The organism is Reyranella sp., from assembly GCF_036558665.1.
In the GTDB taxonomy this organism is placed as follows: Bacteria; Pseudomonadota; Alphaproteobacteria; order Reyranellales; family Reyranellaceae; genus Reyranella.
In genome coordinates, this window is the sequence record NZ_DATBFE010000046.1 from 1 (window position 1) to 84,151 (window position 84,151).

The 84,151-nt window shown below is 64.9% G+C and carries 82 protein-coding genes, 1 tRNA gene and 1 pseudogene; 55 read left to right on the plus strand and 29 right to left on the minus strand.

The features are described from left to right. Positions 1–3: 3 nt before the first annotated feature. From VH499_RS06660 to VH499_RS06670, 4 genes are all read left to right on the plus strand, one after another. Complete coding sequence (locus VH499_RS06660) at positions 4–147, plus strand: aminomethyltransferase beta-barrel domain-containing protein (protein ID WP_414709756.1); 144 nt, start codon at positions 4–6, stop codon at positions 145–147. After that, on the plus strand, positions 141–395 hold the full coding sequence (locus VH499_RS26140; RefSeq protein WP_414709754.1) for a VOC family protein: 255 nt from the start codon (positions 141–143) through the stop codon (positions 393–395). Before VH499_RS06660 ends, VH499_RS26140 begins: the two co-directional genes overlap by 7 nt. Positions 396–474: 79 nt before the next feature. Further along, positions 475–551: transfer RNA gene (locus VH499_RS06665), tRNA-Met, on the plus strand. Between the two features lie 67 nt (positions 552–618). Continuing rightward, positions 619–1,641, plus strand: coding sequence for an NAD(P)/FAD-dependent oxidoreductase (locus VH499_RS06670; protein ID WP_332051919.1), 1,023 nt, complete (start codon positions 619–621; stop codon positions 1,639–1,641). A gap of 136 nt (positions 1,642–1,777) precedes the next feature. On the opposite strand, the gene VH499_RS06675 is transcribed toward VH499_RS06670, so the two are convergent. Further along, complete coding sequence (locus VH499_RS06675) at positions 1,778–2,710, minus strand: IclR family transcriptional regulator (protein WP_332051920.1); 933 nt, start codon at positions 2,708–2,710, stop codon at positions 1,778–1,780. Between the two features lie 266 nt (positions 2,711–2,976). Between VH499_RS06675 and VH499_RS06680 the strand changes: the two genes are divergently transcribed. The 3 genes from VH499_RS06680 to dxs are packed head-to-tail and all read left to right on the plus strand — an operon-like array spanning position 2,977 to position 6,110. Next, on the plus strand, positions 2,977–3,231 hold the full coding sequence (locus VH499_RS06680; RefSeq protein WP_332051921.1) for an exodeoxyribonuclease VII small subunit: 255 nt from the start codon (positions 2,977–2,979) through the stop codon (positions 3,229–3,231). A gap of 16 nt (positions 3,232–3,247) precedes the next feature. After that, entirely contained in the window at positions 3,248–4,156 is a 909-nt protein-coding gene (locus VH499_RS06685) for a farnesyl diphosphate synthase (protein ID WP_332051922.1), read from the plus strand. A gap of 40 nt (positions 4,157–4,196) precedes the next feature. Continuing rightward, positions 4,197–6,110 carry a 1-deoxy-D-xylulose-5-phosphate synthase gene (gene dxs / locus VH499_RS06690; RefSeq protein ID WP_332051923.1) on the plus strand — a complete coding sequence of 638 codons (1,914 nt, stop codon included), beginning with the start codon at positions 4,197–4,199 and terminating at the stop codon, positions 6,108–6,110. 15 nt (positions 6,111–6,125) lie between these two features. Here dxs and VH499_RS06695 read toward each other — a convergent pair whose 3' ends face one another. Both VH499_RS06695 and VH499_RS06700 read right to left on the minus strand, forming a co-directional pair. Continuing rightward, a complete protein-coding gene (locus VH499_RS06695; RefSeq protein ID WP_332051924.1) occupies positions 6,126–6,785 on the minus strand; it encodes a peroxiredoxin in 660 nt (219 codons plus the stop codon). Positions 6,786–6,835: 50 nt separating this feature from the next. Continuing rightward, complete coding sequence (locus tag VH499_RS06700; RefSeq protein ID WP_332051925.1) at positions 6,836–7,579, minus strand: SDR family NAD(P)-dependent oxidoreductase; 744 nt, start codon at positions 7,577–7,579, stop codon at positions 6,836–6,838. A gap of 44 nt (positions 7,580–7,623) precedes the next feature. Between VH499_RS06700 and VH499_RS06705 the strand changes: the two genes are divergently transcribed. Next, positions 7,624–8,082 carry a VOC family protein gene (locus tag VH499_RS06705; RefSeq protein WP_332051926.1) on the plus strand — a complete coding sequence of 153 codons (459 nt, stop codon included), beginning with the start codon at positions 7,624–7,626 and terminating at the stop codon, positions 8,080–8,082. Between the two features lie 15 nt (positions 8,083–8,097). Beyond that, a complete protein-coding gene (locus tag VH499_RS06710; RefSeq protein WP_332051998.1) occupies positions 8,098–8,844 on the plus strand; it encodes a TlyA family RNA methyltransferase in 747 nt (248 codons plus the stop codon). On the opposite strand, the gene VH499_RS06715 is transcribed toward VH499_RS06710, so the two are convergent. Further along, positions 8,819–9,778: a class I SAM-dependent methyltransferase gene (locus VH499_RS06715; RefSeq protein ID WP_332051927.1), complete on the minus strand. Its 960-nt coding sequence runs from the start codon at positions 9,776–9,778 to the stop codon at positions 8,819–8,821. The two genes, VH499_RS06710 and VH499_RS06715, sit on opposite strands and share 26 nt — an antisense overlap. After that, the gene (locus VH499_RS06720) at positions 9,775–10,827 is read right to left on the minus strand and encodes an alcohol dehydrogenase (RefSeq protein ID WP_332051928.1); all 1,053 of its coding nucleotides are present in this window, start codon (positions 10,825–10,827) and stop codon (positions 9,775–9,777) included. The genes VH499_RS06715 and VH499_RS06720 overlap by 4 nt, the downstream gene beginning before the upstream one ends. A gap of 94 nt (positions 10,828–10,921) precedes the next feature. Between VH499_RS06720 and VH499_RS06725 the strand changes: the two genes are divergently transcribed. The 5 genes from VH499_RS06725 to VH499_RS06745 all read left to right on the plus strand — a co-directional run bounded on the left by VH499_RS06725 (position 10,922) and on the right by VH499_RS06745 (position 15,515). Continuing rightward, positions 10,922–12,094 carry an ABC transporter substrate-binding protein gene (locus VH499_RS06725; RefSeq protein WP_332051929.1) on the plus strand — a complete coding sequence of 391 codons (1,173 nt, stop codon included), beginning with the start codon at positions 10,922–10,924 and terminating at the stop codon, positions 12,092–12,094. 155 nt (positions 12,095–12,249) lie between these two features. Beyond that, positions 12,250–13,104: a branched-chain amino acid ABC transporter permease gene (locus tag VH499_RS06730; RefSeq protein ID WP_332051930.1), complete on the plus strand. Its 855-nt coding sequence runs from the start codon at positions 12,250–12,252 to the stop codon at positions 13,102–13,104. Then, on the plus strand, positions 13,104–14,069 hold the full coding sequence (locus tag VH499_RS06735; protein ID WP_332051931.1) for a branched-chain amino acid ABC transporter permease: 966 nt from the start codon (positions 13,104–13,106) through the stop codon (positions 14,067–14,069). The genes VH499_RS06730 and VH499_RS06735 overlap by 1 nt, the downstream gene beginning before the upstream one ends. Further along, positions 14,066–14,815, plus strand: coding sequence for an ABC transporter ATP-binding protein (locus VH499_RS06740; protein ID WP_332051932.1), 750 nt, complete (start codon positions 14,066–14,068; stop codon positions 14,813–14,815). The genes VH499_RS06735 and VH499_RS06740 overlap by 4 nt, the downstream gene beginning before the upstream one ends. Beyond that, positions 14,808–15,515, plus strand: a complete 708-nt coding sequence (locus VH499_RS06745) for an ABC transporter ATP-binding protein (RefSeq protein ID WP_332051933.1) — start codon at positions 14,808–14,810, stop codon at positions 15,513–15,515. The genes VH499_RS06740 and VH499_RS06745 overlap by 8 nt, the downstream gene beginning before the upstream one ends. Before the next feature lie 17 nt (positions 15,516–15,532). Here VH499_RS06745 and VH499_RS06750 read toward each other — a convergent pair whose 3' ends face one another. Further along, entirely contained in the window at positions 15,533–15,718 is a 186-nt protein-coding gene (locus VH499_RS06750; protein ID WP_332051934.1) for a hypothetical protein, read from the minus strand. On the opposite strand from VH499_RS06750, the gene VH499_RS06755 reads away from it, so the two are divergent. From VH499_RS06755 to VH499_RS06795, 9 genes are read left to right on the plus strand one after another with little or no spacing between them, the layout of a single operon-like run. Beyond that, complete coding sequence (locus tag VH499_RS06755; RefSeq protein WP_332051935.1) at positions 15,717–16,865, plus strand: amino acid ABC transporter substrate-binding protein; 1,149 nt, start codon at positions 15,717–15,719, stop codon at positions 16,863–16,865. The genes VH499_RS06750 and VH499_RS06755 overlap by 2 nt on opposite strands. A 6-nt stretch (positions 16,866–16,871) precedes the next feature. Next, on the plus strand, positions 16,872–17,723 hold the full coding sequence (locus tag VH499_RS06760) for a branched-chain amino acid ABC transporter permease (RefSeq protein WP_332051936.1): 852 nt from the start codon (positions 16,872–16,874) through the stop codon (positions 17,721–17,723). Continuing rightward, a complete protein-coding gene (locus VH499_RS06765) occupies positions 17,720–19,465 on the plus strand; it encodes a branched-chain amino acid ABC transporter ATP-binding protein/permease (RefSeq protein WP_332051937.1) in 1,746 nt (581 codons plus the stop codon). The genes VH499_RS06760 and VH499_RS06765 overlap by 4 nt, the downstream gene beginning before the upstream one ends. Then, positions 19,455–20,162 carry an ABC transporter ATP-binding protein gene (locus VH499_RS06770; protein ID WP_332051938.1) on the plus strand — a complete coding sequence of 236 codons (708 nt, stop codon included), beginning with the start codon at positions 19,455–19,457 and terminating at the stop codon, positions 20,160–20,162. Before VH499_RS06765 ends, VH499_RS06770 begins: the two co-directional genes overlap by 11 nt. A 7-nt stretch (positions 20,163–20,169) precedes the next feature. Then, positions 20,170–20,949 carry an FCD domain-containing protein gene (locus VH499_RS06775; protein WP_332051939.1) on the plus strand — a complete coding sequence of 260 codons (780 nt, stop codon included), beginning with the start codon at positions 20,170–20,172 and terminating at the stop codon, positions 20,947–20,949. A 9-nt stretch (positions 20,950–20,958) separates the two neighbouring features. After that, entirely contained in the window at positions 20,959–22,188 is a 1,230-nt protein-coding gene (locus VH499_RS06780) for a VOC family protein (RefSeq protein ID WP_332051940.1), read from the plus strand. Positions 22,189–22,198: 10 nt separating this feature from the next. Beyond that, positions 22,199–24,562 (plus strand): xanthine dehydrogenase family protein molybdopterin-binding subunit, encoded by a 2,364-nt coding sequence (locus tag VH499_RS06785; protein WP_332051941.1) that lies wholly within the window; start codon positions 22,199–22,201, stop codon positions 24,560–24,562. A gap of 10 nt (positions 24,563–24,572) precedes the next feature. After that, positions 24,573–25,430 (plus strand): hypothetical protein, encoded by an 858-nt coding sequence (locus tag VH499_RS06790; protein WP_332051942.1) that lies wholly within the window; start codon positions 24,573–24,575, stop codon positions 25,428–25,430. Between the two features lie 13 nt (positions 25,431–25,443). After that, positions 25,444–26,313: a fumarylacetoacetate hydrolase family protein gene (locus VH499_RS06795; RefSeq protein WP_332051943.1), complete on the plus strand. Its 870-nt coding sequence runs from the start codon at positions 25,444–25,446 to the stop codon at positions 26,311–26,313. 120 nt (positions 26,314–26,433) lie between these two features. Here VH499_RS06795 and VH499_RS06800 read toward each other — a convergent pair whose 3' ends face one another. Beyond that, positions 26,434–27,381 (minus strand): glyoxalase, encoded by a 948-nt coding sequence (locus VH499_RS06800; protein ID WP_332051944.1) that lies wholly within the window; start codon positions 27,379–27,381, stop codon positions 26,434–26,436. Positions 27,382–27,445: 64 nt separating this feature from the next. Between VH499_RS06800 and VH499_RS06805 the strand changes: the two genes are divergently transcribed. Further along, complete coding sequence (locus VH499_RS06805) at positions 27,446–27,778, plus strand: carboxymuconolactone decarboxylase family protein (protein WP_332051945.1); 333 nt, start codon at positions 27,446–27,448, stop codon at positions 27,776–27,778. After that, on the plus strand, positions 27,775–28,707 hold the full coding sequence (locus VH499_RS06810) for a fumarylacetoacetate hydrolase family protein (protein WP_332051946.1): 933 nt from the start codon (positions 27,775–27,777) through the stop codon (positions 28,705–28,707). The genes VH499_RS06805 and VH499_RS06810 overlap by 4 nt, the downstream gene beginning before the upstream one ends. Before the next feature lie 78 nt (positions 28,708–28,785). Here VH499_RS06810 and VH499_RS06815 read toward each other — a convergent pair whose 3' ends face one another. Beyond that, on the minus strand, positions 28,786–29,235 hold the full coding sequence (locus VH499_RS06815; RefSeq protein WP_332051947.1) for an Hsp20 family protein: 450 nt from the start codon (positions 29,233–29,235) through the stop codon (positions 28,786–28,788). A gap of 248 nt (positions 29,236–29,483) precedes the next feature. On the opposite strand from VH499_RS06815, the gene VH499_RS06820 reads away from it, so the two are divergent. The 5 genes from VH499_RS06820 to VH499_RS06840 are packed head-to-tail and all read left to right on the plus strand — an operon-like array spanning position 29,484 to position 33,395. After that, entirely contained in the window at positions 29,484–29,627 is a 144-nt protein-coding gene (locus VH499_RS06820; RefSeq protein ID WP_332051948.1) for a hypothetical protein, read from the plus strand. Next, positions 29,624–30,964: a siroheme synthase CysG gene (gene cysG, locus VH499_RS06825; protein WP_332051949.1), complete on the plus strand. Its 1,341-nt coding sequence runs from the start codon at positions 29,624–29,626 to the stop codon at positions 30,962–30,964. Before VH499_RS06820 ends, cysG begins: the two co-directional genes overlap by 4 nt. Further along, on the plus strand, positions 30,964–31,278 hold the full coding sequence (locus tag VH499_RS06830) for a DUF2849 domain-containing protein (RefSeq protein WP_332051950.1): 315 nt from the start codon (positions 30,964–30,966) through the stop codon (positions 31,276–31,278). Before cysG ends, VH499_RS06830 begins: the two co-directional genes overlap by 1 nt. Beyond that, entirely contained in the window at positions 31,271–32,944 is a 1,674-nt protein-coding gene (locus VH499_RS06835; RefSeq protein WP_332051951.1) for a nitrite/sulfite reductase, read from the plus strand. The genes VH499_RS06830 and VH499_RS06835 overlap by 8 nt, the downstream gene beginning before the upstream one ends. Continuing rightward, on the plus strand, positions 32,931–33,395 hold the full coding sequence (locus VH499_RS06840; protein ID WP_332051952.1) for a DUF934 domain-containing protein: 465 nt from the start codon (positions 32,931–32,933) through the stop codon (positions 33,393–33,395). Before VH499_RS06835 ends, VH499_RS06840 begins: the two co-directional genes overlap by 14 nt. Here VH499_RS06840 and VH499_RS06845 read toward each other — a convergent pair. From VH499_RS06845 to VH499_RS06860, 4 genes are read right to left on the minus strand one after another with little or no spacing between them, the layout of a single operon-like run. Then, complete coding sequence (locus VH499_RS06845; protein WP_332051953.1) at positions 33,373–33,765, minus strand: hypothetical protein; 393 nt, start codon at positions 33,763–33,765, stop codon at positions 33,373–33,375. The two genes, VH499_RS06840 and VH499_RS06845, sit on opposite strands and share 23 nt — an antisense overlap. Positions 33,766–33,819: 54 nt before the next feature. Beyond that, positions 33,820–34,173, minus strand: coding sequence for a nuclear transport factor 2 family protein (locus tag VH499_RS06850; protein ID WP_332051954.1), 354 nt, complete (start codon positions 34,171–34,173; stop codon positions 33,820–33,822). Further along, on the minus strand, positions 34,170–34,691 hold the full coding sequence (gene ogt / locus VH499_RS06855) for a methylated-DNA--[protein]-cysteine S-methyltransferase (RefSeq protein ID WP_332051955.1): 522 nt from the start codon (positions 34,689–34,691) through the stop codon (positions 34,170–34,172). Before ogt ends, VH499_RS06850 begins: the two co-directional genes overlap by 4 nt. Then, positions 34,684–35,763 carry a bifunctional transcriptional activator/DNA repair enzyme AdaA gene (locus tag VH499_RS06860; RefSeq protein ID WP_332051956.1) on the minus strand — a complete coding sequence of 360 codons (1,080 nt, stop codon included), beginning with the start codon at positions 35,761–35,763 and terminating at the stop codon, positions 34,684–34,686. The genes ogt and VH499_RS06860 overlap by 8 nt, the downstream gene beginning before the upstream one ends. Positions 35,764–35,900: 137 nt before the next feature. On the opposite strand from VH499_RS06860, the gene VH499_RS06865 reads away from it, so the two are divergent. Next, positions 35,901–36,212, plus strand: coding sequence for a putative quinol monooxygenase (locus VH499_RS06865; protein WP_332051957.1), 312 nt, complete (start codon positions 35,901–35,903; stop codon positions 36,210–36,212). A gap of 153 nt (positions 36,213–36,365) precedes the next feature. Here VH499_RS06865 and VH499_RS06870 read toward each other — a convergent pair whose 3' ends face one another. Continuing rightward, complete coding sequence (locus tag VH499_RS06870; protein ID WP_332051958.1) at positions 36,366–36,647, minus strand: hypothetical protein; 282 nt, start codon at positions 36,645–36,647, stop codon at positions 36,366–36,368. Here VH499_RS06870 and VH499_RS06875 point away from each other — a divergent pair. Together VH499_RS06875 and VH499_RS06880 are read left to right on the plus strand one after the other, a co-directional pair. Then, positions 36,646–37,569, plus strand: a complete 924-nt coding sequence (locus VH499_RS06875) for a hypothetical protein (RefSeq protein ID WP_332051959.1) — start codon at positions 36,646–36,648, stop codon at positions 37,567–37,569. The two genes, VH499_RS06870 and VH499_RS06875, sit on opposite strands and share 2 nt — an antisense overlap. A 68-nt stretch (positions 37,570–37,637) precedes the next feature. Continuing rightward, positions 37,638–38,042: a nuclear transport factor 2 family protein gene (locus VH499_RS06880; RefSeq protein WP_332051960.1), complete on the plus strand. Its 405-nt coding sequence runs from the start codon at positions 37,638–37,640 to the stop codon at positions 38,040–38,042. Here VH499_RS06880 and VH499_RS06885 read toward each other — a convergent pair. Then, positions 38,029–38,694 (minus strand): metalloregulator ArsR/SmtB family transcription factor, encoded by a 666-nt coding sequence (locus VH499_RS06885; protein WP_332051961.1) that lies wholly within the window; start codon positions 38,692–38,694, stop codon positions 38,029–38,031. The two genes, VH499_RS06880 and VH499_RS06885, sit on opposite strands and share 14 nt — an antisense overlap. 90 nt (positions 38,695–38,784) lie before the next feature. Here VH499_RS06885 and VH499_RS06890 point away from each other — a divergent pair, with 90 nt between their 5' ends. After that, positions 38,785–40,170: an MFS transporter gene (locus VH499_RS06890; RefSeq protein ID WP_332051962.1), complete on the plus strand. Its 1,386-nt coding sequence runs from the start codon at positions 38,785–38,787 to the stop codon at positions 40,168–40,170. A gap of 6 nt (positions 40,171–40,176) precedes the next feature. On the opposite strand, the gene VH499_RS06895 is transcribed toward VH499_RS06890, so the two are convergent. Next, positions 40,177–42,222, minus strand: a complete 2,046-nt coding sequence (locus VH499_RS06895; protein ID WP_332051963.1) for a molybdopterin-dependent oxidoreductase — start codon at positions 42,220–42,222, stop codon at positions 40,177–40,179. A 150-nt stretch (positions 42,223–42,372) separates the two neighbouring features. Further along, positions 42,373–42,585 (minus strand): annotated as a pseudogene (gene rpmE / locus VH499_RS06900) (50S ribosomal protein L31); the annotation flags it as partial. 126 nt (positions 42,586–42,711) lie between these two features. On the opposite strand from rpmE, the gene cyaY reads away from it, so the two are divergent. Both cyaY and VH499_RS06910 read left to right on the plus strand, forming a co-directional pair. Beyond that, positions 42,712–43,017, plus strand: coding sequence for an iron donor protein CyaY (cyaY, locus tag VH499_RS06905; protein WP_332051964.1), 306 nt, complete (start codon positions 42,712–42,714; stop codon positions 43,015–43,017). After that, positions 43,014–44,768 carry an ABC transporter transmembrane domain-containing protein gene (locus VH499_RS06910; protein WP_332051965.1) on the plus strand — a complete coding sequence of 585 codons (1,755 nt, stop codon included), beginning with the start codon at positions 43,014–43,016 and terminating at the stop codon, positions 44,766–44,768. Before cyaY ends, VH499_RS06910 begins: the two co-directional genes overlap by 4 nt. A gap of 260 nt (positions 44,769–45,028) precedes the next feature. Here VH499_RS06910 and VH499_RS06915 read toward each other — a convergent pair whose 3' ends face one another. After that, a complete protein-coding gene (locus tag VH499_RS06915; protein ID WP_332051999.1) occupies positions 45,029–46,669 on the minus strand; it encodes an AMP-binding protein in 1,641 nt (546 codons plus the stop codon). Positions 46,670–46,729: 60 nt separating this feature from the next. Between VH499_RS06915 and VH499_RS06920 the strand changes: the two genes are divergently transcribed. Together VH499_RS06920 and VH499_RS06925 are read left to right on the plus strand one after the other, a co-directional pair. Then, positions 46,730–48,841, plus strand: a complete 2,112-nt coding sequence (locus VH499_RS06920; RefSeq protein WP_332051966.1) for a molybdopterin oxidoreductase family protein — start codon at positions 46,730–46,732, stop codon at positions 48,839–48,841. Beyond that, on the plus strand, positions 48,838–49,770 hold the full coding sequence (locus VH499_RS06925) for a division plane positioning ATPase MipZ (RefSeq protein ID WP_332051967.1): 933 nt from the start codon (positions 48,838–48,840) through the stop codon (positions 49,768–49,770). The genes VH499_RS06920 and VH499_RS06925 overlap by 4 nt, the downstream gene beginning before the upstream one ends. Here VH499_RS06925 and VH499_RS06930 read toward each other — a convergent pair. Then, positions 49,685–50,941 (minus strand): MFS transporter, encoded by a 1,257-nt coding sequence (locus VH499_RS06930; protein ID WP_332051968.1) that lies wholly within the window; start codon positions 50,939–50,941, stop codon positions 49,685–49,687. The genes VH499_RS06925 and VH499_RS06930 overlap by 86 nt on opposite strands. A 1-nt stretch (position 50,942) precedes the next feature. Then, positions 50,943–52,472, minus strand: coding sequence for a hypothetical protein (locus VH499_RS06935; RefSeq protein WP_332051969.1), 1,530 nt, complete (start codon positions 52,470–52,472; stop codon positions 50,943–50,945). Positions 52,473–52,531: 59 nt separating this feature from the next. Here VH499_RS06935 and VH499_RS06940 point away from each other — a divergent pair, with 59 nt between their 5' ends. Together VH499_RS06940 and VH499_RS06945 are read left to right on the plus strand one after the other, a co-directional pair. Continuing rightward, positions 52,532–53,239, plus strand: a complete 708-nt coding sequence (locus tag VH499_RS06940; RefSeq protein ID WP_332051970.1) for a VWA domain-containing protein — start codon at positions 52,532–52,534, stop codon at positions 53,237–53,239. A 67-nt stretch (positions 53,240–53,306) separates the two neighbouring features. After that, a complete protein-coding gene (locus VH499_RS06945) occupies positions 53,307–54,560 on the plus strand; it encodes a hypothetical protein (RefSeq protein WP_332051971.1) in 1,254 nt (417 codons plus the stop codon). Between the two features lie 11 nt (positions 54,561–54,571). Here VH499_RS06945 and VH499_RS06950 read toward each other — a convergent pair whose 3' ends face one another. Further along, positions 54,572–55,321, minus strand: a complete 750-nt coding sequence (locus VH499_RS06950; protein WP_332051972.1) for an SDR family NAD(P)-dependent oxidoreductase — start codon at positions 55,319–55,321, stop codon at positions 54,572–54,574. A gap of 110 nt (positions 55,322–55,431) precedes the next feature. Here VH499_RS06950 and VH499_RS06955 point away from each other — a divergent pair, with 110 nt between their 5' ends. Continuing rightward, complete coding sequence (locus VH499_RS06955) at positions 55,432–56,313, plus strand: YicC/YloC family endoribonuclease (protein ID WP_332051973.1); 882 nt, start codon at positions 55,432–55,434, stop codon at positions 56,311–56,313. Then, on the plus strand, positions 56,303–56,959 hold the full coding sequence (gmk, locus tag VH499_RS06960) for a guanylate kinase (RefSeq protein WP_332051974.1): 657 nt from the start codon (positions 56,303–56,305) through the stop codon (positions 56,957–56,959). The genes VH499_RS06955 and gmk overlap by 11 nt, the downstream gene beginning before the upstream one ends. A gap of 1 nt (position 56,960) precedes the next feature. Here gmk and rsmA read toward each other — a convergent pair whose 3' ends face one another. From rsmA to VH499_RS06975, 3 genes are read right to left on the minus strand one after another with little or no spacing between them, the layout of a single operon-like run. Next, positions 56,961–57,809: a 16S rRNA (adenine(1518)-N(6)/adenine(1519)-N(6))-dimethyltransferase RsmA gene (gene rsmA, locus VH499_RS06965; RefSeq protein WP_332051975.1), complete on the minus strand. Its 849-nt coding sequence runs from the start codon at positions 57,807–57,809 to the stop codon at positions 56,961–56,963. A 1-nt stretch (position 57,810) separates the two neighbouring features. Continuing rightward, entirely contained in the window at positions 57,811–58,824 is a 1,014-nt protein-coding gene (gene pdxA / locus VH499_RS06970; protein WP_332051976.1) for a 4-hydroxythreonine-4-phosphate dehydrogenase PdxA, read from the minus strand. Next, positions 58,821–60,089: a peptidylprolyl isomerase gene (locus VH499_RS06975; RefSeq protein WP_332051977.1), complete on the minus strand. Its 1,269-nt coding sequence runs from the start codon at positions 60,087–60,089 to the stop codon at positions 58,821–58,823. Before VH499_RS06975 ends, pdxA begins: the two co-directional genes overlap by 4 nt. A 180-nt stretch (positions 60,090–60,269) precedes the next feature. Here VH499_RS06975 and VH499_RS06980 point away from each other — a divergent pair, with 180 nt between their 5' ends. After that, entirely contained in the window at positions 60,270–62,282 is a 2,013-nt protein-coding gene (locus VH499_RS06980) for an FkbM family methyltransferase (RefSeq protein WP_332051978.1), read from the plus strand. Here VH499_RS06980 and VH499_RS06985 read toward each other — a convergent pair. Continuing rightward, positions 62,272–63,210: a class I SAM-dependent methyltransferase gene (locus VH499_RS06985; protein ID WP_332051979.1), complete on the minus strand. Its 939-nt coding sequence runs from the start codon at positions 63,208–63,210 to the stop codon at positions 62,272–62,274. The genes VH499_RS06980 and VH499_RS06985 overlap by 11 nt on opposite strands. 6 nt (positions 63,211–63,216) lie before the next feature. Then, positions 63,217–63,918 carry a hypothetical protein gene (locus VH499_RS06990; RefSeq protein ID WP_332051980.1) on the minus strand — a complete coding sequence of 234 codons (702 nt, stop codon included), beginning with the start codon at positions 63,916–63,918 and terminating at the stop codon, positions 63,217–63,219. Positions 63,919–64,565: 647 nt separating this feature from the next. On the opposite strand from VH499_RS06990, the gene VH499_RS06995 reads away from it, so the two are divergent. The 7 genes from VH499_RS06995 (at position 64,566) to VH499_RS07025 (ending at position 73,531) form a co-directional block, all read left to right on the plus strand. Next, positions 64,566–65,633 carry a radical SAM protein gene (locus VH499_RS06995; RefSeq protein WP_332051981.1) on the plus strand — a complete coding sequence of 356 codons (1,068 nt, stop codon included), beginning with the start codon at positions 64,566–64,568 and terminating at the stop codon, positions 65,631–65,633. A gap of 20 nt (positions 65,634–65,653) precedes the next feature. Continuing rightward, a complete protein-coding gene (locus VH499_RS07000) occupies positions 65,654–66,430 on the plus strand; it encodes an FkbM family methyltransferase (RefSeq protein WP_332051982.1) in 777 nt (258 codons plus the stop codon). Between the two features lie 540 nt (positions 66,431–66,970). Further along, positions 66,971–68,011: a glycosyltransferase family 2 protein gene (locus tag VH499_RS07005; RefSeq protein WP_332051983.1), complete on the plus strand. Its 1,041-nt coding sequence runs from the start codon at positions 66,971–66,973 to the stop codon at positions 68,009–68,011. A gap of 1 nt (position 68,012) precedes the next feature. After that, the gene (locus tag VH499_RS07010; protein WP_332051984.1) at positions 68,013–69,167 is read left to right on the plus strand and encodes an AGE family epimerase/isomerase; all 1,155 of its coding nucleotides are present in this window, start codon (positions 68,013–68,015) and stop codon (positions 69,165–69,167) included. 21 nt (positions 69,168–69,188) lie between these two features. After that, complete coding sequence (locus VH499_RS07015) at positions 69,189–70,610, plus strand: mannose-1-phosphate guanylyltransferase/mannose-6-phosphate isomerase (RefSeq protein ID WP_332051985.1); 1,422 nt, start codon at positions 69,189–69,191, stop codon at positions 70,608–70,610. Between the two features lie 186 nt (positions 70,611–70,796). Continuing rightward, positions 70,797–71,933, plus strand: coding sequence for a tetratricopeptide repeat protein (locus VH499_RS07020; protein WP_332051986.1), 1,137 nt, complete (start codon positions 70,797–70,799; stop codon positions 71,931–71,933). A gap of 20 nt (positions 71,934–71,953) precedes the next feature. Next, complete coding sequence (locus VH499_RS07025) at positions 71,954–73,531, plus strand: hypothetical protein (protein ID WP_332051987.1); 1,578 nt, start codon at positions 71,954–71,956, stop codon at positions 73,529–73,531. Positions 73,532–73,558: 27 nt separating this feature from the next. Here VH499_RS07025 and VH499_RS07030 read toward each other — a convergent pair whose 3' ends face one another. Next, positions 73,559–74,704, minus strand: a complete 1,146-nt coding sequence (locus tag VH499_RS07030; RefSeq protein WP_332051988.1) for an FkbM family methyltransferase — start codon at positions 74,702–74,704, stop codon at positions 73,559–73,561. A 55-nt stretch (positions 74,705–74,759) separates the two neighbouring features. Further along, positions 74,760–75,791, minus strand: a complete 1,032-nt coding sequence (locus VH499_RS07035; RefSeq protein ID WP_332051989.1) for an NAD-dependent epimerase/dehydratase family protein — start codon at positions 75,789–75,791, stop codon at positions 74,760–74,762. Between the two features lie 261 nt (positions 75,792–76,052). Between VH499_RS07035 and VH499_RS07040 the strand changes: the two genes are divergently transcribed. From VH499_RS07040 to VH499_RS07060, 5 genes are read left to right on the plus strand one after another with little or no spacing between them, the layout of a single operon-like run. Continuing rightward, positions 76,053–76,439: a hypothetical protein gene (locus tag VH499_RS07040; RefSeq protein ID WP_332051990.1), complete on the plus strand. Its 387-nt coding sequence runs from the start codon at positions 76,053–76,055 to the stop codon at positions 76,437–76,439. A 17-nt stretch (positions 76,440–76,456) separates the two neighbouring features. After that, positions 76,457–77,467 (plus strand): glycosyltransferase family 2 protein, encoded by a 1,011-nt coding sequence (locus tag VH499_RS07045; protein WP_332051991.1) that lies wholly within the window; start codon positions 76,457–76,459, stop codon positions 77,465–77,467. A 5-nt stretch (positions 77,468–77,472) separates the two neighbouring features. Beyond that, positions 77,473–79,347 carry an asparagine synthase (glutamine-hydrolyzing) gene (gene asnB, locus VH499_RS07050; protein ID WP_414709755.1) on the plus strand — a complete coding sequence of 625 codons (1,875 nt, stop codon included), beginning with the start codon at positions 77,473–77,475 and terminating at the stop codon, positions 79,345–79,347. A gap of 9 nt (positions 79,348–79,356) precedes the next feature. Next, positions 79,357–80,091 carry a class I SAM-dependent methyltransferase gene (locus VH499_RS07055; RefSeq protein WP_332051993.1) on the plus strand — a complete coding sequence of 245 codons (735 nt, stop codon included), beginning with the start codon at positions 79,357–79,359 and terminating at the stop codon, positions 80,089–80,091. A 22-nt stretch (positions 80,092–80,113) separates the two neighbouring features. Continuing rightward, positions 80,114–80,926 carry a class I SAM-dependent methyltransferase gene (locus tag VH499_RS07060; protein WP_332051994.1) on the plus strand — a complete coding sequence of 271 codons (813 nt, stop codon included), beginning with the start codon at positions 80,114–80,116 and terminating at the stop codon, positions 80,924–80,926. 1,908 nt (positions 80,927–82,834) lie between these two features. Here the strand turns inward: VH499_RS07060 and VH499_RS07065 are convergent. Both VH499_RS07065 and VH499_RS07070 read right to left on the minus strand, forming a co-directional pair. Next, positions 82,835–83,779, minus strand: a complete 945-nt coding sequence (locus VH499_RS07065; protein ID WP_332051995.1) for a class I SAM-dependent methyltransferase — start codon at positions 83,777–83,779, stop codon at positions 82,835–82,837. A gap of 86 nt (positions 83,780–83,865) precedes the next feature. Beyond that, the coding region (locus VH499_RS07070; protein WP_332051996.1) for a UDP binding domain-containing protein at positions 83,866–84,151 on the minus strand (286 nt) is incomplete at its 5' end.

An 84,151-nucleotide genomic window follows, 5' to 3' on the forward strand; every position in this document is an offset into this window, starting at 1 on the left:
GAGGTGTCCCGCGAACGAGAGACGCTCGCCGTCCGCTTTGCCGAACCCGAGATCGGCGTGTCGCCTGGCCAGGCCTGCGTGATCTACGACGGTGCTTCCGGCAGCCGTGTTCTCGGCGGCGGCTTCATCCAGCGCTTCGCATGCTGAAGTTCGACCACCTCAACCGGCCCGTGAGCGACCTCGACCGCTCGCGATCCTGGTACGTGGCTACGCTGGGCCTCAAGGTCGAGTTCGCCGCAGGCATCATCCAACGGCATCGCGCTGTGGTTCCAGGTCGACGATGTCGATGCGACGTTCGCTCAATGGACGAAACAGGGCGTCGCTTTTTCTCACGCGCCGCAAAAGAACGCGGAGCTCGCCGATCCCGACGGCTATCTGGCGCGTCTTTGGGGTGAGCGTACGATGCGCGAGAAATTGGCTTCGGAGCCTTTCTTGACAGCCCGCCGCCGCAGCCCTTAATAGCCCGCACCCTGTGGCTGGGTAGCTCAGCTGGTTAGAGCACGGCACTCATAATGCCGGGGTCGGCGGTTCAAGTCCGCCCCCAGCTACCAGGCCCCGGTCGACTTCACGGCCGGGGCCTTTCCTTTGCGCAGCGACCCAGCCGGTCTATTTAGGACCATGGCCAACCGGCATACGCATCAGACCGACGTCGTCATCGTGGGCGCAGGGCCGGTCGGCCTGTTCGCGGTGTTCGAGTGCGGCATGGTCCGGCTCAAGTGCCATGTCGTCGACGTGCTCGACGATGTCGGCGGACAGTGCACGGCGCTCTATCCCGAGAAGCCGATCTACGATATCCCCGCCTTTCCCCGCGTCGAGGCCGCCGAGTTGATCGTGCGGTTGCGGGCCCAGGCCGCGCAGTTCCACCCGGTCTATCATCTGGGCCAGCAGGTCCAGGCCTTGGAGGCGGCGACCGGCGGCTTCTGGCGGCTCACGACCTCCAAGGGCACGGTATTGCAGGCCAAGGCGGTGATCGTGGCAGCCGGCGTGGGTGCTTTCGGCCCCAACCGGCCGCCGCTCGATGGCATCAAGGCCTTCGAAGGCAAGAGCGTCTTCTACTATGTGACACAGCGCGAGACCTTTCGCGGCAAGCGCGTCGTCATCGCGGGCGGAGGCGACACCGCCGTCGATTGGGCGCTGTCGCTCGCCGAGATCGCGGGTCGGGTGTCGGTGATCCATCGCCGCGACAAGTTCCGTGCCGCGCCGGAAAGTGCAGCCAAGCTCAAGGCGCTCGGCAAGGCGGGCAAGATCGACCTCGTCGTTCCTTATCAGCTTCACAGCCTCGACGGTGCCGACGGCCGGCTTACGGCAGTCACCGTGGCCACGCTCGATGGCATCGAGAAAAAGATTCCGGCGGACGTGTTGCTGCCGTTCTTCGGATTGTCGATGTCGCTCGGGCCGATCGCCGACTGGGGGGTGGCTCTGGAGCGCAACCAGATCGCGGTCGATCCGGCCACGGCGGCCACAAGCAAGTCCGGCATCTTCGCCATCGGCGACGTCGTCACCTATCCGGGAAAACTGAAGCTCATTCTGACCGGCTTCGCCGAATCGGCCATTGCGGCGCGCTCGGCCTATGCACTGATCCATCCCGAGCAGCCGTTACACTTCGAGTACTCGACGACATCGGGCGTGCCGACGGTTTAGCGGCGACTGTCACTCTCCGGCCGGCGCACACTCCGAGCTGGCGGCCGACCAATCCTTGAAGCTGCGGAAGCTGCAAAGCGCGACCGGCCATGCATCGGCCGGCCGCTGGATTGTCATGTCCGGCGACTGATCGATATCAGCGCCGTGCCATCGCGGCCATCGGCGGACGCTGACCGCCGATCACCGGCCGCACCGGCGTAGCGGACATCGGCTGCGTTCCGGCGGGCTGCGCGGCCATGGCCGTGCGAATGTCGCGGGCGACCTTCACGAGACGCGGACCCCAATCGGCTTCGAGCCGATCCCGGCTGATCTGGTAGATCGGCGCCGACGCATTGATGGCATAGGCGGCAGTGCCGTCGGTATTGCGCAATGGCGCACCGACGCCGCACAGCTCCGGCAGCCATTCGCCCCAGGTGACGCAGAAGCCGCGCTCGGCAAGCTCCTTGAACGAGCGCTCCATGCCGGTCTTTACCTTGGTCCAGTCGTCACGCCAGCGGCGCCGAATGGCATCGATGTGCTTGTTGCGGTCGATATCGGGAAGCGAGAAGAGGTAGGCGCGACCCATGGCCGTGGAGGCCATCGGAACGCGCGTGCCGACGTCGTGGGTGATGGCGACCACCGAGGGTCCACGGCAGGCTTCGAGATAGATCATCGAATGACGGTCGCGGCCGCCGAGCGCGGTCGAGGCGTTGAGCGAGTGCGCAAGCTGCTCCAGTGGGCCGCGCGAGGCGCGGCGCACATCCATGCTCGAGATCGCGGCATAACCCAAGGCCAGGACCGAGGCGCCGAGTTCGTACTTGCGGAAGCGACGAATGTAGTTGAGGTAGCCAAGCTCGGTCAGCGTATGGGTGAGGCGCGCCACGGTCGGTTTCGGCAGACCCGTGCGATGGGCGATCTCCTGGTTTCCCAGCATGCCTTCGCCGGCATGGAAGGCGCGCAGGATGTCTAGGCCACGTGCCAGCGCGGTGACGAACTGGCGGTCCTTCGACGGAAGGCCTTCGCCGAGTCCGTTCTCGAGCGAGCTCTGGAGGGCCGCGGTTCGCGTGACGAGGTGGCTGACATTGCCCATGTGCGTTCTTCTCCTGTGGTGAATGGCCGTTTATTTTCTGCCGTGCAAGCTGCCACCCGCTCATGCTTGCTGCAACGCCGCTGGCGGCATTTTGACATGCGAACATGCAAAGCCGCCATGCTGCAAATGCGGGTTTCAGCCGCAGAGGTTGTCGAACCTCCCGCAGGTACTCTTTTCCCGCTTATTCGGGCACATTCTGCGCCGTTCGGCTGGCCCGGACCGCTCCCGGCGGCTAGCATGCGTCTCCCCACTCTGAGAGAACGGAATTGGCCAAGGAATCGACCCTGCCCAAGGATATCGCCGCGCTGTCCTTCGAGGATGCGCTCAAGGAGCTGGAAGGCATCGTCCAGCAGCTCGAGCGCGGGCAGGTGAAGCTGGACGAGGCTATTTCGGCCTATGAGCGTGGTGCGCTGCTGAAGCGCCACTGCGAGCAGAAGCTGGCCGAGGCGAAGATGAAGGTGGAGAGGATCGTCTTTGCCGCCGACGGATCGGTCAGCAGCCAGCCTGCCGAGCTGGGCTGATACGACCGCGCCTGCCATGCCGCTGTCGTCGTACCGCGACTTTGACGCCGCCCTGATGTTTGCCGCCGAGTCAGTCGAGCGCACCATGGGGCGCCTGCTTCCCAAGGGGGAAACCGGCGAGGCGCGCGTCTTCGAGGCGATGCGCTATTCAAGTCTGGGCGGCGGCAAGCGCCTGCGGGCGTTCTTCGTGCTGGCCAGCGCCACCCTGTTCAAGGTCGGCGCGCTGGCCGCCATGCGGACCGCGAGCGCGATCGAGTTCGTGCACGCCTATTCGCTGATCCATGACGACCTTCCGGCCATGGATGACGACGATTTGCGGCGCGGCAAGCCTTCCTGTCACAAGCAATTCGACGAGGCGACGGCCATCCTGGCGGGCGATGCCTTGCAGGCGCTCGCCTTCGAAGTGCTCGCCCACGAAGATACGCATGGCGACCCCGCTGTGCGCACCGCGCTGGTGGCGGAACTTGCGAAGGCTGCCGGCGCCCACGGCATGGTTGGCGGGCAGATGCTCGATCTCCTGGCCGAGACGCAGGGACGGGATACGTCCATCGGCGCCATCACACGCCTGCAACGGCTCAAGACGGGTGCGCTGATTTCGTTCTCCTGCACGGCCGGCGCGATCCTCGGCAAGGCAGCGGAGCCGTTGCGGCTTGCGTTGTCTGCCTATGCGCATGATCTCGGCCTCGCCTTCCAGATCGTCGACGACCTGCTTGATGTCGAGGGAAGCGCAGAGGAGCTTGGCAAGACTCCGGGCAAGGATCAGGCTGCCGGCAAGGCCACGTTCGTCTCGATCCTGGGCCTGGAACGGGCTCGCGCCCAGGCGTCGTTGCTCGCAAACCAGGCCGCGGCGCATCTTGAACCCTTCGGCCCCGCCGCTCATTTGTTGAAGCAGGCGGCGAATTTCGTCGTTTCGCGGCGCACCTGAACCAGGGCACAGCTATAGTGAGTAAGGGCACCCAAGTTTCATGACCCAAAGCACCACGCCGCTTCTCGATACCGTCGACATTCCGGCCGACATCCGCCGGTTGCGGCCGGACCAGCTGCGCCAGTTCGCCGACGAACTGCGTCAGGAGACGATCTCCGCCGTGTCGGTCACGGGCGGTCATCTCGGCGCAGGGCTGGGCGTCGTCGAGCTGACCGTGGCGCTGCACTACATCTTCGACACGCCGCGCGACCGGCTGATCTGGGACGTCGGCCACCAGGCCTATCCGCACAAAATCGTCACCGGCAGACGTCATCGCATTCGCACGCTGCGCCAGGAGGGCGGCCTGTCGGGCTTCACACGCCGCAGCGAGAGCGAATACGACCCGTTCGGCGCAGCGCACTCGTCGACCTCGATCTCGGCCGGCCTCGGCATGGCGGTCGGCCGCGACCTTGCCGGCCGCGACAATCGCGTCGTTGCCGTGATCGGCGACGGCGCCATGAGCGCGGGCATGGCGTACGAGGCCATGAACAATGCCGGCGCTCTGCGCAGCCGGCTGATCGTGGTTCTGAACGACAATGACATGTCGATCGCCCCGCCGGTGGGCGCGATGTCCGGCCATCTGTCGCGACTCCTGTCGGGCCGACCCTATGTCACGCTGCGCAATATCGGCCGCTCCTTCGCGGGCACGCTGCCACGGCCGCTCGAGAAGGCGGCAAAGCGCGCCGAGGAGTTCGCGCGCGGCTTCGTCGCCGGGGGCACGCTGTTCGATGAGCTTGGCTTCTACTATGTCGGCCCGGTCGACGGGCACAATCTCGACCATCTCCTGCCGATCCTGAAGAACGCCCGCGACAGCGATCTCGACAAACCCATCCTCGTCCACGTCGTGACGCAGAAGGGCAAGGGCTATCCGCCGGCCGAGAACAGCGCCGACAAGTACCATGGCGTGGTGAAGTTCGATGTCATCACCGGCAAGCAAGCCAAGCCGGTGGCCAATGCGCCGGCCTATCAGGCCGTTTTCGCAAAGGCGCTGATCGCCGAAGCCGAGGCAGATGACAAGATCGTTGCCGTCACCGCCGCCATGCCCTCGGGCACCAGCCTCGACAAGTTCGCCGAACGCTTCCCCGATCGGTGCTTCGACGTGGGCATCGCCGAGCAGCATGGCGTGACATTCTCGGCCGGGCTCGCGTGCGAAGGCTTCAGGCCGTTTGCGGCGATCTACTCGACCTTCCTGCAACGCGCCTACGATCAGGTGGTGCACGATGTGGCGATCCAGAAGTTGCCCGTGCGCTTCGCCATCGACCGCGCCGGCCTCGTCGGTGCCGACGGCGCGACACACGCCGGCAGTTTCGATATCGCCTACCTTGCCTGCCTGCCGGGTTTCGTCGTCATGGCGGCGGCCGACGAGCTCGAGCTCATGCACATGGTGGCGACGGCGGCGAAGATCGACGACCGTCCGTCGGCGTTCCGCTATCCACGTGGCGAGGGCGTGGGGATCGAGCTTCCCACCAGGGGCACACCGCTCGAGATCGGCAAGGGCCGCGTGTTGCGTGAAGGCAGCAAGATCGCGATTCTGAGTCTCGGCACGCGGCTGGCCGAATGCCTGACGGCGGCGGAGGACCTTGCCGCCAAGGGTCTCAGCACGACGGTGGCCGATGCACGCTTCGCCAAGCCGCTCGACACCGAGCTGATAGCCCGCCTGGCGCGCGAGCACGAAGTCCTGATAACGGTGGAAGAGGGTTCCGTCGGCGGCTTTGCCAGCCACGTCCTGCAATATCTGGCCACCACGGGCCTGCTCGATCATGGCCTCAGGATCCGGCCGATGATCCTGCCTGACCGCTTCATTGATCACGCAGCGCCCAAGCGCCAGTATGAGTGGGCCGGTCTCGACGCACCGCACATCGTGGCGACGGCCCTCGCCGCGCTCGGCCGGCAGGCCGAGCGCGCACGCGGCTGAATTCCGGACGCAGCGCTACTTGGGCTGCGGCACGATCCGCAGGTAAGGCTTCAGTGTCTTCCAGCCGTTGGGATACTTGGTCTTGGCCTCGGCATCCGACACGGCCGGCGGGATGATCACGTCGCCCCCGTTCTTCCAGTTCACCGGCGTCGCGACCATGTGCTTGGCGGTGAGCTGCACCGAATCGAGGACGCGCAGCACCTCGTCGAAGTTGCGGCCCGTATTCATCGGATAGGTGAGCATCGCCTTGATCTTCTTGTCCGGCCCGATGACGAATACCGAGCGAACCGTCGCATTGTCGGCGGCCGTGCGGCCTTCGGAAGTGGTACCGGCGCCTTCCGGGAGCATGTCATAGGCCGTGGCGACCTTGAGTTCGGGATCGCCGATCATCGGGTAGGTGACGGCGTGGCCTTGCGTCTCCTCGATGTCCTTCGCCCACTTCGAATGGTTGGCGACCGGATCGACCGACAGGCCGAGGATCTTGGTGTTGCGTTTGTCGAACTCGGGCTTGAGACCTGCCATGTAGCCGAGTTCGGTCGTGCAGACGGGCGTGAAGTCCTTCGGATGGGAGAACAGGATCGCCCAGCCGTCGCCGATCCATTTGTGGAACTCGATCGGACCTTGGGTCGTCTCGGCCTTGAAATCGGGCGCGGTGGAATTGATGCGCAACGTCATGTGAACCCCCTGTGGTGGATAGACTAACTCAACGCGTTAGCGTTCCGCGGTCAAGCCCGGGCAGGAATCCAGCTTGCGAGGCCCAATCCGCCATCGACTTCTACCGTCGTGCCCACGACATAACGACCAAATCTTTCTGACAAGATCGCGACCGCGACTTGCGCGATGTCATCGGGAGTCCCCGCTCGACCGAGGGGGATTTGCGCGACCAGCTCGTTGAGGTCGTCGGCGACAAAACCGCCGCCGGGAACCGCACCCGGCGCGATGGCATTCACGCGGATGCCGTCCGGAGCCAGTACGCGCGCCAGTTCCTTCATCGCCATGGTCATTCCAGCCTTCGAGGCGCTGTAATGGGGCAGGTTGCGCGGCACGCCGCTGTGCAGGGAGGTCACCAGCAGGATGCGTCCCTTGATCGCGCGTTCGCGCATGTGCCTGCCGATCTCGCGTGCAAGGAAGAAACCCGAGCGCAAGTTGATCGCGGTCATGGCGTCCCACGTTTCCTCGCTCACCGTCAGAGGGGTGTCGATCTCCTGGCGCCGCGGACTGGCGGCATGGACGAACAGCGAAATCGAGCCCAGCCGCCGCAGGGCGCCGTCGAGCAGCCCGCGCCAACCGTCAGCCTTGGCAAGGTCGGCGGCGAGAAAGTCGATGCCGTCCTGCGCCGGCGACGCGACGATATCGCTGCCCACGACAGTGGCGCCTTCGGCCTTCAGTGCTCTTGCGACGCCACGGCCGATGCCGCCGGCGCAACCGGTGACCAGCGCGCGCTCGCCGTCGAGGAGTTTGGTGTTCATGGCGGAAGGCTCTCTTCTGTTAGATTGCGATCGAGGAGGCGGACATGCCCGACATACGGCCTGTGTTCAATCAGGTGAACATCGTCAGCTCTGACCCGGAGGCGTCGCTCGCATTCTATCGTCGGCTTGGCGTGTCGATCCCCGATGACCAGGTATGGCGTACCGGATCGGGCATCCATCACGTCAATGCAAAGGTGCCGAAGACTTCAGAGGCGTCCCGCTTCGAGATCGACAGCGCGGCCCTGGCTCGCATCTGGAACACGGGCTGGCGGGACCATGCCCATCTCAAGGGCAGAGTCGTGGTCGGCTTCGCCGTTCAGACGCGGAGGGAGGTCGATCGCCTCCATGCCGAGATGACGGCCGCGGGATATCTTAGCCTGATGGCGCCTTACGATGCCTTCTGGGGTGCACGATATGCCGTCATCGAGGATCCCGACGGCCTTGCCGTCGGCCTCATGAGCGAAATGTCGGACGAATATCGTGCGCCGCCGCCCGAGGTGTAGCCCGTGGTGGCGAAGATGCGACTCGACGTGGCGCTGGTCGAGCGCGGCCTCGCCGAGACGCGGGCGGCGGCGCAACGCCTCGTGCTGGCGGGTCTGGTCTTCTCCAACGACAGGCGGCTCGACAAGGCGGGCCATGGCATCGACAGCGACGCGCCGCTGGAGGTACGCGGCCAACCGCATCCCTATGTCTCGCGCGGTGGGCTGAAGCTCGAGAAGGCGCTGGATCACTTTGCCATCCCGGTCGCCGGCCGTGTCGCGCTCGATGTCGGTGCCTCGACCGGCGGTTTCACCGATTGCCTGCTGCAGCGCGGGGCTGCCAAGGTCTTTGCCGTCGATGTCGGCACCAACCAGCTCGCCTGGAAGCTGCGCCGTGATCCGCGCGTGGTGTCGATGGAAAGAACGAACATCCGTGATGTAACGGCAGCGCGGGTTTCGCAACCGGTCGATCTGATCGTATGCGACGCCTCCTTCATCGGGCTTCGCACCGCTTTGCCGGCGGCGCTCGCACTGGCCGCTCGAGGAGCGCATCTCGTCGCGCTGATCAAGCCACAGTTCGAGGTCGGCAAGGGCCGCGTCGGCAAGGGAGGCATCGTGCGTGAACCTGAGCTGCATCGCGAAGTGTGCGATACGATCGGCCGCTGGTTAGGCGTGCAGCCCGGCTGGCGCGTGCTCGGATTGACCGAGAGTCCCATCACCGGCGCGGAAGGCAACAGGGAGTTCCTCATCGCCGGTCATTTCAGCGGATCGCACACGTCACCCTGAACTTGTTGTTGTCGGCCAGCGTCTCGAACGAAGTGAAGTGCGCCTTGAGTACGGGTTCATAGGGTAGGCCACGGTTGGCGACCATATAGAAGCGGCCATCGGGCCTGAGGGCGCGCGACGCGGCCTCGATCACCTTCTGGCCGATCGCCGGCGTCGAAGCATGGCCGGTGTGGAAGGGCGGATTGCAGAGGATGGCATCGTAGACGGCGGGCGTCTTCTCGCTCGTGAGATCGAGCCAATGGAAGAAGGCTCGCGAGTCGTTGACATTGGCGCGCGCGGCTTCCAGCGCGCGATGTTCGGCGTCGATCAGATCGATGTGTCGCAAGCCGGGCGAGCAATCGAGGACGCACCGTGCCAGATAGCCCCAACCGCAGCCGAAATCGGCGATCCGGCCCGACACCTCCGGCACGCACCGGGCCAGCAACGCCGAGCCATCGTCGATGTGGTCCCAGCTGAAGATTCCGGGTTGGCTGAGCCAGCTCCCGTCCCCCACCGGCTGCAGGCTCGTGAGACCGCGCCAGTAGGCCGGCGGCGCTCGCTCCGTCTTCACGAGCCAGAACACGCGGCTGTGGAATTTCGACAGCGTTCCGGCGAGACCGAACAGCTTGCCAGCCTGCTTTTCGACGCTCGCCGCGCCATCCTCGTTGGCGCCGGCCAGGATCAGTGTGCCGCCTTCAGCGAGCAGCGCCCAACCCCGCGCGATGTTGGCGAAGTTCTCTTCCTTGTGCTTGGTCAGGAGCACGAGGCCTTGTTCGTAAGATCCTTGCTCGATGCGTGGCGCCGCCCGCTCCAGCCGCAAATAGTCGGGCCGGAACGACTGCTCGGCGTCGATCTCGCCCAGGGACAAGGGTTCGGCGCGCAAGAAGAACGCGCGCTTGCGGACGAGCGTTCCTGACTGGAAAGTGTGGGCGAGGGCGCGACCGGCCTGGCTCACGGCACCAGGACTGCGCGCCCCATGATCAGGCCCTTGCGCAGTTCCTGAAGCGTGGCGTCCGCCTCGTCGAGCTTGCGCCTGATGATCGGTACCGGCTCGGCCCTGCCCGCGGTGACGAGGTCCATCATCTCCTTCATCTCCGCCGGCGTGCCGGTGACCGATCCCATGATCTGATTGCCGGTGAAGGCAAACATCGGCATCGGCATGCTGAACGTGCCGCCGAACAGGCCGACGACGATCAGCCTCCCGCCGCGGCCCAGCGCGCGCCAGCCGAACTGCGCGCTCGACTCGGCGCCCACGAAGTCGATGGCTGCACCCACGCCAGTGCCGCCAGTGAGCTCCATGACCTGCTTGCGCGCCTCCTTGTCGCGCGGATCGATCGCCGCGCAGGCGCCGTTGTTCAGCGCAAGCTTGCGCTTCTTCTCATCGATGTCGGCAACGATTGGTTCGCGACCCAGCACCGCCTTGGCGAATCGCACACCCATCAGTCCAACGCCGCCCGCGCCGATCACCAGAACCGGTCGACCAGCGTCATGGCCCGCCGCTTTCTTTACGGCGCCGAAGGCAGTGATGCCAGAGCAGGCATAGAGGCAGGCAAGTTCCTCCGGCAGCTTGCCGTAGGGATAGAGATACTTGGCATGCGGCACGAGCACATGATCGGCATAACCACCGTCATCGTTGACGCCGAGGGCGCGCGGGGTGGGGCAGAGATTCTCGGTGCCGTTCTGGCAGTACCAGCACTTGCCGCAGCCGATCCAGGGATAGACCACGGCCTTGTCGCCGACTTTCGCGCCTTTCGCGTCGGGTCCCACCGCCTCGACGACGCCCACGATCTCGTGTCCCATGATGCGCGGCGGATTCATCGTCTTGGCGGTCGAGTACTTGTTTCCGCCGCCCATGTCGAAGAAGCCTTCCCAGAGATGGACATCGCTGTGGCAGACGCCGGCAGCGGTAATGCGCACCAGGACTTCCGTCCCCTTGGGCACGGGAGTCGGCTCTTCGACGCGTTGCAGCGGCTTGCCGAACTCGACGACCTTGTAGCTCTTCATGCGGCAGCTCCCTTACTCTGGCAGGTGGAGCATAGAGCATCCGGAGGTCATTTGTGCTAGTAGTTCGCCAACAGATTGTTGGGAGGGAAAACAAATGGTGAGACGTGACGTCATTGCGGCTTTTGCCGCACTGGCTCTGGTCCCCTGCGCCGCGGTCGCTCAGGACACGGCGAAGATCGGCCTGATCCTTCCGATGACCGGTCAGCAGGCCTCGACCGGCAAGCAGATCGATGCCGCCGTGAAGCTCTACCAGGCGCAGCACGGCACGACAGTTGCCGGCAAGAAGGTCGAAGTGATTCTCAAGGATGATACCAGCGTGCCTGATGTCACCAAGCGGCTCGCGCAGGAACTGGTCGTCAACGACAAGGTCGCCTTCCTGGCCGGCTTCGGCATTACGCCGTCGGCGCTGGCAACCGCACCGATAGCCACTCAGGCGAAAGTGCCGGAGATCGTGATGGCGGCCGGCACGTCCTCCATCACCGAGGCGTCGCCGTATGTGGCGCGCACCAGCTTCACGTTGGCTCAATCCTCGGTACCGATGGCGCAGTGGGCGTTCAAGAACGGCATCAAGAAGGTCGTGACGCTGGTCAGCGACTACGGCCCCGGCATCGACGCCGAGAAGTCGTTCAGCGAGACGTTCAAGGCCGACGGCGGCACGATCGTCGAAAACCTGCGCGTGCCCATGCGCAGCCCCGACTTCTCGCCGGTGCTGCAGAAAGTCGCGGACGCCAAACCCGACGCCCTGTTCGTGTTCGTGCCCTCGGGTACCGGCGCGCAGTTCGTGAAGCAGTTCGTCGAGCGCGGCCTCGACAAGTCCGGCATCAAGCTGATCGCGACCGGCGATGTCACCGACGACGACCAATTGAACGGCATGGGCGACGTGATGGTCGGCGTCATCAATGCGCACAACTACTCCGCCAACCACGACAGTGCCGTCAACAAGGCCTTCGTCGCCGCCTTCAGGAAGGCGAACAATGGCCTGCGGCCAAACTTCATGGCGGTCGGCGGCTATGACGGCATGCATCTGATCTACGAAGCGCTGAAGAAGACTGACGGCGCCACCGACGGCGACAAGCTGATGGCGGCGATCAAGGGCATGGCCTGGGAAAGCCCGCGCGGCCCGATCTCGATCGACCCCGAGACGCGAGACATCGTGCAGAACATCTACATCCGCAAGGTCGCGAAGGTCGACGGCGAACTCTACAACGTCGAGTTCGAGACCATCCCCAACGTGAAGGACCCGGTGAAGGCCGCGAAAAAGAAGTAGCAGGAAAGGCGTCGGCGCACGAAGGGCGTCGTGTCATCCCGGGCGCGGTGCGGATCTGTCCTGGTGCCGGAAGAATCCGTCGGCCTTGGCGATGACAGGCATTCTGTCGCGACGACTTGCGAGTTCGGCCTCGTGAAGTCAGGTTCGTACCAGCCATGACCACGATCCTGTTCGATGGCGTCGCCTACGGCATGCTGCTGTTTGTGCTGGCCTGCGGGCTCGCGGTGACGTTGGGCCTGATGAACTTTGTCAATCTTGCCCACGGCGCCTTCGCGATGGCCGGCGGTTATACCACCGTCCTCTTGATGGATCGTGCCGGTGTGCCGTTCCTCGCCTGTCTGCCGGCGGCATTCGTCGTCGCGGCGATACTGGGCGTCGTCCTGGAGCGCGCGCTCTATCGGCACATGTACGACCGCAGCCATCTCGACCAGGTGCTGTTCTCGATCGGCCTGGTCTTCATGGCTGTATCCGGGACGACCTGGGCCCTGGGATCGAGCCAGCAGAACATCAGGCTGCCCGCCTGGCTGCTGGGCCGGGTCGAGCTGCTGGGCGTCAATGTCGGAATCTATCGCGCCTTCATCATCGTGCTGTGCGGCGCGCTGGCGATCGGCCTGCAGCTCGCGCTCACGCATACACGCTTCGGCAGCCGGCTGAGGGCGGCCGTCGACGACGCTCGTGTGGCGCGTGGCCTCGGCATTCCAGTCGGTACCGTCTTTGCCGTCACCTTCGCGGCCGGGTCAGGCCTTGCCGGCCTGGGTGGAGCGCTGGGTACGGAGATACTGGGGCTCGATCCCAATTTCCCGCTGCGTTTCATGATCTACTTTCTGATTGTTGTCGCCGTGGGCGGTACGTCAGGAGTCGCGGGGCCGTTCGTCGCCTCGCTGCTGCTGGGCATCGCCGACGTGGCCGGCAAGTATTACGTGCCGGCGATCGGTGCTTTCATCATCTACCTGGTGATGATCGCCGTGCTGGTCCTGCGTCCACATGGCCTGTTCGGCCGGCCGCGTTGATGGCCGCGGCGGCAAGCCTTGCACGGCGGGCGCGCTGGCGGGGGTTGGAGGTCGCATTCTGGCTGCTCGCCTTCGCTGCGGTGTTCGTGCCGGCGGGCCAGCACCTGATCCTGAACCAGATCGCCATCCTCTCGCTGTTCGCGCTCTCTCTTGACCTGATCCTGGGCTATGCGGGCATCGTGTCGCTCGGGCACGCCGCCTTCTTCGGGCTCGGTGCCTATGTCGCCGGCCTGTTCGCCAAGACCGTGACCGGCGAGCCGCTGGCGGGCCTGGCGCTCGCCATGCTCGCCGCGGCGGCGCTGGGATTTGCTACCAGCTTCCTGGTGCTGCGGGGCAGCGACCTCACGCGTCTCATGGTGACTCTCGGTGTTGCTTCCGTTCTCCACGAACTTGCCAATTCACTGCGCGATCTGACCGGTGGCGCGGACGGCCTGCAGGGCGTCGTGATAGGGCCGTTGCTCGGGCTTTTTCCGTTCGATCTCTACGGCCGTACCGCCTATGCGTACAGCCTGACCGTTTTATTCGCGCTGACGCTGGTCTCGCGCGCCGCCGTCCATTCGCCATTTGGCCTCTCGCTGATGGCAATCCGCCGCAATCGCCTGCGCGCGGCCGCGCTCGGCGTTCCCGTCCACCGTCGGCTCATCGCGGCATATACGCTGGCGTCGGCACTCGCCGGGGCGGCGGGTGCGCTGCTTGCTCAGACGACCGCCTTCGTCTCGCTGGAATTCTTCGACTTCGGGCGATCGGCCGATGTGCTGCTGGTCCTGATCATCGGCGGCGCAGGATGGCTCTACGGCGGCATCGTCGGCGCCATCCTTTTTCAGGCTCTGCAGGATGGCCTCTCGGCGCTGACGCCGGAATACTGGCAGTTCTGGATCGGATTGTTCCTGGTGGCGTTCGTGATGTTCGGGCGCGAGCGCATGCTGGGCGGGCTTCGCGGCTTGTGGGCGCGAGCAATGCGATGACGCCGGCGCTGGAAACGCGCGGCCTTGCCAGGCGCTTCGGTGGTCTGATCGCCACGCGCGACGTCTCCTTTGTCCTCGAGCGTGGCGCGCGCCATGCGCTCATCGGGCCGAACGGCGCGGGCAAGACGACCTTCGTCAATCTGCTGACCGGCGTGCTGGCGCCGACCGCAGGTCAGGTGCTGCTGGCCGGCTGTGACGTCACTAGACTCGCGCCCGAAGAGCGCGTTCGGCGCGGCCTGGTGCGCACGTTCCAGATCAATCAACTGTTCGGCGATCTGACGCCGCTCGAGACACTGGCGCTGGCCGCCGGGGAGCGGCTGGGGCAGGGGAGCGTCTGGGCACGTGCCGTCGGCGGCCGTTCAGTCGTCGGGGAAATCGAGGCCGTCGCCCAGCGGTTCGGGCTGGCCGACGTGCTCGATCACCGGACCGACACCTTGCCGTATGGCAGGCAGCGTCTGCTCGAGATCGCCGTCGCCTTTGCCTGCAACCCACAAGTGCTGTTGCTCGACGAGCCCGCGGCCGGCGTACCGGAAGCGGAGCGGCGTGACATCCTCCAAGCCATCGCCGCTCTGCCGGCCGACGTGTCGGTACTGCTGATCGAGCACGATATGGATCTGGTTTTCAGCTTCGCCAGGCGCATCTCGGTGTTGGTTGATGGCGGCCTTCTGGTCGAAGGCGAGCCGGCCGCGATCGCCGCCGATCCACGCGTCCGCGCGGTCTATCTCGGCGAGAGCCACCATGAGTGACTTGCTCGCGGTCGCCGGGCTTTGCGCAGGCTATGGCCGGGCCGTCGTGCTCTCCGATGTCGCCTTTCGACTCGGCGAAGGCGAGGCAGTCGCCGTGCTCGGACGCAACGGTGTCGGCAAGACGACGCTGATCGACAGCATCGTCGGTGTAACGAAGCGCTTTGCCGGTTCGCTCGCCTTCGCCGGCAAGGAGATGGCAGGCTTGGCCCCCGAGCAACGGGCCGCGCTCGGTGTCGGCTGGGTGCCGCAGGAGCGCAATATCTTTCGCTCACTCACCGTCGAGGAAAATCTGACGGCTGTCGCGCGGCCCGGTCCCTGGCCGTTGGATCGCATCTTCGATCTCTTTCCGCGCCTCCAGGAGCGCCGCGCCGTTTCCGGCGGTGCGCTGTCGGGGGGCGAGCAGCAGATGCTCGCCATCGGCCGGGCGCTCGCCACCAATCCCAAGCTGTTGTTGCTCGACGAGCCGACGGAAGGACTGGCTCCCATCATCGTGGAGGAATTGCTGGCGGCGCTCGCCCGGCTTTTCCATGATCAGGGGCTCGCGGCCATCATCGTCGAACAGCATGCGCGCAAGGTCCTGCCGATCACCCAGCGGGCGCTGATCCTCGAGCGCGGCCGCATCGTGCATCAGGACAGGAGCGAGTCCTTGCTGACCGATAGTGCACCGCTCGAGCGCTTTCTCGGTGTAACCGGGCGGTAACCACTCTTTCGAAAGTTTCAAAACTTCCGAAAGAAAGGGTCAAAAACGTTTACAGCCTGCTGCCATTGTCCCAACATTCCGGCAATGGCGCCGACGACAACAGCAGATGCGCCGCCGGAGGAATCGATGATCGAGCGGGTGGGACGTTGGCGTCGTCGTCGTGTATTGGCGGGAATGGCAGCGGGAGCCGTATCGCTCGCCATGCCGTCGCTTTTGCGCGCGGCACCGACCGGCAAGCCCGTGCGGGTGGGCGGCACACTGTCGCTCACCGGCTTCCTCGCCCAGACGGCCGCAATCCACAAGATTGCGGCGGAGATGATGGTCGAAGAGATCAATGGCCGGAACGGCCTGCTGGGCCGTCCCGTCGAGTACGTGCTGCTCGACGATCAGTCCAAGCCGGAGATGGCGCGCAGTCTCTACGAGAAGCTCATCACCGTCGACAAGGTCGACCTAATCCAGGGGCCCTACGCGACGGCGCCGATCCTCGCGGCGATGGGCGTGGCACAGCGCTACGGCAAGGTCATGATCCAGAGCAGTATGGGTATTCCCAAGCTGCAGACCTACGATCGCGCCTTTCCCGCGACGCCGTTCGGCTCGGAGCCGGACAAGACCTATCCCAACGTCATTCTCGACGCGATGGCGAGCATTCCGACGCCGCCCAGGACGATGGTGGTGCTGACCAGCAAGTTTCCATCGGCCCAGTTCATGGCCAAGGGCATGCAGAAGGAAGCCGAGGGCCGCGGCGTCAAGGTACTGCTCTATCTCGAATACGAGTCCGGCAATCACGACTTTGGCGCCATCGCCGCGCGCTTGAAGGAAGCCAACCCGGACTTCCTCTGGGTCGGATCGCTCGGCCTCGAGAGCAATCTCCTGCTCGAGGCCCTGCGCAAGCTCGACTATGCGCCCAAGAACCACTTCCATCTCTATCCGGCACCCGGCCCGCTGGCGTTGTCGCCCGATGGCGACCGCGCACTCTGCTCGACTTTCCTCGAGCCCGATGAGCCGTTCATGTCGAGGCCGGGCATGAAGCGCTTCGCGGCCGAGTTCAAGGAAAGGGCGGCCAAGATCAACCTGCCCTATACGACGATCGACGCGCAGGCCTGCGGCATGATCTCGGAATGGCAGATGCTGGAGACGGCGGTCAACGCTGCGGGCAGCCTCGAGGACGCGAAGATCGCGGCATGGCTCAAGGCGCACAAGGTCGACACGGTGTTCGGCCGGCTGCGCTTCGACGGCCCCTACAACCACGGTGACGCTGCCCAGCTCATCAAGCAGGTACAGAACAAGGAATGGAAGGTCGTCTGGCCGAAGGAATTCGCGGCGCCCGGCATCAAGTTGATCGCTTCGTAAGCTTCGATGCCGAGCGTCACGCTTCTCGGCCAAGCGTTGATATCGGGCGTCCTGGCGGGCGGCATGTACGGCCTGCTGGCCATGGGCCTCAGCCTGAGCTGGGGGTTGCTCAGGCTGGTCAATCTCAGCCACTTCGCACTGGCGTTCCTTTCGGCCTACGCGGTTTACGAACTGGGCACCACATGGCACGTGGCGCCGTGGTGGTCGGCGGCTCTGGTAGTGCCCGCGATGTTCTGCATCGGCGCGGCGCAGCACTGGCTGTTCGACAAGTTCAGGGTGAACGAACTCGCGTCGCTGCTGGTCACCTTCAGCTTCGCCGTCATCCTGGAAGCCGGCATCCAGCTCTACTGGACGGCCGACTTCCGCCGCTACGAAACGGCCTACGCCACGCGCTCGATCAAGGCCGGCCCGTTCTTTATTCCGGTGCTCGAGCTGATGCTCTGCCTCGTGGCCGGCGCGCTGGCCTGGGGAACATGGGTGTGGTTGACGAAGACGTATGTCGGCAAGGCGCTTCGGGCCAGCGCCGAGGACGCCGAAATCGCCGCGGCCTACGGCGTCAATCACAGGAAGCTCGCCTATCTCCTGTCGGGCATCGGCGCAGGCTATGCGGGCATTGCAGGTACCTTCATCGCCCTGATCGCGACCCTCGCACCGTCCGAGATCTGGACCTGGCTTGGCGTGGTGTTCGCGGTGGTGATCATCGGCCGGCTCGGCAATCCCCTGGGGGCACTGCTGGCGGGACTGCTGATCGGTGCAAGCCAGTCGGTGGCGATGGCGATCTTCAGTCCGGCGTGGGCGCCGGTGGTCTCGTTCTCGATGCTGATCGTGGTCCTGCTCTGGGATCCGGAGTGGATATGAACGTCGGCCGTGATCTGCCGAAGCTGGTCGCGCCCCTCGCCATCGGGGCTTTCGCGCTTCTGCCCGGCGCCGGCCTGCCCGCCTTCTACGATTCCTTCCTCTATCTCGTGTTCTTCTGGGTATCCCTTGCCACGAGCTGGGCGCTGCTCAGCGGATTCGCCGGATATTTCAGCCTCGGCCATGCCGCGTTCTTCGGGGTCGGACTCTACACCACCGCGGTGATGGCGGCGAAGTTCGACGTCCCGTTTCTGCTGACACTCCCCGCCGCGATGATCATTCCGGCACTGCTGGCGATCGGCATCGGTGCCATCGTCTTTCGGCTGCGGCGCCTGCGCGGCGAGCTGTTCGCGCTGCTGACGCTGGCGGTCACCTTCGTCATTGCCACGATCATCCTGAACACGCCCATCGATGGCGGCGGGGGCATCTTCATGAGCGCTGTACCGCTGCCGTCCTTGATGCCGACGCCGACCGGCACGCTCTACGTGCTCGGCCTGGCGATCTGCGTGGCGACACTCGCCACCGCCTGGAAGGTCGGCCACTCGCGGCTCGGCATGGGCTTGTTCGCCATCCATGACGACGAGGACGTGGCCGAGGCGAAGGGAGTTCCGACCTTTCGCTTCAAACTTGCCGCCTTCGCGCTATCGGCCGCCATCGCCGGCATTGTCGGCGGGGTTCATGCGATGTTCGTCGGATTCATCACCGTGAGCGGCACCTTCGACCTTACCGTTCCGCTCTATGTCGTCCTGATGAGCGTGCTTGGCGGCTCGCGCAGCTGGTTCGGTCCGGCGATCGGTGCCGTCGTCATAACGAGCCTTCTCTACTCTTTCAGCGGCGGTAGCGAGGCGATCATGGGCCGCGCCATCGTGGGCGTCGTTCTGATCATCGCCATTCTGTGGCTTCCCGATGGCGTCGTTCCTGAACTTCGGAAGCGGCTGAAGCGGTGGTCGAGCACGACGGCGCCGGCAAGTGTGGAAGTGGCGCCTGTGGTTGTTCCGGCGCGACCGATCGGCGACCGGCATGTCCTCGAGGCACGGGGGGTGACCAAGCGCTTCGGCGGTTTGCTGGCGCTTGCCGGCGTCGACCTCGACGTGAAGGAGGGTGAGATCGTGGGGCTCGTCGGGCCCAATGGATCGGGCAAGACGACGCTGATCAACGTCATTTCCGGCCACTATCCGCTCAGCAGCGGCACCATCGCGGTCGACGGTCTTCAGCTTGGCACGTTGCCGGCGTACCAGATCGCACGCCGCGGCGTGGCGCGGACCTATCAGATCCCGCGGCCGTTCACGAACATGTCCGCGCTCGAGAACGTGGTGGCTGCCGCAAGCTTCGGCGGCCCGCCCCGCGGGTCGAGGGAAATCCATGACGAGGCGCTGCACTGGCTGGCCTTTACCGGACTGGCCGGCAAGGAGGATGTGCTGCCGGCCGGACTCAACCTCCACGAACGCAAGTTCCTCGAGCTGGCGCGTGCACTCGCGGCCAAGCCGAAACTGCTGCTGCTCGACGAGGTCCTGTCGGGGCTCAATCCGGCAGAGGTCGCGAACGCCATCCGCCTAGTGCGCGCCATCCGCGCGCAGGGCGCTACCATCGTTTTCGTCGAGCATCTGATGCGCGCCGTGGTCGAGTTGTCGGATCGGGTCGCCGTGCTGAACGAGGGCAGGCTGTTTGCGCTGGGAGCACCGCGCGAGGTGATGCGTGATCCGCGCGTCGTCAGCATCTATCTGGGTAAGGCCTATGCTGCTTGAGGCCCGCAACCTCCATGTCGACTATGGCGACGCTTCGGCCGTATGGGATGTTTCGCTCGACGTCGGCGCGGGCGAGATCGTTTCCGTGATCGGCCCCAACGGCGCCGGCAAGACCACCCTGGTCAATGCCATCGCCGGACTGCTGCGATGCCGCCGCGGCAGGTTACGCCTCGACGGATGTGACATGATCGGGATTCGGGCGCACGAATACTGCAGCCATGGCATTGCCCTTGTGCCGGAGGGCCGCCGACTGTTCGCGAAGATGTCGGTCGAGGAGAATCTCGAACTCGGGTGCTATTTGGCCGCCGCGCGAGCGGTGCGCGCGCAATCGCTGGAGCGGGTCTACGAGCTCTTTCCCGTCCTGCGTGAGAAGCGCCGCCAGCCGGCGGCTGAGCTGTCCGGCGGCCAGCAGCAAATGGTCGCGATCGGCCGCGCCCTCATGGCCCGGCCGCGGATCGTCCTGTTCGACGAGCCGTCGCTGGGGCTGGCTCCCGCTATTGTCGATGCCATGTTCGACATCATCGGCCGGATTCGCAGCGAGGGAGCGGCGGTGCTGCTGGTGGAGCAGAATGTTCCGAAGGCGCTTGGCATCGCCGACCGCGCCTACGTTCTCGAACAGGGGCGGGTCGTGACGCAGGGGCTGCCTGCGGAGCTTCTGCGGCAACCCCACATTCGCGAAGCCTATCTGGGAGTCTGACGCACCAATGGCGAAGATCCTGAAGATGCCTCTCGGCCCCGCTGCGCGCATGGCGACGACGGCGCCGCAGGACGTGCTGCGTGAGGACGCCGCCACCTTCGACGTGTTGCGGCAGATGCGGGAAGACATCCTGTGTTGTTCGCTGAAGCCGGACCAACGCCTGCGCTTCGGCGAGCTGAGGCAGCGCTACCAGACGTCGGTTGGAACGCTTCGGGAGGCGCTTTCCCATCTGGTCTCCGAAGGGCTGGCGCGTACCGAGGCCGGCCGAGGGTTCTCGGTGGCGCCGGTCTCGCTGGGCGATTTCCTCGATCTGTCGGAGCTACGGGTCCACCTTGAGACCCGGACGCTGGCCGATGCGATCCATCATGGCACGGACGCCTGGGAGGCCGAGATCGTGAGCTCGTACTTCCTGCTGTCGAAGCTCGGGAAGCCGACCCCCGACGATCCGGTCAACCTCAAGCGCGAGTGGGGCAGGCGGCACAAGCGGTTCCATGATGCGCTGGTGGCGACATGCACGTCTCCATGGTCGCTGCACTTCCGCAGCGAGCTGTTCGACCAGGCGCGGCGCTACCACTGGCTGACGATGATCCATGCGCGGTCGCGGCGAACGAACGAGCATCTTGAGCTGCGCGATGCGGTCCTCGCACGAGACGCCGATCTTGCCTGCCGGCTGATCGAGAAGCACATCCGTACGACCGTTGAGCAGGCAGTTTCCGAGGTGCCCGGCCTGACGATGGGCGGACCGAGCGGCCAGGTGGTGCGGTCCTCGCGCCGAAACAAGGGATAGGAGGCGATCATGGACACGCTGCAGAAGGCGGCAAGCTACGACGTGGGCGGCGTGCGGTATCCGCAGCCCTTCAAGATCAGACGGCTTGGCCATTTCGGTTTCAACATTCCCGATCTGCAGAGCGGCATCGATTTCTATTCCAGGCTGCTGGGCTTTCGCATCACCGACACGCGCGACCTCTCGAAGGTGCCAGGGAGAGAGGAGTTGGCCCGGCGCCTGGAGGATCCGCGGATCGTTTTCATGAGCCACAATTCCGACCACCACGCTTTTCTTCTGGCGCACAAGTCGCTGGGCGCCATCTTCGGCGACGATGCGGTATCGAAGGACATCACGGTGAACCAGATCACCTGGCAGGTCGGCTCGATGGAAGAGGTATTCGCCGCCGCCGACTACTTTCGCGACAGACAGATCGAGATCCGGCGCGTCGGCCGCGACATGCCGGGCAGCAACTGGCACACCTACATCCGAGATCCTGACGGGCATACGGTCGAGCTCTACTATGGCATGGAGCAGATCGGCTGGGATGGGCGCAGCAAACCGCAGACGATGTACTATCGCGCTTTTCGGGAGCGACCGGAGCTGCCGCAGATGTCCGAGGCGCAGGAGGTGCGGCAGGCCGTGGCCAAGGGCATCGACATCAATGCCGGGAACACCATCGACGACCAGTCGGGCGAAGAGTACGCGGTTGCTGGCGTGCGTCTGCCGCGGCCGTTCAAGATCGTCAATATCGGCCCGATGAGTCTGTTCGTCACCGATGTCGAGGTTTCGCAGGCTTTCTATACGCGGACGATGGGCTTCGTGCGGACCGAGGTGGTCATGTACAAGGGTCATCGCTGCGTCTACCTGCGCAACGGGAGCGAGCATCACAGCCTCTCTCTGCTGCCCAAGGCGCTGCGCGGCGAACTGGGTCTCACCCCGACCACATCGGTCGCCTCGATGGGGCTACAGGTCGGGAGCTACCGGCAGCTTTGCGACGCCGTTGGCTTCCTGAAGAAGAAGGGAGCGCGCTTCACCGAGTCGGTTCCGCCCGAGCTCTATCCAGGGATCGACTATGCGGCACATCTCCTCGATCCGGCCGGGCATGCGCTCCTGCTCTACTACTACATGGAGCGTGTGGGCTGGGATGGCCAACCGCGTCCCGTCGCAGAGCGGCGACGCATCGGCAAAAGGTGGCCCGAGTCGCTGGAGCCGATGTCGGACACGTACGCCGAGCCGCCCTTCATGGGCCCTCTGGGATGAAAATCTTTGAATGACATTGGATGTCGGGAGCAAGCACCTCATGAGCAAATACGGTATCGGTCAACCCGTCCTGCGTTTCGAGGATCCACGGCTGCTGCGTGGGCAGGGGCGCTATATCAACGACGTGAACCTGCCGGGCCAGACCTACGCCGTCTTCGTGCGCTCGCCGCACGCGCATGCGCAGATCCGAGCGATCGATGTCGAGCAGGCGAGGCACGCGCCGGGCGTCGTCGCCGTCTATACGGGTCATGATGTGGCTGCCGACGGGCTCGGCATGCCCAAGGCCAACATGCCGCGCAAGCGCCCCGACGGAAAGCCGATGTTCGCGCCGCAGCGGCCCCCTCTGGTGGTCGATCGCGTGCGCTATGTCGGCGATCCGGTGGCGATGGTCGTTGCCGAGACGCTGGCCGAGGCCAAGGACGCCGCCGAGCTCGTGAATGTCGACTACGATCCCCTGCCGTCGGTGACCTCGACCGAGGATACCGTGAAGCCCGGCGCGCCGGCAGTATGGGATGACTGCCCCGACAACATTTCCAACCATGTCGAGCGCGGCAACAAGGCGGCGACGGACGAGGCGTTCAAGTCGGCGGCCAGGGTCATCAAGCGACGCTACGTCATCACGCGCGTCCATGCCCAGTTCATGGAGCCGCGCGGCACGCTCGGCACCTACGATCCGGGCGAGGATCGCATGACCCTCTATGCCGACGTGCAGTACCCCCATCGCGTACGCGGCATGCTGGCAAACAGCGTCTTCAAGGTGCCCGAGAGCAAGATGCGGGTGATCGCGGGCGACGTCGGCGGCGGCTTCGGCAGCAAGGGCTGGCAGTATATCGAACATCGCCTGACGCTGTGGGCGGCGCGCAAGCTCCTGCGACCGGTGAAGTGGTCGTGCGAGCGCAGCGAGGCGGTGATGGCCGACGAGCACGGCCGCGACAATATCGGCGAGATCGAGCTTGCCCTCGACAAGGACAACAGGTTCCTGGCACTGCGCCTCAACATGCTCGCCAATATCGGCGCCTACATCGGCTCCGACCGCAACCTGCTCTCGCCCTTCGGCATGATCGTGACCGTGCTGGGCGTCTACAAGATTCCCACTGCCTATCTCAACGTGGTCGGTGTTCTCAGCAACACCAACCCGACCGCGCCCTATCGCGGCGCAGGACGGCCCGAGGCGATCTACCTGATCGAGAGGCTGATCGACGATACGGCGCGCGAGCTGGGCGTCGATCGGGTCGAGCTGCGGCGCAAGAACATGCTGGCGGAGTCCGACTTGCCGTATCAGAGCCCGGTCGGCCCGTTCTACGATTGCGGCCAGTTCGAGAAGAACATGAACATGGGCCTCGAGCTGGCCGACGTTGCCGGCTTCAAGGCGCGGGCCGAAGCCTCCAGGAAGCACGGCAAGCTGCGCGGGCTCGGGATCGTCAACGCGATCGAGCAGGCGGCCGGAACGGCCCAGCCGGAATATGCCGAGATCCGCTTCAATCCCGGTGGCACAGTCGCTCTGCTGATGGGAACCAAGGCCCAGGGGCAAGGCCACGAGACCATGTTCAAGCAGATACTGAACGAGCGCCTCGGCATCGATCCGGCCGACGTGCAGTATATCGACGGCGACACCGACCGGGTCGCCTTCGGCATGGGCACGATGGGCTCCCGCTCCACGGTGCTCGGCGGGTCGGCGCTCTTCCTCGCCACCAACAAGGTGATCGCCAAGGGCAGGAAGCTCGCCGGCCATCTGCTCGAGGCCGGAGAGCAGGACATCGAGTTCATCGATGGCGTCTTCAAGGTGGCCGGAACGGACAAGTCCGTGTCGATTAAACAGGTGGCGATGGCCGCGTTCAATCCGGCCCGCTGGCCGCCCGGCTTCGAAGGCGGCTTGTATGAGAATGCAACCTTCAAGGGCGAAAAGGACACCTATCCCAACGGCTGTCACATTTGCGAGGTCGAGATCGATCCCGAGACCGGCGAGGTGCAGCTCGACCGTTACTCGGTCGTCGACGATGTCGGTACCGTGATGAACCCGATCGGACTCAAGGGCCAGATCCACGGCGGCGTGGCCCAAGGCGTGGGCCAGATCCTGAGCGAGCAGGTCGTCTGGGACCGCGAGAGCGGCCAGCTTCTGACCGCAAGCTTCCTCGACTACGCCATGCCGCGCGCCGATATGATGTGCAGCCTGGAGATCAAGTCCAATCCGGTGCCGACGAAGTACAATCCTCTCGGAGCCAAGGGCGCGGGTGAGGCGGGAACGGTGGGCGCGTTGCCGGCCGTGATGAACGCGGTTCTCGACGCACTGGCACCGCTCGGCGTCAAGGATGTCGCCATGCCCGCCACGGCCCAGAACGTGTGGCGGGCCATCGAGGACGCGAAAGGCGCTTAGGGGGACCAACATGGGCCAGATCGTCGGCGCCGCGATCGTCTCGCACCATCCGGGGCTCGTGCAGCCCAGGGAGGTCCGGGTCCAGCGCGGCAACGGCCGCGACTCGGACCTGATCGAGGGCTTCGACCGTGTCCGAAACCGGATCGATGCGGTGAAACCGGACACGTTCGTGCTGTTTGATACCCACTGGATCACGACCGGCATGCATCTCGTTGCCGGTGCAGCGCACTACAAGGGCCACTACACCTCGTCAGAGCTGCCGTTCTCGATGTCGCGCTTTGCCTACGACTATCGCGGTGCGCCCGGGCTCGGCCGCCTGGTCGAAGAGGTGGCGCAGGAGAGGAAGGTGCAGGCACGCAACGTGACCGACGAAACGCTGCCGCTGCAGTATCCGACCATCAACGTGATCCACTATCTGGGGCGCGGCGAGAAGGTTCTGAGCGTCGGGACATGCCAGACCGCACAGTTCCGCCACTTCTTGCAGATGGGCGAGGTGGTGGCCGAGGCGATCCGCCGGTCCGACGCCCGCGTCGTTCTGCTGGCGTCGGGTGCGATGAGCCACAAGTTCTACGATCTCGATCATGTGCCGCCCCATCCACGGATCTGGCATCCGGACAACGTCTCGGATCCAGGGAACCGGGCGCTCGACCTCGAGGTTCTGGGATTTTGGAAGGAGGGCAGGCACGATATCGTGCTCGACCGCTTCCCCGAGCTGGAGGCCGCCAAGTACGAAGGCCATGGCGCGCACTATGCGCAGATGATGGGAGCACTGGGCGGCAAGGCCTGCAAGGCCAGGGGCATACAGCTGGCCGAATACGAGAACGCCGCCGGTACCGGCAACGTTCATGTCTGGTTCGATCTTCACTAGGGAAACGGAACAAATGAGTGCTCTGGAAGGACCGCGCAAGGAAATCCGTCATGTCATCAAGGACGGCAGCGCTTACCGGGTGGCATTCAAGGACGGCAAGATCGTCTTCGCCGACGGCCGCAGCTGTGGCGAGCACGAGGTCGTCCATCTGCCGCCGTGCACGCCGACCAAGATTGTCTGCGTGCATGTGAACTACATCTCGCGCTACTTCGAGTTCAACAACACGCGAACGCCGCCCAAGACACCGACCTATTTCCAGAAGCCCCTGACGGCACTCAACGCCCACAAGGGCGAGTTGATCCGGCCTGCGGGCTACAAGTACGTAAACTACGAAGGCGAGCTCGCCGTCGTGTTCGGCAAGGTGACCAAGAATGTCACGCGCGAGGAGGCCTGGGACTGTATCGCGGGCTTCGCGCCCGCCAATGACTTCGGCTGCCACGACTTTCGCGATACCGATGCGGGCTCGATGCTGCGCGTGAAGGGCATGGACGGCTTCTGTCCGATCGGGCCTGGCCTCGTGTCAGGCGTCGATGTGCGCCAGTCGATCCTGCGGTCCTACAGGAACGGCAAGCTGGTCCAGGAGGGCGCCGTCAGCGAGCAGATCTTCGACTGCGGCTACCTGATCGCCGACCTCGCGCGACACATGACGTTCCTGCCGGGCGACATTCTGTTGACGGGCACGCCAGCCAACTCGCGGCCACTCGAAGTCGGCGACACGATCGACGTCGAGGTGACTGGTGTCGGCCGGCTCTCGAACAAGGTCGTCGAGGCACCGGCGCCGCGCGCGAAGGACGGCTTTCCCTCGAGTCCGGACAGCGAGGGCGTTCGTCGCGTGGCCCTCGGCAACGACCAACGTTTGCCGGACAAGTTGAAGGTCGGATAGCGGAAACCGGTGCGCGCGACCTCGGCCACGGGCTGCACGGCCGCCAGCTCCGGGTTGGCAGGAGGGGCCAATCCGAGATCGATCAAGATTGATCCTGCCTGTGATCGAGGGCGAAACTCTCTAGGGGCTGGCATGCCCGATGAAGCGCTCCGGCGGCCGCTCGCCCCATTGCGACTGAAAGCCTTCCTCGGCGCTCAGCAGGTAACCGCCGTTGGACGCGTTGAGACGGTCCGTGTCCGCCCAGCGTTCGTGAACGCGGCCCCAGGGATCGCTCCAGTAGTCGTACACCTGACTGCCGAGCAGGTGCCGGCCGATGCCCCACATGTGCTCGTACTTGCCGAGCTTCTTCAGATACTCGTGGTCCTGGAAGATCGCGTCGATGTCGTGCGCCTCGTAGGAGACGTGGTTGAGGCCGGTCCTTTCGTTGTGGACGCAGAACAGCACGTGATGATCGACGTAGTCGTCACCGCGATCGAGCCGGTTGAAGGAGCCGATCACGTTCTCCTTTTCCCCGGCATAGACGTCGTCGGACCGGATCATGCCCAGTGTGTTGCGGAACCAGGCGACCGTTTCCTTGACCTTGGGTGTGGCCAGTACGCCGTGGCCGATGCGCTGGATCGGCGTCGGCGATTTGGAGAGCCGCATCAGGCGCCCGGCACGGCGATGCGGCTCGCTGCCGGAGTTGATGAGGTCGCGCCCGGACTTGCTCGGCGCACCACATTTCAGGCCGGCGACCACCTCGATCTGATAGCCGTTGGGCTCGGTCAATCGCACGCGTTTGCCGCCGCCGGGCTCGTTCAGGGTCTCGATGCCCGAAGCGCCGGGCAGCTTGGCGAGCCGCTCGAGATCGTCCTCGCGGGCGGCGTGATAGGCGAAGCCGATGAACTTCGTGCCACCCTTGTGTGTGACATGCAGATGATGATTGCCGTCCGTCCCACGCATGTAGAGCGCATCGGCCGTGCGCTCGGCGCGGGTCAGGCCGAAATGGGTAAGGAATTCCTCCATTTCATCGAGGTCCGGCGCCTCCATTCGCGGGAAGGCGAAATCGGCAACCTTGATTGCGGGCATGGTTTCCTCCGACACTTTGGGGGCAACGCTAGCGCTGCAACTTGAAAGTGAAAAGGAGGAAAGCATGTCCAAGCCGCCGGTGCCAAATCCGCGCGACCGTTTGAGGTCGTTTGCGCCGAAGCTGATCGACCTTACGGACAACGTGTTGTTCGGCGATGTCTGGGAGCGGCCCGGCCTTTCCAAGCGCGACCGCAGCCTCATCACCTGTGCAGCGCTGGTGGCGCTCAACCGCACCGAACAGCAGCGCGGTCATTTCGCGCGCGCCATCAACAACGGCGTCAAGAAGGACGAGCTGATCGAGCTCATTACGCATCTCGCCTTCTATGCCGGTTGGCCGGCGGCGATGTCGGCCGCCAATGTCGCCAAGGAAGTGCTCGAGGAAGGGGACAAGAAGTGAAGCTCTGCTATTTCAACGACTATCGCCTCGGCGTGCTCAAGGGCGACTCGGTCGTCGATGTCACCGACGCCGTGAAAGATATCCCGCATCTCGATACCCGCGACCTGATCATCGGGCTGATCGCGAAGTGGGATGCGAACAGGTCCAGGGTCGAGAAGGCCGCCACTGACGGCAAAGGCGTCGCCCTCAAGAGCGTGCACCTGCGACCGCCGGTGCCGAAGCCCGGCAACATCGTTTGCATGGCCGTCAACTACATGGAAGACGGCACGCTCAGGGAGAAGCCGCAGATCAATGCCTTTCACAAGGCCGCGACTGCCGTGATCGGCGACGGCGACACGATGGTGCTGCCGGACGTTCCCGCCACCATCTTCGAGGGCGAGGCGGAAATGGCGTTGGTGATCGGCAAGCGGGCCACCCGCGTGTCGCAGGCCGAGGCGATGCGATACGTCTTCGGCTATACCTGCTTCATCGACGGCTCGGCGCGCGGCCTGCCGCCGCCCGGCAACGTCTTTTTCCAGATGAAGTCGCGCGATACCTTCGCGCCGATCGGACCCTGGATCGTGACGGCCGACGAGATCACCGAGCCGCAAAACCTCAACGTCACCCTGACCAACAACGGGCAGGTGATGCAGAAGTTCAACACCAGCGACATGGCGCACCAGATCCCGCGCTGCATCGAATGGGCGAGCTCGATCCATACCCTCGAACCCGGCGACATTCTCGCCACCGGCACCAACCATCGCGGCCTCAACGCCTTCATGGACGGCGACAGGATCGAGCTCACCGTGGAGAGGATCGGCACCCTGCATGTCGGCGTGAAGGACGAGCTGAAGCGGACCTGGGCGCGCACCACGCGCTCGCAGCACAAGGACAAGGGGGGCGAGGGGCCGCACACGCCCCAGCTCACCGGCAAATACGCGGCCAAATAACCAAAAGAAGGGCGTCGCGATCGTGTGCGACGCCCTCTTCAAGAGAAACTGTCTGCAGGTCGCCCTGCATTTCAAAGGTCAGTGCGTCAGAGCCGGCTTGCTGCCCTCGGCCTTGATCTCGATGGCGCGGGGCTTCTTCTCCTCCGGAATCTCACGCTGCAGCTCGATCGTCAGCAGGCCGTTGGCAAGCTTCGCGCCCGTGACCTTCACATGGTCGGCGAGCTGGAAGCGGCGCTCGAAGTTGCGCCCGGCAATGCCGCGATACAGATACTGCTTGTCTTCGTCACTGTTCGACGCGGCCTGGCCGGTGACCAGCAGCTCGTTCTCCTTCTGGGTCACGTTCAGCTCCGGCTCGGCGAAACCTGCAACCGCCATCACGATCCGGTAGGCGTTCTCGCCGGCCTTCTCGATGTTGTACGGGGGGTAGCCGTTGCTCGAAGCCTGGCCCGCCACGTTGTCGAGCAGGTCGAAGACCCGATCGAAGCCAACGGTGGCACGATAGAACGGCGAATAATCGAATCCACGCATGTCAGTCATCCTCCTAGTTGAGCGATGTCGATGTCGCCGCCCCGGCATGGGCACGGCCGACAGCGAAGATTTAGGAAGGATCGCCCGGGCTTCAAGAGGCACCACGGACCTCCTCAAAGCGGATTTTTCCCGGCGCGGCGTGCGGACGAAAGATTTTGTCCGAAGTGAAGGGACCTTCGGCAATTCACCTCCTGGCGAACATGCGAAAAAGCGCCAGATCGATAACCTGACCGAGGTGGGAGCGTCCCGTGGCCCAGACCGATCTCTACTCGCCCAGCCCGTGGCGCCGCTTCCACGAGCGGCATCCTGACGCCCTGCTCTGGCTTCGCGCGACGGCCCAGGCCTTGGCTATGATCGCCCTCGCGGTCGGGCTGCGCGCGCTGGTGTCATGAAGCATCTGCCGCTCTTCTTCGATCTCTCTGGTCGCACGGTGGTCGTGGTGGGGCAGGGGGCCGCCGCCCAGCGCCGTGCCGCGCTGGCGCGGTCCGCAGGCGCGGCCGTCCGCCGCGTCGAGAGCGTCGGCCCCGGAGACCTGGAAACCGCCGCGGCGGCCTTCGTGGCTACGGGCGATGTCGAGCGCGACACGGTTGCCGCCAGCGCCGTCCGGCAAGGCCGCGTGCCGGTGAACGTCGCTGACCGTCCGGCGCTCAGCGATTTCATCGTGCCTTCGATAATCGATCGCAACGAAGTCGTCATCGCCGTTTCAACCGCCGGAACGTCACCTACCCTGGCAACGGTATTGCGCGCGCGGATCGAAGCCCTGCTGCCCGAACGTGTCGGCGCACTGGCAAATCTGGCCGGTTCGTTCCGCCGCCAGGTGAACGCCCTGATCACCGACCCGGCCCCGCGGCGCGCCTTCTGGAGACGGCTGGTCGAAGGGCCCGCAGGTCGCCTTGCCCTGGCCGGCGACCAGGCCGGCGCGCGGCGTGCCGTGCTGGGCGATCTTGATGCTGCGCGGCGCGGCGGAAGGCCTGCCGGTATCGCTCACATCGTGGGCGCGGGACCAGGCGATCCCGATCTCCTGACCTTGCGAGCCGCACAACTTCTGCAGGAGGCAGACGCCATCCTGCATGACCATCTCGTGCCCCAGGCGGTGCTTGATCGCGCGCGCCGCGACGCCGAGCTGATTTGCGTCGGCAAGCGCAAGGGCCACGCGAACCGGCCGCAGAAGGATATCGAAGCCGAAATGATTCGCCGCGTACGCGCAGGCGAGATTGTCGTGCGCCTGAAGGCTGGCGATCCGTTCGTCTTCGGACGCGGCGGCGAGGAGGTCGAGGCGCTGCGCGCGGCAGGTCTTCCGGTAACCGTGGTGCCAGGCGTCACGGCGGCGCTGGGCGTCGCCGCCTCGATCGGCATTCCGCTCACGCACCGGCGCGTCGCCTCGGCCGTCACCTTCGTGAGCGGGCATACCGCCGAAGGAGCGTGCCAGCCCGCCTGGCCGGACCTGGCCGGGCAAGGACATACCGTGGCGGTCTACATGGGCGCAACGGAAGCGGCTTCCGTACGCGATCGCCTGCTGGAGGCCGGCGCTTCTCCCGCTACGCCGGTCGCCATCGTCGAGAACGGCACTCGACCCGATGAACGAGTGTCGGTCGGCCGTCTTTCCGATCTGGCGCGGCTCGCCGCATCTCACGCCTCCCGCGGCGGCGGCGGTCCCAGCCTTATCATCGTCGGCGAGGTCGCAGCCCTGGCCGATGCCCGGCAACAACATCTTGCACAGGTCTCGTGATGGCCAAGAACCTCAGCGGCGATCTCCGGGTCGCTTCCGCCAATCGCCTCGTCGACGGCATGGTGGTCTTCCTCGACGACGCCGGTCAATGGGCGGAGCGGCTCGACCGGGCGGCCGTCGCCCGCGACACGCGTTCGGCTGAAATCCTTCTGCAGCGAGCCCGTTTGGAATCGTTCGGCATCGTCGAGCCCTTCCTGGTGGCCGTGAGCGAGGGCGAGGACGGCCGGATCGAGCCGCTGTCGCTCCGGGAAAAGATCCGCGCCTCGGGGCTCACCTTCGCCGCGATCGCGGCGGAGGCGGTGCGCTATGCCTGACACCCACTTCTATCGCTATGACGAATACGACCGCCGGCTGGTTGGCGAGCGTGTCGAGCAGTTCCGCGACCAGGTGCGCCGTCGCCTCGCCGGCGAGTTGACCGAGGAGCAGTTCAAGCCGCTGCGGCTCACGAACGGACTCTACCTGCAGCTCCACGCCTACATGCTGCGGATCGCGATCCCCTACGGCACGCTGTCGTCCCGCCAGTTGCGCAAGCTGGCCGAGATCAGCCGCAAGTACGATCGCGGCTACGGTCACTTCACGACGCGACAGAACCTGCAGCTCCACTGGATCAAGCTCGAGCAGGCGCCGGATGCAATCGCGGCGCTCGCGGAAGTCGACATGCATTCGATCCAGACCAGCGGCAACTGCGTTCGCAACACCACCGCCGATCACTTCGCCGGCGCGGCAGTGGACGAGATCGAGGATCCGCGCGTGTGGTGCGAGATCGTCCGTCAATGGTCGACGCTGCATCCCGAGTTCAGCTTCTTGCCGCGCAAATTCAAGATCGCGATCACGGGTTCACCCAACGACCGCGCCGCGGTGCGCGTCCACGACATCGGCCTGCGCCTGTGGCGCAACGACCAGGGCGAGGTCGGATTCGAGGTGATCGTGGGCGGCGGCCTCGGCCGCACGCCGATGATCGGCAAGACGCTCCGCGAGTTCCTGCCCAAGGACGAGCTGCTCGCTTATCTCGAGGCGACGCTGCGCGTCTACAATCGCTATGGCCGTCGCGACAATCTATTCAAGGCGCGCATCAAGATCCTGGTGCACGAGATCGGTGCCGAGAAGATGTGCGAGGAAGTCGAGGCCGAGTACGAGTCGATGAAGGACAGCGCCCTCAGGCTCGCTCCCGAGACCATCGAGGCGATCGCCGGCCAATTCGCGCCGCCACCGCTTCAGCCCGGGCGCACGCGGGTTCCGGAGGTGGAAGCGCTGAAGCTCGAGGATCGGAACTTCGCGCTATGGCTCAAGTCGAACGTCGCGCCCCATCGCGTGCCGGGCCATGCCATCGTGACGGCCTCGCTGAAGCCTGCCGGCGCGCCGCCCGGCGATGCCAGTGCCGCTCAGATGGAGGGCGTCGCCGACATCGCCGATGCCTACAGCCAGAGCGAGATCCGGGTGAGCCACGAGCAGAATCTCGTGCTGCCGCATGTCGCGATCGAGGATCTGCCGGCCGTCTATCGCGCGCTTGACCGGCTGGGCTTCGCCGAGGCCAATGTCGGCAAGATCACCGACATCATCGCCTGCCCCGGCCTTGACTATTGCGCGCTCGCCAACGCCCGCTCGATTCCCGTGGCACAGCGCATCTCCCGGCACTTCGCCGCCCTTTCGCGGCAGCATGATATCGGCGACCTCAAGATCAAGATCTCGGGCTGCATCAATGCCTGCGGTCATCACCATGTGGGCCACATCGGCATCCTGGGCGTCGACAAGAACGGGATCGAGCTTTACCAGATCAGCCTGGGCGGCGACGTCGATTTCGGCAGAACAGCGCTTGGCACCATCCTTGGCCCGGCTGTTCCGGCCGAGAAGATCGTCGATGCAGTCGATGCTCTCGTCGCGACCTATCTCGAAGCGCGGAGCGCCGGCGAGCGCTTCGTCGACACCTACCGGCGGCTCGGTGTCCAGCCCTTCAAGGATCGCGTCTATGCCGCTGTTTAGGGAAGGTTCGGCCGCGCCGGTTGCCAACGACCAGCCGGCGCCATTGCCGCTCGCCGATTGGCTCAAGGATCGGGTGGGGCCCGCCGTCGCGCTCGCCAATACCGATGACGTCAATGAGCTGCAGCCAGAGCTTGCGAGCTTGACCCTGATCACGTTGCATTTCCCCAGGTTCAGCGACGGTCGCGCCTATAGCCAGGCGCGGCTTCTGCGCGAGCGGCTGGGTTATCGTGGCGAATTGCGCGCCGCGGGCGACGTGCTGCAGGACCAGCTTCCATTCCTCCTGCGTTGCGGGTTCGATTCCTTCGAAAGCGACCAGAAAGGCTTCGGCGAGGCGCTGGCCAGGGCCCGCACGCTTTTCAGCGTCGTCTACCAGCCTACGAAGGACGGGCGGCCGACGGCATCGCAACTGCGACTGTTCGGCCGCCGCGTTACGCTGTCGGCGGCGGAATGACGGCTGGCTGCGTCTCGAGCCACTTGCGACCTTCTTCCACACTTCTGAAGATGCGAAGCGGCCGCTTGGCGCCTCCAAGATTGGCGAAGCGCGCACCGAGAACGACTGTTTCGTCCGAGCCGGCGATGAACGCAATCGGGCCGCGCGGCTCCATGCTGGCATAGGCGCTGACCCGGGCGCCCAATACCATCATGTCGTCGTCGCTAATGGTGAATCGCGCTTCGCTCGCATCGAACAGCTTCGCGTAGGGCATGGCGTTCTGTACCGTGACCGTATCGAAGTAGTCGAGGATCTCGCTCAGGGAAATGGTTCCCTCGGCCGTGGTATGGACAAGTCGGCGGGCGTGGTCGATGTCGATGCGAAGGGGCACGGCTGCTCACTGCAACGGCAGCCATTATGATCATCACCGGACACTCGACAAGGCTCAGCTCCTCGCCACCTGCGCTGCGACGCACAGCCACTGGCCGCCGCGCCGGGCATAGATGTCGGTATAGCGGCCGCTGCCCGACCGGCCATCGGGCAGCGTGTAGGTGGTCCGCGCGTGCACGATCGCGAACTCGCCCATCAGCCGCACATTGACGTCGTGGCAGGCGAGGTCGCGGATCTTTACCGGCGGCGCGATCTGCCTGAGGAAGCCCTGCTTGTCGACCAGCGAGCCGTCGGGGTTGGTGTTGAGGAAATCCTCCGACAGGATCTCGCCGAACCGCTTGGCGTCGCCCTTCTGCACCGACGCGATGTAGTCGCGATTGAGCCCTTGCAGGGTCTCCAGATCGTTCATAGCCGCACTCCTTCATGGGCCAGCAGCCACTGTTTGCGGCCGAGTCCGCCGCCATAGCCGGTCAGGCTGCCATTGGAGCCGATCACGCGATGGCACGGGACGACGATGCTGACGGGGTTCTGTCCGTTGGCGAGGCCGGCCGCACGCACGGCTCTGGGCTTGCCGATGCGGGTCGCGAGGTCCGCATAGCTGATGGTCGTGCCGTCTTCGATCCTGCGCAGCGCCCGCCAGATGCTGGTCTGGAACGCGGTACCGTTGGTCGCGACAGGGAGATCGTGGAGGACGGCGATGTTGCCCTTGAAGTAGCGCCGCATGGCCGAGGTCACGCCGTGCGGATCGCGGGCGGGCGTCAGCGTGTAGCGTGCCTTGCCGCAGAAGCGGTCGAGCAAGCCCTTCATCCGGCCTTCATGTTCGGTCCAGTCGACCGCGCGCAACTTGCCATCGTCATCGGCGACCACGATCAACTCGCCGATCGGCGTCGCCAGGCGGTCGATCCACAGGCGGAGCGTCTCAGCCATGGGAGGCCATCCGCAAATGCTGGGCGGCATAGGCGTGCCATGGTCGCCACCCCGGCGGTGCATGCTCGTCGAGGGACGCGCCCACGGTGTCGCGATCCCAGTCGCCGGGTGCACGCAAACCCGGCCGTTTGGCGATCAGGGGCGCGAGCGTGGGATCGCGAGCGAGATGGCTGCCGATCATGGCGATGTCGGCGCCGAGATCGAACACGCGCTTGACGCGCGCCACGATCGCGGGAAGGGCACGTACCTCGGGAAAATGGATGGTGACTGCGACTGCATGGCGCTCCGGCAAGTGCGCGACACCGACGCTGCCTCTCCTGCCGTCGAGTTCGACCACGCGGCGCCAGACATCGCCTTCGACGTGCTCGAGCCGTCGGTCGGCGCGTGCCGACAACGCATCGAGCATGCCCGGCCAGTCATAGGGCGGCCGGTAGGACAGGCGCAGCGTGACGCCTTCAGCTGCGCCGTGGTCGGGACCACTCTTGGCTCCCTTCCTGGTGCGACGGAGGGTGCTCGGTGGACGGCCGAACATCTTGCGGAAAGTCTCGTTGAAGCGCCGCACGCTGCCGAACCCCGCGGACAATGCCACCTCGGTCATGGAGAGCCGCGTATCGTGGATCAGATGCTTGGCGAACAGCACCCGCCGCGTCTGCGCAACAGCGATCGGCGAGGCGCCGATATGCTGCTGGAACAGGCGGCGAAGCTGCCGGCCGCCGACACCCAGCCTCTCCGCCAGCGCTTCGACGCCGGCTTCGCTCTCGTCGAGGGCGCCATCGGCGATCAGTTTCAGCGCCCGGCTCACGGTGTTGGAGGTGCCGCGCCAGAAAGCGAGCTCCGGCGCAATTTCCGGCCGGCATCGCAGGCAGGGACGAAAGCCGGCCTCCTGTGCGCCGGCCGCGGAGGCGAAGAAGCGGCAGTTCTCGAACTTCGGGACGCGGGCAGGGCAGATCGGCCGGCAGTAGATGCCGGTCGAGGTGACGCCGACGAAGATGCGGCCGTCGAAGCGGGCGTCATGAGTCTGGAAGGCGCGATAACAAGCCTCCCGATCGAGCAGTTCCTGGGAAAGTTCCATGCCCGGCATGATCCCATTCCCATCGGCAGGTCGCTGGCGGTTTTCGGACATCATTGCTCGGTTCGGCTGCTACCGAAGCTTCGGTCGCGGCTCCTGCCTATCGTGAAGGGCATCGACTTTAGCAAAAGGAGGAACCCATGGTCGATGTGAAGAGCTCCCGGGACGGCATCGTGGTGACGGCCTTCTGGGAAACCAAACCCGAGGAGGTTGGGGCGGTCCTGGAGATCCTGAAGCGTTTCCTGCCGCAGGCTCAACGCGAACCGGGCGTCAAGACCTTCGAGATCCATCAGTCGCTGACCGAACCCGCGAAGTTCTTCTTCTACGAAGTCTTTCGCGATGAAGCAGCGTTTGGTGCCCACCAGCAGAGCGAGCATTTCAGAACGCTGATCCAGGGTGAGGCGCTTCCGAAGCTTGCCAAGCGCGAGCGAGCGCAGCACAAGTTCGTCTGAAGCCATCAGGAGGAAGCAATGTTCCAACGGACCAGTTGCCCCGGACTGGCCGTCTGCATTCTTCCCTCCGCCGTCCACGGGCAGGCGTTGACCGGGGAAAAGGTCAAGGCAAGCCGGCCAGGATCGACGACCTGAATTCCGACGGTGCCGGCACTAGGCGTCGCCGGTAGGGTTCACGACGCCTGGCGCCGGCGCTCGCAGCAGGGCCTGGCCAAGGGCGGCCGCAGAAAGGTCACAGATGTCGGCTGCCTGCGCGACAAAGCAGCCCGCCGTCGAGCAACCTTCGCGTGCGACTCGCCGTTTTCCTGCCGTAATACCCGTCGGAGGACGCGCATGAACGCCATCATCTACCTCGTCGGCCTTGTCGTCATCGTCATGGCGATCCTGTCTTTCGTTGGTATGCGCTAACCGGACCATCCAGAAGGAGAGAGCCATGCCCGACGTGGTCCCGGCGACCGACGTCGCCGTCCGCGCACCGCGGTTCCAGTATCTCGAATGGGGTGCCGTCATCGCCGGTGCGATCGGGGCGGCGGCCATCTCGTTTGTTCTTCTGACCTTCGGCTCGGCGCTGGGCCTGTCCGCGATCTCGCCCTATCCCTATCGCGGTCTATCCGCACCCACCTTCCTGGTCGTGGCAACGCTCTATGTCGCGCTGGTGCAGGTCTGCAGCTACGCTGCCGGCGGCTATCTCGCCGGGCGCATGCGCACGCCGTGGGCCGACGGCGCCGAGTCGGAGCGCCACTTCCGTGACGGTGCCCATGGCTTCGTCGTCTGGGCGCTGGGTCTCGTGATCTCCGCAGCCGTCGTTGCCTCCGGCGTCGGTGGCGCGGCGAAAACCGCCCTCGAGGCAACGGCCGCCGTGACCGCCGGCGCGGCGAGCGGCGCAAGCGCCGGTGCGTCGATGCCGTCGCCCGCGAATCCTGCTCAATATGCTACGGACTTTCTCTTTCGGCCGGTCGCCAATGCGGCCCCTGCCGGCGGCGCTGATGCCGCACAAGGGGAGAACTCGGTCGATCCCGCGTCGGTGACGCGCGTTTTCACCCGCGGTCTCGCCGGCGGTTCGTTGTCGGACGAGGATCGCGGCTACCTTGGCCTGGTGGTGGCTCGACAGACCGGCCTTTCTCAACCCGATGCCGAAAAGCGGGTCGACCTGTCCTTTGCCGAAGCCAGGAAGGCCGAGCAGAAAGCACGCGATGTCGCGAACGAAGCGCGCAAGAAGACCGCGCTCGCAGGCTTCCTGACGGCGGCCACGTTCGCCATCGCCTGCGCCGCAGCCTGCCTCGCCGCCGGGCTGGGCGGCCGCGATCGCGATGAGAGGAGCGTCAAGTACTGGCTCGGGGCCACCCGTTTCTGGTAGGTCGCGCCGAACTCCGCGAGCGCGGTATCCAATTCCGGTCGATCGTCGTCCGATATGGAGGGACGACGATGGCCGACACCGATATCCAGGACTTTGTGACCAGGTTCGCTGCCGCTTGGGCGGCGCGGGATGGCGAGGCGTTCCTCGCTCTTTGGCATCCCGAGGGCCGCCTGCATTCGCCTCTCTATGATCGGCCGGTCGCCGGCAGGGAGATGAGCCGTCTCACCGAGATCGTGAGGGAGAAGGCACCGGACAGCGTGTGGCAACTTCTCGATTGGACCGCGCGCGGCGATACCGTGATCATCGAATGGCAGAATACGCGAACCGCAGGCGGCAAGCGCGTCGACTGGCGCGGAGTCGACAAATTCCGGCTGCGAGACGGCAAGATCCTCGAGGAGCGGGTCTACGCCGATACTGCCCCGCTGCGCGCAGCAGCCAAGGGCGAGAAGCTCGCGCCCGTCATTCCGCTTTAGACCCGCCGTCCCCGCGAGGACGTCTGGCGATCCGGTAGGCGCAACGCCGGGCACCGGCCAGGATGTGGTCGATCCGCTCGACCGTTACGTCGGTGCCCAGAACGGCGCGAAAGATGGCAAGCTCCGAGCGGCAAAGCCCTTGGCACGCCGCGGCGGCGGCGCAGATCGGACAGTGATCCTCGACGAGCAGAAAGCCGCCCTGCGGGTCGTCGGCGATGCTCGCCATGTAGCCTTCGCGACTGCGCACTTGGGCGAGAGCGGCGAGCTTCCGGCGAAGCGACCATCTTTCTCCGACGGCCTTGCGGTAGTCGGCAAGGCTCGCGCCCTGGCGATGTTCGATCAGCCTCTCCAATCCACGTTCGCCGAAGACTTGCCGCGTCGCGCCCAGGAGATCGAGAGTGAGGTCGGAATGCCGGTCGGGAAAGCGACCATGGCCCGCTTGCGTGAGCCGCCAGCACTTGCGCGGGCGTCCGCGGCCATGGCGCTGGTTCTCGGCCTCGACGAGGCCGGTGACTTCGAGTTTGACCAGATGTTGTCGCGCGCCCGCCGGGGTCATGCCGAGACTGCGGCCGATCTCGGCCGCAGTCTGTGATCCGCGGCTCTTGAGGTGGAACAGGATGCGATCCTGGCTGCGATCGGTCGCTTGACTCATGCACGAATTTAGAAAGTAATCACTATTTAAAATAGCTCACGCAGCGGTGGCTGGCAACCTGTCCACCCGCGCTCCGAGGAGACAATCGGCATGGACGACGCGGCAGACGAGGGCTGGCGTTCGCTTCTGAGGCCGGAATGGATGGCGACGCTCGCCGTGCTGCTGAGCGGCGTGCTGCTGCAATCGATGAACGTGCTGATGCTCTCGACGGTGCTGCCGACCATCGTCGGCGAACTGGGCGGCGTCGCCATGATGAGCTGGCCGACGACCGCCTATCTCGCATCCTCCATCACTGCCGCAACCTGTGCGGCGATGCTCGCCACGATGCTCGGCGTGCGGACTACCTACTGTACCGGCGTCACGATCTTCGGCGCCGGCGCGCTCCTCTGTTCGCTCGCTCCGACCATGGACTGGGTCGTCGCAGGCCGTCTTGTCCAGGGGTTCGGCGGCGGGCTGGAGGCGGCGGTCGCGTATGTGGTGGTGCGCCGCACGCTGCCGGAACCGGTCTGGCCGAGAGCGATCGCTTTGTTGTCGGGCATGTGGAGCGTTTCGGTTCTGTTGGGACCGTTGGTCGGCGGGATCTTCGCCCGGTTGGGCAACTGGCGCGGGGCGTTCATCGCGGTCGCCGCCGTCGCGGCCCTGTTGACGGCCGGAGCATTCGTCGTCTTGCGGTCGGCCGTGGCGGAACACAAAGGGCCGGTGCCACCGGTGCCCGCGGCGCGCGTCGCCCTGATCTGCGCCGCGATCGCCGCCACTTCGGCCGTTTCTTCGATCGAGTGGCCGGTCGCGAAGGCCGGCATGATCTGTGGCGCGATCCTCTGCCTGGCCCTGATGCTGCGGCTGAACCGCGAAGCTCCAATGGCACTCCTGCCGCGGGATGCCTTCTCCTTGCGCACGCCAACCGGCGTCGGATTGTGGTTGGTTCTGCTGCTCTGCATCACTTTCAGCCCGTTGCAGCTCTACGTGCCGATCCTCCTGCAGCGCTTGCACGGCCTCGATGCGTTGGCGGCGGGTTATGCGGTCGCCGGCGCTTCCCTTGGCTGGACCGCGGCATCCGTTGCCTCTGCCGGCGCGGCCGGGATCTGGCGAGACCGGCTGATGCTGGCCGGACCGGCCGTCATGGGCGCCGGCCTGATGGGTATTGCGCTGCTTATGCCGGAATCCACCTCGTCGGCCCTCTACTTCGCCATCGCGGTCGTTGGTATCGGCATCGGCCAATGCTGGCCCTTCGTCGCCCACCGGGTGATGAGCGGCGCCAGGCCCGGAGACGAGACCGTCGCGGCATCTTCGGTTCCCACCGTCCAGCAGATGGGCTTCGCCCTGGGGGCGGCGCTTGCTGGCCTGGCCGCGAACGCCAGCGGTCTCGCCGACGCGGTCACAGACCAGGGGCTAAGAGATGCCGCCTTCTGGGTTCCCGCAAGTTTCGTCGTGCCGGCCGCCCTTGCCTGCCTGGCCAGCCTCCGCCTTTCCCGCTAGCGGCAGTCATTCAGCCGCTCGGGCCTCCGTCCACGGACCTACGTCGAGGAAGGTGCTCTGATAGGTGGCCCCTTCGCCGATATCGGTATAGCGGTCCGAGCAGAGCATGTTGACGGTCCCGGCCAGCGCCTCGCTCGTCGGACGCTGCCCGGGAACCAGCACCACGCCCGGTCGTACCTCGTCGCTCACCCGCAGGACGAGGCCGATCTCCCCACGATCGTTGAACAGGCGAACGTTGCTGCCCTCCGCCAGACCGCGCTCTTTGGCATCGTCGGGATGGAGGATGCAGAATGGTTCGCCTTCGCGCTTGCGCAGGAAGCCCACGCCGGAAAAGGCGGTGTGCGCCTGGAAATAGCCGGGCGCTGTGAGAAGGCGCAACGGCCACTTGCTGCCGTCGGCTTCCTCGATCGGGTCCTGGTTCCAGTCCGGCATCGCCGGCAGGCCCTGCTTGGCAAGCTGCTCGGAATAGAACTCGAGCTTGCCCGACGGCGTCCTGAAGGGCTGTCCTTTCCAGTCGTGCGCGATGGGGATGGGCTGTCCCGTGAGCAGCGTCTCTGGATTCGCTTTCGCCGCGGGTCCCGTCGCGCCGTTGAACAGCTCTTTCACCGCTTCCTGCGGCGACAGGCCGAAGATCCGGTCGCTAATGCCCATGCGTCGGGCGAGCGCCTGCGCCACGTCGAAATTGGAGCGGGCCTGGCCCCGAGGTTCGGCCGCCTTCTGACCCCATTGCATCCAGTACGCGCCATAGGCTCGATAGAGATCGTCGGTCTCGAGATAGCTCGCCGCCGGCAGTACGATATCGGCATATTTCGCGGTGTCGGTCATGAAGGGATCGTGGACCACGGTAAACAGGTCCTCGCGCGACAGTCCCTGCCGGACCTTGCGCGCCTCGGGGCAGGTCACCGCCGGATTGTTGGCCGAAACATAGAGTGCGCGGATCGGCGGGTCCTTCATGTTCAACAGTGCTTCGCCGAGGCGCAGATGGTTCACCATGCGCGAGGTTGCAGGGCCCGACGGCTTGCGCACGGCGTTGTAGTTGAGATCGCACGAGGCGGCGGTCAGGAGGAGTGCGCCGCCGCCCCTGACGCCGTAGTGGCCGCTCACACCGGGCAGCAGGGCGATCGTGCGCAGCGCCTGGCCACCCGAGGCGAGCCGGGTCATGCCCTCGCCGAGCCGGATCAGCGCGGCCTTCGCCTGGCCGTACATCGTGGCGAGCTCCTCGATATCGACGACGGCAAGTCCGGTGATCTCGGCTGTTCGTGCCGGCGTGAATTTCGGCAGGATCTCGCGCTCGACCCGGTCGAAACCCAAGGTGTTACGGGCGATATAGTCGCGGTTGGCGAGGCCGTCGCGCACCAGGATATGCATCACGCCCAAAGCGAGCGCGGCATCGGTGCCGATCTTGATCGGGAGATAGAGGTCAGCCGCCTTGGCGCTGCGCGTGCGGCGCGGATCGATGACGATCAGCGGCATGCCGCGCGCCTTCTTCTGGCCCTCGACGAGGGCCCAGAAGTGGACATTGGTGGCGGCAAGGTCGGCGCCCCAGGAGATCACGAGATCCGAGTGCACGACCGACTCGGGATCGGCGCCGCCGACCGGGCCCACGGTCAGGTCCCAGGCGGTCTCGCAGCACGTGTCGCATACCGTGCCGGCCTGCAGTCGGGACGACCCCAAGGCATGGAACAGCCCATTCACCAGCCCGCGGTTCATCAGGCCCTGATGGGCGGAGTAGGCGTATCCGAGGATAGCGAGCGGCCCGCTCTCGCGGATGAGTGCCTTCCATTTGCCGGTGATCTCGCCCAGTGCCTCGTCCCAGGAGATCGGTCTGAACAGACCCGAACCCTTGGCGCCGGTACGCTTCAGCGGGGTAGCGATACGTTCGGGCGAATTGACGTTGTCGGCGTCGCGGTTGACCTTGCCGCAGGCAAAACCCGCCGTGTAGGGATGGTCGGGATCGCCCTGCACGCGGACGACCTTGCCGTTGTCGACATGCGCGATGAGCGAGCACATGTCCGGGCAGTCGTGTGCACAGACAACTCTTACGGACTTCACCACACCGTCTCCTCAAAGCGGGAAACGGTACTGTAGCAGAGAGCGGAAAGTATTCCGGCCTTACTTCTTCTTGGCGGCGCCCTTAGCCGGGGTCGCCTCCGTCTTGGCACCGGACGATTTGATGCCGGCGCCCACGGCGGAACCGGCAGTGCCGGTCATGCCGAAGCGATCCTTGAAGCGCTGCACGCGGCCGCCCCGGTCGACGCTCTGGCGCACGCCCGTCCAGGCGGGATGGGTCTTCGGATCGATGTCGAGGCGCATGGTCGCGCCTTCCTTGCCCCAGGTCGACTTCGTCTTGAAGGACGAGCCGTCGGTCATCACCACCGTGATCTCATGGTAGTCGGGGTGGATCTTCTCTTTCATAAGCTTCTCCAGCGCCTGGCGCCGATTTCCGACCGGCTCGCGCAACAGGGGCGGGTGTATAACGGCCCCGGGGTGTGTCCACAAGCCCGGTTGTCGCGGCTCGGGCGGACTTGTAGACCGGCCGCAATGACCGATTCAGCCTTCGAAAGCCTGGCCGACAGCCTCCTGACATCCCTGGAGGAAGGTCTCGGTGATCACGCGGATACCGAGCGGCAGGGCGGCGTGCTGACCATCGAGGGCGAGGCCGGCACCTGGATCGTCAATAAACATGCACCCACCCGGCAGATCTGGCTGAGTTCGCCAAAGTCCGGCGCCCGTCACTTCGCCTTCAAAGCCGAATCAGGACTATGGCAGGATACGCGCGGGGACGGCGATCTGCTCACGATTCTGTCCGCCGAACTGGACGTTCCCTTGACATGGCAGCCGGCATGAACCGTTTCGCGGGCCTGAGGCTTCTCGGACCTTATCTGCGCCCACATCGCGGACGTCTTGCGTTGGCGCTACTGTCCCTGATCGTCGCTGCAGGCACGGTGCTTGCCTTCGGCGCCTGCCTGCGTGCGCTGATCGATCGCGGATTTAGCCAGGGCCAGCCCGCGGTGCTCGACTATGCGCTGGCCTCGATATTGGTTGTCGCCGCCATCCTGGCGGTCGCTTCGGGCTCGCGCTTCTACCTGGTTTCCTGGCTCGGCGAGCGCGTGGTGGGCGACTTGCGGCGAGATCTCTTTGCCCATGTCGTCCGGCTCGGTCCGGCCTGGTTCGAGATCAAGCGCTCGGGCGATGTGATGAGCCGTATCTCCTCGGATGCCCAGCTCATCGAGCAGGTGATCGGTTCGTCCGCCTCGGTGGCGCTGCGCAACACCCTGATGTGCGTCGGCGGCATTGCGATGCTGGTCATCACCAATCCCAAGCTCGCGGCCCTGGTCCTGGCCGTCGTTCCGGTGGTGGTGGTGCCGATCATCGTCTTCGGCCGCAAGGTGCGGCAACTCTCGCGCGAGGCGCAGGCACGCATCGCCGATCTCGTCTCGGAGGGCGGGGAGACGCTCGACGGCGTGCGCACGGTGCAGGCCTTCGCTCAGGAAGAGCGGACGGCCCGCCGCTTCGGCGAGGCGACCGAACTCGCCTTCGTGGCAGCGATCCGCCGCATCACGCGTCGTGCCGTCATGACCACGCTGGTGATCTTCATCGTGTTCGCGGCGGTCGGCTTCCTGCTGTGGATCGGCGGACAGGATGTGATTGCCGGCCGAATTACCGCCGGCGACTTGTCGGCTTTCGTTTTCTACGCGGTGCTGGTCGCGAGCTCGGGTGGAGCGATCAGCGAGACCATTGGCGATTTGCAGCGGGCGTCGGGCGCTGCGGAACGCCTGTCGGAGCTCAGGGCCGAGCCGCCGGTCATCCTGGAGGCTGCCCGGCCGGCGATGCTGCCGCAGCCGGTGCGCGGCGCCGTTGCCTTCGAGGGAATTTGCTTTCGCTATCCTAGCCGGCCCGATATCCGTGCACTCGACCGCTTCGATCTGGCGGTTTCAGCCGGTGAGACTGTGGCGATCGTCGGCCCGTCGGGAGCAGGGAAGACCACGGTGTTCAACCTGTTGCTCCGCTTCTACGACCCCGAGACGGGCACGGTGCGGCTCGACGGCGTGGATATCCGTGAACTGAGGGTCCATGAGCTCCGTCGCAGCCTGGCCGTCGTACCGCAGGAGCCCGTGCTTTTCACTACGACCGTCGCCGACAATATTCGTTACGGGCAGCCCGAGGCTTCCGAAGCCGAGGTGAGGGCGGCCGCCAAGGCGGCGTCGGCCCTCGGATTCATCGAAGCACTGCCCCAGGGCTTTGCCACGCATCTCGGGGCCCGTGGCGTCCGGCTGTCCGGAGGCCAGCGGCAGCGCATCGCCATTGCCCGCGCCTTGCTTTGCGATCCGGCTGTCCTGCTGCTCGACGAAGCCACGAGTGCCCTGGACGCGGAAAGCGAGCTCGCCGTCCAACAGGCGCTCGACGGGCTGATGCACAAGCGGACGACCCTGGTGATCGCCCATCGACTGGCCACGGTGCAAAAGGCCGACCGGATCGTGGTGGTCGATGCCGGACGGGTGGTCGACGTCGGCAGTCACGCAGAACTCGCGCGGCGGGGCGGCCTCTATGCCCGGCTGGCGGAGTTGCAGTTCAATCTCTCGGCCGCAGCCAGCTGATGTGTCACTATTATGATTGAATTTCAGAGCATTGAAGGTTATATTTAACAGTATAGTTCATCGTCCGATTTGACACTGACTACATTGAGCTTGGGAATGTTCGCTCGATTTCCATTGCACACAGAAGTCTCAGGTCATTCAAAGGCCTGGCAGGATTGGCTCATACGCGCGATCGACTGGTGGCCGGTGGTGTTGATCGGCCTCCTCTTGTTGCTTGCGGGCTCGCCGGAGAGCAACGCCCAGAGCTTGCTTGGAGCTCTCTAGCTTCGCGCCAGAGCGTTGCGTTCGGCGTCCAGGCGCCGCAGCTCCCGCCGCAGGATCTTGCCGGTCGTCGTGAGCGGCAACTCGGCCACGAATTCGACCTCGCGGGGATATTCGTGGGCGGCCAGACGGGTCTTCACGTGGGTGGCCAGATCGGCCTTCAGGGCGTCGGACGGCGCGATCTCCGGCCGGAGCTGGACGAAGGCCTTCACGATCTCCGTTCGTATCCTGTCGGGCACTCCCACGACCCCGACCATCGCCACGGCAGGATGCTTCATCAGGCATTCCTCGATCTCGCCGGGGCCGATCCGATAGCCGCCCGATGTGATCACGTCATCGTCGCGGCTCTTGAAATAGACATAGCCGTCTTCGTCCATGCAGCCGAGATCGCCGGTCAGCAGCCAGTCGCCCGCATATTTGCGAGCCGTTGCCTCGGGATTGCGCCAGTATTCCAGCATGACGATCGGATCGTGCCGCCAGCCCGCGATCTGGCCTTCCTCACCTCGCGGCAAGACCTCGCCGTCAGGTCCCACGATCGCGACCTTTCGGCCGGGGCAGGCGCGGCCGCAGGAGCGCGGTCGGACGTCGAACCACTCGGGCGAGTTGAGCAGCATCATGTTCATCTCGGTTTGACCGTAGCCTTCGGAGATCGTCGTACCGAAGGTCTCTCGGCCCCACGCCAGCAATTCCTCGCCCATGGCCTCGCCGCCGGTGCAGACGGCCCGCAGTTCGTAGGGCCAGCGTGCGCGAGGCTTGCCTACCTGGCGCATCATCTTGAGCGCGGTGGGCGGGATGAAGCTTACGCCGACATGATGTCTGGCGAGCAACGCGAAGGCACGCTCCGGATCGAACTTGGCGAAGCGATGGGCCACGACCGGAGTGCCATAGTACCAGGCGGGAAAAAGTGAATCGTAGAGGCCTGCGATCCAGGCCCATTCAGCCGGCGTCCACATGACCTCGTTGCCGCGCGGCCAGTGGCTCAGCCATTGCTCGACCGGCGGAATGCAGCCCAAAAGCATGCGGTGGGCATGCAGCGCGCCCTTGGGCTGGCCTGTCGTCCCGGAGGTGTAGATCAGGAGCGCGGGATCCTCCGCGAGTGTCTCGAGCGTCGTGAACTTGTCGGAAGCCGCGGCGAGCAGATCATCCCAGTCGAAGAACTTCCGGTCCCGAGCGCCGGCGCCGATCACGACGACGGTGCTGAGATGCGGCAGGCGATCGCGCACAGCGAGCACCTTTGGAAGCTGGCTCACATCGGTGACGATCGCCGAGGCTTCGGCGTTGGCGAGCCGGTATTCGACCGCTTCCTCGCCGAACAGTGTGAAGAGCGGTAGCACGACCGCACCCATGCGATAGCCGGCGAGATGACTGATCGTGAGCTCCGCGCCTTGGCTCAGGAACACCGCGAGGCGATCGCCTCTCTTGATGCCCTGGGCGGCAAGTGCGTTGGCGAGCCGCGAGCTCGCATCGAGGAGCTGCCCGAACGTCCAGTTGCGAACACTTCCATCGGCGTTTTCCACAATCAACGCCAGGCTCTCGCGCGGATGGCGCTCGCAGACGGCGCGGCCGATGTTGAAACGCTCGGGCTGCGGCCAGCGGAAGCGGCGCATCGCCTCATCGTAGGAAAAACCGTGGCAGATCATGGTGAACGGCACTGTATGGCAGGTGGACCATCCCAAGCCAGCGGGAGTATCTTTTTTGCCATGAGCCCGGACGACCATTCCTATCCGCCGCCGTCGCGCGTCAAGGATGCGGCGGCAGGCGTCACCATCGTGCCGTCGGTCTGCCCGCACGATTGCACCAGCACCTGCGCGCTCGATGTCGAGAGGCTCGACAGCAAGCGCATCGGTCGCATCCGCGGCTCGATGCGCAACGACTACACCGCGGGTGTGATCTGCGAGAAGGTCGCCCGCTATGCCGAGCGCGTCCATCATCCCGATCGGCTGATGAAGCCGCTGCGGAGGACCGGCCCGAAGGGCTCCGGGCAATTTGCCGAGATCTCCTGGACCGATGCCCTCGACATCGTGGCCGAGCAGTTCATCGCCAAGGCGCGCCGGCACGGCACCGAGACGATCTGGCCGTACTACTACGCCGGCACGATGGGACTGGTTCAGCGCGACGGCATCAATCGCCTGCGCCATGCGATGAGATACTCGCGCTGGTTCTCGACCATCTGCGTGACGCTTTCCGATACCGGCTGGATCGCCGGCGTGGGGGCCAAGCGTGGCGCCGACCTGCGCGAGATCGACGAGCATTCCGACCTCGTGGTTATCTGGGGCGGCAATCCGGTCAACACCCAGGTCAATGTCATGACCCACGCCATGCGTGCCAAGAAGCACGGAGCGAAACTGGTCGTGGTCGATCCTTACCGTACCGGCACGGCCGAGCAGGCCGACATGCATCTGGCGGTGCGGCCGAGCACCGACGGGGCGCTTGCCGTCGGCGTCATGCACGTCCTCTTCAAGGAGGGCTACGCCGACTGGGACTATATGCGTCGCTACACCGACGCGCCGGACGAGCTCGCCGCGCATGTGGCGACCCGCACCCCGGAATGGGCGTCGAAGATCACCGGTCTTGCGGCCGAGGAGATCGTGGCCTTCGCGCGAATGTACGGGCAGGCCAAGGCTCCTTTTATCCGTTGCCATCACGGTTTCAGCCGCACGCGCAACGGCGCCGCGAACATGCATGCGGCGACCTGCCTGCCGGCGGTGACCGGCGCATGGAAGGCGAAGGGCGGCGGCGCGCTGTACGGCCACACAGGCATGTATCCGCTCGATCGTACGCTGATCGATGGGCTCGACGTCGAGGACAAGTCGCTGCGCGCTCTCGACCAGTCACGGCTGGGGCCGATCCTGACCGGTGATGCCGAGGCTCTGAAGAACGGACCGCCGGTCACGGGGCTGCTGATCCAGAACACGAACCCGGCGATGGTCTGTCCCGAGCTCGAACTGGTCCACAAGGGTCTCAAGCGCGACGACCTCTTCGTCTGCGTGCACGAGCAGTTCCTGACCGAAACCGCGGCCCTGGCCGACATCGTGCTGCCGGCGACCATGTTCCTCGAGCACGACGACTTCTACACAGCCAGCGGTCACACTTTCTTCCAGGTCACGAAGAGGGTGATCGAAGCGCCGGGCGAATGCCGCGAGAACCATTACGTCATATGCGAACTGGCCAGGCGGCTGGGCGCCAGCCATCGCGGCTTCGAGATGACGCCCTGGGAGATCATGGACGAATCGCTCAAGGTCTCGGGCATGTGGGACGCCGAGACCAACTGGAGGAACGGCGGCCAGGACTTCCATCTCGGCTTCGAGACGTCGCACTTCCTCGATGGCTTTCCCTGGCCTGACAAGAAATTCCGCTTCAAGCCGGACTGGGCCGCATTTGGCCCGCGCGGCAAGGACATGCCGGCGCTGCCTGATCATTTCGACGTGATCGACAATGCCACCGCCGAGAAGCCGTTCAGGCTGGTAGCGGCGCCGGCACGGACGTTCCTCAATTCGACCTTCACCGAGACGCCTTCCAGCCAGAAGCGCGAGGTGCGGCCGACGGCGCTGATGAACCCGGAAGACTGCGCGGCCATGGACATTGGCGAGGGCGACCGCGTCGAGCTCGGCAACGAGCGCGGCAAGACCGTCGTCCATGCCCGGCCGAAGGCCGGCCAGCAGCGCGGAGTCGTGGTCGTCGAAGGGATCTGGCCCAACCGCAACTTCGTGACCGGTATCGGGATCAATGCCGTTACCTCGGCCGACCCCGGCTGGCCGCATGGCGGTGCCGTATTTCACGACACCGCGGTCTGGATCCGAAAGCTCGCGTGAGCACCTTCCAGACCGCCGTCAATCCCAGCATCGCGCAGACCGAGCACGTGCGCGTGCCGGGACGCGCGCACGTGGTGGTGATCGGCAACGAGAAGGGCGGATCGGGCAAGTCCACGACGGCGCTCCACATCGCGGTCGGCCTGATGAGCGACGGCGCATCGGTGGCCACGCTCGACCTCGATGCGCGGCAGGGCACGCTCAGCCGCTATATCGAGAACCGGATCGCCTATGCGCGGCGCAAGGGTCTCGACCTGCCGGTCCCGATGCATGCGGCTGTCGAGGCGTCGACGTTGCCCGATCGTGGCATGGCCGATACCGACGAGCAGGCCCGCTTCGAGGAAGCGCTCGAGCCCCCGCTGCTCGGCGCCGATTTCGTCCTGATCGACACTCCGGGCAGCGACACCAACCTGTCGCGGCTGGCGCATACCTGGGCGGATACGCTTCTCACGCCGCTGAACGACAGCTTCATCGATCTCGATCTGCTGGCGCGTGTCGACCCGGACACGCTCAAGGTCGTGCGGCCATCGGTCTATGCCGAGGCGGTGTGGAAGCAGCGGCAGATCCGCGCCGTCCAGGGCGGCCGCCCTGTCGACTGGGTGGTCATGCGGAACCGCCTGTCGTCGCTCGCGGCCCGCAACAAGCGCGACATGGGGACCGTGCTCGAGGCACTGGCCAAGCGCATCGGCTTTCGCATCGCGACGGGCCTCAGCGAGCGCGTGATCTATCGCGAGCTGTTCCTGAACGGCCTCACGCTCCTCGACCTGAAGCGCGGTGGCGCCGGACCGTCGCTGACCTTGAGTCATGTCGCCGCGCGCCAGGAAGTGCGCGACCTGGTCGCCGCCCTCAATCTGCCGCCGCCCGCGGCCCGCGCGCCATCGGCCGGCCCGGTGACAGCAGAGCCCATGCCAGAGCAGCAAGCTGCAGGATGAAGAGGGCGCCAAACGCCCAGGTATAGCCATCGGGTGCGTAGCCGGTCGCCGTCGGCGGCCACAGCTCCACGACCTTGCCCATCGCCCACTGGCCGACGAAGATCACGACGAAGACCAGCAGATTGACGCTGGTGCTGACGCGGCCGGCGAAGTCGGACGGGAAACCCGCCATGATCACGGGGTAGTATTGGATGGGATAGGCGCCCAGAAAGCCGAACAGCATCCACGGAAGGACCGGGTTGGCGGGCGGCAGGAAGGCAAGCCAGCCGGTGACCAGTGCGAACATCAGGCTGGCAACATTCGATGACAGGAAACCGCCGATGCCGCGATGCCGCAGGAACTCGGCGATGAGACCGCTCACCGCAAAACCCACGGTCATGGCCGCCGTCGCGTAGAGCAGGATGTCGGCCCGCGCGCCTTTGTCGGTCACACCGCCCACGTCGCGCAGCCACGGCCCCATCCACAGCGTGATGCAGCCGATGAAGGCAAGCTGCTGCAGGCAAAGAAGCGGCTGGAGCCGCCAGTAGAAGCTGTCCGTCAGGATCGCGCCGGTGATGCGGAACTGGTCCCGCAGGTTTCCGCGACTAGACGATGCTCGTTCCGGAACCACGGCATGGAGGAGCAACGCGCCAAACAACGCGATGCCGGCAAGCCAGAAGAAGAGCCCCTGCCAGCTCACGACGGACAGTGACCATTCGACCGGCAGCGTCGCGGCCATCGAGCCGGCGCCGCCGGCCATCATGTGGAAGCCCGTGATCAATCCCCAGCGCCGCGGCGGGTACCAGAGCGTGATCGCCTTCATCGCCGCCATCAGTCCGCCGGCGAAGCCCAGCCCGATCAGCCCCCGCGCCAGGACGAGCTGCGGCAGCGAGGTGGCCAGCGCGAACAAGGCGGAGCCGAGCGCGGCCACGATCATCAGCGCGGCCTGCAGGCGGCGGGGGCCGTAGCGGTCGAGCGCCACACCCAGCAGCGGCTGACTGGCAGCGAAGAACAGGAAAAATGCGGACGTGAGCAGGCCGAGGTCGGCCGCTGTCACCCCTACATCGCGCTCGAGGTAGGGGAAGATCACGGCATTCACGCCGCGCACGATGTAGGAGACAAAATAGACGAACGCGAAGGGCAGGAACACCTGCAGCAGGAGGCGCAGCGAGCTCGGACTGTCGCGGTCCATGTCAGGGTTTCTTGCAATCCACGGCAATGCGTCGCGGCGCGAAGGTCGGCAAGGGCGGCATGTCCTTTGGCAACGGCTTCGGCCAGGCGCCGCTGGCCAGGTGCTGTTCGATCACCGGGACGAGCTGCTGCAGCACGACCCAGGCGCGCTCGCGAACGCCGCCAGCGGTGTTGTGGATCGCATCCTCGAACAGGTCGGGATCGAGCGGCATGCCCCGGGCGACGTCGATGAACGACAGGTGACGCGACTTGGCATAGTTGCGGAACACGCGGTTTTGAAACGCCGCGAGCCGGACGAGGTCGTGGTAGTGCAGCGGATACTCGTTGATGTTGAGATCCTCGAGGATGTACTTGTGGGCGATCGGATTGAGCACGAGGCCGTCCTTCACCATCCACACGAACGAGGAGACGGCAAGCTCGGAACCCACCGTCGCGAGGTCGCCTCGCATGCGGTCGAGGTCGCGCACGATGTCGTTGAGATGCAGCGGCAGGCGCGGATCGTCGATGTCGGGGTCGTTCTCGTCGAGACGGGGCGGCATCACGATCTTGTAGTCGGGTTTGGGCCACTCGCGGCCGTCGAGATTGCTGCCCGTGTAGCCCACCACCGCCTGGATCCGGCGGGCGAGGGCGGAAAAGCGCGTGGCGGCCAGGAGCCAGGAAGGCGGCGTCTCGATCCTGAGCGTTGGTTTCAGGATGGTGCCGTCCCGCGGCAGGGCGGGAATGACGGTCGGCAGCCAGAACTGGTTGTGCCCTTCGTAATAAACCACGAGATCGGGGCGCAGCGGCAACACCTCATGGCGCACGACCTCGACAATGTCCTGCGAGGCAATGCTTTCGCGGCCCGCATTGAGCGCCTCGAAGCGCAGCCCGAGCTTTTTCGATTTCGCCCAGAGATTGAGCCAGTAATCGATATATTCCGGATAGGAGAAGGGCAGATGGTGCGCGCCGACCGTTGTCGAGGCGCCGACGAACACGATGCGGATCGTGTTCGGCGCGCGGGGCTCGATGATCGGCGGACCGCGCCAGCCGATCTGGTTGGTGACGAGACCCGTCGGCGTCGTGACGCCCGGCAGGAAGCGGTAGCGCGGGTAAGGCTCGCCGTCCGGCGGATCGTACAGGTAGGCGACGCCCGGTGCGCGATGGAGGAAGTTGTTCTTGCAGACGTCGTCACCGGCAAAGGCCGAGTTCCAGGCCTTGAAGATGTCGGCCGGGCGAAACGGCGCGTACTTCGCCGGATGGTTCCTCACTTCGACGAACAGCCGTTGCCACTCGGCAGGCGGCTTGGTGCGATTTGGAAGCGATGGCGGGTCATCGAAGAACCAGTCCCGCGACACGCCAGCCGCGAGGGGCACCTCGTCGCGTTGCTCGGCAGTGACGGCCTTGCCCACGCCCTCCGGCAGCGGCATGGCGAACAGCGGCAGACCGTCGACATAGCGGACGACGACCTCAGCGACGAGGGCGCTGACCAGGATCGAGGCGATCACCAGCAGGGCGTCGATCGCTTTGAGAGGGGGGCTCCGACGGCTACGCATTGTTCGTGGCATTGACGCGCGCGGCGCACCATATTCGACGCCGGAAAGGGGGTCAAAGAATGGCCGGCGACCGCAAGACGCCCACAGTTGGCGGAACGACCAGCGCCGTCGATGCCTTCGTGCGCGAGGTCGGACGCCTGCCCGGGTCTCGCCCAAGCGGCGGCCGCGGACGACTCTTGTTCACCATGGATGCGACGGCGAGTCGTGAGCCGACCTGGGATCATGCCTGCGGCATTCAGGGCGAAATGTTCGTCGCCGCCGACACGCTGGGCGGCCTCGAGGTGCGGCTCGCCTTCTATCGCGGCTTCGACGAATTCAAGGTGAGTCGCTGGACCTCCGAAGGTCGTGAGCTGGCCCGACTGATGAGTGCGGTGCGTTGTCTTGCCGGTCGTACGCAGATCGGACGCTTGCTGCGCTACGCCGGCGAGCAACGGCGCGAAAGCCGGCTCGACGCGGTCGTGTTCGTGGGCGATTGCTGCGAGGAGGATGTCGACGAGGTGGGTCACCAGGCGGGCCAGCTTGGCTTGCTCGGCGTGCCGGTCTTCGTCTTCCAGGAGGGTGGGGACCGGGTTGCTTCCCGGCTCTTTCCGCAGATCGCCAAGCTGACGCATGGCGCTTATTGCAAGTTCGACCGCAACAGCCCCGACCAGCTCAAGCGGCTTCTCGGCGCAGTCGCTGCCTATGCCGCCGGCGGACGCGAGGCGCTGCTTAAGTATGGCAGGGACAAAGGCGGCGTGGCGGCACTGCTGACCAACCAGATGGAGTAGGATAAATTCCCGGTCGAGCTGCGAGGGCCGCACCGGGATGACGACATCGCGAAAGCGTTGGTTTGCCATGGTCTACGGCACCGTTCTCGCCGTCGTGACGTTGGCGGGGATCGAAGGTCTCGCCGGCTTCTACGCACCGCCATGGCCGGCGCGAGCACTGCGCTCGATTCCGCCTATCAACGTCGATACGACGATGAAGAGCCTTGCAGGCAAACCGTGGCTCGGGCGGCCATTCAATTCCTGGGGCATGAACGATCGCGAACGCTCGCTTGCCAAGCCGGCTGGCGTAACGTTCCGCAGCATCTTCGTTGGCGATAGCATGGTCGAATTCACATTGAACCCGCAATCGCTGCCGGCTGCTGTCGAGCAGCGCGCCGACGAAGCCGGCGCGAAAGGCTTCGAGGCGGTCAATCTGGGAATATCCGGCACCAACCCGCGAAGCTATTTCTTCCGGCTGCGCGACGTGGCTCTCGAGATGTCGCCCGACGCGTTGCTGGTGTTCTTCTTTTCCGGCAACGATTTCATGCCGGCGAACGAGGCCTACAATTCGAACCTGCTGCCTCCTCTGGTCGACGAATCGCCGGGCGGCTCGATTCTGGGGCGCGTCATGCCACGCACCAATTGGCTGCTGGTCAACCGCCTGCGGCTCTCGGAGTTCCTTCGGGGCAACAGACCGATTCCGGGAGAGTTCGACAAGCTTTTCGCCATCGCGCATGGGCCGGATTCCGAGCGCGTACCCGGAGTCGCGCGGCACTTGAGGACGTACTACTACCCGGACGTAAGCGAACAGCAGCTCACCGAGATTTTCTCGCGCGGCGGCGGCCGCTTCTGGCAAGCATTCGACGCGCGGCTGCACGGCGAGGAATTCCTGGCTGGCTGGCTTCTCAACCTGATGGTCTTGGCGGAACTTCGCCAGGACGAGCAGGTCAAGATCCGTACAGCCGAGGACGCCGAAAAGCAGATCGTTCCGGGGGACATCTCGGCGACCGTGTCATGGCTGCAGGCGATGGAGGACGTGGCCAGGGAGCATCATGTCCCGCTGCGGGTGTTCCTCGTTCCGGCTGCCAGTGTCGCGCCCGATTTCGTGCAGTTCTGGAAGCCGTGGCCGCGCTACTACAGCTGGTACGTCTACAGTGACGTGCGCCATCAGCTTCTGGTTTCAGCCCTGCGTAACACAGCCGTCTCGTTCATCGACTTGCGTCCGGATTTCCTGGGCGTGCCGGGCGCCTACCGCATGACCGACGCGCACTGGACGGAACAGGGCGTCGCCCTCGCATCGAGCCGGGTCTATCGGGAACTCGCCGGCATCATGGCCCACTGACGGAGGAGCGATCACGCTCCCAGGAGGCGGGCCGTCCAGTTTCCCGGCAGAAGCCCGCCGAACCAGACGGCGGCCTTGGTTCCGACCGGGAAGGCGATGCGGGCCTTGTTGCGGGCAAGGCCGCGCCGGATGATCGCCGAGGCGCGTGCCGCCGTCATCAGGAACGGCATGGGAAAGGGCGCCTGGGCCGTCATGCGGCTGATGACGAAGCCCGGGCAGATCGTACTGACGCCCACGCCGCTCTTCTTCAGCGCGTAGCGGATGCTCTCGGCCCACACGCGCACCGCAGCCTTGCTTGCATTGTACGAGGCCGAGTAGGGCAAGCCGAAAAAGCTGGCGAGCGATGACACTACGGCGATCTGGCCCCGTCCCCGTGCCATCATGCGTCCCACGAGCGGCTCGACCGTGTTCAGCACGCCGTCGAGGTTGACGGCCATCGTTCGGCGGATGATCGAGAAATCATCGAGCGAGGAGTTGCCTTTATCGATGGAAATGCCGGCGTTGGCGATCAACAGGTCGACAGGATGGGCGTCGTCGAACACCGCGAGCCATGCGCCAAGCGCTTCGCGATCGGTGACGTCGATCTGTCGGGCATCGACCGTGGCGCCCTTGTCGCGACAGGCATCGGCGACCGCCTGCAGGCGAGCTCCATCCCGCCCGCTCAGGGCGAGGGCAATGCCGGGCGCAGCATAGTCCCGTGCCAGCGCCTCACCGATCCCGCTCGAGGCGCCGGTGACGACGATGCTGGTGAAGCTCTTCATGGGATAACCTTCCGGCGCTTCGCATTGTATGGGTCCGGGACGAATACTAGAGTGGCCCGCCGCATTGCGGCCAGTGGAGTGCAGGCGGAGTCGGATTGTTGATTTCAAGCATGACGGGATATGCCCGGGCGCAGGGATCGGATGAGCGGCGGCGCTGGGTATGGGAAGCGCGCAGCGTTAACGGTCGCAATCTCGATGTCCGGTGCCGCGTTCCACAGGGCTTCGAGCGGCTGGAAAATCTGGCACGAAGCGCGGTTGGAGCCAAGCTCAGGCGCGGCAACGTATCGATCTCCCTTACGGTTGCCAGCGAGCGGGCGACCAAGCCGTTACGCATCAACCGTGCTCTGCTCGCCGAGCTCGCGCCGTTGGTGGAGGAGATGCGCAGGGCCGGCGCCGCGCCGCCGACCGCCGATGGCCTGCTGCGCGTTCGCGGCGTGGTCGAGGAGGACGAGGAAACCCAGGAGAGCGAGGAGCTGATTGCGGCCCTGGACCAGGCGTTGGTGGGCACGCTCGACGAGGCGCTGAAGGCGCTCGCCGGCGCACGCGCCGCGGAGGGCAAGGCGTTGGCTGGCGTGCTCGCGGGCCATATCGACGAAACCGAGGCGCTTTGCCGTCGCGCCGGTGAACGCGCAGAGGCGCAGATCGACACTGTGCGGTCGCGCTTCCGGGCGCAGCTGGACGAACTCCTGCAGCGAACGCCGGCCTTGTCCGAGGAGCGCTTCGCGCAGGAAGTGGCGCTGCTCGTGGGCAAGGCCGATGTGCGCGAGGAGCTCGACCGTCTGGCGGCTCATATTACCCAGGCGCGCGGCCTGCTGGCCGAGGCGCGCCCGGACAATCCTGTGGGGCGCAAATTCGATTTCCTTTGCCAGGAGTTCAACCGCGAGGCCAATACGCTCTGCTCGAAGTCGGCCGACATCGAGCTGACGCGCATTGGCATCGATCTGAAGGGCGCCATCGAGCGCATGCGGGAGCAAGTGCAGAATGTCGAATGAGGTCGAAGCGTCAACGCCCACGATCCAGCGACGCGGCTTGATGCTGGTGCTTTCCTCGCCGTCCGGCGCGGGGAAGACGACCCTTTCGCGGCAACTGCTCGACAACGACTCGCAGGTCCAGCTCAGCGTTTCCTTTACCACGCGTGAAAGGCGTCCCGGCGAGAAGGAAGGGGTGGACTACAAGTTCGTCGACACGGCGACATTCCGCGGCATGATCGAGCGCGGCGAGTTTCTCGAGCATGCCCGGGTCTTCGACCACTACTACGGGACGCCGCGCGCGCCTGTCGAGGCGGCCTTGGATTCCGGTCGCGACGTGCTGTTCGACATCGACTGGCAGGGCACTCAGCAGCTCAAGGAAAAGGGACGTGAGGACCTGGTCACGGTTTTCATCCTGCCGCCCTCGACCCGCGACCTCGAGCGCCGCCTGATCACCCGCGCGCAGGATTCCCGCGACATCGTCGCCAAGCGGATGGCGAAGGCGGCCGACGAGATGAGCCATTGGGCCGAATACGACTATGCGATTATCAACCGCGATATCGCTACAAGCCTGATCGAGCTGAAATCGATCCTGACGGCGGAGCGTCTGAGGCGCGAACGACAGTATGGCCTGTCTGCGTTCGTGAAGGCCCTGCGCGAGGGGCGCTGACTCAAAGGCCGTCGAGGGCCTTTGCCAGGCGCACGAAGTCGCCGACGGATAGCTCCTCCGCACGGGCGGTCGGCGAAAGTTTGAGGCTCTCGAGCACGAGAACGGGATCGCGAAACAGGCCCAGCAGCGAGCCACGCAGCATCTTGCGCCGCTGACCGAAGGCAGAGGCGGTGACCTTTTCCAGCGGACCGAGGTCGGCCAGGCGTCGTGCCGCCGGGCGGGGGGTCAGTCGCGCGACGGCTGAAGTGACCTTGGGCGGCGGAACGAAGGCCGACGGCGCGACCTCGAACAGCCGGCGAACGTCGCAGACATGCTGGGCCAGCACCGAGAGGCGGCCATAGTCCTTGCTGCGCGGCGCGGCAACGAGCCGGTCGACGACCTCCTTCTGGAACATCAGCACCATGTCGGCAATCGCGTCGGCCGCGTGCAGCCAACGGATCAAGAGCGCCGTGGAGACGTTGTAGGGGAGATTGGCCACGATGCGGCGAGGTGACGGGCCCAGCGTGCCCGGATCGATCGCCAGGGCATCGCCCTGGACGACCTCGAGACGGCCGCCGGAGGCCGCTTGCAATCCGCGCAAGGCGTCCACGGCACGCGCGTCGACCTCGATCGCGACGACGTGCGCGGCGCCCTCGAGCAGCAGCGCGCGCGTCAGACCGCCGGGTCCCGGACCGATTTCGACGACGGTTCCTGTTGCGAGAGGAGCCGCGGCCCGCGCAATGCGGCGCGTGAGGTTGAGATCGAGGAGAAAATGCTGGCCGAGCCGCTTGCGGGCGTCGAGCCCATGAGCGGCAATGGTCTCGCGCAGCGGCGGCAGGTCGGCGATCCCGCCGGCGGCCGAGCGGCTCATCTCAGGTCTGGCGTCGCCGCGCCATATCGTCGGCCATGGCGAGCGCCGCGATCAGGCTGGCAGCGTCGGCGCGGCCAGTGCCAGCGATATCGAGCGCCGTTCCGTGATCAGGCGACGTGCGCACGAAGGGCAAGCCCAGCGTGACGTTGACACCGCCCGAAAAGTCGATGGTCTTGATCGGGATCAAGGCCTGATCGTGATACATGCAGAGCGCGGCGTCGTAGGTGGCGCGCGCGGCCGGATGGAACAGCGTGTCGGCCGGGGCCGGCCCGCGGACGTCGATGCCGTCCTTGCGCAAGGTCTCGATCGCCGGCCTGATGATGCGGACTTCTTCGTCGCCCATTGCACCCTGCTCGCCGGCGTGCGGGTTGAGCGCCGCGATCGCCAGCCGCGGCCGGGCGATCCCGAACAGGGCTGTCAGTCCCGCTGCGGCGATGCGCCCGGCGCGGACGATCGTGGCGGCATCGAGACTACGCACGGCCTGGGCCAATGACAGATGGATGGTGACGGGAACCACGCGCAGTTCGGGGCAGGCCAGCATCATCGCGACCTCGACCGGCTTTGTCGCTGCGCGCGAAGCGAGTTCGGCAAGGAACTCGGTATGGCCCGGATGGACGAAGCCCGCGTCCTGAAGAGTCTTCTTCTGGATGGGATTGGTCGCGAAGCCCGCGATCTCGCCCGCGCCAGCCAGCGACGCCGCGCGCTCGATTGCCTCGATCGTGGCGGCGGCGTTGGCCGGATCGGGATGGCCGGCCCGCACCGGGGAACGCAGGCGGACAGGCAGGACGGGCAGGGCAGTGTCGAAGATGGCAGCCGCTTCGGACGCCCGCGCGACCTTCCTTACCGGCACGGCAAGGCCGAGATCGCGAGCAAGAGCTTCCAGTCGCATCGGATCGTCGATCGCGAAGAAGGCGCGCGCCCCGCCTGTGCGTTCCAACCATGCTTTCAGGGTCAGTTCGCCGCCGACGCCGGCCGGCTCGCCCATGGTGACGGCGAGCGGCAGACGGATCGTCATGCCGGCTGCTTGACGTCGATCGTGGCGGCGCGCCGCAGATCGCGCATATAGCGTCGGGCGCCTGCCTCGACCTTCTGCAACAGGATCTGCTGTGAGATGGCTTCGCGCGAGGGAAGGCCGCCGGCGCCTTCCTTGCCGCACAGCGCCACGACCTGCAGGCCTTCGGCGACCCGGAACGGCCCGGCGGCAGCGCCCACCGGCAGTTTCGGAACCTCCTCGTACATCTGCGGGTTGGCCCTGAGATCGCCGACCCGGATGCCGCGAAGATCACCCGAGGTCGCGCCCTTGAGCTGTCGCGACTGCGCATGGAGATCATTGCACTGATGCACCGCAGCCATCGCCTTCTGGGCCTCGGCGGTGGCACGGCTGGTTTCCTCGGGCGAGGCATTGGCGGGCAGGGCCAGCGTCATCTGCACGAGGTTGAGGCGCACGTCGTCGGGGCGCGCCGTGGCGAACGGCCGACGGTCGACGACATAGACGATGTGCCATCCGGACGGCGTGCGGATCGGCTCGGAAGCCTGGCGCAGGGGCATCCTTTCGACCGCGCCGTCGATCGCCGGATCGAGCGAACCGGGCAGCACCCAACCGAGATCGCCGCCGTTCTTCGCCGTCTGGCCCTGGGAGAATTGCTGGGCGAGGGCGGCGAACGGCGCGCCACGCCTGATCTGCTCGACGATCCGGTCGGCCGACCGGCGAGCCTCGTCCGCCTGGTCGGGCCGGTCGATGGGAATGAAGATCTCCGCCACATGGGCCTCGGTCTTGCCGACATTGCTGCGGATGCGGTTCAGAGCGTCGTCGATCTCGGCGTCGGAGACATTGACCTGCGGCCGCACCTTGCGGCGCACGATCTTCGCCCACGCGATCGTCGCCTGGATCTGCTGGGTGGCGATGTCGAACGGCACGCCAATGCTTTGCAGATATGCCTTGAAAGTGCCGGCGGCCATGCCGGCGGAACGCTCGATCTCGGCCACGCGCGCGGCCACCTCGCTATCGCTCGGCGCCAGCCCCAGAGCCTTGGCATGCTGCACCTGCAGCTTCTCGTCGACCATTTGCCGCAGGATCTGAGGCGCAAGCCGGTGGCGAATGTCTGCCGTGTCCTGCAGGCCCGAGCTCTTGATGGCAAAGACGATGCGTTCGTTGAGGTCGAAATCGGTGATCGCCTCGTCGTTCACGCGCGCCACGACTCGCAGGCCTTGAGCCGATGCGAGCACGGGGCAAAGAATGAGGGCGGTCGCCACAAGGGCGCGGAGAAGCAACGCGGGCATTTATCCGAATGAAGGGAAATGAGGGAACGGCATTATATTCAGCAACTTCGGCACTGCAACGAGGGCGAGGCTTGGCGCGATCCGCCCGATCTGGCAAGAACCAGTAGGTGGCAAAATTTGCCGTCCTGGTGACGACATGATGGCCGATTTGCGGACGCGTTTGACGAGTGTGGGCAAGGAATGAAGTTGCTGAACAGGCTGCTGTGGCGAGCGGATGTCCCGGAGGCGACCGTCCCCAAGGCGATCGACGACAAGTTGCGACCCCTCTACACCCTCGTGCCGGGGGCACCGCCGATCGAGCTCATCGACTACTATCGCGAATTCGCCGGCTACTATCCCGAGTGCGAATTGCAAACCAAGCGATGGTTCGTCGAGAACGTCGGGAACGACTGGGTGATCTTCGACGTAGGGGCAAATGTCGGCTATTACTCGATCCTCTTCTCCCGGCTGGCGCCGTCGGGCCGCGTGTTCGCCTTCGAGCCCACCGAGACGATCAGGAAATTCAACAGGAACGTCGCATTCCACAAATGCGAGAACGTCGTCGCGTTCGAGCGCGCACTTGGCGCTTCCGCTGGAAGGATCGAGGAGGATGTATACCGGATCTGGGGCCAGCCTCCCGAGCGCATGACGTACACCTTCTCGACGATCGATGCGATGGCCCGGGAACTGGAACTCGCCAGGCTCGACTGCCTCAAGATCGACGTCGATAGCTTCGACTTCGAAGTGCTCCAGGGCGCCGAGCAGACCCTGGAAAGGTTCGATCCTTGGATCGTCGTCGAATTGAACCACGCCCTGGCGCGCAGGAATCATTCCGCGCCGGAAGCGTTCCAGTGGCTCGCCGAACGAGGCTACCGCTCGGCGCTGGTGCTGGATCACGAGAACTTCGTGCTCCGCCGCGCCGGTCAGGGCCGTGGCACCGGTTTGCCCAGGCTCGAGCTCACCTTCGACACGAAGCCGCTCTTCCTTGAATCGGCGCTGGAGAAGGCCGGCGAGCGCTCCAGTCCGTTCGCGCCCGCGCCCCATCGTCACAACGATACGCGCATCGAGGGCGCCGCCGGCGTCTGGCAAATCGAAGTCAAGGGCCCGCGCTGGAGCTACGCTGCCGAATGGCCTCTTGTGAGCGAAGAGCAGACCGCCTTCTTCGTGGACATCGACGTCCTGGTCGAGGGCGGAGATATCGGTTTTTCCTTTCTCGCCGCCGACGGCAGCACTATTCTCGGCGAAACCATCGTCGAGGCGCGGAGTTTCCGGCAAACGGCAACATTGCTCAAACCCGAAGCCGAGCCGATCGCAGGCCTGCTCCTCAGGAATGCCGATGCCAATGGAACCGCCGCCCAGGCGCGGATTCTCGGCATACGATGCTTCGACGTCGCTCCGGCGAGGCCAACCGCACCGTCTAGGATCCTGACGCCTTCGGTCTCCAGCATCTCAGCACGGGAGATGGCGGAGGCGCTGGGTGAAAGCACCGAATCGTATTCTGGCTCGACGATTGAGGTCATGCCGGTAGGAAATCTCGGTCATGCGCTTGGTTTCGAGCGGCCGTTCATGCCGACCGCGCTCTACAGGCACAAGCTCGCGGACTTCAAGACGGAACGGGACGAAACGCCGATCTTCGAGTTCATCTACGGCAACTTTCGGCCTCGCCGGCATCTCGAGATCGGCACCTGGGAGGGGCACGGCGCGACGACGGTCGCACGGGCCAGCGACGCCGAGATCTGGACCGTCAATCTTCCCGAGGGCGAGCGGAACGCGGAAGGGAAACCGATGTATCCGCACGCCGACAGCGCCGCCACCGCGGACCCTGTCGCGCTCCAGCCGACCGACGCCGGGGCCGCCATCGGCTGGCGCTACCGTGAAGCGGGTTTCGGCCCAAGGGTTCATCAAATCCTCGGCAACAGCATGGAGCTGGACTACGCGCAGTGGAGTCCTGGTTTCTTCGACACGATTTTCATCGACGGCGGGCACACCATGGAAGTCGTGGTCAACGACACCGAGAAGACGCTTGCCCTGCTGCGCTCCGGCGGTCTGATGATCTGGCACGACTTTTGTCCCGATCCCCTGACACTCTCCCAGAACGAAGCGCCCAGAGGGGTCGTGGCAGCCGTCGCGGCAAACCTGCCGAGATGGCGGCCGCGATTCACCAAGATGTTCTGGATCAGGCCGTCGTGGATTTTGATCGGCATCAAGGAGTGAGGGCAGCCTGACGGCTAATCACCAGAGAACCACTCAAGGCACGCTGTGCTTGCTCAATGTACCGCTTGAATCTGGCATCGATCTCTTCGCTCGAAACCGCATCCTCCGCGTAACGTCGAGACCAGTCCATCTCCTCGGGTGGGAAGTATACAGTCTCCAGTGCTCTTTGCGGTACGAGACGCGTTTGCAATTCTCCGCCCGGCTTCCGCCAGATTGCATTGATGGACGTCCCGTGTGCATGCGTCGCCGTCTGGAAAGTCAAAATGGCTTCTGGCGAGAAGAAGAGCGTGTCAGGGTGCCCGTATATGTAGGGCGCTGGGCGCACGCGACGTCTTGGGTCGGCCAAACGCATGCCGCAATGATGGAGCAGCCAGAAATCCGACTCGTACTCCCAGCCGAGGTGATGTGGAACACCATCCAGATAGGTATCCCAGTTCATGAGGAGCAAGCCGCCGGGTCTGACCATGCGAACCAGATCGCGAAGCACGTCCATGTGCGCAAGCGGAGCCGACGGATCGAGTGCCTCCCGACTGTCGTAGGTGTGTTCAATGACGGAGTTGCAATGGACGATGTCGAAGTGATCGGCGGGAAGCAAATCCTGTCCTGCGAGTCCGACATGCGTCGTGACGTCTGGATACTGGGAATTCGAAGCTTTCGGCAGGCCGAAATGAACGACAGCCGCTCTTTCGCGAGAGACATCGAGTGCATGCATCTCGCACCCGAAACTATCGTGAAGATATTGGGCGATGACTGGCACCCCGGAGCCTACGTCGAGAACACGCAGGCCAGGATGGAACTCGACCGCTTCGTAGAACCAGGGAACGCTCCAATTCTTCAGCCAGGCGGCCGCCTCCTCGTTCCAGCCGGCACGATATGAGCGAGCTTTCATGAAGCGGCAAAGGGCCGAGCCGCGAGCCCAGTCGAACATCGAGTTCTAGCTCCGGCGGCGGCCCAGAAACCCCGACCACCAAGACGGCGGGATCGGGTCCGGTTCGGGCATCGTTGGCCAAGCAGGCGAACGCACCGCACCAAGAACGCGGATTATCCGGCGATGGAATTCCGAGTCTTTCAGAACAGCCCGCTGGTTGACGAAAAGAGTCTCGGGATCGTGATAGATTCGCACTTTCTCCCGGGCGGTCATCTCGGGGTCGAACGGTTCCAGCCCGCGGAGCGTCATGCTGCGATACAGTGCAGCGGGTTCCAGCAGGGAATGAAGTGTCTCGTCCTCGGCATAGGCATACAAATAGCTCCAAACGAGGAGCCCCCCGGGGGCCAATAGTCGAGCGGCCTTGCCCAGAAACTCTGCCTGACGATAGGGCTCGTCTGGATCGACCGCGGCGAGGCATTCCGCGCGCTCGAAGGACAGTGCCAAGACAAGGCTGAAGCGCTCAGAAGTGGCGTCCAGTTGGCCCATCGAAATCGGTATTACGGTGCAGCCTGCGGCCCATGCGGCTTTCCGGTAAAGCCTTTGGTTTTCGCCGAGCTCGATCTCCAGGGCTCGCTGCGGCCATCTCCCATCCAAAACTGTGTGCACAGTACCGATTGTCCAGCCTTCCAGCCAATCGTCGATCTCTACGCCTTCGATCTTCGATTCCAGCAGTCTCCTCAGGGCGGGGCCTTGAGCGTATGTGAACATCGGGTTCTCAAATCTCGAGCAAGGGAACGGCAGCGCCGCCTAGCCGGCATGCGCACCGGGCCCGCTCTTCCAAGGCAAGTCCTCCGAGGGCGGAGCGGGCCTCATTCCGGCGCTTCTGCAACAGAATGACGGCCGATTGCGCTTGCATTTGTGACCTTGGAACGCAAAAATCGAACGCTGGTTCCTAGGCCCGAGGCTGCGATGGCAGATACCATGCGCTCTCCCGTACGGCAGTGGGTACATAAATACTTGCGCCTCTCATGTGAAATCGGCGCAATCGCCGCGATCTTCGTCGGCATCAACTATGCGTTTTTGTCCTCGGAGCGCCGTCCCGATCTGTTCTTCATATGGAGCGGCGCAGCGGCTTGCGTGTTTCTGATTGGATGGGGCGTGACGAAGCTGCTGGATTGGCAAGACTACAGGGAACGGCTAAGGGCGGGACTTGAGTAAGAGTCGGATTGCCGTTCTTGCGATTCTTCGGCGTGATTGCCTCATTCCGGTCAGCCCCATGGCCTTCGCGGCGATTCCCGGATTTGGCCAGCGCTTGACCTCGAATTATGCGGCTATTCGACGAGCAATGTGGGCGAGGGCCGCTTGCGTCTGCGCCATATTGGCGTAATCGTACTTTGTATTGATCCAGGGTCAGCATGACGGACGTCTTGCACGCAAGGTCTCGCCGAGCCACTGAGGCGGAAGCGCTCGAACGGCTCACCAAGGCGCCGTTCACACCCAATTCGCATCGCGGCACGGTGATGGACTTCAACGGCTTTGCCACCACGGAAACGTGCGAGCTCAGCTGTGTCTTCTGCCACTTCAATGGGCCAAACGCGATCAAGAAGGCGCGGACGCTTGATCCGGAAATGGTCCGGAAGGGCCTGGAACAAGTGCCCTCGGGGCAGAAGGTGCACTTTGCCGCAACGGGCGACTTCTTCCAGGACCCGCATGCTCTCGACCATCTGCGGAAGAGCATCGACCTCGGTCATCCGGTGAACGTCCTGAGCCATGGCCAGTCAATGCCGCCAGAGCGTCTTGACGAGATGTTGGCCATGGGTGTCCGGGAGTTCCGCTTCAGCGTCGATCACATTGATGCGCGGCAGTATGCGAAGATCCGCCGTGGCGGAGAGCTCGAACGAGTGCTGCAGACCATCGACTACCTGCGCCAACGCAAAGGCGACCTTCCCGATATAAGCGTTGAAATCAATTGCATCTTGATCGGCGATACCAAGGACCGGATGCAGGAGTTTGCCGACTTCTGGTCCAACAGAGTCGATGCCATCCATTTTCACGCGGAGTACTACGACGTCCTCAAATTCCGGAACCTCTTTTTCATTCCGGAGCAGCGAAACGATTGCCACATCCAACTCTACGTTCTGCCCTCAGGGCAAATCGCGCCGTGTTGCGCCATGATGGTTCAGGCGCACGAAGGCGATGCTTCATGGCTGCCCAACATTGCAGATGTTTCGCTTCAGGATGCCTATGACAGACTGTGCGACATGTATGAAGATCCCACCAGCGAGCTTGGAAAAGTCTGCTCCCGGTGCCAATGGTGGGTGATGTGGACCGAGCACAGGGATGGATGCTCGCCGTATATGAAGTCGGTGCGCTTTGACCAACCAGAAGTCACTGCGCCGGCTTCGGAGGCCGCGCCAGAGCGGAAGGCATCGCCGGTCGAGAAATGGCTGCACAACTTCCTTGAGTCGTTCCGGCACTCGTAGGTATCGGGCGCGGAAGGCATATGTTTAGCTGGAAGCCTCGGAAGGTTCCGCCGGCGCCGCATTCCGAAGCGGAACCGCCGACAGAGCCGGAGCGAGAAACCCATTCGCTGGCTGCAGACAGCAGCTTGCTGGACGCCCAGGTAAGAGTATTCGGCCGCGATACGGCGATCCAGATCGTCGATGCGGGTGCTCAACATGGGCAGACGACCCTGCAATACCTGTCGGCCTTTCCTTCTTGCCGCGTCGTCGCCTTGGAGCCGGAGAGCGGGAACCATGCGCTGGCCGCGACGACGCTCGCTCCTTTCGACGAACGAGTTGAACTGATCCGCGCGGGACTCTCCAATGTCGACGGTACCGCCGATTTGCGCGTAACCTCACATAGCGGCGCGCACTCGCTGCTCGAAGTCGGCGACATGCGCTACTACGACGAACCTGTCACCGTTCTGCCGGCCGAACGTATTCAAACTGTCACGATCGATCGCCTTTGCCAGGTGCGGAATATCGATTTTCTGGACATCCTGAAAATGGACATTCAGGGTGGAGAGCTGATGGCGCTTCAGGGCGCCCAACGGATGCTGTCTCGGGGCGCGATTCGCCTGATTGCACTCGAAGTCCTGTTCCAACCGCTCTACCGCGATCAGCCGACATTCTGGGATCTGGCCGCCTATCTGCGGCAATACGAGTATGCGCTCCAGGGGCTTTACGAACCGCAGCTCCATGCTAGAAACCCGGCATTGCTTCGCTGGGCCGACGCAATCTTCGTCGCGCCGCGAATGGCTGAGATTCCCCAAGACTAGCGGAACTGGGCGGGGCCGCGCGGGCCGGATCTTCGAGCGTTGGTGGTGGCGCTGCCGCGGCCAGTTCGGCAATATGGCTGTCCGAGACAACTGGACTGGGATGCGGATGACGGGCGCAGTAATCACAATCGGAGTTCTCGCTGCAATCGCGAGCGCAATGGCAACCGTAACGAACATGGTGATCAAGCGCGAATTTCCCCCCGATATACGAAGGCTGAAATTTGATCGAACGCAGGATCAGTCCTATCGGTTCGGGTGTTATCAGTTGACGGCAAACATCTTCTACTACCAGTCCCTGATATTGTGGGCCGCACTGGTGGCGCTTGTCGGTATCAAGGTTCTCGGGGAACTGGGCTGAGGGGCTGCCGCCGCTCGGGCCCTGTCGCGGCCGACCCGGCGGTGAGCGAGGCTCCAAAAGTGTTGCAGGGCGCCGCTGCCCGAGGATAGGGAAACACCGCGAACGCGCGTATCGTATGGGTACGGAATGTCGGTGGCGAGCGGTGTAGACGCGCCTTGCCGGCACGGATGGGGGATCAGATCGTGGACGTCCTGTCGGAGGGCCGGCCCAAAGGGGCAAAAGACACTTTCATGGTAACTGCGAAATTGCCCAGGGTAGGCGTCGTCATCGCCAACCACAACAACGAGGCCTATGTCGCCGAGGCGATCGTCTCGGCGGCCCGTCAGACCGTGCGCAATATCGAGGTGGTCGTGGTCGACGACGCCTCCACCGACTGCTCCGACCGCGTGATACGCGAGACGTTGGCCAAGATGGGCGATCCGCGGTTCCGCTACATCCGGCTGGAAACGAATTGTGGTCAGACCGGCGCCATCCGCCGTGGCGTGGCCGACCTCGACGCTCCCTTCGTCTGTTTTCTCGACTCCGACGATGTCTGGTACGACAACTTCGTCGAGCGCCATCTCGCGGCCCATCTGAACGCCGACTACCCGGTCGCATTCACCTATTGCGATTCGCATTTCATCGACGGCGACAGCGAGTTGCTGGCCGGTACTGCATGGTGGTTCGAGCTGCCACCCAAGCACGAGCAGCATCGGCCGATCGACGTGGAGACGATCCCGGAGATCGATGCGGCAGCGGGGCGGGCGCGCTTTCCGGTGAATCCGGCATTGACGTTACACGGCCACTGGACGCCGACCTGGTCGTCCAACAGTACGGCCGCGATGATGTTCAGGCGCGACATCGTGGACCTCGTGCTGCCCGACAGGGACGAGCAGCTCCCGCTCTATCTCGATTTCTATCTGTCGACTTTCTGCATCCTGATCGTCGGCGGCATCGCCGTCCACGACGCGCTCTATGCCTATCGCATGCACGGCAAGAACAAGCATTCCGACGGCCTCATGCTGGGCGGCGCTTCGCAAACCTCGCGCAAGAACTGGGGACCGATCAGCCGGCGCGTCCTCGATCTGATCCTGAGCATCATGCTCGAGCGCCGGGAAATACTGACCGCGGCGATCGGCGCCATGCGCTACGACCAGGCGGTGAAGACCATCCACTTCGCCATCAGGAAGTCGCGGCAAAAGCCGCCGTGGATCGGCCGGCTGAGGGCGATGGTTGGGCTCTGAGGTGACCTTGACGACAGTGAGGGAAAGCGCGGCGCTCCTGCACGACTGGGCGATCCGCCAGGCGCTGCCGTTGTGGGCGACGGCCGGATTCGACGCCGCGACCGGACGCTTCCGAGAGACCCTGACCCACGCGGGCAAGCCGGTGCTCGACACCCCGGCTCGGCTGATCGTCCAGGCCCGCCAGATCTTCTCCTATGCTCTTGCGGCGCGGCGGGGATGGCATGCCGACGCGGCCGCCGTCGTCGACAGCGCCTACGCGGCGATGGTGCGCGACTACTACAGGCCCGACGGCCGGCCTGGATGGGTCTATTCGGTCCACGGTGACGGCAGGATCGGCGATGGGCGGCGCGACCTCTACAGCCACGCTTTCGCGCTTCTGGCGATCGCCTCCTATGTCGGCGCGACAGGCCGCCGCGAGGCCTTGTCGCTCGCCGACGAGACGCTCGCCTTCCTCGATCGCGAGATGCATGCCCAGAGCTCGGGCGGCTACGTCGAGGCGCTACCGTCATCGAATGCACCGCGGCGCCAGAACCCGCATATGCATCTATTCGAAGCCTTGCTCTCCTTGTGGGTGAACAGCCGCGAGGCCCGCTACCTGGGACGCGCCGGCGAGATGTTCGGCCTTTTCACATCACGCTTCTTCCGATCCGATCCCGGCGTCCTCGGTGAATATTTCGACGAGGGCCTTCAGCCGGCGCCCGAGGAGAAGGGTGCCATCGTCGAACCGGGTCATCATTCGGAATGGGTATGGCTGCTGCGATGGTTCGAGCGCGAGACCGGCCGGTCGGTGCAGCCCTATGTCGATGCCCTTTATGTTCACGCCGCGCGGCATGGCTATGACGAGACCGGCTTGATGGTGGACGAGCTTCTGATCGACGGCACCCACCGGCTGCCGTCGCACCGTACCTGGCCGATGACCGAGGCGCTCAAAGCCAACGTTGCCGAGGCCGCCGCCGGCCGTCCGGGAGCGGCCGCAAAGGCGGCCGAGGTGGCGATCCTGCTCCATCGCCGCTTCCTCGCAGCTGGTCATCCGGGAGGCTGGATGGATCGGCTCGATGCGAAGGGCCGACCGGCTGCCGAGAACATGCCAGCGAGCACGCTCTATCACGTCCTTTGTGCGGTCGACGAGCTCGATCGCTTTGCCAAAGCGGCCTAGCCCGTGGCGGCTGCCATCGATATGTCCGCACCGATCACCCCCATCATCCTTGTTGGCGGCTCGGGCAAGCGTCTGTGGCCGCTCTCTCGGGAGAGCATGCCCAAGCAGTTCGTGCCGCTGCTCGGTAAGCAGTCGACCTTTCAGCAGACGTTGCTGCGCGTCACCGATCGCACGTTGTTCGGACGGCCGATCATCGCGACGAACGACAGCTACCGCTTCACCGCCGAGCGACAAGCGCGGGAAGTCGGCATCGAGATCGATCTATTGATCGAGCCGTCGCGCCGGGACTCGGGACCGGCGATCGGCGCCGCGGCCGGCTACGCGAAGAGCTTAGGCGCCGAAGCCGTCCTGGCGCTCGCATCGGATCATCTCGTCATCGGCGAAGAGCAGTTTCGTGCCGATTGTCGGGCCGGGCTCGCGGCGGTCCAGCAAGGCGGCATCGTCACCTTCGGCATCCCGCCGACCGAGCCCAAGACGGACTATGGCTATATACGCGCCGGCGTCGACAAGGTCGGGAAGGTCTGCAAGGTCGCGGCTTTCGTCGAGAAACCCGATGCGCAGACCGCGCTGCGGTACCTTGCCGAGGGGCTGCTCTGGAACAGCGGGAACTTTCTGTTCTCGCCGGCCCTGCTTCTGTCCGAGATGGCGCGCTTCGAGCCGGTCATGGCAGCTGCGGTCGAGGAAGCAGTCGCCAACGCTATCAGGCGCGGATCGACGGTTTTTCTGGAGGCCGCAGCGTTCGGCAAGGCGCCGGCCAAGTCGATCGACTATGCGGTGATGGAACGGACCGACAAGTGCTGGGTCGTGCCGGCGACATTCCGATGGTCCGATCTCGGCACCTGGGGGGCGATGCTCGACGTCGGCGAGGCCGACAGTGCCGGCAACGTCACCGAAGGGCCGGTCGAGCTCGACGAGGTTCGCAATTCCTACATCCGCTCGGATGGTCCGCTGACTGCGGTGATCGGCGTCGAGAACCTTGTCGTGGTGGCGATGCACGACGCCGTTCTGGTCGGCCACCACGACGACTTGCCGCGGCTCAAGGACGTCGTCCAGCGCATGTCGGAGGGCAATCACAAGGCGGCGACCGAGCATGCGAGGATCCACCGTTCTTGGGGGAGCGCGCAGGAGATCTACCGTGGCGTCCACTTCAGGGCCAAGCACCTTACGATGAATCCGGGCGAGCAGTTTGCTCTGCAGAGCCACCGGCGCCGCGACAAGCATTGGTTCGTCGTGAATGGAGCCGGCGAGGCGCTGCTGGCTGGAAAGACATACGTACTGAAGGCCAACGATTCGGTGTTGGTTCCCCGCAAAACCCCGCACAGCCTTCGCAATGCCGGGCCGGCCACATTGGAGTTCATCGAGGTCCAAACCGGGGACCATCTCGACGAAGAAGATTTCGTCCGATATGAGGAAGCCCGCGAAGCCGGGCAAGGCAGCCGTTGAGGCGGGGGCCGTCGGCAAGGCCGGGCGAAGGCCAGACCGCAGCAAATCGAGCTCTCCGGCGATTGACGTCCACGGCCCGGTCAGCTAGCGGACTGCGTGCAGTATCCCGCCGCCCTGCCTTTCCTGGAGCAGTAGAGGATTTTGGCGAGCTTGCTCCATGGAATACGTGCTAGGCAGAGGTGTTGATTGAGTGAGATCGGCATTGTGACCAGCCTTCCTGACCGGATCGCGGATGCTTGGCGGAAGGGCCTCGACCTCCTCATTGGACGACGACTGACCATCAGTCCCAGGACGAGGGAAGAGGAAATCTTTCTGCGGGCTCGTAACTTGGCTCGAGCCGGCGAGCTGCAGGAAGCCGCCACTACCTTTGGTGATGCGGCCACGGCGGCACCGGACCTCATCGCGGCGTTCGAGAACCAGGGTGAGCTTCTGGACATCCTGGGGGAGACCGAGAAGGCGAGGTCCCTGTACGAAGCGGGACGGATCCTGAGGCAGCGACTCCGGGGAGCAACTCCGGACCGCAGTTTCGTACTGCGGCGAGCCGGCCGCTCTACGGCCGAGATCGCCGCCTACACCACCGTCCTGCAATCCGTGAAGCAAAGGGTGCTGCCGTTCATTGCGCGCGGCAATGCTTTCCTCGTCGAGGGCCGGCCTGAGCCGGCCCTTGTCGATTACGAGGCCGCCCTCAAGTTGAAGCCGGGACTTTCAGATGTGCTGGCCCTCAAGGCAGAAGCGCTTCTGATGATGGGTCGGTTCGAACAGGCGGCCACCACGTTCGACAGCGCTTGCGCAGTGCAGCCGCGGAATGCGGACTTCTTGAGCGGCCGCGCGATCGCGCGCTTGGCGCTGCGGCGTCTTGGCGATGCGGACGCCGACTGGCGCGTCCAGTTCGAGCTCCTCCCGGCCGAGCGCGCGTCGGCGCGCGCCTGCGTCGCGCTGCGGCTCGCCGACTACGGGAAGGCCTTGCCCGAACTGGAACATGCCCTGGCCAAGGAGCCGTGCGATCCCTATTGGCGGCTTTATCGGCTGACGGCGCTGGGTCGCCTGGGGCGCCCGGCGATGCCGGACGCCAAGCCTTCGCTCGATTCCTGGCCGAATCCGTTGCTTTGGCTCCACGCCAAAGGACTGTCGACCGAGGAGGTGCTGGCGCGCGCAGACAATGGCGAGCGGCGGGCGGAAGCGCTGTTCCAGCTCGGCGTGCTTGCACTGCCGCATGATCCGGCGGAAGCTCGCAGGCGCTTCACGGCAATCGTCGATGACGCGCCCCCGTCAATGATCGAACATGCTGCGGCGCGCCACGAGCTGGCCGGCCTCGGCTCTTAATCGCGTCAGGCGAGGATCCGATGTTCTCTGTCATCATTTACGGCCGTAACGACAGTCACGGCTACAATCTCCACAAGAGGGCGGCGATCAGCTTCAACGCGATCGCCGAGGTCATGTCGGACCCCGACGACGAAATCCTTTTCGTCGACTACAACACCCCGGACGATCACCCGACCTTTCCCGAGGCGATCCAGGACACGTTGACCGCCAAGGCCAAGAAGGTGATGCGCATCTTTCGGGTCCGACCCGAACAGCACGTGCACCTGAAGGCGCGCACGCATCTGGTCGCGCTCGAGGCGCAGTCGCGCAATGTGGCGCTGCGGCGCTCCAATCCGCGCAATCGCTGGATTCTCTACACCAACACCGACATGTTGCTGGTGCCGCGCAACGAAAAGGAATCGCTGAGCGACATTCTGGCGACCGTTCCCGACGGCTTCTATCAGGTGCCGCGCTTCGAGCTGCCGGAGATGCTGTGGGAGGCCGCGTTCGACCGCCGCGATCCGGCCGGCAATCTCGCCAAGCTGCGCGACTGGTCGATGCGTTTCCACCTCAATCAGGTCGTCTACAACTTCATGCCCATGCGTTACGACGCGCTGGGCGATTTCCAGGCCGCGCTTCGCGAGGACATGTTCGCGATCCACGGCTTCGACGAGGAAATGCTGCTGGGCTGGCACTGCGACTCGAACCTCGCGGCTCGTCTCGCGCTCTATCGCGGCTCGGTCGATACGCTGGTCGACAAGGTCTTCGGGTATCACTGCGACCATACCCGTGTCGCCGCGGCGAACAACAAGGGACGACAGACCAAGATGAACGACCAGGATCGCTTCATCTGGGACGTCTCTACGCCCTATCTGCCCGCCCAGGCCGAGAATTGGGGCTGGCCCGATCTCGAGATCGAGGAGATCCGGCTCGACAGGGACACCGCCTTCGAACGCTTTGCCGCCGGCATAGGGGCGGCCATCGAACCCGCCACCGAGGCCTACCGCACCACCAATCTCGAATGGCACCTGTTCAACGACCTGACCTACGACCTGCCGCACACCTTGCCCTTCGTCTGCGACCAGGTGCTTACCTACCCGCGCAATTCCGCTCTCATGTTTGTCGGCACCCGCGCCGACTTCCTGACCCGCTTTGCCATCGCGTGGCGCACCATGGGCTTCACGGGGCCCGTCCTGGTGCCGAACGAGTGTCAGGGCCTGCCGCTCGACACGCCCGGTGTCGAGGCCGGACCCTTCGCCGACCTGCTGCGACGGTCGGACATGTTCATCTTCGAGTTCGGGCTCGCTACCCAGGGCGTGAGCGATCCGGTGCGCACCGGTCGGCTGGCGGAGGCGATGGACGAAAAGCGCCTGAAGGTGGTGAGCCGGCTTTTCAGACAGGCCGCGTCGTTGGAGGAAGAGACGCGACCCGCGGCGCGCCGGTTGCCGCGCCGCTTCATCGGCGTGAACGTGATCTACAACCGGTTCTGGCCGCTGTTCACCGACTATGTCAGCGCCAACATCAATCCGTTCTGCGGCCAGGTATTGGCCGGCAACCCGCGCATCGACCCCAGCATGAAGGGCAAGGTCCTGCGCTTCCGCGGACGGTACGCGATCTAGGCGGCGCACGATTGCGGCGGCGAAGACCTATTCCCTCGGTGGAAAGGCGCCGTTCGGATCGTCGAAAGCGCGCCGGGCGGCGGCGAGACGCCTGCGCAGCGTGACCGGAGGCGGCGGCGGCGGAGGCGGCTTGGGCGGAGGCGGGTAGAACGCCGGCGAATCGGTCGCGAACAGCGCCATGTAGTCGCGATAGGGAAGGGCGTCCTCGCGGTCGTCCTGCATCTGTGCGGCGAGGAGGTCGAGGGCGTGGTCGATGTCGAACATCGCTGCCATCCGCTCCCGGAACGCCAGCAATATTTCCGCCGCGCTGTCGGGCTGGTCCCAGATGGAATAGATGGCGGCGAGCTTGCCGAGCTTCTCGACAGATAGCGATGCCGCGAGGTCCTTCATGTCGCCGCGCACCGGATCACGGGCGTAAGAAGCGTCGGCCTGGAACGGCCGCCCGCGTTCGGTTTGCGCCGGCATCGTTATGGCAAAGCGTGACGGCAGCGCGCGCATCGAATAGACGCGGTTCTCGAGAGCGACGAGTTCGTAGCCTTGCCCGCGCATGAAACGGTCGGTGTTGTGGAAGGTGTGAAGCGTCTCGCCGGCGCCGCCATAGAAGTTCACTTCCAGACGCGCGGCGAGAAGCCCAAGCTTGTCGAACAGGCCGTCGAAGGAATTGAGGACGCGAAAATCCGGACCGTCTATATCGATCTTCAGGACGTCGACGTCCGCATATCCAATCTCCTCCAGGAGCCTCGCGGCATCGACGGCTCTTGCCGGATCGGCGAGTTCGGTCAGACCCCAGGCATTGTGCTGGAGCTGCTCATGGAGCGGCGCCGCGGCGAGATGGGCCGAACGTATTTCCATCGCCCAGGCGGCACTCGAACGCGAATAGAGCCTTTGCGCCTCGAAGTTCAGCGTGCTTTCCCGCTGAGGGTCGCTCCTGCGGGCAAATGGATGATCGGGCGCCACATCGACGAAGGCGGCGATGTAGCGGACATCGGGGTTCGCTTCCTCGCCGGCAAGCCGCTCGCACTCGCGGACGCTGGCATCGAATCCGACGGCGCGAAGCCGATCTCCGAATACGCGCCAAACGGAGTCGATGCCGCCTGAGCAGCCCACGTCAACGAGGGTGAATCGCTCGGAGCGAAGACTGCCAGCGACGAACGCCGCGAATTTGGTGCTCATGCCCGACGGTTGATATCGACCTCCCAAAAGAGCGTCAAATCGGAAGCGTCGTGGCTCAGCCGACGAGCCCCGCCGCCGGCTTCGGCACGGTGCTCCCGGTTGAGGAGAGCACCGCCGAAATACCTGTCTTGTACTTCCTGAACCAGTCCACGAAGAGCGGGATTCCCTGTTCGATCGGAACCTTCGGCGTCCAGTCGAACGTGCGAACCGTGTCGTCGATGTCCGCCACGGTCTCGGGCATGTCGCCAGGCTCGCCCGGCCTCAGCTCGATCCTGGCGCGTCTGCCCAGGGCCTTCTCGAACAGCGACAGAACGTGGCCGATATTCTCGCTTTCCGACGCTCCCAGATTGTAGATGCGATGGCTCGGCTCGTCGGTCGGACGATCGAGGATCGCCAACGTTCCTGCGACGATATCGTCGATGTAGCTGTATCCGCGCCGGATTCGACCGAGGTGATTGAGCGCGATCGTCCGTCCTTCGAGAATCGCCTTGGCAAAAATGTATGGCGACATGTCGGGACGGCCCCATGGTCCGTAGACCGTGAAATATCGGACACCGGTCGCGTTGAAGCCATATTGATGCACATAGGCATCTGTCATCAGCTCGTCGGCCCGCTTGGTCGCGGCATAGAGCGACGCCGGGCGATCGACCCGGTCGGCGATCGAGAACGGCAGCTTGTGATTGCGGCCATACACCGATGAAGACGAGGCATAGACGAAGTGGCGGAGGGCGGGGCACTTGCGCGCGACCTCGAGCATCACGAGGTGACCCATCACGTTGGTCTGTACGTAGATGTACGGATCGACCATCGAGTGAAACACGCCCGGCTGTGCGGCCAGGTGCACGATGCCGGTCAGATCCGCGTGTCGGCCTGCGAGCGCGAACATGCTTTCGCGGTCGGTGATGTCGGCCCGCACGAAGGCGAACCTGGCGTCCTTCTGCAGCGCGGCCAGTCGCGCATATTTGAGGCCCGGATCGTAGTAGTCGCTGAAGTTGTCGATGCCGATGACGGCTTCGCCTCGCGCCAGCAATGCACCTGCCACATGCGAACCAATGAAGCCGGCGGCGCCGGTTATCAGGATGGGCATCAGGACGGCTTACGCGAACACTCGACGGACGAGACTGACAAGCGCGGCTCCTTGAGCGACGATACTACCCTAGGAAGACCGAGCGGCCAACACAATCCTGCCTGCGGGAGCCCGAGCTGAAACACTCGGAACGGCGCGCGAGGCTTGCCCGCACTTTTGAATTCGGCCATGTATGCGCAATATGCGTCACGTCTCTGCAAGCGCGAAATCCGAAGGGAAGGCCGAGCAAACGATGCCAGCCGGCAGGGTACGCGCGCGACGATGAGTGCGCGCCTTCAGGGAATTCTTCTCATCGTCCTGGTCATCGGCGTCAGCCTGATCTTCCAGGTGCAGATGAAGCTGTTCGGGACGGCCTTCGCCTCGGCGCTCGCGAAGTCGGACGGCCTGGCGAGGACGGTCGCCGCCATCGTCGGAGTCTCGCTCAGCTGGCGTGGTGTTCTGGTCGGGCTGCTTGCCTGCGCGCAGTTCGTCATCTGGCTGATGGCCCTGGCTCGAATCGACCTGTCCCTCGCCGTGCCGATGCTGTCTCTCGGCCTGCTCGTCGTTGCCCTGAGCGGAGGTGCATGGCTGGGCGAGGACCTCAATCAGCTTCGGATCGCGGGCCTGTGCCTGACGGCGGCGGGCATCGGACTGGTGATCTACAGCTAGGCGGCAGAATGGAAAACATGAACGATCTGGCCACGGTCGAAGCCCCCGTTCTCGACGGTTCGCGCGAGCATGCGCCGCGCATTTCGGTCGTCGTGCCGGTGTTCAACGAGGAGCGGAACGTCGCGCCGCTTGTCGAGGCCCTGGTCGGCGCGCTCGAGGGGATTCCCGGCGGCTTCGAGATCATCGCCGTGAACGACGGCAGCCGCGACGGCTCGCTTGCCGCGCTGATCGAAGAGGCAAAGGCGCACCCCCAGTTGCGCATCGTCGACTTCCGGCGCAATTTCGGCCAGACCGCCGCGTTGATGGCGGGCATCGACCATGCGACCGGCGAGATCATGGTGCTGATCGATGCCGATCTCCAGAACGACCCCCGCGACATCCCCATGCTCGTCGACAAGCTCGCCGAGGGCTTCGATGTCGCGAGCGGATGGCGGCGCGACCGCAAGGATGCCCGCCTCAGCCGGACTTTTCCCAGCCGCGTCGCCAACGGGATCATCTCCTGGATTTCCGGCGTGTCGCTCCACGACTATGGCTGCACGCTGAAAGCCTATCGCGCGGATGTCTTGAAGGGGGTGCGCCTGTACGGCGAGATGCACCGGTTCATACCCATTTATGCCCACTGGATGGGCGGACGCGTTACCGAGGTACCCGTCCGGCACCATGCACGGAAGTTCGGCCGGTCGAACTACGGCCTCGAACGTATCCTGAAGGTGTTGCTCGATCTGGTCGTCGTCAAGTTCCTCGACCGCTACCTCGTGAAGCCGATCTATATCTTCGGCGGCTTCGCGGCGCTGTCGCTGGCGGGCAGTATCGTCACGCTGGCCGTGATGATCGGTCTGAAGGTGTTCGCCGGCGTGTCGATGATCTCGACGCCTTTGCCCCTGCTGACGGCGATGATGTTTCTCGTCGGGGTCCTCAGCCTGCTCATGGGATTGCTCGCCGAGATCACGGTGCGCACCTACTTCGAGGCCCAGAACCGGCGCCACTACCTGGTCCGCAAGCTTTACAACTTTTCCCGCGGGGCCTGATCGCCGTGTGCGGCCTCGTGGGATTCGTGGGCGCCGGCACCGCGAAGGTACTGGCCGACATGATCCGGACGGTCGCCCATCGCGGACCGGACGGCGAGGGCACGTGGACCGATGCCGGGCTTCGCGTCTTCCTGGGACACAGGCGCCTTTCGATCGTCGATATCGCTGGTGGCGCGCAGCCGATGTGGGATGCGCGGGCCGAGACCGGCGTCATTTTCAATGGCGAGATCTACAATCACCTGGCGCTGCGCCGGGAGCTCGAGGCGGCCGGGCATGTCTTTCGCTCCTCGCACTCGGATACCGAGGTTCTGGTCCACGGCTACCGGCAATGGGGCGATGGGCTGTTTCTTCGCCTGAACGGCATGTTCGCCCTTGCGATCGTAGACCTTCCGGCGAGGCGCATTGTCCTGGCGCGCGACCGATTCGGCGAGAAGCCCATGTACTATGCCGATCGTCCGGATGCATTCGTCTTCGGCAGCGAGGCAACGGCGCTCCTTGCTCATCCGAGCGTCTCGCACGAGCTGTCGCCGAGGGCGGTCCAGAAGTACTTCGCCTGGGGATTTCTGCCGGCGCCCAACGCCTTCTACCGCGACCTGAGGAAGCTGCCGGCCGGATCGTCGCTGACATATGACATCGAGACCCGCAAGCTGGAGGTGAAGAGCTACTGGCGGTTTCGTCTCGATCCGGACGATCGGTTGGGCATCAGTGACGAGCAGCGGCTGGCCGAGGAGTTGCGGGAGCGGCTCTCGGAGGCCGTGCAGCGCCGGTTCATGAGCGACGCGCCGCTCGGTCTCTTTCTTTCCGGCGGCATCGACAGCGCGGCCGTGCTCGCAGCGGCGACGCGATCGCGGCCGGCCCGGTCCATCAGCACCTTCACCATCGGTTTCACCGAGCCCAGTTACGACGAGTCCGCGCAGGCCCGAAAGCTCGCCGAGGGGCTGGGCACCCGGCATCACGAGGAGATCCTCGACCTGGAGAAGGCCCGCGACACGCTGCCTGCGATCCTGCGGCGCCTCGACGAGCCGCTGGGAGATCCGTCGATCCTGCCGACGTATCTGCTGGCCGCGTTCGCCGTTCGCAATGTCAAGGTCGCCCTGTCGGGCGATGGCGGCGACGAGTTGTTCGCAGGCTACGATCCGTTCAAGGCGCTGGCCCCGGCGCGGGTCTATTCGGCCCTGGTTTCACGTGGCGTTCATCGCGGCCTGCGCCGGCTGGCCGATTTGCTGCCGCGCTCGAGCCGCAACATGAGCTTCGATTTCAAGGTCCGGCGAACCTTGCTCGGCCTGTCGTGGCCGGCGCCGCTCTGGAACCCGATCTGGCTCTCGCCTGCCGATCCGGACCTCATCGCCGAGATCTTCGATGAGCCGCTGAGTGCCGAGGAGCTTTACGAGGAGGCCCTCGCACTGTGGTCCACCCAGGCCGGCGACTTGATCGACAGGACGCTGGAGTTCTACACGACCTTCTATCTTCAGGACGGCATCCTGACGAAGGTGGATCGCGCCTCGATGCTGAATTCCCTGGAAGCGCGCGCGGTGTTTCTGGACAACGACCTCGTCGAGATGTGTAGACGTCTTCCCAATCGCTTCAAGTTCCGGGGTGGCGAGCGCAAGCGACTGTTGCGCCGTGCGCTCGCGGGCTGGCTGCCCGAGGAGGTCTTGCAGCGCCGCAAGAAGGGATTCGGCATTCCGCTCAGTCGATGGTTGCGCGATTGGCAGCCGCCGGGTGCGGCAGGCGCAACGCCGGGCGATGTCGGATTGAGGGAGGGCGTTCTGCGGGAAAGATGGAGCCGCCACGCCAACGGACAAAGCGACGAGCGCCTTCTGCTGTTTGCCTGGGCAAGCGCCGCGCCGCACCTTGCTTCGGCAGGCCGATTGCACTGAGGGAAGCCCATGGATGCCGGCACCTTCGCGGTCGAGGCGCGGATCGAGGCCACCCACTGGTGGTTCGTCGGACGGCGCAGGCTCTTTGCCCGCGAGATCGCGCGGGCGGGCGTTCCGGCGACGGCGCGGGTGCTCGACGTCGGGACCTCGACCGGGACCAACCTCCGCATGCTGCGTGATCTCGGCTTCGCCGAGGTGGAGGGGCTCGATCTCAGCGAGCAGGCAATCCGCTACTGCGCCGAGAAGGGACTGGGGCCGGTGCGCAGGGGCGACATCTGCGCCATGCCGTTCGCCGGGTCGAGTTTCGATCTGGTTCTCGCGACCGACGTCATCGAGCATGTCGAGGACGATGCCCTGGCGCTACGCGAGACGGCACGCGTGCTCGAACCGGGCGGGGCCGCCATCGTCACTGTTCCCGCCTTCCAGACGCTTTACGGATTGCAGGACCGCGTCGCGCGGCATCGACGCCGCTATCTCAAGCGCGATCTGGCGGCAAAGATCCGGGCCGCCGGCTTGGAGCTACGCGACATCTACTATTTCAACTATCTCCTGTTTCTGCCGATCTGGCTCGCACGCCGCCTGATGGACCTGTTCGGTGCGCGATTCGAGAGCGAGGCCGAGCTCAATTCGCCGGTGCTGAACTGGATCCTGGGGCGCGTCTTCGCGATGGACGTGCTTTCCGCACGGCTCCTCTCGCCGCCCTTCGGCGTGTCGCTGTTCGCCATCGCCCGCAAACCCGCCTAGCGCAATCATCTGGAGTGTCGTCTTGCACAATGCGCACAACCGCGACGCCGGCGAGACCGTGATCACGGGCTCTGCCGAACGATTCGGCTACGAATGGGACGAATACGCCGAGTTGCGCCCGGAATACGAGGAGCAGTTCCGGCGCTGGACGGTTCTGCTGCCGCCGGCCGAATGGAAGGGCAGAAGCTTCCTGGACGTCGGCTGCGGAATGGGGCGGAACGCCTACTGGGCGGCATCCTGGGGCGCCTCGGAAGGCCTGGCCATGGATATCGACGAGCGCTCGCTCGCGGCGGCCCGGCAGACGCTTGCCCGTTTTCCTGCGGTTTCGGTCGCGACGCGAAGCGCCTACGACATCGGAGAGCGCGACCGCTTCGATATCGTGTTCTCCATCGGCGTCATCCATCATCTGGCCGATCCGGCGGCGGCGTTGCGCAACATGGTCGACGCCGCGCGTCCCGGCGGACGGGTACTGATCTGGGTCTACGGCCTGGAGAACAACCGCTGGATCGTGATCTTTCTCAATCCGCTGCGGAAGGCGCTTTTTTCACGCTTGCCCATCGGGCTGGTCCACCACCTCTCGCTCTATCCGGCCGCCGCGCTGTGGCTGGCGCTCAGGCTCGGCGTGGGACGCATCGCCTATTTCAAGCTGATCCGGACGTGGACGTTCCGGCACCTGCGCTCGGTTGTCTTCGATCAGATGCTGCCGCGGATCGCCAATTACTGGCCGCGGGCGGAGGTCGAGGCGCTGATGCGCGACAGCGGATTGCAGCAGATCGAGTTGTCGTGGGTGAACGAGATGTCGTGGTGCGCGCTCGGCACGAAGCCGGCCAGATGAGCGGCGCAGAGAGAAGACGGCCCGGCCTGGCCGGGAGGGCCAAGGCCGGTCCGTCTGGCGGACGCGTGCTCGCCCCGCCGGGTGCGCTTGCACGGAAGTGGTACCGATCGGCATCGCAGAATCCAAATGCGGCACCGGTTGCGGTGCTGATCGCCATGCCGTTGGTCATGGCGATGCTGGGGCGGGAATGGCTGTACACGCCGATCGGGTTTCTGGATCCATGGTACAATATCGGCTTCTTCATGTTCTACCAGGACCCGACCTACCTGGCAGATCACTACAAGCTGCAGCGTCTGCCCTGGTTGCTTCCGGGATGGATCCTCTACCACACGGTGGGACCGCTGGCCGCCAACTTCATTCTTCATGTCGGTGCCCTGGTCCTCTCCACCGTCTTTGTCTACCTGATGCTCGCACGCCTCGTGTCGCGACAGGCAGCTTTCGTGGCTGCCGCGACCCTTACGATCTACATCCCCTTTCACGGCGCCGGAGGCTGGGACTACCAGGCGGCGGGAGCGGCTGCCTACTATGCGGTGACGCTCTATCTGGTGGTTCGTGCAGCGCAAGCAGACGATCCGCGGGGATATTTGATCGCAGCCGGTGCGGCCTATGCGGCTGCGGTGTTTGCGACCATCCATCTCGTCAATTTCCTGCCGGTGCTTGCGGCCTTCTACCTTGTCGCAAGACCTCGCCGGACGGTTCCCGACATATGGCGAGCATTGCGATTCGGTTTCTACGGGTTCGCTGGCCTGACGCTCGCCCTCTGTCTCGTCGATCGCGCCGTCGGGCGCGGCCTCTTCTTCTTCTGGCCGCTTCTGAAGATCGTCATCGAGCGGGTCGAAGACCCGAGCGGACAGAAACTCTGGTGGTTGCCGTGGTCGGCATTTTTCCATCCTCCGACCAGCTTCCTCTACCTCGTCTTTCCGGCGGCCATGTTGCTCGTCTCAATGCTCAGGCTTGCGGCCGGCGTGACACGGATAGGGCGGCTCAATCCGATACGCACATTGCTGCTCGGTCAGTTCGTCTTTGTCGCGCTGCTGTGGATCCTTTGGCAGCAACTCGGCCAGGTTGCGTTGGCGCCCGACTACTTTGCCCATGTTCTCATCATTCCCGCCTTCCTTGCATTGGCAGGTCTTCTGGGAGGAGATGTCGGCGGCAAGGCGCGTATTCTGCCGGTACTCCTCGCAAGTGGCTTGTTCCTCGCCTTCGTTCCGGCAGCTCAAGGGATATTCGCATCGGTTCTCGCTCCCGAGGTGGCGAAGTTGACGGAGCCGGGTGCCGTCGAGGCTCTTGGAGCCTGGGCCATCTTGATCTTGCTGCTAGGGGCGTTCATGCCGTGGGCTGCCGCGCTGACAGCGGTGCTCGCGGGCCTGGCAGGATTTTCGTTCGCCTATCTCCAGATCCAGCCCGCATGGCCACATCAATTCTGGCAACTGAAGACGTACAGCGAGCGCTATTGGGTATCGAGCGGCTGCGCGTTGAACGAACAGACATTCAGAGAGGTCATACGTCTGTTCGGAATCTTTCGATCCGAGAATCCCGTCATCTGGCAAACCTGGGTCTGGCGCGGCCCGGGTGGAGTACGGACCTTCGAGTCCGGCTGCACGATGGACTTGGACTTCTTGCGCCGCACGGTGACCGCGACGGGTGCGAGCAATCTCGGTTTGCCGACCGACACTCGTCCGAGCCAGATCTCGGATCAATATATCGGCTACGTCGTCGACGGCGGCATGGTGGTCGCCATGGTGCAACACGAGCAGGATGCCGATGGCCTTGTCGAGCGCTTTGCCGCTGCCGGCAAGAAGCTCACCTTCGTGCGGCGGGTGACGATCAATCTCGGGCAAGTGCCCGTGCTGGTGCTGATCTACCGATCGAGAAACGAGAAATGACGTCGTTCGACGGAGTGATCGCCTATTCCAACCGAGTGGCACAACCTATCGCCTGAAGACCACGACCGGAAAAGCCCGGAGCGGAGAGAATGGCCTCGTCGAGCCGGGCCGCGGTGCGCGTGATCCCTCGGATGCCGGGAATGAATCGGAACAGCCGGTTCACGACAAGGACATCGCTGTTCATGAAGACGCAGAAGCCGAAGAAGCCGTGCGTCGTCCAGCGATCGAGACGTAGCCCGGCCGATGCCAGCGGCGGCTCGGTTTCACCGAGGCGCAGCGGGCGCTCGTTTTCGTGGTCGAGCGTCGGTGACAGGCGATAGACGATCGAACGCAGAAGGCGCCACGGCCAGAAATCGCTGACCGGCTCGCGGAAGATGAAGCGCCCGCCCGGCTTGAGAATTCGCGCCACTTCCCCGAACAAGCGCCGACGGTCGGGGACATGGTGGATGCCGCCGAGCATGAACACGGTGTCGAAGGACGCCGAGGCAAGCGGCAGAGCCGTGGCGTCACCCTGGACGAAGCAGAGACGGGCGTCGACGTGGCCGGCCCTGGCCCGTTTCAGCATCTGTGGCGAAATATCGAGACCGATGCCGCGCACGATGCGGGAGCCGAAGAGGGCGATCGCCTCGCCGTGGCCGCAGCAAAGTTCCGCCGCCACCCCGAACGAACCCTCGCCCACGGCACGAAGCAGACATTCGTCCAGGTACGCCATGTATTCGATGGTGTGCGGGTATTCGAGATTGGCCTGATAGGCGGCGGCGATTCGATCGTAGTGCGCCAACTGCTGCTGTGCCTGGAGCGAACCAGGTCGCTCCGCAAACGCCGGGATCGCGCTGTCGAGGATCGGATAGCGGTAGCTGCCGTCGGGCGTCGCGAGCTTGTCGCCGGCCAGCGCGAGCCTTTGCCCGGAAGCGGGGCAGCGCAGGAGGTCGAGGAAGTTTTCGACCGTTTGCGTCGTTGGTGACATCGGGCCGCTGGATCTTCGTCGAAGCCGTATCTCTGCCAGAAGCGGACCGATGTTCCAAGCGGCAGGCGATCGAGAATGCGATCCGTCTAGCGGCCCGCTCCCAGATAGAGCACGTCCGCGACGTCGGCGAATTTCTCCGCCGGCAGCGTGCGCCAGAGGTCGAGGATCGTGAGGCGCTGGCCGTTGCCGTTGTTGCGCTTGCACCAGGCCGGGTCGATCGCGTGGTAGGCGGGCCAGGCTGTGGCGACGATCAGGAGATCGCAGCCGCGCACGGCGCTGTCGAGCGAGGAGGCCTCGACGACCTTGTCGCCCAGCGCGGCGACGGCGGCGTCCTGCGCCAGCGGGTCGTGCACGGTCACCACGTAGCCCGCG

Excerpts from the sequence above, each read along its gene's own strand:
- VH499_RS06760 (WP_332051936.1), top strand. The coding sequence starts at position 16,872 with ATGCCGAGCGTCACGCTTCTCGGCCAAGCGTTGATATCGGGCGTCCTG.
- VH499_RS06730 (WP_332051930.1), top strand. The coding sequence starts at position 12,250 with ATGACCACGATCCTGTTCGATGGCGTCGCCTACGGCATGCTGCTGTTT.
- VH499_RS06975 (WP_332051977.1), bottom strand. The coding sequence starts at position 60,089 with ATGCCCGCGTTGCTTCTCCGCGCCCTTGTGGCGACCGCCCTCATTCTT.
- VH499_RS06720 (WP_332051928.1), bottom strand. The coding sequence starts at position 10,827 with ATGAAGAGCTACAAGGTCGTCGAGTTCGGCAAGCCGCTGCAACGCGTC.
- VH499_RS06865 (WP_332051957.1), top strand. The coding sequence starts at position 35,901 with ATGGTCGATGTGAAGAGCTCCCGGGACGGCATCGTGGTGACGGCCTTC.
- VH499_RS06710 (WP_332051998.1), top strand. The coding sequence starts at position 8,098 with ATGCGACTCGACGTGGCGCTGGTCGAGCGCGGCCTCGCCGAGACGCGG.
- VH499_RS06775 (WP_332051939.1), top strand. The coding sequence starts at position 20,170 with ATGGCGAAGATCCTGAAGATGCCTCTCGGCCCCGCTGCGCGCATGGCG.
- VH499_RS07035 (WP_332051989.1), bottom strand. The coding sequence starts at position 75,791 with ATGCCCATCCTGATAACCGGCGCCGCCGGCTTCATTGGTTCGCATGTG.
- VH499_RS06850 (WP_332051954.1), bottom strand. The coding sequence starts at position 34,173 with ATGAACGATCTGGAGACCCTGCAAGGGCTCAATCGCGACTACATCGCG.
- VH499_RS06770 (WP_332051938.1), top strand. The coding sequence starts at position 19,455 with ATGCTGCTTGAGGCCCGCAACCTCCATGTCGACTATGGCGACGCTTCG.
- VH499_RS06700 (WP_332051925.1), bottom strand. The coding sequence starts at position 7,579 with ATGAACACCAAACTCCTCGACGGCGAGCGCGCGCTGGTCACCGGTTGC.
- rsmA (WP_332051975.1), bottom strand. The coding sequence starts at position 57,809 with ATGAGCCGCTCGGCCGCCGGCGGGATCGCCGACCTGCCGCCGCTGCGC.
- VH499_RS06935 (WP_332051969.1), bottom strand. The coding sequence starts at position 52,472 with ATGCGTAGCCGTCGGAGCCCCCCTCTCAAAGCGATCGACGCCCTGCTG.
- VH499_RS06725 (WP_332051929.1), top strand. The coding sequence starts at position 10,922 with ATGGTGAGACGTGACGTCATTGCGGCTTTTGCCGCACTGGCTCTGGTC.
- VH499_RS06860 (WP_332051956.1), bottom strand. The coding sequence starts at position 35,763 with ATGGAACTTTCCCAGGAACTGCTCGATCGGGAGGCTTGTTATCGCGCC.
- VH499_RS06920 (WP_332051966.1), top strand. The coding sequence starts at position 46,730 with ATGAGCCCGGACGACCATTCCTATCCGCCGCCGTCGCGCGTCAAGGAT.
- cyaY (WP_332051964.1), top strand. The coding sequence starts at position 42,712 with ATGACCGATTCAGCCTTCGAAAGCCTGGCCGACAGCCTCCTGACATCC.
- VH499_RS06880 (WP_332051960.1), top strand. The coding sequence starts at position 37,638 with ATGGCCGACACCGATATCCAGGACTTTGTGACCAGGTTCGCTGCCGCT.
- VH499_RS06950 (WP_332051972.1), bottom strand. The coding sequence starts at position 55,321 with ATGAAGAGCTTCACCAGCATCGTCGTCACCGGCGCCTCGAGCGGGATC.
- VH499_RS06835 (WP_332051951.1), top strand. The coding sequence starts at position 31,271 with ATGCCTGACACCCACTTCTATCGCTATGACGAATACGACCGCCGGCTG.
- VH499_RS06985 (WP_332051979.1), bottom strand. The coding sequence starts at position 63,210 with ATGTTCGACTGGGCTCGCGGCTCGGCCCTTTGCCGCTTCATGAAAGCT.
- dxs (WP_332051923.1), top strand. The coding sequence starts at position 4,197 with ATGACCCAAAGCACCACGCCGCTTCTCGATACCGTCGACATTCCGGCC.
- VH499_RS06735 (WP_332051931.1), top strand. The coding sequence starts at position 13,104 with ATGGCCGCGGCGGCAAGCCTTGCACGGCGGGCGCGCTGGCGGGGGTTG.
- pdxA (WP_332051976.1), bottom strand. The coding sequence starts at position 58,824 with ATGACGATCCGTCTGCCGCTCGCCGTCACCATGGGCGAGCCGGCCGGC.
- VH499_RS06745 (WP_332051933.1), top strand. The coding sequence starts at position 14,808 with ATGAGTGACTTGCTCGCGGTCGCCGGGCTTTGCGCAGGCTATGGCCGG.
- VH499_RS07045 (WP_332051991.1), top strand. The coding sequence starts at position 76,457 with ATGAACGATCTGGCCACGGTCGAAGCCCCCGTTCTCGACGGTTCGCGC.
- VH499_RS07025 (WP_332051987.1), top strand. The coding sequence starts at position 71,954 with ATGTTCTCTGTCATCATTTACGGCCGTAACGACAGTCACGGCTACAAT.
- VH499_RS06885 (WP_332051961.1), bottom strand. The coding sequence starts at position 38,694 with ATGAGTCAAGCGACCGATCGCAGCCAGGATCGCATCCTGTTCCACCTC.
- VH499_RS07030 (WP_332051988.1), bottom strand. The coding sequence starts at position 74,704 with ATGAGCACCAAATTCGCGGCGTTCGTCGCTGGCAGTCTTCGCTCCGAG.
- ogt (WP_332051955.1), bottom strand. The coding sequence starts at position 34,691 with ATGGCTGAGACGCTCCGCCTGTGGATCGACCGCCTGGCGACGCCGATC.
- VH499_RS06995 (WP_332051981.1), top strand. The coding sequence starts at position 64,566 with ATGACGGACGTCTTGCACGCAAGGTCTCGCCGAGCCACTGAGGCGGAA.
- cysG (WP_332051949.1), top strand. The coding sequence starts at position 29,624 with ATGAAGCATCTGCCGCTCTTCTTCGATCTCTCTGGTCGCACGGTGGTC.
- VH499_RS06910 (WP_332051965.1), top strand. The coding sequence starts at position 43,014 with ATGAACCGTTTCGCGGGCCTGAGGCTTCTCGGACCTTATCTGCGCCCA.
- VH499_RS06830 (WP_332051950.1), top strand. The coding sequence starts at position 30,964 with ATGGCCAAGAACCTCAGCGGCGATCTCCGGGTCGCTTCCGCCAATCGC.
- VH499_RS06870 (WP_332051958.1), bottom strand. The coding sequence starts at position 36,647 with ATGGCTCTCTCCTTCTGGATGGTCCGGTTAGCGCATACCAACGAAAGA.
- VH499_RS06750 (WP_332051934.1), bottom strand. The coding sequence starts at position 15,718 with ATGGCGAGCGATACGGCTCCCGCTGCCATTCCCGCCAATACACGACGA.
- VH499_RS06840 (WP_332051952.1), top strand. The coding sequence starts at position 32,931 with ATGCCGCTGTTTAGGGAAGGTTCGGCCGCGCCGGTTGCCAACGACCAG.
- VH499_RS06740 (WP_332051932.1), top strand. The coding sequence starts at position 14,066 with ATGACGCCGGCGCTGGAAACGCGCGGCCTTGCCAGGCGCTTCGGTGGT.
- VH499_RS06705 (WP_332051926.1), top strand. The coding sequence starts at position 7,624 with ATGCCCGACATACGGCCTGTGTTCAATCAGGTGAACATCGTCAGCTCT.
- VH499_RS07000 (WP_332051982.1), top strand. The coding sequence starts at position 65,654 with ATGTTTAGCTGGAAGCCTCGGAAGGTTCCGCCGGCGCCGCATTCCGAA.
- VH499_RS06930 (WP_332051968.1), bottom strand. The coding sequence starts at position 50,941 with ATGGACCGCGACAGTCCGAGCTCGCTGCGCCTCCTGCTGCAGGTGTTC.
- VH499_RS06815 (WP_332051947.1), bottom strand. The coding sequence starts at position 29,235 with ATGCGTGGATTCGATTATTCGCCGTTCTATCGTGCCACCGTTGGCTTC.
- VH499_RS06940 (WP_332051970.1), top strand. The coding sequence starts at position 52,532 with ATGGCCGGCGACCGCAAGACGCCCACAGTTGGCGGAACGACCAGCGCC.
- VH499_RS07065 (WP_332051995.1), bottom strand. The coding sequence starts at position 83,779 with ATGTCACCAACGACGCAAACGGTCGAAAACTTCCTCGACCTCCTGCGC.
- VH499_RS07055 (WP_332051993.1), top strand. The coding sequence starts at position 79,357 with ATGGATGCCGGCACCTTCGCGGTCGAGGCGCGGATCGAGGCCACCCAC.
- VH499_RS06875 (WP_332051959.1), top strand. The coding sequence starts at position 36,646 with ATGCCCGACGTGGTCCCGGCGACCGACGTCGCCGTCCGCGCACCGCGG.
- gmk (WP_332051974.1), top strand. The coding sequence starts at position 56,303 with ATGTCGAATGAGGTCGAAGCGTCAACGCCCACGATCCAGCGACGCGGC.
- VH499_RS06785 (WP_332051941.1), top strand. The coding sequence starts at position 22,199 with ATGACATTGGATGTCGGGAGCAAGCACCTCATGAGCAAATACGGTATC.
- VH499_RS26140 (WP_414709754.1), top strand. The coding sequence starts at position 141 with ATGCTGAAGTTCGACCACCTCAACCGGCCCGTGAGCGACCTCGACCGC.
- VH499_RS06915 (WP_332051999.1), bottom strand. The coding sequence starts at position 46,669 with ATGATCTGCCACGGTTTTTCCTACGATGAGGCGATGCGCCGCTTCCGC.
- VH499_RS06800 (WP_332051944.1), bottom strand. The coding sequence starts at position 27,381 with ATGCCCGCAATCAAGGTTGCCGATTTCGCCTTCCCGCGAATGGAGGCG.
- VH499_RS06805 (WP_332051945.1), top strand. The coding sequence starts at position 27,446 with ATGTCCAAGCCGCCGGTGCCAAATCCGCGCGACCGTTTGAGGTCGTTT.
- VH499_RS06795 (WP_332051943.1), top strand. The coding sequence starts at position 25,444 with ATGAGTGCTCTGGAAGGACCGCGCAAGGAAATCCGTCATGTCATCAAG.
- VH499_RS06670 (WP_332051919.1), top strand. The coding sequence starts at position 619 with ATGGCCAACCGGCATACGCATCAGACCGACGTCGTCATCGTGGGCGCA.
- VH499_RS07040 (WP_332051990.1), top strand. The coding sequence starts at position 76,053 with ATGAGTGCGCGCCTTCAGGGAATTCTTCTCATCGTCCTGGTCATCGGC.
- VH499_RS06890 (WP_332051962.1), top strand. The coding sequence starts at position 38,785 with ATGGACGACGCGGCAGACGAGGGCTGGCGTTCGCTTCTGAGGCCGGAA.
- VH499_RS06685 (WP_332051922.1), top strand. The coding sequence starts at position 3,248 with ATGCCGCTGTCGTCGTACCGCGACTTTGACGCCGCCCTGATGTTTGCC.
- VH499_RS07015 (WP_332051985.1), top strand. The coding sequence starts at position 69,189 with ATGTCCGCACCGATCACCCCCATCATCCTTGTTGGCGGCTCGGGCAAG.
- VH499_RS06990 (WP_332051980.1), bottom strand. The coding sequence starts at position 63,918 with ATGTTCACATACGCTCAAGGCCCCGCCCTGAGGAGACTGCTGGAATCG.
- VH499_RS06780 (WP_332051940.1), top strand. The coding sequence starts at position 20,959 with ATGGACACGCTGCAGAAGGCGGCAAGCTACGACGTGGGCGGCGTGCGG.
- VH499_RS06695 (WP_332051924.1), bottom strand. The coding sequence starts at position 6,785 with ATGACGTTGCGCATCAATTCCACCGCGCCCGATTTCAAGGCCGAGACG.
- VH499_RS06675 (WP_332051920.1), bottom strand. The coding sequence starts at position 2,710 with ATGGGCAATGTCAGCCACCTCGTCACGCGAACCGCGGCCCTCCAGAGC.
- VH499_RS06955 (WP_332051973.1), top strand. The coding sequence starts at position 55,432 with ATGACGGGATATGCCCGGGCGCAGGGATCGGATGAGCGGCGGCGCTGG.
- VH499_RS06765 (WP_332051937.1), top strand. The coding sequence starts at position 17,720 with ATGAACGTCGGCCGTGATCTGCCGAAGCTGGTCGCGCCCCTCGCCATC.
- VH499_RS06980 (WP_332051978.1), top strand. The coding sequence starts at position 60,270 with ATGAAGTTGCTGAACAGGCTGCTGTGGCGAGCGGATGTCCCGGAGGCG.
- VH499_RS06945 (WP_332051971.1), top strand. The coding sequence starts at position 53,307 with ATGGTCTACGGCACCGTTCTCGCCGTCGTGACGTTGGCGGGGATCGAA.
- VH499_RS06755 (WP_332051935.1), top strand. The coding sequence starts at position 15,717 with ATGCCGTCGCTTTTGCGCGCGGCACCGACCGGCAAGCCCGTGCGGGTG.
- VH499_RS06790 (WP_332051942.1), top strand. The coding sequence starts at position 24,573 with ATGGGCCAGATCGTCGGCGCCGCGATCGTCTCGCACCATCCGGGGCTC.